This is a genomic window from Bacillus sp. FJAT-26390 (genome assembly GCF_001682865.1).
Taxonomy (GTDB): Bacteria; Bacillota; Bacilli; order Paenibacillales; family Paenibacillaceae; genus Pristimantibacillus.
Genome location: NZ_MAQX01000005.1, coordinates 1 through 80929, shown reverse-complemented (window position 1 = coordinate 80929; position 80929 = coordinate 1). Strand labels below are relative to the sequence as shown.

The window sequence follows — 80929 nt, the reverse complement described above, 5'->3', positions numbered from 1 at the left end:
CAAGCACGAGAGACCTATCGCATGTGATGCGATAGGTTTTTTGTTTTATCCATTACCAATCATTCATGTCAAATAAAGAAGCCTTAGATCGCTCCATATGAGCTTCTAAGGCTTTGCTGTTACCGGCGGTAATAAGAGGCTTCTCTAGACTCAAGCCGTAAGACGCCGTCCTTCTGTTCTTTACGGAAGGTGAAGGAGAGAAGCATGCGTGGAATTAGCAGCCACAGATGCCAGCTAACGATGCTGATCATTAAAGATTCTTTGATCCAAGGATAGAGGAGTGCGATAGCGCATAAGCCGATCCAGAACATATGGCGGTGCACACGTCGGAATAATTGGAGTTTAATATCGTTAGCCGGTTTAAAGCCGATCCACGGCGGCGTGATGCGCCATATCCATTTTCGATCGGCGGCTTCGTCAACGCGGATAAAGGTAAGCAAAATAATGGCGATATGGATGATCTGGACGACGGCAAAACCAAACAACCAAGAAAATAAACCATCCATTTGATACATAAGCATTTGAAAGGCGAGTAAAATGGCTGCAATGAGCAAATGGCTCTGGATGAGCTCAGGACGAATGATCTTTCTTTTGACGAGCTGGTATTGATAAATGGTGGCATTTTGTTGTTCGGATAGTTTTTGGCGCATGAATGAACGTCCTTCCGTCTGAAATACAGTAACTCTCGTTAACTATATCGGTATTTATTAGTAATCTGTCCATAGTTTCGGCTAAACAATTTTGCTTGTGCAGTAACCATTAGCCCAGATGCGGCATACGATATATAAATATTTGAAATGCGCTATGAAACAAGTATAAATAGATAGACTATGTGCCATAATAATAGCTATATAGGAACGAACAGAAAGCGGGGATTGTCATGAACGATAATCGCGAGCATAAATGCAACATTTGCAATGAACAGAAGGCCGAAGGCGAAGGCATTCGGATTGTTAGCGGCTTTATTTGCGAGACGTGTGAAGAAGAAATGGTACGCACAGATGTTAAAGATGCGAAATACCCCTTTTTCATTCATCAAATGAAGCAAATCTTTTTGGGCGAAAATGCTTGAGCGGTTTCTGACTACAGAAGCTGCTCTTTTTTTGTGGCCTAATTCGGGTACAATAGATGTTATTACCGAAAGTGAACGTTTGGCCGAAAGGAATGCTATTATATGAAGAAACTTTTTAGGGCTCCTATATTTGAAGCACTTATCAATCATGCGACTAGTGACCCGGTGGGGTTTCATGTACCAGGGCATCATGGGGGACAAGCATTAAAGCAAGACTTATGGGATGATCAAATGAATGGCAATACGCTTGCTTATTTTGAGAAGATCATGCAGCTGGATGTAACAGAGCTTTCGTCAACCGACGATTTGCATCATCCTGAAGCATCTATAATGGAAGCTCAGCAATTAGCATCTGTGACATTTGGCGCAGAGGAGACCTATTTTCTGGTGGGAGGAAGCACTTCGGGCAACATTGCTTTACTGCTTACGGTATGCGAGCCGGATGATATTATTATCGTCCAGCGCAATGTACATAAATCGATCATTAACGGCTTGAAGCTGGCAGGAGCTAGAGCAGTCTTTGTAACGCCCCAAATTGAACCGCAAACGGGACTCACGACAGTTCCTACGGTGCGGCAGGTAGAGGAAGCACTTGCGGCATATCCGGAGGCAAAGGCGGTTTTCTTATCAAATCCAAATTATTATGGCATGGGAGTAAAGCTCAAGCCTTATATTGATGTTGTTCATTCGTATAATAAGCCCATAATGATCGACGAGGCGCATGGAGCACATTATGGCCATCACGCATCATTCCCAAAGTCGGCAGTATACGAGGGTGCAGATGCGGTTGTACAGTCGGCACACAAGACGCTTCCTACCTTGACGATGGGTGCATTGCTCCATGTACAAGGAAGCAGGATACCAAGGGATACACTGCAACAGTCTTTAGCGATGATTCAAAGCTCAAGCCCCTCTTTTCCGATTCTTGCTTCAATCGATATTTCCCGAGCAATGATTGATACTTTGGGGGATCGCTTATTTGACCAAAGCATGCGTTCGGCTGCCGCTTTCCGTGAATGGCTGGAACAGCAGCAAGCAACGCCAATAAGTGAAATGAAGATAGAAGACGAAAGGTCCGATACACTGCGCTTAGACCCGTTAAGAGTCGTTATGTACGACAGATCAGGAACATACTCGGGTTATGAGCTTCAGAAGCATTTGGAGCGCTATGGGTGCTTTGCAGAGATGGCTGATCCCCGTTATGTAGTGCTCGTATTCGGTATTCAGACCTCCTTACGCGATACGCAGAGGCTTCAGGAGGCTATAGCGGCGATTAACGATGGGAATATGAAGCAAGGATCAGATATAAAGAGTATGCCGTACATAAATGAAGGCTTACAGCTTTCGAATACCGAGCCTGTTTCGTTTGCCAGAGCTAGGTTTAAGAATAAAGCAAGTTTACGAATACAATTAAGCGCAGCGGAACACCATATATCGGCTGAGATGGTTACTCCATACCCGCCAGGCATAGCCATCCTATATCCAGGGGAGAGGATAACGGCAACCATGATTGCGCATATTCAGCATCTCTCCGCGATGGGGGCGAAATTCCAAGGAGCAGCCGATCCTGACATGGAGACGATTAGGGTATACCAAGAATAGGGACGGATAGCCTATGGGAATTTGCTTTTGCTGCAAATCTTCATTGTACAAGGGGTATCGCTTTGTTAATATAGAAGAAAGTATAGTTAACATAAACGTTAGGAGAAGCCTTAGCTTGAAAAAAGGTGTTTTCATTACCATAGAAGGCGGCGAAGGAGCCGGCAAATCGACACTGATTGAACAGCTTTCGAATACGATACTTCAAAGGGGAAAATCGGTCCTTATGACGAGAGAGCCTGGAGGTATTCCGATTGCTGAGCAAATACGTGCCGTCATATTGGATCGCAGCAATGTCACCATGGATGCAAGAACAGAAGCGCTGCTTTATGCAGCTGCAAGAAGGCAACATTTAGTTGAAAAGGTCGTTCCCGCACTGGAGCAAGGCCATATTGTCATTTGTGATCGATTTGTCGATAGCAGTCTTGCTTATCAAGGGCATGCGCGAGGACTTGGCATGGATGAGGTATGGGCGATCAACCGGTTCGCTATCCAAGAGCTTATGCCTGATCTGACCATCTACATGGATGTGTCACCAGATGTAGGTCTTGAGCGAATCGCACAGGCGTCAGAGAGAGAAATCAACCGTTTGGATCTCGAAAAGCATTCCTTCCATGAGAAGGTACGAGAAGGCTACATGCAGCTGCTTCAGCAGAATCCAGATCGAATCGTGCTTGTAAATGCCGAACAGAGTCAGCAAATGGTGTTTGATGACGTTTTACAGGCAATTGAGAACCGTTTTGCAGGATTTTTTGCAACCGATGTCAAATTTAAAGGTATGGTTTAATTTTAGACCATCGAAGGGCTTAGTCTTTTGCGGCTAATAATTGCTCAAATAAGTTTGGCAATAACATGCAAGCGCTCAATAACCTATTCTAATAGTAGTCAAGGGGGAATGAAGATGAAATTAGTAATCGCGGTTATTCAAGATAAGGACAGCAATAGACTCTCAAATGCTCTTGTGCGTGAAGGATTCAGAGCAACGAAGCTTGCAAGTACAGGCGGCTTTCTAAGAGCAGGAAATACGACGTTTATGATCGGTATTGAGGATGAGCGGGTGCACGAGGTGCTGCAGGTCATCAATTCCAATTGCAAGGTGCGCGACCAGCTTGTTACTCCTGTATCACCTATGGGCGGATCAACGGATTCCTATATCCCATTCCCTGTTGAAGTGCAGGTTGGAGGCGCAGCCGTATTTGTAGTACCAGTCGAAAGATTTGAGCATTTCTGAATGGGCGTGACATTCGATGAAAATTGATCAAGGCTTCCGGCCGCTAGGCCAAAATCGTCCAGGCAACGAGGCAGCAAGTAAGCAGGTTCAGCCTAGGAGCTTTGCCGACGTCATGGTTCAACAAGATGCTGACCGTACCCAAGAGCAGCTTCAGCAGAAGCTGCAGGACATTCACAGACAAGGCGATCGTCTTGCCAAAATAATGACGGTTCGCGAGCTTAAGCTGTATCGTCAGATGATCAAGCAGTTTTTGGAGGATACCATCAGACGCGGCGTCGTACTGAAGGAAGTCAAAGGCTTTGATCGAAGGGGTCGTATTAAAAGATATAAACTGCTAGATGAGATTGATGAGACACTCGTCTCGATGGCCGAGGATTTGCTCGATAGCGAGCAAGGCAGAATTGACTTGCTTAACAAGATCGGGGAGATACGAGGCCTGCTTATCAATTTATTATTTTGATGAGAACCGGGCAGGGAAAGGTTAGGAACGGCTATGAGCCTTGAACAAATAACAGGGCAATGGAAAGCGCAGCGGATTTTGACTCATGCGCTGCAGAGCGGCAAGATCTCACACGCTTACTTATTTAACGGACCTTCGGGTACAGGAAGAATGGCAATGGCGCGTGAATTTGCTAAGGCGCTGTTCTGTACAGCAGGCGGCGCCGATGCATGCGGAGAGTGCTTGGAGTGCAGGAAGTTTGAGCATGGCAATCAAACGGACCTAACGACAATCGCGCCGGATGGCCAATCGATAAAGATCGACCAAATTCGCGAGCTGCAGCGGGACTTCTCTTACCGAAATAGCGGGACGAAGCGCAAAGTATATATGATTGAGCAAGCTGACAAAATGACGATGCAGGCAGCAAATAGCTTGCTCAAATTTTTGGAGGAGCCGTTATCGCCGGTTGTAGCTATTTTGATAACCGATAATGGACAAGCTGTTCTGCCTACCATCCGCTCTCGCACGCAGTGGGTGCCATTTCTACCGATGTCGCCAGAGAGCATGCTGCAGACGTTAATTGCCGAAGGAGCGCCTGCTACATTAGCCCGAACCGTTGTTCAATTAACGTCGGGTTTGGATGGAGCTAGACAATTTCTCCAACAGAATCAGTTTGCAGAAATCAGAAGCCTAGTGATACAATTAGGCAAGGAGAGTTTGACCCGATTCACCGCGGCGATGATCACTGCTGGACAACAGCTTTTTAAGACGGATTTAGTGGAGCATACACAATTGCTGTTGTCGTTGTTAGTTATATGGTTTAAAGATTTGATTCAGTTCCAGGCCGGAAGGCAGGACAACATCGTTTTTATAGATCAGTTGGAATGGATAAGCAAGCACGCGTTTGATCGATCGTTCGCAGGCTGGGTGTCCTGCATAGAGCATACGCTTGAAGCAAGTAAGCGCATGCGTGCAAATGTAACGCCTCAGCTCGCATTTGAGCAACTATTGGTAAACTTACAGGAGGGCTAATTCTTGTATAATGTCATCGGTGTTCGCTTCAAGAAAGCGGGCAAGATCTATTACTTTGATCCGGTCGAGCATCCCGTGGATAAGGAACAACATGTTATTGTTGAAACAGCACGCGGAATCGAATACGGTAAAGTGGTGGTGGGACAGAAGCAAGTCGGTGAATCGGATGTTGTTCTTCCTCTAAAGAAAGTAATACGCATTGCAAGCGATGTAGACGCTAAAGTCGTCGAAGAAAATCGCGCAGCAGCCAAAAATGCGTTCTCTACTTGTCTTGAAAAGATTAAAGGTCATCAGCTTCGCATGAAGCTGGTAGACGTAGAATTTACGTTTGACCGCAACAAAATTATTTTTTACTTTACGGCAGAAGGCCGTGTCGACTTTCGCGAGCTAGTTAAAGATTTGGCTAGCGTGTTCCGTACAAGAATTGAGCTAAGGCAAATTGGCGTACGGGACGAAGCGAAGATGCTTGGTGGAATCGGTCCTTGCGGACGAGTGTTATGCTGCTCCTCTTGGCTGGGCGATTTTGAGCCCGTATCGATTAAGATGGCTAAGGATCAGAATTTATCACTTAATCCAACTAAGATATCCGGTTTATGCGGGCGTCTTATGTGCTGCCTGAAATATGAGCATGACAACTACGAAAGCATTCGTGAAGAACTTCCGGCTATTGGAAAATTCGTTGTCACCTCATATGGGGAAGGTAAGGTTACTGGCATAAACACATCCACGAAAAGCGTGTATGTGCAATTATTTGATACACCAGGTAAACCGAAAGAACTGTCGATGGATGATGTCGTCATCAAATAAGCGGCAGAGTGCGATTCTCACGGGTGAGGTTACACTCACGCTTGAAGCTCTGGGGTGGGAACTTGGAGAAGAAAGATATATTCTTGAAAATGGACGAGCTGGATAACCAAGTAGGTACGTTCCATAAGGAGCTGACGGCTTTGAAGCAGAAGGTAAAAGAACTGTTAGAAGACAATAAGCGTCTGAGTGAAGAGAACAACCAGCTGCGTCAACTGTTTAAAAGAGAAGCGGAGCTTGAACGTGAAGTCGTTAAAGCTCCAGCCAAAGGCAAAAAATCGGGTGCATCCCATGAGGTGCAGGTGCTTGCCGAGCAAGCATTCGCAGAAGCGAATGTAGCAATCGGAGAAGGCCATGATAATTTGACCCGGCTGTACCACGAAGGATTCCACATTTGCAACGTATATTACGGGCATTTGCGGACGGAGGGTGACTGTTTATTCTGTCTATCCTTTCTAAATAAATAGTGGAATCCGTATCGACATGCCGTCCTTGCCGCAAAGGGCGGTATTTTTATTAACAGGACTTGTAAAAAAAAGGATGGACATTATTACCGATTAATGAAAAGGAGCGGCTTAAAACGTGTCGGAACAAACTTTATTAGCAGCTAATGAACGGCTTGATGATTTAATGACGGAATCAGGACTAAAAATTATACAGAGCAGGGAAGTATTCAGCTTCTCGCTTGACGCTGTATTGCTTTCTCGGTTCGCAAGCGTACCGAAGCATGGCCGTATAGTCGATTTATGTACGGGTAACGGTGTTATTCCCATGCTTCTCACTACAAGAACAAATGCGAAGATTGATGCGGTTGAAATTCAGCCAAGACTTGCGGATATGGCTAGAAGAAGCATCTTGCTCAATCAGTTGACGGAGCAAATAACGGTTATTGAGCAGGATTTGAAATTGTATCCGAAGCTTGCGGGCAATGGGGTATATGATGCAGTGACGGTTAACCCGCCTTATATGCCGGTAACGGCAGGCGACCAGAATGAAAACGAGCATTATGCGATTGCTAGGCATGAAATACACTGTACGCTTGATGATGTTGCGGAAGCATGTTCGAGGCTCGTACGTCCCGGCGGGAAGGTGTCCATGGTCCATCGGCCATCACGCTTGCTGGATATCGTCGAAACGATGCGCAAATGGCGGCTTGAGCCAAAGCGGATCCAATTTGTTCATCCTCATGCGAATGCGGAAGCCAATATGGTATTAATAGAAGCGATGCGGGATGGAAAGCCTGATATTAAGCTTCTTCCGCCGATTATGGTATATGAGAATGGGGTGCAAATCGTTTGAACATACAGAAAAGCTTCTCAGAGGCTGCAAAAGAAATTACAGGCAGCCTATATTTAGTAGCTACGCCAATCGGCAATTTAGAAGATATGACATTCCGTGCGATCCGTACACTAAAGGAAGTACAGCTGATCGCCGCTGAGGATACAAGGCAAACACGCAAGCTGCTTACGCATTTTGAAATCGGTACCCGCATCGTCAGCTATCATGAGCATAATAAGCGGGCAAGCGGGCCAGAGCTTATCCGGCTGCTGTTGGAGGGACAATCGATTGCATTAGTAAGCGATGCGGGGCTGCCGGCAATTTCCGATCCTGGCGCTGATCTTGTGAAAGAAGCAGTTGAACATAATATCCCCGTTATTCCTATTCCTGGGGCAAACGCCGCCTTATCTGCGCTTATCATGTCAGGATTGCCGACAGAACGTTTTTTATTTGCCGGATTTCCGCCACGTGAACGTAAATCGTTAATGAAGTGGCTGAAGGATATGCAGGCTCAGAGAGGAACCCTTCTTTTTTACGAGTCCCCCCACCGAATTGGCAAAACATTGGAAGCAGTACTAGAATGTCTGGGTGATCGCCATGTTGCATGCGTAAGAGAGTTAACGAAGCGGCATGAAGAGGCGGTGCGCGGGCGAGTATCAGAATGTATAGATTGGTTTGCGGAGCATCCGCCGCTGGGCGAGTTTTGTATCGTAGTCGAAGGATCAGAAGGATCTGGCGCGAGCGAGCAGCCAGCTGCCGACATCTGGTGGTCAGAGCTTGACCTTGCTTCCCATGTTGCCCACTATGAAGAGCAGTATGGTCGGAAGGAAGCCATTAAAATGGTTGCCATTGATCGAGGATTGCCAAAAAGAGATGTATATAATGAGGTTAATAGATAAAGCTGTATAAGAAACCATTAATTAGACAAAAAAAAGACCTTCCTGGCCGGGTTCAAGCTCAGGAAGGCATCAAGGAGTATAAAAAAGGTTAGAATTAACAAGTTGATAAGTACAGTATAACCGATTTTTTTTATTTTGTCACAGGTGTTGGCATTTCAGACAAACAAATATGACAAACAATTTTTCCTTTGAAGTAAGATACGTTTTCTGCATTGCCACAGAAGATACATGCAGGCTCGTATTTTTTAAGCATGATGCGCTCGCCATCCACGTAGATTTCAAGTGCATCTTTTTCGCCTATTCCTAGTGTACGGCGTAATTCGATTGGAATAACGACCCGTCCTAGTTCATCAACCTTACGAACAATACCAGTAGATTTCATCATAATCTATCATTGCCCCTCTCAAAATACAATTCGCCATCGTTCGACATAAATTTTGCTTTTATGATTACTATAATACCAACGATTACCATAATAGTCAACCAATAAAATTGACTTTCAAAGCCGTCAGGTTAAGTATTTGACTATACACAAGGCTCATATTACTCTGTAATAGAATACAACAGCTTCGACATTTTGGAAACTAATTTACGACACTATTCGACAATAGTTTCACTTAATGTGTCGAAAATATGAACAAAGGAGATGAGAGACGATGAAGCAACAGCTGACCGAAGAGAAGGTTTTTAAGGACCCTGTCCATCATTATATATATGTTCAGGACCAAACGATTTGGGATTTAATCAATACGAAAGAGTTCCAGCGATTGAGAAGAATCCGCCAATTAGGAACCTCGTATTTAACTTTTCATGGTGCTGAACATAGCCGATTTTCACATTCGCTAGGAGTCTATGAAATTACGCGTAAAATTATTTCTCAATTCGAGCGTAACGGCTATCCCGATTGGCCTGCCGAGGAGCGGCTGGTCTCGCTTTGTGCCGCGCTGCTGCATGATGTCGGTCACGGCCCGTTCTCCCACTCCTTAGAAGAAGTATTCGACACGGATCATGAAGAGTGGACATGCAAAATCATACTGGAGAACACGGAAATCAACCAAGTGCTGCGGGCCGTATCGGAAGAGTTCCCCGCGCAAGTTGCTGCAGTTATCCGAAAAACATATCCAAAGCCCATCGTCGTAAGTCTCATTTCAAGTCAAATGGATGCTGACCGTATGGACTATTTGCTTAGAGATGCTTATTATACTGGTGTCAATTATGGAACCTTTGACTTAGAGCGCATATTACGGGTATTGCGTCCCTATAAAGGGCAAATTGTAGTGAAAGAAAGCGGAATGCATGCCGTAGAGCATTATTTGATGTCTCGCTATCAAATGTATTGGCAGATTTACTTCCATCCAGTAACAAGAAGCTCTGAAATTATTTTACGTCAAATATTTCGTAGAGCGCAGGAGCTTTATGTGGGTGGCTACACATTTGAATGGATGCCGAGCTCACTAAAAGGATTGCTTCACAACTCGATTACGGTGCAAGATTATTTGAAGCTGGATGAAGCACTCGTGCAAACCGCTTTCACGCAGTGGGCAGAGGAGCAGGATTCGCTGTTAAGCGATTTATGCGATCGATTTATGAACCGCCATTTATATAAGTACATAACGATCGAAAATCCGGATGAGGACCTTTTGAATGAGATCAGCCATTGCTTCTCTTCTATAGGAATGAATCCGGATTACCATATGGAAATTGACTTCCCGTTTGACCTTCCTTATGACGTATATCGACCGGACAAAAAAGAAGGAGAAAAGAAAGAAAAAGCGCCGATTTTGTTGTTAGACGGGCAAGATGAAATAAGCGAAATATCTGCCAAATCCGACATCGTTCGCTCGATTACGGGGCTGCATCAAGGCCAATATCACTTGTACTATCCGGAAGAGCCGCTCAAAAAAAATATTTCCCTGATACCCGGTTCGTTGAAAAAATTGTTTAAACTCGACTAAAGGAGCCTGACACTAACATGACATTACTTTTTGATACCCATACGCACTTAGACTCATATAAATTCGATGAGGATCGCGACGAGGTTATTCAGCGCGCGAAGGATGCAGGCGTACACATGCTGCTTAATATCGGGTTTAACCGTGAAACCATCCCAACGACGATTGCGCTTGCTGAGCAGTATGATTTTATTTATGCGGCTGTTGGCTGGCACCCGGTGGATAGCATCGACATGCTTCCCGAGGATTTAGAATGGATCGAGCGCCTTTGCGCACATGAGAAGGTTGTTGCTATCGGTGAAATCGGCTTGGATTATCACTGGGACACGTCACCCAAAGACGTTCAGCAGCGTGTATTCCGCGAGCAAATCCGCCTAGCCCGCAAAGTAGGCAAGCCTATCGTTATTCATAACCGCGATGCGCATGAGGATGTCATTCGGATTTTGCAGGAGGAAAATGCAGCCGAGGTTGGAGGGGTCATGCACTGCTTCTCAGGCAGCTGGGAAACCGCAAAACAATGCCTGGATATGAATTTTTATATTTCGTTCGGAGGGCCGGTTACTTTCCAAAATGCAAGGGTACCCAAAGAGGTGCTTAAGCAGGTTCCGCTCGATAAAATTTTGATTGAAACCGATGCTCCATATTTGGCTCCTCATCCGTTCAGAGGGAAGCGAAATGAGTCCTCGTATGTGGCACTCGTCGCACAGACAGCAGCCGAATTATTAGGCAAATCTGTTGAAGAAATAGGCGCAATTACGACCGAAAACGGAAAAAAATGTTTTGGTATTGTCTGAAAACGAGAGAACCAGAGAGAATTTAAGACCTTTATCGCGTAAAAACTAATTTTTATAGCGATTATCGCTTAATTTTTCCGTCTTTATCCACCTTTTTCGCTTAAATCGTCTTTTATCGTATCTTTACAATTCACCTCGTATGAGGGTATGATTCAACTCAGAGCATTACATTTTGTATTGGATTTCCAGTTTGCGCTTAATCTCCATTTGGAGAGCGGGGGAACCAAATACGGGTTTTTGTACCGTGTTTTGAATTCTTCAAGGGGTGAATTTCGGAGCCTTTGCCATGAGCATTGCGTTTTCGAATAGGGCGTCTCTCTTGCCCGAATCCGTCAGCTAACCTCGTAAGCGTTCATAGAGAGTGATCAACCTCGTGCATCCATTTTTCTGTATCCCAGTGTAATCATTTACCGGGAAGCCACGAAACAGATCCTCTGTCGACGGCTTCTTTTTATTTTCGAATAAACGGGAATTTGTCGACATAGGGATTAAAGATGGGGGTGGGAGGATCGATAGCAGTACTGGATTGCGTGCTTGCACGCCAATATACTATAGTCGCGTCAGTTGTATCATGCGTAACACTTGGCGGCGGGGCTATGAAGGAGGACCGATGAAGTGGGAATACTCCAGGTTAAGGACACCCATGGGAAACGATCATCCAGCATGTCTTTCGCATTGCGATGGAAGCGTGAAAACTTGCGTTTGATTCTTTTGAGTGCTACTATCTCAATCGCTATGACTTTCATGTTTTTGGTGTTGTTGTACGGAACGGCTGTCAAAAGCGTCTCCGTAGTAGTGAACGGACAAGAAACCATTGTGGAAACGAAGCAATGGGTCCTGCAACGCCTACTGGATGAACAAGCTATCGCAATTGGACCACATGATGAGGTGTCCATACCGCTTAATGCGGCAATAAAGGACGGAGATCGAATTGAGGTTACTCAAGCGATTCCGGTAATTGTGAAAGCTGATGGCAAGACCTCTACTGTATATACGACAGAGAGAACAGTGCAGGCAGCGATCGAGGAATTAAATATTCCAGTTCGTAATCATGATAAAGTAATGCCTCCGCTTAATACGGTAGTTGATTCGGAATTAACGGTAACGGTCGTACGTGTCGACACGAAGGTGTCTGAATCCGAGCGCGCCATGCCGTACTCTATCGTAAAGAAGAAAGATCCTACGCTGGAAGCGGGCAAGGAAAAGCTCGTGCAAACCGGTAAGGAAGGCCTTATTGTTGAACATATCGAGAAGCAGTACGAGGACGGCATTCTCATTTCGAAGAAGATGGTCAGCAAGGTTGTCCAGACCGCTGCAGTTGACCAGGTTGTCGCTATCGGAACGAAGAAGGCTGAACCAAAAGTTTCTGTGCTCTCTAACAAAAGCCAGAGCGTTGCAACGCTTACGAAGAGCGGTGTATCGTTCAAGGCCAAGACCGTACTTAAGAACTTCACGCTGACTGCCTATTCGGCAGGTGTCGCTTCTACAGGTAAAGATTCCGACCATCCGGATTACGGGATTACAGCATCTGGCTCCCGTGTGAAAGAAGGACGAACGATAGCGGTTGATCCAAAGGTTATTCCGATTGGCTGGTGGGTTTATATTGAAGGGATCGGTTTCCGCCGGGCTGAGGATACGGGCAGCGCGATAAAAGGAAACAAAATCGACGTATACTTCGATAGCAACAAAACGGCAAATAAGTTTGGCAGGAAGAAGGGCTTTACCGTTTACGTGCTCGGGCCTAATAAACCAACGTCAAGCTAATATGCGGGTTTACCATCATCTTATCGTAATATTCAATTAAATATGCCATCATAAGGAGAGGCACCGCCTCTTCTTTTTGCATGTTTGCGGGTTTATAAGAGTTTATTTTGAAGGGAATGGTCTTGATGATCAAAGAGATCATTGTCGTTGAAGGTAAAGACGATACCGCAGCGATAAAACGGGCGGTTGAAGCGGACACCATAGAGACGAACGGCTCGGCTATCGGCGAGGACGTGCTGAGAAGAATTGCGCTTGCGAACGAGCGCCGCGGCATTATTATATTTACAGATCCCGACCATGCGGGAGAGCGAATTCGCAAAATCGTTGCGCGTCACGCGCCCGGTTGCAAGCATGCTTTTTTGCCACAGGAGCAAGCTTTGTACAAGGGAGATATCGGCATTGAGAATGCAAGCCCGGATGCGATTCGCACGGCACTCTCAGAGCTCCGTACAGAGTCGCTTGACGAATCGGGAGAGATTAGCTTTGAGGATTTAATGGAAGCGGGGCTTATTGTTCATCCTGACGCTTCTAATCGACGCTTGGTTATGGGCAAGCTACTCGGGATCGGTTATGCAAACGGCAAGCAGTTCTACAAGCGTTGTACAAGCTTTCGCATTTCCAAGGTGGAATTTGCAGAAGCGTTTAAGCAAATGGAAGAGGAACTGGGGGGTTAGGAAATGAGCGATCACGATCAAAATGAGCAAAGCAAGGCTGCGGTGAAATCGGCACCCTTCGAGGTAGCAACGCCAAAGCGGACCAAAGAGATTATTGCCAAATACGGCTTCTCTTTCAAGAAAAGTCTAGGGCAGAACTTTCTGATTGACCAAAATATTTTGAACAATATCGTTGCAGCAGCTGAGCTGGATGAAACGAAGGGAGCGCTTGAGATCGGTCCCGGGATTGGCGCGCTTACGCAGCGTCTTGCGCAAGCTGCCGGCAAGGTGGCGGCGGTCGAGATCGATAACCGGCTTATTCCGATTTTAAAGGATATATTGGCTGAAGAGCAGCATACCACGGTCATTCATGGCGATGTGCTGAAGCTTGATTTGAAGCAGCTGTTCGAAGAGCAATTTGCTGATGTAACGGGCGTCAGTGTCGTAGCTAATTTGCCTTACTATGTGACTACGCCTATTTTGATGAAGCTGCTTGAGGAGAAGCTGCCGCTTGAGCACATCGTCGTGATGATTCAGAAGGAAGTGGCTGAGCGGATGGCAGCGAAGCCAGGAGGCAAGGAGTATGGCAGTCTTAGCGTGGCTGTCCAATATTACTGCGTGCCTAAGCTTGTTTGTACGGTGCCGCATACGGTGTTTATTCCGCAGCCAAACGTGGATTCGGCTGTTATTAAGCTATCCCTGCGCGATAAGCCGGCCGTTGATGTGCCGGACGAGGAACATTTTTTCCGTGTCGTGCAAGCGAGCTTCGCACAGCGCAGGAAGACGCTTGCGAACAATCTGACTGCATTTGTAGGCAAGGAACGGCGTGAGGCATTGACGGAGATGCTACTGAAGAACGAAATTGACCCTATAAGGCGCGGCGAGACGCTTTCGCTTGAGGAATTTGCGCGGATTAGCCGCAGCATGCTGGAAGCGGGCTGGGGAGCTCAGGCGGTTAAGTCATAAAAATACTCACCATTCGCTCTATCTGCCCATAGGATAGAGGAAGAGGTGATTTACCCATGAAGCAAGGGGACCTGGTCGTCCGCAAATCGTATGGCGGTGACGTGCTATTTAAAGTTGAAGCTGTTCGTACAGAAACTGCTGTTCTGAAGGGCACGGACTACCGATTGCTTGCGGATGCTCCGATTCCAGATCTGTCGGTCGTACGCGATCCAGAATCGACAAGCGCGGTTCAGCAAGTTCGAATAAAAGTAAATGATTCCTTAAGACGTATGCACTCTGAACGAGAACGTCAAGCGATTGAGAACGAGGATAATATTCGGCATGCGATGCAGCAGAGCCAGCCATTTTTTGAAGTGCCAGGAAAAGTTCTTCATCTCGATGGCGACGGTAACTATTTGAAGAAGAGCATGCAGCTGTACAACACGATGCATGTTCCTTCGCATGGCCTTCATGTGCATGAATCCCAAATGGCTGATGTGCTGTACCGACTGCTGCCTCAAATCCAACCGGATATCGTCGTTATAACCGGACATGACGGTGTATTGAAAAACCGCGCACAAATGGACCTATACAGCCTAAGCAGCTACAAAAATTCACAGCATTTCGTTAATGCGGTTCGCGTTGCTCGTGAATACGAGAAGAATCGCGACGGATTGATTGTTATTGCGGGTGCTTGCCAATCGCATTTTGAAGCATTGCTTCAGGTAGGCTCCAACTTTGCGAGCTCGCCTGGACGTATTTTGATTCATGCGCTCGATCCCGTTTATATAGCCATTAAAGCGAGCTATACGTCGATTAAAGACACGATCAACTTAGCTGACGTTATTCATGGCACGATAAGCGGAATCGATGGTGTAGGCGGCATTGAGACGATGGGACGCTTCCGCGTTGGCATGCCGAAGCCTAAAATAACGGAATCCTCTTCTATGTTAAAGCAGTAAATCAGTAAAACAAATAACGCCGTTTAGGCGTTATTTTGTTTTTTAAGGTTGAAGCAACTTCTTAATATGTATATTATTTGCTATTTCATACACAGTTTTTTTAAAATGGGTGAAATCACCGTTGACAAGTAAATATTCCGGCTGATATAATATTTTGCTTTGTTTGACAAGCCTCCTTTTTTTAGTTATAATGGACAAGGAAAGAGGTGGTAGTGGACAATGGCAAAAAATGCGCTATTGGATATTAAACGCAGTTTGGAAGCTCATGTTGGCTCCAAAATCCGTCTTCGAGCGAACGGTGGCCGACGAAAGACCATCGAACGAACCGGCACGTTGGAAGAAACCTACCCTTCTGTTTTCATTGTTAAGCTGGATGAAGAGCAACATGCGTTCAAGCGTGTCTCTTACAGTTATGCGGATATACTGACCGAGTCGGTGGAAGTGACCGTATGCAATGATGAAGGTCAAGTCCGTATTGCCCATTTGCAACAATAGATTATATATCGCCTAGTGAGGCATGTTAGCGCAGAGAAATCTGCGCTTTTTTTTTTATTAAAAAACTTACTTAGTGTTCTCGAGTGTGAGCCAATTCCAGCGCGTATGGACCCATTCAATTTGAAGCATACTACCTGTGCAATAGTGACAGCCTATATGCTTATCGTTAATTTGGAGTTGGAGGTAATGGAATGGGCCGCAGAAGACGTGGAGTGATGTCAGAGCAGTTGAAATATGAACTAGCTAAGGACCTTGGATTTTACGATACCGTGCAGCAAGAAGGCTGGGGCAGCATTCGTGCGAAGGACGCGGGCAACATGGTAAAGCGTGCGATACAGCTTGCCGAGCAAGCCGCTGCAAAGTCGAATCAGCCGTAAGCGGAACGTCATATTTATGCAGGCAAAAGCTAAGGTGTTGGCATTCGGAAATTAACCGTTTGTCATCTCTTAGCTTTTATTGCGTTCGTTTGATATAATGATGCTTAAGCTTACGAACGAACGGGTGAACTTATCGGATGAAAATTTATGAAAAAGCTCCTGCCAAAATTAATTTATTGCTCGATGTGCTCCGCAAGCGTGATGACGGCTACCATGAAGTCGAGATGATTATGACGATGGTTGACCTTGCAGATCGACTTGAAATGGAAGAGCTCCCTAGAGATACTATTATTATTTCAAGCCAAGTAGGCTACATACCTCTAGACGAGAAGAACCTAGCCTTTCAAGCGGCTAGGCTTATTAAAGAACGCTATGATGTGAAGCAAGGCGTATATATTCATTTGGACAAAAAGATTCCGGTCGCTGCGGGACTCGCCGGCGGAAGCAGCGATGCCGCTGCTGCGCTGCGCGGACTAAACCGGCTGTGGAAGCTGCAGATCCCTGAGGACGAGCTATGCCGACTTGGCGCTGAGCTTGGCTCTGACGTTCCTTTTTGCGTAACAGGCGGCACAGCGATTGCTCGCGGCCGTGGCGAGAAGCTTGAGCATATCGCGGCCCCTCCGCAGTGCTGGGTCGTGCTGGCGAAGCCGCCAATTAACGTTTCCACAGCAGACGTCTATGGCAGATTCCGGGCTAACGAGCTGAAAGAGCATCCTTCCATCCCTAATATGGTCGATGCGCTGCAGAGAGGCTCCTTTGCCGATATTTGTGACGGGCTTGGCAACGTACTGGAGAAGGTTACGCTGGATGTGTATCCGGAGGTCATGCAGCTGAAGGAAAGCATGATTCGTCTTGGCGCCGATGGCGTTTTGATGTCAGGCAGCGGACCGACCGTTTTTGGCCTTGTGTCGAAGGAAGCCAAGCTTCCGCGCATTTACAATGGGCTCCGAGGTTTCTGCAAAGAAGTCTATGTGGTAAGAATGCTGACATAGGACTGACGTTCTTCTTGATTAAATCCGTATAAAAATGTTATATTGACATTATATTATTCGGATTTAGTGGGGGGAGATGTGTTTGAAGAAGTTGAAACGGAGCTCGCGGTTGGTTGAAATGACGCAATACCTATTAAGTCGACCCCACACGTTAATTTCACTGACAGCATTTGCTGATCGATATCAATCGGCAAAGTCTTCAATTAGTGAGGACCTGGCGATTATTAAAGAAGTGTTTGAGGAAGAAGGAATTGGTGAGCTTCATACACTTGCTGGAGCTGCTGGCGGAGTGAAATATACGCCGAAGATGCAGCAAACGACGGCTCTTACCATTATGACGAGCATATGCCGCCAGCTAGAGCAGCCTGAGAGGGTTCTTCCCGGCGGTTATTTGTATATAACGGATATGTTAGGCCAACCGGAGCTGCTGGCTGATGTCGGCAGAATGTTTGCAACCGCGTTCGCGGATCGGAAGATCGACGTCATTATGACGGTAGAGACAAAAGGGATACCGCTTGCGTATGCAACGGCTGCCTGCTTGAACATACCGGTTGTCATTGTGCGGCGCGATAACAAGGTGACGGAAGGCTCCGCGGTTAGTATCAACTATGTATCGGGATCAACGAAGCGTATTCAGACGATGTCTCTGGCGCGCAGAGCGCTGAAGGAGCATTCGCGCGTTCTTATTATTGACGACTTCATGAAGGCTGGCGGGACGATCCAAGGAATGATGGATCTGCTGTTCGAATTCAAAGCTACAGTTGCGGGAGTAGGCGTATTTGTCGAGTCCGGCGAGGTAGAGCTCGAAGAACGTCTGCTTGAGGATTATGTATCCTTGGCTAAGCTGACTGCCGTTGATATGAAAACGAAGCAAACGACTGTTGTTCCTGGTAATTATTTTAAAGGATAAAATTGTCTGGAAATAATGGCTTATACTTCTTGATAGGAAAGGCTGGGACCATAATGACTACGAAGCAGCAACTGGAAGTAATCGCAACTGATAAAGCGCCTGCAGCGATTGGGCCTTATTCGCAAGCGATAAAGCTGGGAGGATTATTGTTCACTTCGGGACAAATTCCATTAGATGCATCTGGACAGCTTGTAGAAGGCGGAATAGAAGAACAAACCCATCAAGTGTTTCGTAATTTGGAGGCTGTTCTTGCGGCTGCAGGCGCCGGCTTTCAGGATGTAGTAAAAGCTACTGTATTTATGAAGGACATGAATCAATTTGCAACGGTAAATGGCATTTACTCGTCGTACTTCGGAGAGCATAAACCGGCTCGATCAGCCGTTGAGGTCGCGAGGCTGCCAAAGGATGTTTTTGTCGAAATAGAGGTCATTGCATCGACTCTTGTCGAATGAAAACGAAAAAGATTTAATTGTAAAAAAATATTTTAAATACAGCATGATTTTTCCAAAAATGTAGAAGGAATTGGCACAAAAACGTGGAAGTATACACCAAGTCTCTGATAGACAAAGGTGGTGAACACAAGTGCAAATTACTGATGTCAGACTCCGCCGTGTAAATTCCGAAGGGCGTATGAAGGCGATCGCATCCATTACTATTGATAATGAATTCGTTGTTCACGATATTCGTGTCATCGACGGAAACAATGGTATGTTCGTTGCAATGCCAAGCAAACGTACTCCGGATGGAGAATTTCGGGATATCGCTCATCCGATCTCTTCAACCACCCGGGAGAAAATCCAGGCTGCTGTTCTCGCAGAATATGAGCGTGCAGCAGAAGAAGTTGCGATTGAAGAAGGAGCTTAACCAAAGCATTTCATGAATTTTGGGGTTGTTTGGAGAAGAGAGCCATGGCTCTCTTTTCTTTTTTTTGCAATAGAGGAACATAATCGTATAATGGAATATAATAAAGCTAGTATTTTTTGTAGATGGGTTTAACTGTGTTTATTATTCATAGTAGATTTAGGAGGTCTTTCATTTGAAAGTGATGGCGATTGTGCTTGCAGCCGGACAGGGCAAGCGTATGAAATCGAAATTATATAAAGTGCTTCATCCGGTATGCGGGAAGCCGATGGTTGGTCATGTGCTTGATGTTGTGAAGGAAGCGAAAGCGGAGCGCTCCGTTGTGATCGTAGGGCATGGTGCGGAAATGGTTAAGTCCTTTTTGGGCGACAGCGCGGAATATGTGCTGCAGGAGCAGCAGCTAGGTACGGGCCATGCGGTGCGTCAAGCTGAAGGCTTGCTGGGCGAAGAGGATGGCACGACGATCGTTATTTGCGGAGATACGCCTCTCGTACAGGCTTCCACGATTAGCGCAATGCTTGAGCTGCATGCATCAAGCGGTGCGGCTGCTACGGTGCTTACGGCATCATTTGATGTTCCTGCCGGCTACGGGCGCGTTATTCGCGGCGAGGATGGAACGGTGCAGCGCATAGTCGAGCAGAAGGATTGTTCGCCGGATGAGGCGGCGGTTAAAGAAATCAATACAGGCACGTACTGCTTCGACAACAAGAAGCTGTTCGCAGCGCTTGCGAAGGTAACGAGCAACAACGCGCAGGGAGAATTTTATTTGACCGATGTTATCGGCATTTTCCGCGAGGCAGGCGAATCCGTTCAAGGCTACTGCACTTCGGATTTGGCGGAGGCCATTGGCGTGAACGACCGCGTTGCGCTTGCGGAAGCGGAGCGCTTCATGCGCGAGCGTATTAACCGCAACCATTTGCTTGGCGGCGTTACGCTTATCGATGCTTCTTCGACTTATATAGAGGCAGGGGTACAAATCGGTTCGGACACGGTTATTTATCCGGGTACGGTGCTGCGCGGATCAACGGTTATTGGCGAGGATTGCATCATTGGTCCTCAAGCTGACATTGCGGACAGCACAATCGGAGCAGGCGTTACGATTAAATATTCCGTTGTGGCGGAGTCTGTCGTAGGCGACACCAGCTCGGTAGGTCCTTACGCTAACTTACGCCCAGGCTCGAAGCTTGGCGTTGGCTGCAAAATCGGCGATTTCGTTGAACTCAAAAACGCAACGTTGGACGATGGAAGCAAAGTGTCGCATCTGAGCTATGTAGGAGATGCCAAGGTAGGCAAAGACGTGAACGTTGGCTGCGGTGCGATTACGGTCAATTATGACGGCTATAATAAATTTGTTACAGAAATCGGCGACAATGCGTTTATCGGCAGCAACGTCAACCTCATTGCTCCCGTGAAGATCGGCGATGGCGCTTATGTCGTTGCCGGATCTACAGTAACGCATGATGTTCCGGCTGGCGACCTCGCGATTGCGCGCGAGCGCCAAGTGAATAAACCAGGTTATGCGGACAAGATTCGCGGCCGTGCCAAAGCGAAGAAAGAAAAGAAGCAGCAATAAATACGACGCAGCTAAAAGATGCAGGACGAATTCGTAATGGCGAATTCGTTGCTGCATCTTTTTTTTGTCTTCTTTTATTAGTTGTTTAATATTTGGCAGCAGTGGGTAAGTTATAGGGAAATGCATACGAAGCGAGTTTTTGCTTCACAAAACTTTTAGGAGGTAATCAATATGGCGATAGCGATGAACGCGGATCAACGAACTGGCACGACGAAAGGTGAGTTGCGCCAATTGCGGCTCCAAGGGAAAATTCCGGGCGTTATTTACGGAAAACAATTAGATAATGCCGCTCAGGTAACTGTAGATAGCAAGGAGCTGCAGGCGCTGCTTCGGTCCCATCCGAACGCTGTGCTTGAAATAAATGTTCCATCACATGGCAAAACATCGGTTATGATCTCAGAAATCCAGCGTGATTCATTGAGCCGTCAAGTGCTTCATGTTGATTTCCACCAAATCAACATGAACGAAAACGTGCGTGCTAACGTTCGGATTACTGCGGAAGGCGATTCGCAGGGCGTAAGAGAAGGAGGCATTCTTCAAGTGATTTTGCATGAGCTTGAGGTGCAATGCTTGCCTGGCAACATTCCTGATTCCGTATCCGTAGACATTTCCGCGCTAGCGATAGGCGAGAGCGTACTCGTAAGCGATTTGAAGCTGCCTAAGGGCGTTGAATCGCTTGCTGAGCCGGAGCAGGTCGTCGTGACGATTCTTGCGCCGCAGAAGGAGCTTACGGAGGAAGAAGCAGAGGATGCGGCTGTGGAGCTTGCAGAGGCGGAATCCCGTTCCAAGGAAGCGCAGCTTGAAGGCATTAAGAGTCTGTAATTCCAACCTTGCAAAATACAGTTGCGAATTTGAATGGCGCCGCCCTTTACTAGGGCGGCGCTGTTTTGTCATTAGGCGAGGCTGGCGCTATCTATTCTCATTTTTAACTACGTTTAAGCCGTTTACGCTTGCAAGAGATTATGATACATTTGTCCGTAAAGGAGTGGAGCAAGCAATGAGGTGGATTGCAGGACTTGGGAATCCCGGTACGGCTTATCAGGGAACCCGGCACAATGTTGGATTTATGGTTATTGATGAGCTGGCGAAGCGCTGGGGCATTAGCGTTACGCAAAGCAAATGCAAAGCTTTAATCGGAGAAGGCAACGTGCAAGGCACGAAGGTTGTCCTTATTAAACCGATGACATATATGAATTTGTCAGGCGAGTCTGTTCGGTCTTTTCTCGACTATTTTAAAGCAGATGTGCAAGATGGCTTGATCGTTTACGATGATTTGGATACGGAGATCGGAAAGCTTCGGCTCCGTTATCAAGGCAGCGCAGGCGGGCATAACGGCATTAAGTCGCTCATTCAGCATCTGGGCACGCAGACGTTCGACCGCGTTCGGATGGGCATCTCCCGTCCGCAGCCAGGCATGAACATTGCGGATTATGTGCTGTCCGCTTTTCCGAAGAGCGAGAAGGAGAAGCTGGATGCGATGATCATGGATGCATGCGATGCGATTGAGTTCAGGCTGAAAGCGCCATTTGAAGAGACGATGGCAAAGTTTAACCGATAATCTGTTAGATTACGGGATTACGGGCATACTGAAGGGTATAACGACCCTTCAGGAGGCATACATATGGCTGTAAACTATATTTGTCGGCATTGCAGAACGTCAATTGGATCCCTCAGCGGGTCAAATATAACCGAGCACCAGCTTGGTTTCCATTTCTTGACCCCCGAAGAGCGCAGCGATATAATAGCGTATGACCCAAATGGAGATGTAACGGTAAAAGTGGTTTGTGATTATTGCCGCGAGGCGATCGACGCGAACCCGGAGCTTCATTTGGTAACTAGCCCTCTTCAATGACGGAAAGTGAATAGTATGAGCCTTAGCGGATGGCTGAGGCTTATTTTCAATGTACAGGGAGCGATCGTAATACTCTTTCGATTGTGTATAGAAACGGGGTGTCGCAACGTTGAAAGCTTTAATTAATGCTTTTGCCGCGGATTCGGACGTTCAGTCCGTCATATCCGGTATTCGTAAAGGCATGCGCGAACAGATGATATCTGGACTCGCAGGCTCTTCCAGGCAGGTGCTAATTGCAGCGCTGCAGGAGGATGTAGAGCGTCCAATGCTCGTTGTGACGCATAATATGTTCGCTGCGCAGAAGATTGCAGAGGATTTGCAGGAATGTCTTTCACCAGAAAATGTTTTATTATATCCCGCGAATGAGCTGGTTGCTGCAGAGGCGGCGATCTCGAGTCCCGAGACGCTAGCGCAGCGAATGGATGTGCTGATCAAGCTATCCAAGGGCTATCGCGGGATTGTTGTCGTGCCCTTCTCAGGGGTTCGGCGCTATTTGCCAATAAGCAGTGTGATGGCTGAGGCGCAGATAGAAGTGAACGTAGGCGATTCGCTGCCGATTGATACGTTCCTCAGACAAATGACAGCGCTTGGCTACACGAGAGCCGACCGAGTGGAATTGCGCGGCGAAATGAGCGTTCGCGGCGGTATTGTCGACTTCTATCCGTTAACGGCCTCACAGGCGTACCGGATCGAATGGTTTGGCGATGACGTTGATTCCATTCGCGCCTTTGACCCTGCGGATCAGCGCTCTTCCGATCGCTTTGAGTCCTACGTGGTTCCGCCATGCCAAGAGCTGATGGCTGATGGACACCGTATGGAGGTTGCGGCTAATCACGCGCAGAAGCTCCTTGAGAAGCAGCTCGACAAAATGACCGACCGCACAGCGAAGGATCGTCTTCGTACGGAACTGGGCGGAGAGCTTGAACGGCTGCGCGAGCATGTATATTTTCCGGAAATGTATAAATATATTTCGCTTCTATATCCCGAGCGGCAAACGATTCTTGACTATATGCCAAGCGATACGCTTCTCATACTAGACGAGCCAACGCGTTTGATAGAGACGTCCAAGCAATTGGAGCGGGATGAGGCGGAATGGTCCATGCACTTGCTGCAAAACGGAAAATCGCTGCCGGATCTTGCGCTGGCGCGCGATACGGAGGAGATTTTGCACCATCGACCGTTTCCGACGCTATTTCTATCCTTGTTCCTCAGGCAAATCCCGCATTCGCAGCCGCAAAATATTTTGAACATGACGAGCCGCTCGATGCAAAATTTCCATGGGCAAATGAATGTCCTTAAGGCAGAGATGGAGCGTTGGCGCAAAACTGGCGCAACCGTCATGATGCTGGCCGGCAACGCGGAGCGCATGGAGAGAATGCGCCGCGTGCTCGACGACTATAGCATCGAGACGCCTATCCTGCTTGAGGGTAATTTGCAGTCCGGATTTGAGCTGCCTTCCTCTCATCTCGTCATTATTACCGAGGGCGAAATGTTCTCCCAGAAGCAGCGCAAAGCAAGAAGATTGGATAAGAAGGTCGATAATGCAGAGCGTATTAAGAGCTACACGGAGCTGAAGGTTGGCGACTACGTCGTTCACCATAATCATGGTATCGGCAAATACGTAGGCATCGGTACGCTTGAAATAGCAGGCATTCATAAAGATTATTTGCATATTTTGTATGCTGGCGGCGATAAGCTGTCCGTTCCGATCGAACAAGTCGATATGATTCAGAAGTATGTCGGCAACGAGGAGAAGGAGCCGAAGGTCAATAAGCTCGGCGGAAGCGAATGGACGAGAGCGAAGAGCAAGGTAAAAGCCTCCGTACAGGATATCGCCGATGATTTGATCAAGCTGTATGCAGAGCGGCAGACCGCGCCGGGTTATGCTTTCGGACAAGACACGTCGTATCAGAATGAATTCGAGGCCATGTTCCCGTATGACGAGACGCGCGATCAGCTGAGAGCTATAGAAGAGATTAAAAAGGATATGGAAAAAACCCAGCCGATGGATCGTTTGCTGTGCGGAGACGTTGGTTACGGCAAAACCGAGGTTGCGATTCGAGCTGCTTTCAAGTCGGCTATGGACAGCAAGCAAGTAGCGGTGCTCGTTCCGACGACGATTTTGGCGCAGCAGCATTACGAGACATTCCGCGAGCGGTTCTCGGGTTATCCGATTAACGTTCAGGTGCTTAGCCGTTTCCGATCCCGCAAGGAGCAGAACGAGACGATGAAGGGACTGAAGACGGGAACGGTCGATGTTGTCATTGGCACGCACCGCTTGCTGTCGCAGGATATTATTTTCAAGTCGCTTGGGCTTCTTATCGTCGACGAAGAGCAGCGTTTTGGCGTATCCCACAAGGAAAAGCTAAAGAAGCTGAAAACCAATGTTGACGTGCTTACGCTGACGGCTACTCCGATTCCGAGAACGCTGCATATGTCGATGCTAGGCGTGCGCGATCTGTCGGTTATCGAGACGCCGCCGGAGAATCGTTTCCCCGTGCAAACTTATGTGGTCGAATACAGCCCGTCCCTCGTACGCGAGGCGATTGAGCGAGAGCTTGCGCGCGGCGGTCAAGTCTACTATTTATATAATCGCGTTCAAGGCATCTACCAAATGGCGGAGCAAATCAATGCGCTCGTTCCGGGTGCTAGAGTTGCGGTCGGCCATGGCCAAATGTCGGAGCAGGAGCTCGAGAAAACGATTCTCGATTTTCTTGACGGCGAGTCTGACGTTCTTGTCAGCACGAGCATCATTGAGACGGGCGTCGATATCCCGAACGTCAACACGCTAATCGTACATGATGCGGATAAAATGGGACTTTCCCAGCTTTACCAGCTACGTGGCCGCGTAGGGCGCTCGAATCGCATTGCGTATGCGTATTTTACGTACCAAAGGGATAAGGTGCTTACAGAGGTCGCAGAGAAGCGTCTGCAATCGATCAAGGAATTTACAGAGCTTGGCTCGGGCTTCAAAATAGCAATGCGCGATCTATCGATTCGTGGAGCGGGCAATTTGCTAGGCGCGGAGCAGCATGGGTTTATTGCCTCTGTCGGCTTCGATATGTATTCGCAAATGCTGGCCGATGAGATTGCGAAGCGCAAAGCAGAGATGAGCGGCGAGGAAATGAAGGAAGAGAAGCCGGTCAGCACGCTTATTGATGTCAGCATCGATGCTTATTTGCCTTCCGATTACATTTATGACAGCATCCAAAAGATCGAGATTTACAAAAAAGTTGCCGCTATTCGCAATTTTGATGAAGCGGATGATGTGATTGATGAGCTAGTGGATCGTTTTGGCGATTTGCCGCAGGCGGTTAGCAATTTGCTTGCTGTAGCTAGGCTGAAGGTATACGGCACGATGTATGGCATTGAACAGATTAGCGGCAAGGGGGATGACCTGGTGCTTCGTTATGCTGCCTCGGAGAAGCGCCGGATTGACCGGAAAAAGGTGGATCAGCTGTGTTTGAAGCATGAGAACCGCTTTAAGCAGGGCAGCGAGCAGGAGCCGAATCCATCGATTTTGCTGCGCGGCAAGGGATTGAATATGGAGCAGAAGATTCATATGATCGAGCAATTTTTGCAGGCCTATAAGGATGTTCTTCTATATAAGGACGAATTGCAAAATGTGTCGCCATAGACAAGATTCGCTTTATGCGTCCCTTTTCTGATACAATACAAACAAGCTCAAAAGATGAAAGGGGATTCAACATGTTACACAGTTCACGCAAATCGGCATGGCGCAAAGGCGCGCTGCTTATCGTGGCAGTTGTGCTGGTCATGACTATGGCGGCATGCGGCGCGAAAAAGACAGAAATTGCTACCTATAAAGGCGGCAATGTGACAGATACGGAATTCAACAAGTATTTGGATGTATTTACGGTTATGCAGCCAACGTACGCGCAAATTATCGAAATACCGCAATTTAAGGAGCAGTTGCTCCAACAGTATATTTCCTACAAAATTTTAGGCAGCCGCGCAACGGAGGAATCCGTTAAAAAGGCTGAATCCGATGTTAAAGAACAAATGAAACAATATAAAGATGCATTGAAAAATAATGCGGAGCTCAAAACGGCTGTTGACGCGAAGAAATTAAAAGATAAAGATATGGAGAACTATTTGCTGCTGACATCTAAAGTTGTCGCACATATGAACTCCCAAGTAAAAGATGAAGATATGAAAACCGAGTATGAAAAGAACACGGTTAACTATGCGCTAGTTACGGTTCGTCATATTTTGGTAGCGACAAAAGATCCTTCATCCCAAGAAGGCAAAGAGCTTCGTACGGCTGAAGCAGCTTTGGCGCGTGCCAAAGAAGCGAAAGCTAAGCTGGATGCGGGCGGCGACTGGGCAGCCGTTGCCAAAGATTTCTCCGATGATACAGGCTCCAAGGAAACTGGCGGCCTCTATGCAGACAAGATTAACGGCGACTGGGTTGAAGGCTTTAAGCAAGCAGCGTACAAGCAAGAGATCGGCGTTACTGGCGATCCGGTAGAAACAGAGTTTGGTTACCATGTCATTAAAGTAGAGAAACGTGACGCACCCGCTTTTGACAAAATCAGCGACACGGTCAAAGACAAGCTTAAGAGCACGATTTCCTATGAGCTTATGAACAAGTTCATGACGGACGAGCTTCCTAAGCAAGATATCGTGATTAAGCTTCCTAAGACGGAAGAAGAGACTCCGGCAAGCGACGCGCCTGCGAGCGATGCTCCTGCCGGCAGTGAAACTCCAGCAACGGATGCACCGGCGACAGATGCGCCTGCAACGAAATAATTGCAGCAACCTGTTATTCAGACCCTTTAACCAACTGCTGGTTAAGGGGTCTTTTGCTGAAAATATGTAAAGTAAGGGTTGGTTGCACGGTGAACACAAACCACTATTTGCTGCGTGAGGCGATGATTGTCGTATTGAAATCTCCTGGAACATCAACCGAGATGAAGATCGGCGCGCCTACGTTATTTATGGTTAGCGAGGGCAGTGGAACGATGACGATTAATGCTTCCGTCACCGAGCTCAGCTTTGGCTGCCTCTTGTTTGCCCATGCCGGAGCAAGGGTGTTCATGACCAGCACGGAATCTGCCGACTTGCGCCTAGCTGAGTAGGTATTACGGTCCGATGAGACCGTAGGCGCTTATGAAATTGCAGATGGCAATGTTTTTGCGCTTAGCACGCAGGATCGCGGCGCGTATGCACTATATGAGGTGCTGGGGCTTCCTGCTCCTAATTCAATAAAACGGCATGTAATTGAGGCGGGAAAAAGTAAAATGATCGCTTCAGGCGAGCTTTCAGCCTATGCAGCCGACCATATGGTCGTGAGTATCTATGAAGAGGGCGGAATGGAGAAAACAAACCAGTTGTTGGCAAGCGATGCTTGGCGCAACCTTCCGGCTGTCAGAGAAGACAGGGTATACGCGATACCCGTCACGAAATGTTTCGCGAATGATGGCGTATCCTTGCAAAAGCTGACGGACATGCTCGTGGATATGCTTCATTCTCGCCAAAATCAAAAGTGACAATAATCCATATGACAAGGTGACTTTTATCTATAGACGGCAGCTGTCGCTATTTGATATACTTCTAACGATAATGATTCCCATTATCATTAATAAGAATCAATCGTTGAACGCAAATAGGGAGGCTCACCATGTTAAAGAAGAAATCGTATTTGATCGTTAGCGCTATTGTCCTTATGTTGTCAGTTCTTGTATCCGCGTGCGGCGGAGGGAACAATACAAACGGCAATGCTGCTGCTAACGCGCCTAAAGAGAGCGAAGCGCCGGCAGCAACGGAAGCGCCTGAGGCACAATTCCGCAGTTACGAAACGGCAAAGGGAGCGGTAGAAATTCCGGTGAAGCCGCTAAAAATAGTTACGGATTATTACGGAGGCGAGCTGCTTTCGGTAGGCGCCAATGTTATTGGTGTTGAGCCTACCGCTTTCGATAATCCGTTTCTGAAGGAGAAGCTTAAAGGTGCAGCTGACGTAGGCGCGCCGGTTAACGTAGAGAAGGTGCTGGAGCTACAGCCAGACCTTATCGTCGTGATGTATGACGAGAACTATGAGGCCTTGTCTAAAATAGCGCCGACGATTCATATTCCTTACGGCACGGCTACGAATATTTATGAAACGGTAAAATTGTTTGGCGACATCGCAGGTGCGCCGGATAAAGCGGAGCAGTTTATTGCTGAATTCGATAAAAAAGCTGCTGAAGGCCGCGAGAAGCTTAAAGGAGTCGTAGACGAGAATGCAACCTTTGGCCTTTACGAGCTAACCGATAAAGGCGAGCTGTGGATTTTTGGAGACAACGCGGGTCGCGGCGGTCAGGCCGTCTACAACGCTTTGAAGCTGAAGATGCCGCATATTAGTAAGAGCACGGAGGAACAAACGATTCAATTGTCGCTCGAGGCATTGCCGGAATATGGCGCTGATTATATGTTCCTAACGACATACGACCCCGAGAAAAAGGGCGAGGAGCTGGAAAAATTGAAGGCTTCAGGCGTATGGAGAGGTCTTAAGGCGTCCAAAAACAACAATTTGTTCTATAATGATTTTGATACGTTCTACCGTTATGATCCCATTGCTATAATGGGACAAATCGATCTCTTCGTTGACATGCTTGTGAAGCGTGCGGAAGAGAACAAGAAATAAATGTGATCGAATAATCGTACGAGCCCATTTCAAGGCATGAGCCTTGAGTTGGGCTTTTTTTTACGCGCAAGAACCTAATGTTATAATTTCTATCATAAATAACCCTTTTCAATCATATATGAAAATGTAATCTATCCAATATGTCATTATACATAACGTTAAACGCAGGAAAATCCCCCAAAAAGCCCATTTTTCAATAAAATTTTATCCTTTAAAATTTATATGTAAACTATATTGACATCCATATAATGGGCAAACTATAATGAAAGCACGAACATTGGAAGTCTATTCCAAGGGATTGTTCGGATATAGAGACAAATATAACAATTTGGGGAGTGGGAATATGAAAAAGAGAATGTTTTATCAGTTTAGCTTGTTGCTTGTGGCATTATCGCTAGTATTGGCGGGCTGTGGAGCTAGTAACAACAAACCAGCATCTACGAATGGGGAGACGGATAAGGCAACAAATACAGCAAATACGGGAGCAAGCGCAGAGGGGGAAATTAAAGTAGGAATTTTGCACTCGCAGAGCGGCACGATGGCCATAAGCGAGGTGTCGGTAATCGATGCGGAAATGATGGCGATTGATGAGATTAATGCCGCTGGCGGCGTATTGGGCAAAAAAATCGTACCCGTGCTTGAAGACGGAGCATCGGATTGGCCGACCTTCGCAGAGAAAGCCCGCAAGCTGATCTCCGAGGATAAGGTCGCAACGGTGTTCGGCGGATGGACATCTGCTAGCCGTAAGGCGATGAAGCCGGTATTCGAAGAGCTGAACGGCTTGCTCTGGTATCCGGTGCAATACGAAGGGCTTGAATCTTCCCCGAATATTTTTTACACAGGCGCAACGACCAACCAACAGATCGTTCCTTCGGTTTCGTGGCTGCTTGAGAACCGCGGCAAAAAGTTTTACTTGCTCGGATCGGATTATGTATTCCCTCGTACGGCAAACCTCGTTATCAAAGAGCAGTTGAAGGCTGAAGGCGGCGAGTTGGTTGGCGAAGAATACACGCCGCTTGGCCACACGGATTACAGCACGCTGATCAGCAAAATTAAAGCAGCAAAGCCGGATGTCGTATACAACACGCTTAACGGCGATAGCAACGTCGCTTTCTTCAAGCAATTGAAGGATGCAGGAATTACGGCAAAGGACTTGACGACCTTGTCTGTATCGGTAGCAGAGGAAGAAATTCGCGGTATCGGCGTCGATGTGCTGGAAGGTCATTTGGCGGCATGGAACTACTACCAAACGACGGATACGCCAGCAAACAAAACGTTCGTCGAAAACTACAAAAAGAAATACGGTGACGAGCGCGTAACGGCAGATCCGATCGAAGCTGGCTACACGGCGGTTTACTTATGGGCAGCAGCGGTTGAGAAGGCAGGTTCTATAGAAGTGGATAAGGTGAAGGAAGCGGCAAAAGAGCTGGAGTGGGATGCTCCAGAAGGCAAAGTGAAAATCGATGGCGCTACACAGCACATTTACAAAACGGTTCGGATCGGTGAGGTGCAAGCTGACGGTCAATTCAAGGAATTGTGGAATTCGGGCGAAGCTGTTAAGCCTGATCCGTATCTGAAGGGTTATGACTGGGCGGCAAGCATTCAACCAACGGAATAATTCATAAGCAGGTCATGGTCTAATACGCAGCAATGCATGGGGGAGTATTCGATCGCTTCGAATGCTTCCCTTCTGTTTTATCGAAGCGGTGATGACAGCTGATGTTCATGCATGAAAGGGGTGGTCATATGGAAGTGTTTCTGCTGCAGCTATTTAACGGTTTGAGTATTAGCTCTATTTTGCTTCTGGTGGCGCTTGGGCTAGCCATTACGTTTGGCTTAATGAAGGTCATCAACATGGCGCACGGCGAGTTGATTATGATTGGAGCTTACTCCACTTATTTAACGCAAAATCTATTCCATGATTATTTGCCAAAATCGATGTTCGACTGGTATTTCGTGCTCGCCGTTCCGGTTAGCTTTGCGATTGCGTTTTTGTTTGGCCTCATTCTCGAAATGTCTCTTATCCGTTTCTTATACGGACGTCCGCTGGATAGCCTGCTTGCGACATGGGGCGTTGGTCTTGTGCTGCAGCAGCTTGCGAGGTCGATCTTCGGCGCGCCAAACGTGGCGGTTACAAGTCCGGCATGGTTAAACGGCGGCTTAAAGATTATGGATGGAACTCTGCTTCCTTATAAACGGCTTTTTATTATCGCACTCGTCATTTCCTGCTTGGTGGCGATGTATTTCTACATCTACCGCAGCCATGAGGGAAGAAGGATGCGCGCGGTTATGCAAAACCGTGACATGGCAGCATGCCTTGGCGTATCGACGCGGCGGGTTGATTCGATGACATTTGCTATTGGCTCCGGAATTGCCGGAATCGCGGGTTGTGCGTTAACGCTGATCGGGCCAATAGGCCCCTCGCTTGGCACCTACTATATCGTCGACGCGTTTATGGTCGTCGTGCTTGGCGGCGTCGGCAAGCTTGTCGGAACGGTTCTGGGTGCTACGGGGATCGGCATGTTCAATACGCTGTTTGAGTATTGGACGAATGCATCGCTTGGCAAGGTGCTGGTGTTTGTCTGCATAGTGGCTTTCCTTCAATGGAAGCCAATGGGGCTCGTTGCGATGCGTTCGCGGTCGCTTGATTAAGATAAGGAAGGTGGGACGCTCATGCGATTGCAAAAGTTTACGCCTCAGCGAATATGGATACTGATTGGATATGCCGCTGCGGCTGCCGCGCTATTCTCGGCACCGCTCTTTGTAAGTGATTTTCGACTTAATCTGCTGGCGAAATTTCTAGCCTTTGCTATAGTTGCGCTTGGGCTTGATCTAATATGGGGCTTTACGGGGATATTAAGCCTCGGTCACGGCATTTTCTTCGGGCTTGGCGCGTATGCGATGGCGATGTATTTGAAGCTGGAAGCAAGCGGGGGGAAGCCGCCGGATTTTATGGGCTGGAGCGGCCTTAAGGAGCTTCCGCTGTTTTGGCAGCCATTCCAAAGCTTCTGGTTTGCGGTTGCGATGGGAATTGCGATACCTGCACTGCTCGCGCTGGTGCTTGGTTATGTCACGTTCCGCAACCGGATTCGCGGCGTGTACTTTACGATTTTGACGCAGGCGCTCGTTATTATTACGACAACGCTGCTCATTGGCCAACAAGCCTTCACGGGCGGGACGAATGGAATAACAGGCTACTCTACCGTGCTTGGATTTTCGATTGGCTCACCGGATACGAAGCGCGTGCTTTACTATATTACGGTCGCTGCACTCATTGGCATATTCATATTTTGTCGTTTCGTAATCGGCAGCCGTTTCGGCAAAGTGCTTCGCGCGATTCGCGACGGCGAGAACCGCGTTCGATTTATTGGCTACAATCCAGCGATTTATCAAATGGTGGTGTTTACGATCTCTGCCGGAATTGCGGGTATTGCAGGCATGCTGTTCGTGCTTCATGTCGGCATTATTTCCCCGTCCATGCTCGGCATTGTGCCTTCGATAGAAATGGTGTTGTGGGTGGCAATTGGCGGTCGTGGAACGCTCGTTGGCGCAGCGCTTGGCGCCATTCTAATGAACTGGGCAAAAAGCGAGTTCAGTACGGCGTATCCCGAAGGCTGGCTGTTCTTTATGGGCTTGCTGTTCGTGGTGGTCGTCGTGTTTATGCCAAAAGGCGTCGCGGGTTTGGTTAGCCAATTGAAATTCCGCAAAAAGAGGAGGGAACCGAAGCATGAAGGAGTCCGCAATCCTGCTGTGTGATGATGTGACGGTTGATTTTGACGGGTTTAAAGCGATCCAAGGGATGAATTTGCAATTGGAAAAAGGCGAGCTGCGTTTCCTGATCGGCCCGAATGGCGCCGGCAAAACGACGATGCTGGATGTGATCTGCGGCAAGGTGAGGCCAACGGCAGGCCGGGTAACGTTTGGGGGCAAGGTGGACATTACGAAGAAGAAGGAGCATCAGATCGCAGAGCTTGGCATCGGCCGCAAGTTTCAAGCGCCTTCGATCTTCCCGTCTATGACCGTTGCTGAAAATTTGGAGATCGCGATGCGGCAGAAGCGCGGCGTATTCGCCACTCTCTTCGCTAAGATGGAGGAGGAGCAGCGCGCGCGAATCGACGGTCAGCTTGTGATGATAGGTCTCCAGAAGAAAGCGGAGTGGCGGGCCGGCGGTTTGTCGCATGGCGAGAAGCAGTGGCTGGAGATCGGTATGATGCTGCTCCAGGAGCCGGAAATATTGCTGCTTGATGAACCGGTAGCAGGGATGACGGACAAGGAAACGGATAAGACGGGTGAGCTGCTTCATCAAATTGCCCGCAAGCGTTCGATCGTTGTCGTTGAGCATGATATGGAGTTTGTCCGCAACTTTGCGAGCAAGGTTACGGTCATGCATGAGGGACGGCTGCTTAAGGAAGGCACGATGGATGAGATTCAGCGGGATGACCGCGTAGCTGAAGTGTATTTGGGGAAAAGGCGGGATGCCGATGTTAGCCGTTCAACAGCTTGAGGCCGGATATGGGGAAAGCGTTATTTTGCGAGACGTATCGCTAAAGGTGAAGCAAGGGCAGGTTGTCTGCCTGCTTGGGCGCAATGGCGTCGGCAAGACGACGCTTATGAAAAGCATTATGGGACTGCTGAAGGCAAGGGGAGGCTCCGTATCGTACAACGGAAAGGAACTGACGAAGAAGGCGCCGGGACTGCGGGCAAAAAGCGGAATCGGCTACGTGCCGCAGGGCCGCGAAATATTTGGTCAGCTGTCGGTCTATGAAAACTTGCTGCTCGGACTCGAAGCCTCGCGGTCGAAGGCTGCCGCTATTCCGGAGGAGGCAATCGCCAAGTTCCCGGTGCTTCCGACTATGTACACGCGCCGCGGCGGTGATCTCAGCGGCGGGCAGCAGCAGCAGCTTGCATTCGCAAGGGCGCTTGCCTCAAAACCCGAGGTGCTGCTGCTCGATGAACCCTGCGAAGGGATTCAGCCCTCCATCGTAGATGATATACGGGATGTTATTCGGTCGATTAAAGCCGATGGCAGGACGGCGATTCTGCTGGTGGAGCAAAGCTTGGAGTTTGTGAAGAGCGTCGGCGATTACTTCTACGTGCTTGAGAAGGGCGCGGTCGTATGGGAAGGCGGCTTGGAGTCGCTGAGCGATGAGGTTATTCGCAAATATTTGACGGTATAAGATTGGTTCGGTTTAAAACAATGGAAAACGAGCCTTAGAATCGCTTCTAAGGCTCGTTTGGCATGTCTTCAGTAACTCAAACCCCGCCTGTACCTCGAATTATTGCAGCTCGGCACAAATAACGGGAATTTCTCCAGCTAATTTTTCAGTAAAAGAATGAACCGAGCATTTAGCTGGAAAATCTCCAGTTAAAATGAGCGTTAACGCATCAAGCGAGGTGAGGGATAGAGAATTAGCGGGAGAAAATCCATCTAAAGCTGATTTTCGCCGGATATTTCTTGATTTAACAGGAGGTTTTCCTGTTCATTATTCAGGCAGCGGTGTTCTCTGTCCGTTGGAGCAACAGATCGCCCGGAGGCTAGCATCTGCTGCAAGTCATGCGCCCCTGCTTACGGCAAGAGGACTGAAGAATGATGCGTTTTCGTTGTCCCCTTGCGAGTTTCAGTTGGGGCGCTGATGCAGCGTGATTTTACAAATGCTTTTCGACTACCGCTTGGTAAAGAGATTTGGGGCGCAGCCCGACCAGCTTATCCATCGCCTGCCCATCCTTATAGACGATAACGGTCGGCGTGCCTAACACGCCTGCCTCTGAGGCGGATGCCGGCAAATCCTCGCAATTCACCTTCACGATACTGACTCTGCCGTTCATCTCCTGGTCGAGCTCATCTAATACTCCGAGCAGTGTCTTGCAGGGCGGGCAAAAAGGCGCGCTATAGTCGACAAGAACGACGCCCTCGCTAACGATCGACTTCAGCATGCTGTCTGATTCCGCGTTCATAATGGCCATCTGTATTTCCCTCCTTATTCCTATTCATCATTTCCTTGCTCTTGCTGTCCAAGAAAGGCGATTCGGTCGATCAAATTCGCTTTAATTTGGTTCAGCTCAACAATTTGCCGCTCGATTTCAGCCAACTTTTTGCGGTAAACCGGCATCACTTCAGTGCAAAATGCCTCTTTATTTTGAAGTACGCAAGTAAGAAAACTGGCAATCTGCTCCGTCGTTAAGCCAAGATTCAAATAAAGCTTGACCGTCTCCACCGTCTCTATCGTTAGAAGCGTATATTCACGGTAACCGTTAGGCTGACGGACGGATGTGATCAAGCCTTGCTGCTCGTAATAGCGCAGAGAACGAATGCTGACGCCTGTTGTCCGCGATAATTCACCAATTTTCATAGCAAGCCCCCGGGTTTATGAGAATGGTATAGCATCAGTATAAACAGTGACATTAATGTCAGGGTCAATGATTATTTTGAGAAAACAGAAAACATCAATGGCTGATTAAAGTCTTCCAGTAGCTCCAAGCCTTCAAGTAGTCGGATAAATCTTGCGGATGATGCTTGAGGCAGATTGCTATGCGGTAATAAAGTTGAATGATGACTTCTTCAACGAGCTTCGATTGTGAAATGCCGGTCTGATGCAGCAAGCTGAATGCAGGCATTAACGTTTCTAGATTTAAATCATCAGGAGATGAGCAGAAAGCGTAAAGGAAATCATAGAGCGGAGGGCCGATAATCGGTGAAGGGTCGATAACTCCGGTTAGAGCATCCTGTTCAAAGACAAAATTGTGGACGCCGCAATCGCCATGAAGCAGAAATCTGTCCTGTTCCTCGCCTAGCGCGGTATTTTCTACAAATGACTTTACGACGGAGTAATCCTTAAATGACAGATGGCTCCCCACCTGATCCCGAGCATATTCCACTGCAAGAGCCAGAAAGTCACGCCATGTATCACAAGGCTCCTCCAGCCAATACCCCCATTTATCTGAATCGCTGAAGCGTTTGTAATGGTTGATAAGCCCGCTTGCCAAAATCGTCAGCCATTGCGCCTTCGACCCGCGTTTATAAGCGGTTGTTCCTGTAAGGTAGGAATAAACAAAAAATGCGTTATCAGGGGCTGTGTAGATAAGCTTAGGCAAAAGAGGGCTGTCCCTATAGGTTTGTTTGAACTGTGTGACTAAAGAGATGTGCTGCGGATGATCGAGCTTTAACACGTATTTTGGCGCTTCGTTAACTTGAACGGTGAAAACAAGCCCGTCCGTCGTACCGTCCATTTGATTTTTAACCTCGGAGCGGCTGTCGATTACTCCCTGCGTGCGAAGGTTTTGAACGATATCATTCACATTAAGTTTTATTGTCATGTTTAGAACCTCCGATTCAACATTCAACAGGTAACGATTAATTTTGCGTAGTGTTCGTGTATTTCTCAACCCAATGTTCACGCCATTCTTGAAAAGGTTGATCCTGAAGCTCCTCTAAGGTCTTGCCGTCTATCGACCAATAGCCGCCGTCCGACGCGTCGCCGTGTGGGTGCGAGGTTCCTCCTATTGGTTTGTGATCCGCCACATAGACATAAACGTCGACTTTCTCTTTGCTGAGCGGGTGATTGGTTACGATGAACTTTTGGACTTGAATGGTTTTGCCAAAATAATCGGAAGGATCGGCGGACTGTAAACCCCAATATATCATATAGGGCAGCTCAATAATTTTTTGCTTCGTTAGCTCGTAGCTATATACAATGCCTTCGTTAGAGACGATATAGTATCCTTTTTGCTCGAGATAGCTCTGAGGCTCGGACCGCTCTAACGTTGCGTTCTTTTCGCTCGTACAGCCGGTGGAAAAGGAAAGCATGAAAAGGATCAAAACATATTTCAAAGCAATCACCCCAGTCTTCTTCTCTCGTTTCTTGTGACGAAAGCCAACCGCTTATTGTTGCGAATAGGCATAAGTAATTTAGCGGAGAGGGATTGCTTATATTTGTAAAAAGTGATATCATTTTTATATCAAAATAATATAGTGGATGATGACAAAGGGGTGGGGTTCGATGAATGAGAAGAAGGCCTGGTATGTGAGTGGCTATATGGCTTTGCTGTTTGCGGTTGTTGCTGCTGGCGGCGGTATTTTTCTAATTATATTTGAAGCGTCGAAAGATAACGGGTCTGCTATTCTGATTGGAGCAGGTGTATTGTTGACGGTGTTGTCTGCGCTATGCCTATCGTCGCTTATGATCGTGCAGCCAAATCAAGCGAAGGTCGTTACGTTCTTCGGGACGTATATGGGCTCTGTGCTTGAAAGCGGCTTGTGGATGGTGCTTCCGCTGACGACAAAGACGAATATTTCGTTAAAAGTACGTAATTTCAACAGCCAGACGCTTAAAGTGAATGATGCGGAAGGAAACCCTGTTGAAATCGGCGCGGTTGTTGTTTTTAAAGTAATGGATACGGCTAGAGCGTCCTTTGATGTCGATAACTACGAAAGATTTGTAGAAATTCAGAGCGAGACAGCCGTTCGGCATATTGCAGCTCAATATCCGTATGACATCTTCTCTGACAACGATGCGCTGTCGCTAAGAGGCAATGCGGATGAGGTGGCATCCGAGCTTAACCGCGAGCTTCAAAACCGGCTAGCGGTCGCAGGAGTGAAGGTGCTGGAAACGCGTCTGACCCATCTGGCTTATGCGCAGGAAATCGCAAGTGCGATGCTTCAGCGCCAGCAAGCCATTGCAATCGTGGCGGCGCGCTCCAAAATTGTCGAGGGTGCAGTCGGCATGGTAGATATGGCGCTTCGGCAGCTTGAAGCAAATGGGATCACGTTGGACGACGAGCGCCGTGCTGCGATGGTGAACAACTTAATGGTGTCGATCGTGTCCGATCGCGCCGCTACTCCTGTCATTAACACGGGAACCTTGTACGGCTAGAGGCTGATTGTTATGGCAAAAGAAAAAAAAGCATTTCCGCTTCGCTTGGATCCTGATCTTCATCGTGCGCTGGAGCAATGGGCGACAGATGAATTTCGCAGCGTCAATGGGCACATTGAATTTTTGCTAAGAGAAGCGTTAGGCAAGGCAGGCAGGCTTAAGAAGCCTAACAAGGCGGAAGATAAGGCAGAGGACAATCAATAAACTAACCTTCGGGACATAAAAGCGATTATCGTGTTTTTAGCGGTAATCGCTTTTTTGATGATGATCAGCACGTAAAATGAAGCGGGAATTGAAAGGGAAATATTTTTAAATGTTATAAAACCTAACATTGTAATTGACAGAACCGTATGATCGGCACTATACTACGAATTAACGTTAGGTTTTATTACAATTGCATATCGACTCTCGCTAGCGAATGATCGCGAGAGCAGCAAGCTGTCTAGGGTTCCGTTCGAACGACTTGCAGCACTCGGCTATGATCGGGTGGGCACGGGTTTGAGTTCTGGTCCGAGAGATGGCGTATAGCAAGCGGCAGCCTTGATTGGCGCCTAGGCTGTATAACACGGAAGGATAAAAGCCTGGGAGATTTTCTCCCGGGCTATTCATTTTTTGTACAACAAATTTTGGGAGTGATCTTATGCTGGCTGCGAAATCGACAAATGGAACGATTGAGATTCAGGGATTGCAAAAGGTGTACGAGTCGAAAAAAAGCCGGTTTGAAGCGCTTCGCGACATCGACCTGACCATCGGGGAAAATGAATTTCTTACGATTGTAGGCCCATCTGGCTGCGGCAAATCGACGCTGCTTCGGATGGTGGCAGGCCTTGACGAGCCAAGCGGCGGATCACTCACGGTAGACGGGGAAGACATTATCGGGCCGGGCGCCGATCGCGGAATGGTGTTCCAAGGCTACACCCTCTTCCCGTGGCTGACCGTCCGCGAAAATATTGAGTACGGGCCGAAGCTGAAGGGCATATCGATTTTGGAGCGCAGAAAAATATCGAATTATTTTCTAAAGGTTATTCGTCTGGAATCATTCGACAAGGCTTATCCGAAGCAGCTTTCGGGAGGAATGAAGCAGCGCGTTGCGATCGCTCGCGCGTTAGCCAATCGTCCGAAGGTGCTTTTGATGGATGAACCATTCGGCGCGCTTGACGCACAAACGAAGCTGGAGATGCAGGAAATGCTGCTGGAGGTATGGGAGAAGGAGAAAACGACGGTTCTCTTCATTACGCATGATATTGACGAAGCGATTTTTTTATCGCAGCGCATTGTCGTTATGGGAGCGGGACCTGGCCGCATTTTGAAGGAGTTTCGGGTGGAGCTTCCGGAAGGACGCACGCCGGAGGTGCGTGAGCATCCCGATTTTCTGTCCTTGAAGCGTGAGTTGGCACAGCTGCTTAAGCATTAATCAGACGAAGGAGGAAATATGATGACCACAGCTGGCATGAATGAAAAGTCTTTGGAGCAAGGTGGCCGCGAAGCAGCTTCCTCTTCTCCGCCCCAATCTCGATCAAAGCTCCTTAAGGTGCTTGGAATCATCGCAACCATTATGTTTTATCGGCATCCTGCAGCTCTCTCCGGAGCGGCAGGATGTTTTCTGTCTAATGGGACAAAGCGCTGAGTAGAGCATCGACTGGGTCAAAAGCTTCTGTAAGGCATGCAAGCAAATGGAGAAAATGGGGCATGCTGAAAAAGGATAATAAGGAAGCGGGGACATGATGGCGAGAACATTCATGGCGCCTAATCACAAAGAGATGGAACGTTTGGCTGAAACTGTAGTCCGTGCATAAGAAATTGGGAGCGGATGAATACTATGGTCAGATTCAAAATCTTTTGAAGGATGTTTCTTCTTCGTTATAAACAAGCTGAGTATCCAGTCGATTCAAAATCCTCTAGGAAAGCGGGGCAACAAGAAATGAAAGCAACTGGAATTGTACGTCGCATCGATGATCTCGGGCGTGTGGTGATTCCGAAGGAGATCCGCCGTACACTGCGTATTCGCGAGGGTGACCCTCTAGAAATATTTGTAGATCGTGATGGCGAAGTTATTTTGAAAAAATATTCTCCTATCGGCGAGCTTGGTGACTTTGCCAAAGAATATGCGGAGTCGTTATTTGAGGGAACGAACCATGTTACATTGATCACGGACCGGGATACCATAATCGCAGTTGCCGGAGCCTCCAAGAAAGAGCTGCTTGATAAGCAGGTTGGGGCCGTTCTGGAGAGCTGTATGGAAAATCGCAGAACGCTCGCGGAAGCGAACGGCGGCGCATTTGAGATTGTGAAGGATACGCAGGAAACGTACAGCTCCTTCGTTATTGCGCCGATCATCGCCGGCGGTGATCCTATTGGTACCGTTGTGCTCCTCAGCAAGGATGAGTCAGTGAAAATGGCCAATATGGAAACGAAGATGGCTGAGACGGCAGCTGGCTTTTTGGCCAAGCAGATGGAGCAATAGCACGAGTGCAAGGCAATGAAAACAGCAATAGCGAAGAAAATGACAGCTTCTTTGATCGAGAGAAATCTCGATTGAGGAAGCTTTTTCAAGGTTTGTGATTGTGAGGTATAATAGATACCAAAATCAATCGAGGGATAGGCAGGAGCGTGGAAGGATGGGCCGCAAGCCAAGGGGAAAAGAGCATGCAGCGAATATGCTCAAGCTTGTGGACGGGCGTAAAGCGGGTAGAGATGGTGAGACTCCGGCTAAAGAGGGGCAATTGAAGGAAGTGGCGGCGGAAGAGCTGCCGTTTGAAGGCCGGGTTCCCGTAGCGAAAAGCTCTAAGCGGCTGCTCATGAACGGTGTCGTCCTGATGGCGGGCGCCGCTCTGTTATCGAAGCTAATCGGTGTTTTTCAAAAAATACCGCTGCAAAATTTGGCGGGGAATCGCGTATTTGGCATTTATAATGCGGTATATCCGTTTTATCAGCTGGCGGCTGTTCTGGCGACGGCTGGTTTGCCTACGGCTGTATCGCTCTTGATCGCAGAGAGGCTGCGCAAGGGAAATGACCCAGAGGGCGTCAGGCGTACGTTATTTGCGGCGTTGCTGCTGCTTGGAATAACAGGAATCGTTACGTTTAGCTTCATGTGGGCAGGCGCTAGTCACGTGGCTGAATGGATTGGTGATACGGATACGGCTGGCGCGATTCGCTCGGTCTCGTTTGCGCTGCTGCTGGCTCCGTTCGTTGCCGCATTGCGGGGATATGTACAGGGCTTGGGCAGGATGGGGCTGTCCGCTGCCTCGCAAATCGTAGAGCAGATGATACGCGTTGGCGTCATGCTTCTGGTGCTTGCGATGAGCTGGTCGTCGATTGGCTGGACAGACGCTTCCGTAGCGTTTGGCGTTATGAGCGGCTCGGCGTTTGGGGCGTTGGCTGCGCTGCTAGTCCTTGCCGTATATGTGTGGAGACAGCGCCGCCGCAAGCGGGATGCCCGTGTAGCCGGTGCATTGCGCGGCGAAATGAAAAAACTCGCGGCAATTGCGCTGCCGGTCGCGCTTGGGGCAGTTGTCGTTCCCGCCCTCGGAGTCGTGGATGCCTTTACGGTTCCGAGATTGCTTCAGGCTGGAGGAGCGTCCGAGGCTAATGCGATGGCGCTGTTTGGCGTATACAGCCGGGCGCAGCCGTTGGTACAGCTTGTTGTTATGGTAGCAGGAGCCGCGGCCGCAGCGCTTGTGCCTGGCATTGCGCTCGCGCGAATGCGGGGCGCTTATGGACAGCTGCGCGTCCAGCTCTCGCTTGCGGAACGCGCGGCATGGGCAATCGGCGCGGCGGCGGCGCTTGGCCTAGCCATTCTTGCGGAGCCGCTAAATGTGATGCTGTATGCCGACTCCAATGGCACGATAGCATTTGCGTTAATAGGCTGTACCGCGCTTGCGGGCAGCGTTAACGCCGTAACCGCGCCAGTGCTGCAAGGGCTTGGCGCGGTGAGGATTCCAGCAGTGCTGCTGCTTATTGCGGCGCTGCTAAAGGGCGTGATGAACGCCATGCTTGTACCGGCTTACGGCATCGAAGGAGCGGCCATTGCCGGCGTAGCAGCGCTAAGCGCGGCAGCCGTGCTGGGCGCGGTCGCGGTGCGATATATCGCTGCGGGCGCTGGCGCTTCGATGGCGGGGAGCTGGGGAGGCGCGGAGCGGGATTTGAGTTTGGGAGAAGGGGCGGCTGATAAGGAGAGTGTAGGTGCGGGAGTGCGAGCGGGTGGAAGAGCGAGTGTGGATGAACGGGCAGTTGAAAAAGCGAGCGAGCGTATGCAAGCGGGCGGGAAAAGGCGAAGGCCGCTGCTTGGACGCGCGGCCGCAGGCACGGGCTTTGCGCTCGCGGCGATGGCCGCGGCGCTTGTTGTCGCCGAGCGAGCGCTTGGCGCCGCGCTAGGCGGGCTGCCGCCTCGGGCGGCAGCAGCTGCGCTTGCGCTGACGTGCGTAGCCGTCGGCGCTTGCGCCTTTGGCGCCGCGGCTTTGCGCGGCGGCGCCATTAGCGCGCGCGAATTGCGCGCGCTGCCGGGCGGCGGCGTACTGGCCGCCCGCCTGCGGCGCTGGCGGCTTATTCCGCCGGCGAAGGATGAGCGCTAGCGCCTGTTAGCGCCGCCCGCCTGTCATAAGCAAAGCTGAGAAACAGCTCGGCTGATGCAATAAGCATGGACTCGGCGTATACGATAATCGCAAATTCGTCCAACATAATGGTTGTAAGAACATATAGGCTCTTACAACCAAAGAACGGCTAGGTTTCACAGCCTATAAGCACAAATACGTGTTAACAGCACTAAATCGACGCACAAAACGCACTGCAAATTTGCCGTAAGAACACATACATTCTTACGGTCCAATTTCAGTTGGTTTTCACAGCCTATAAGCACAAATACGCGCTAACGGCACCAAATCGCCGCACAAAACGCACTGCAATTTCGCCGTAAGAACATATACGTTCTTACAGCCCGATAATGGCTGGATTCCACGCCTTATAAGCACAAACACGTGCTTACGGCACCAAATCGACGCATAAAACGCACTGCAAATTTGCCGTAAGAACACATACATTCTTACGGTCCAATTTCAGTTGGTTTTCACAGCCTATAAGCACAAATACGCGCTAACAGCACCAAATCGCCGCACAAAACACACTACAAACTCGCCGTAAGAGCACATATGTTCTTCAGCCGAAGAACAGCTGCGATCTACAGCCTATAAGCACCCATTACCTGCTTACAGCAGCGCGTCACGGTGCAAAAAGGCCGCCAAAAGTAACAATTTTGTGCAATATATTGATGTTTCTGACGAATTGGTCCATTATTACTTTTTGTAGCAAAATAGCGATTATCATTTTGCTGCTTTTCTCTGTCTCTCTCGCCTTCAACGATGCAGCATACATAATCGTGTTCTAAGTGTTCTAAGTGTTTCTAACTGTTCTAAGCTGTCCTGGCTCCCAGCCATCACAGCTCAAAATATGTTCAAAGGAGGCTTAACCAACATGACGGCTCCAAAACTTACAGTCGTTGGACTAGGCTCGGGCGACCCCGACCAAATGACGCTTGGCGTATGGCGCAGGCTGCAGGCGGCGAACCGCATATTTGTGCGTACGGCGCAGCATCCGGCGATGTCGATGCTTCAGGATAATGGCATCGCTTATACATCATTCGACGCTCTTTACGAGCAGCATGAGTCCTTTCCGGACGTATACAAGGCGATTGCTGAGGCGCTTATTGCCGAAGCCGAAAACACCAGCGAGGACGAATCGCTCATCTACGCGATTCCCGGTCACCCGATGGTAGCCGAACGTACGGTTCAGCTGCTGCGCGAGCAATGCCCTGAAGCGGGCATTGACCTGCAAATTATCGGCGGCGAGAGCTTCCTGGATCAAGCGTTCGTCAGCCTTGGAATCGATCCGATCGAGGGGTTTGCGCTTCTTGATGCGGCAGATTTGCAGCCATCTCTGCTGCAGCCGCAGTTGCATACTTTGATTGGCCAAGTGTATGATGCTTTCACGGCATCTGATGTTAAGCTCGCCCTCATGGAGCGTTATCCAGATGATTACGAGGTTGTTGTCGGGCATGCTCTTGGCGTTGCTAACGAGCAGCAGATCATTCGCGTTCCGCTATACGAGCTTGATCGTACGCCGGGCTATGGCAATCTATCGCTCATCTGGGTGCCGCGCTCCGAAGATGCGTCGCTGCGCAACCGCTCCTTCGAGCGGCTGCATGAGATTGTTTCCATTCTGCGCAGCCCGGAGGGCTGTCCGTGGGATCAAGAGCAGACGCATCAGTCCCTTCGCAAAAATTTTATCGAAGAGCTGTACGAAGCGCTGGAAGCCATCGACAACGATGATCCCGACGGTATGCAGGAGGAATTTGGGGATGTTATTCTGCAAGTGATGCTTCATAGCCAAATGGAAGAAGAGACTGGCGCTTTTTCTGTCTATGATGTGATACAATCACTTAACGAGAAACTTATTTTCCGCCACCCGCATGTGTTTGGGGATCTGGATGCTAGCGATTCGCAAGAGGCATTAGTCAACTGGGAGCAAATGAAGGCCGAGGAAAAACGCCTGAAAGGAACCGATGTGAACCGCCCATCGGTGCTCGATGGCATTCCGCCCGATCTGCCAGCCCTTATGAAAGCTTATAAGCTTCAGAAAAAAGCAGCTAAGGTAGGCTTTGATTGGGACACGCTTGACCCCGTGCTCAGCAAGATAGAAGAGGAACTCGCAGAGCTGCGCGAAGCGATTGCTTCTAAGTCCGAGGAGGAGCAGGCCTCGGAGCTTGGCGATTTGCTGTTTGCGGTCGTCAATGCCTCACGCTTCATCCATGCCGATCCGGAAGAGGCGCTTTCTCGCACGAACAAAAAATTCCGCAGTAGATTTGCGTATATTGAGGAACAGCTTCGTATAAGCGGGAAGCAATTTGACCAGACTGATTTAACAGAAATGGATCGTTGGTGGGATGAGGCTAAACGCTATTCGTAGGTTTCATTTCGTCATGAATCGCCTTTTTTCCACACGAATCGCAAAAAAATTTCAAATAGCGGCAGGATTTATTTGCTAGAAGGCAGAATAAGTATTCTTCGTGAGAGTAAGAATTGAAAGTAACGGCGGCGCTACAAGCGTCGACCACAAATAACGGTAACGAATTAGGAGGATTTTATAATGAACAAAACAGACTTGATCAACAACATTGCAGAAAAAAGCGGTTTGACTAAACGTGACGTAGAAGCAGTACTTAACGGCTTCTTGGGCGAAGTAACAGATGCACTTGCAGGTGGCGATAAAGTACAATTGATCGGCTTCGGTACTTTCGAAACTCGTAAACGTGCTGGACGCACTGGCCGCAACCCGCAAACAGGCGCTCCAATCGAAATCTCGGAAGCAAAAGTTCCTGCATTCAAAGCAGGCAACAAGTTGAAAGAAGCTATCCAATAATCAATGCGATTGGATAAATTTCTTAAGGTATCCCGACTGATCAAGCGCCGTACCGTTGCGAAGGATGTTTCCGAGCAAGGTCGCGTATGGATTAACGGCCGCGAAGCGAAAGCTAGCAGCTCCGTTAAAGTCGGTGATGAGCTCCAAATCCAATACGGTCAAAAAATCGTAACCGTGCGCGTTGAGCGAATTGCGGATACGACCCGTAAGGATGAAGCCGGAGAGCTGTATACCTTGGTGAAAGAAGAGCAACGCCCGCGCGAGAACACGCTCGAGTGGGAACAGCAGCAATAACAACCAGACTGCCCGCAAGCACAAAACTTGCGGGCAGTCTTTTTTTGCACATGCCTGTTTCAGCTTCGTCATTATTGTTTATTTACTCGGAGGACTATTGAATGAATCATGTGCAGCTCCCTATTCCGGAGTATCGGCGGAAGGGTTTTTCTTTGCTTGGCGACGCGTTTTCTCTTTTTTTCAGGCATGCGTTCCCTATTCTTTTTTTTGTTGCTATTATAGCGGTCCCAGTGGAAGCGATAAAAAACTATTATTATTTCGAGCCTGGAAGTGACAGCGGTTTTTTTGATTCCGTGTCGCGGTGGGATAATTTTATCGGGCTTTTCTTTTTGAGCGTCATCACGCCTATGATCGTCCACTACTTGCTTGGTCAAATGACTGCGAGTAACGCCGGAAAGAGGCAGTCTCTTCTGTGGGGCATGCGCAAATGGGTGCGAATGATCATGTACGGCTTTTTGCAGAATGTCATCTTGTTTGCAGGAATCATTATGCTTGTTGTGCCTGGGTTGATATTCGCAGTATGGCTGATGCTGATGCCTATCTTTGTGTCGGCCGAGGATACTTCGCGGAGCAATCCGCTGCAGGAATGCCGGGGAATGGCGCGCGGACGCTTTTTTAAATTTGCAGGGTATGCGGTGGTCGGCTATGCCGTGATCATTTTGATCAGCGTGATAACTGGTCTTTTCTCAGCCATCGTACCAAACGAATCCTGGATCACTGCCACTATTTTTGATGTATGGATCGATTGGTTCAGCGAGCTGATTACAGTCGTATTTCTGCTAGTCTATTTACAAGTGAAGACCGAAACCCGCGACTTGTTGCCGGAGCCCGCCAATCCACTAGAATAAGTTCTAATTCTCGCCCTCGTCCCATAAGCTAGTCTAAACGTATAAGACAGGATAAGCCCCGCGCTTATACACTGCTTATATTTGAATGCGGAACGTATGCCGCGCCGCCCATTGGACGGCGGTAGCCGTTTACGCCTAGACTGCTAACGAAGCGGAGGACGAGTCTATGGTTGACCAAGGCAAGGGGCAGAAGCGTCAGGAAGTCAAAATGCTTAATCGCAAACTGCTGGAGCTTACCGGCGTCGTGAACGTGGAGAGCTTCGACAGCGAGGAATTTTTACTTGAGACAGAGCTTGGCTACTTGGAGGTTAAGGGCCAAAATTTGCATATGAAGCATCTTAGTCTCGAACAAGGGCAGGTGGCAATTGAGGGGCTCGTCCATTCGCTCGCCTATTTGGATGGAAACAACGCCTCTTCAAAATCAAAAGGGCTGTTCGGGAAGCTATTTAAGTGACGCTTAGTATGCAATGGTTGACGATGGCAGTCATGCTCCTGTCGGGGCTTGGCATGGGAACGGTGTTCGACGGCTATCGGGTCATGTCGAATGAGCTGAAGTTTCCGCGCTGGTGGCTGCCTGTGCTTGATGTCATCTATTGGATGGCGGCGGCGCTAGTCGTCTTTCGGGTGCTGTACGCCAGCAACAACGGCGAGGTGCGGGCGTACGTTTTTATTGGACTGGCTATCGGCATTATTCTCTATTATTTGCTGCTCAGCAAGATCGTTATCATTGTCGTAAAATGGGTCATAGGAGCGGTGCGAAAGCTCATTGCTTTTGTGCTCAAATGCCTCGAAATCCTTATCGTGAAACCGATTTTGCTGCTCTACAAACTGGTAATGGTTATTTTGGCATTTGGGTCTGCACTCACTATTTTCGCATTAAAAATTGTGGTACAATTGGTTCGTCCATTTTGGAAATTGTTACTTTGGATGGTAAGGCCAGTCACTCGTCCGCTTGGACGCTGGCTGTCGCCCTACTTAGCCAAGTGGCAATTGGCCGAGAGGCTGAGCAAGATCGGACTACTAATTGCCCAATTGTGGAGCAAATGGTTTAGGAGGTAATACCGCTCATGGCAACAGCTGCTGTAAATAAGACTCCAGGGAATGCTGGAACAAAACGCCGGTTCAAACTGTGGATGATGTTCATCGTGCTATTTATGGGCTGGGCGGGATACACCATCTTTGGCCAGATGCAGCAGAAGAACGCCACTGGCGTTAAGCTAACTACAATACAAGGGCAGCTGGAAGCGTCCACCAAAGAAACAGAGGCGCTCAAACGTCAAATTGAACGGTTAAACGACCCAGAATATATCGAACAACTAGCAACAAAAGAGCAGGGCATGGTCAAGAAGGGCGCGCAGCAGATTTTCAGCGATTAAATAGGGCTCCAAATCGGGTGAACGTCTGTTGACCTTACTTGAACGGTTCGGTTATAATCACGTTAATAGCGTTTTCGCAAAACTTTTAGCATATGCTTATGAACTCAGTTTTGCTTCGCATAACTTTTAGGGAGGAACATTTTATTTTATGGCAATTGAAGTGGGCGCTAAGTTAGAAGGAAAAGTGACAGGCATTACGCATTTTGGGGCATTTGTCGACTTGTCGGGAGGTGTCACGGGTCTTGTTCACATTTCGGAAATTGCTGATAATTACGTCAAAGACGTGAAGGATCACCTGAAAATCGACGATGTCGTGAAAGTAAAAGTGATCAACGTGGACAAAGACGGAAAGATCGGACTTTCCATTAAGCAAGCCATTGACCGGCCAGAAGGCCAACCAGCGCCACAACAACGCGAGCGTCACAGCGGAGGCGGCGGTGGAAGCACTGGCGGTAGTGGTGGTGGTGGCGAACGTTTCAACCGCGGTGGCGGAGGCGGTGGTGGCGGACGTCCCTTCAACAAGCAATCGTCTGGCAGACCGGCATACGGTAAACCGTCATTCGAGGATAAAGTGTCACGTTTCCTGAAAGACAGCGAAGAGCGCATCTCCTCTTTGAAGAAGAATACGGAGGGCAAACGCGGCGGACGCGGTGCCAAGCGAGTATAAGCTGAATCGTCATAACATTATACAGGAGCAGAACCTCATTGGTTCTGCTTTTTTTGCGTGCGGAAACAAAGAATCGGGCGCGTATCTTGGTAAGCGCTTACCATTTGCTGTCGAAGCGGGACGTTGCACCTGGTAAATGCCGGTGAATAATTGCCGATTGGAAGCGGAGCCATCTGTTTGGCACGGTCATTGTCGTTTGTCAGCGTCCTAGCTGCTGGAAAAAAATACTTTTCCCCGATCCTCCCTCATTCCCGACAGGTTACAACGTGATTTCGCCATCATTTGAATGATTTACAGCACATATTTTGTTGGCGGCAATTTGCTGGCATGGGATATAAAAGATGGGACAATCCCATACGGAGCATATGTTTGACCGCGTACTGACAATGGCCGCGACGCCTATTATTTATGTCGGAAAAAATTTACAATCGTGTTACGTTAACTGACAAACTTCATGCGGACAACCTCCTATAATGAAAAACACATTACATTCGGAATGGTGGTGTCTGCTCATGGAAAAGGAAAACGCGGTTGTGCTTCCAGGTGTGAAACGGACAAGTCTGGCTCAAACGATGTTGCAGAAAGGTCGGGAATGGGCCGCCGCGCGGCGATTCATTCAAGTCATTTTGGCCAAAAAGTGGACATTTTTACTCGTGGGTGTAGCCTTCCTGCTCGGAAGGGCGGTTATACTCGAATCGCTAATGCCGTTTGCTATCGCTTATTTCGCTGTTATCTACTTTATGCGCAGGGATATTTATCCGTGGGTGGCAATCTCCTTGGTAGCGGGAAGCTGGCTGGCAGCCGATCCGGCGCCCATGTGGATTGCGATGGAAATTGCGGTGTTGTTTCTATTTCTGAAGGGTTTGGAGGCGTATGAGAAGGCGGAGCTGTCATCGGCGCCGATTCTGGTGTTTGCGTCAACGCTATTGGTGCAGATGTTCAGCGTCTTTATAGGGGACGAGCTTAGCTGGTATAACTTTATGCTCGTTGTCGTGGAGGCGGCGCTCAGCTTTGTGCTTACGTTGGTGTTTATACAAGCGATTCCCGTTTTAACGATGACAAAGAAATCAGCCTCGCTCAAAAACGAAGAAATCATTTGTTTAATGATTTTGCTCGCGTCTGTCATGACAGGGGCGGTTGGCTGGGTGTTCTACGGCTTGTCGGCAGAACATGTGATGTCTAGGTATATGCTGCTGTTATTCGCTTTAGCAGGCGGCGCCCCGCTTGGCGCTTCGGTCGGTGTTGTTGCAGGACTCATTCTAAGCTTGGCTGACTTTGGCGCAGTCGTTCAAATGAGCTTACTCGCGTTTGCGGGATTGCTTGCTGGCTTGCTGCGTGACGGCGGCAAAATGGCAGCGGCATTCGGAATGTTGCTTGGGACATCGATTTTATCCATATATGTAGGGAGTCAGGCTGATGTTATGAGCTCAACCTGGGAGTCGGTAGCGGCCGCTATTTTTCTTATGCTGACGCCTCGTACGATGATTCGTACGATCTCGCGGTATGTGCCGGGTACGAATGAGCATGCCAAATCGCAGCATGAATATGCAAAGAGGGTGCGTGAGGTAACGGCTGACCGCGTATCGCAATACTCTGAAGTGTTCAGCCAGCTGTCGCGCAGCTTTGGCCAGCTCAACAACAGCGTTACAAATTTGAACCGGGAGGATGAGATTAGCCACTTTATGAATTCGGTAGCCGAGCGCAGCTGTTCGAGCTGCCACAGGCAAAACGCATGCTGGGAGGACAAGTTCTTTCATACGTACAAAATGATGACCGATATGATGACTACTGTAGAGGAGGATCGTGTTCCGTCCGCCAAGGAGATACCTCGGGCTTGGTCAGCGCACTGCGTCAAATCATCCCAGGTACTTATGGATATGACACAACAGTACGAGCTATACCAAAATAATATGCACTGGAAGAAACAAATATACGATTCCCGCCGGCTTGTTGCGGATCAATTGCAAGGCGTATCGCAGGTAATGGTCGATTTGGCCAAAGAGATTAAACGAGAGGGGCAGACGCTGCATTTGCAGGAGGAGCAAATTCGAGAGGCGGTGGAAGGACTCGGCTTATCGGTTCAAGGGATTGATATTGTAAGCTTGGAGGAGGGAAATGTGGACATAGAGGTATACCACGCATTTGGGCAGGGGTATGATGAGTGCCGCAAAATAATTGCGCCTCTGCTTAGCGATATTTTGGGCGAGCATATCGCAGTCAAGTCAGAGCGCCCGCCAACAAGAAGCGGAGAACCGACGCTCGTAGCCTTCGGCTCGGCCAAGCAGTATGAGGTGGAGACCGGTATTGCGGGCGCGGCTAAAGGAGGAGATCTGCTGTCAGGCGACAGCTTCAGCATGGTTGAGCTTGGTAACGGCAAGTTTGCTGTTGCGATTAGTGACGGCATGGGCAATGGCGAACGGGCACGGCAGGAGAGCAGCGCGGCATTGTCTATTTTGCAGCAGCTGCTGCAGTCCGGCATGGATGAGAAGCTGGCGGTGAAGTCCGTCAATTCGGTGCTCTTATTGCGTTCATCCGATGAAGTATTCGCTACCGTCGATTTGGCGATCGTTGATTTGTATACGGCGCAGACGACGTTTATGAAGATAGGGTCAACCCCAAGCTTTATCAAACGAGGAAATGAGGTCATTCCGGTAACGGCAAACAATCTGCCTATTGGCATTCTTCAAGATATTGACGTTGATTTTGTCTCAATGCAAATGCAGTCCGGCGATACACTCGTTATGATGAGCGACGGCATTTATGATGCTCCGGGCCTTGCCGTCAACAAGGAGCTATGGATGAAGCGCATTATTAGCGAGCTGGATACCGATGATCCGCAGGAAATGGCGGATGCGCTGCTTGAGAAGGTCGTTCGCCATCATAACGGCGAAATCGTGGATGATATGACAGTGCTCGTTGCGCGAATTGACAAGCATTTGCCGGAGTGGGCGTCATTCCGCTTTCCCGGCATTACGCGCATGGAGCGCCCAAGGACGGTGAGCTAGCAAGTATTACTTTGTAACATTGGGTAATCCGCGCCAGAACGGTGAGCTGGCGATTGGATCTATTCTTTAATCAAGCGGAAGCCTTTTTGTCTGCCTTGCTGATCGGAGGCTGGCGGCAAAATGGCTTCTTTTTGCGGTTTAATTGGTTAATCTGGCGTGTGGGAATAGTGGGTTAAAGCTGTGCATGCAAAATCATCTCACTATATGGGTGATGTACCCGTATCTTCCATCTCCGAAACAGAAGCTTATCATCTATTTATTGAACTTATAGAATTAGCCGATGAATGATATAGTTGAAAGGATTCCTTCCGCCACATGATGGCGGGATGTAGGCTGCCGCATTCTTGCAATTGCAATTATTGATCTTTTTACGACTCTAGCTGTTTATCCCTCTCAAAAAAGGCAAAGCTAATAGAAAGGCTGAGGCTAAGCCTATGCTTTCGAAGCTGTGTTTGATTCTCAGACACTGAGCCTATGCTTTCGAAGTTGTGTTTGTTACACAAACACTAAAGGAGGATAAACAGTTATGAAGCAAATATTATTAATAACGGATGGTTGCTCGAATGTGGGGCTTAGTCCGGTAGTGGCGGCTGCGCATGCGCATTCGGATGGGATATCGGTGAATGTGGTGGGCGTGCTCGATCAGGGTGATGTAGGTGAGCTAGGAGCGACGGAGATTGATGAGATTGCGCGCGCGGGCGGGGGACTCAGCAGAATGGTCAACATGCGCCAGCTGTCCCAGACGGTGCAAATGATGACGCGCAAGACGGTCGTGCAAACGATTCAGCTGGCGGTGCAGAAGGAACTGAAGCAAGTGCTCGGAAATGGGTCGATTGAGGCGCTTCCGCCTGAGAAGCGCGGTGATGTGGTTCGCGTAATTGACGAGCTTGGGGAAACATCGAGCTTACAGGTTGCGCTGCTTATTGACGCAAGCGCCAGTATGAAGCCGAAGCTTGCTGCTGTGGAGGAGGCCATCCGTGATTTGATGCTCAGCCTGCAGGCTAGGCAGGGGAAAAGCGAAATCTCGGTTTTTCATTTTCCAGGCTCAAGGCATGGGGATGATTGCGTGATGGATTTAGGCTGGACGAGTCATCTCAATGGCGTACAGGGCATTTTTCCAAGGCTGCAAATGGGCGGAACGACGCCTACGGGGCCTGCGATCATGCAAGTGATTGATTTTTACCGTCAGGGAGATTATGGTAGGAAGAGCAGAGACGAAACGGATGGGATGATGAGTGACTACGTCGTTTAAGGTTGATCTTCGCCGCGGCATGGTGGTGACCGGCAAGTGGAAGCAGGGGCGATACAGAGTTGAGAGGTTGCTTGGGGAGGGCGCAAACGGTAAAGTATATCTCGTACAGCGCGATCGCAGCTGGTATGCCTTGAAGCTTGGTCTTGATGCGATTGATCTGCAATCCGAAATTAACGTATTGCAGTCGATTGCCAAACAAAAGCAGCACGGGCATGAACCTTTTCTTTTTGACGTGGATGATTTGTACGGGCCGGATGGACGGGAATATCCCTTTTATATTATGCGCTACGTTCCGGGCGGGACGCTGGGCGACTACTTGAAGCAAAACGGTACGGAATGGTTTCCGCTCGTTGGCCTGAACCTGCTTGGCAAGCTGGCGAAGCTGCATCAGGCTGGCTGGGTGTTCGGCGATCTCAAGGTGGAAAATGTAATGGTCGCCGATTATGGGCACGTGGAGCTGGTTGACTATGGCGGCGTGACGTCGTCAGGCAAAGCGATTCGCCAATTCACGGAAATTTATGACCGCGGCTACTGGAACGGCGGCTCGCGGTCGGCAGACCCGAGGTACGATCTGTTTTCCTTCGGCGTGCTTTGCATTCAGCTGCATGAATCGAAGCGGCTCCACCAGCTGACGCTTGAGCTATTGCCTCAGAACCGATCCGCGGGCGACCTGATGCAGATTGCGGAAGCGAGCCCGTCGCTTAAGCCGATCGCGGGCTGGCTGCGCAAAGCCTTTGGAGGCCAGTTCGCGGATGCCGGAGAGGCATCTGAAGCATGGCGATTATTGATGCATAGACGGGATACGCACAGGCACTCCTCTACGCCAGTGTGGCTGAAGGGGCTTGTTGCCGCCTCTGCCGTCCTGCTCGGGACTTCGGTTTATTGGTTGCTGCGCAATGTGCTGTAAGATCAGCCAGGAGCAGGGGAGTGAAGGTGAGGGAACTACATATGAATCTGCGTAACGAACTTGAAAAAGCAGCGGCGGAGCGAGGGCTGTGGTCAACGGGCGATTGCATCGTAGTGGCGGTTTCCGGCGGTCCGGATTCCATGGCGCTGCTCCACATGCTGGCTGCTTCTGCGAAAGAAAGCGACTTAACGATCATTGCAGCTCATGTGAATCACGGCTTTCGCGTTCAGGAGTCGGCACATGAGCTGATGGTCGTTCAGGCATTCGCGGAGAAGCTAGGCATTGTTTGCGAAACTGTCACTTTCGACATGCCTTCTTATATAGAAGAAACGCGTATGAATGGACAGGCGGCCTCGCGCGAGAAACGATATTCATTTCTGCACGAGATCGCTGCGCGTTACGGAGCCACTCGAATTGCGCTAGCCCATCATGCAGATGATCAAGCGGAGACCGTGCTTATGCGGGTCATTCGGGGGACAGGCTTAACCGGGCTCGCTGGAATCCTTAGCAAAAGGCGAGAAAAAAACGTGGAACTTATCAGACCGCTGCTTCGTATGAAGAAGTCAGACCTTCTGCGTTACTGCGAACAGCATCAAATCCCGTACTGCACGGATAGCAGCAACAAGGAACGCCATTATTTCCGAAATATTATTCGGCTAGATATTTTACCGTATTTATCTCGGCACAATCCGCAGCTATCCCAATCGCTTCAGCGGCTTGCTGAAGTAGCAGGGGCGGAAGACGAGTGGATGGAGAAACAAACCGAAGCGTTATTCGCGCAGCTCGTTACGTTATCCCCCAATGAATGCGCGATTGGCTGCAACGATTTGCATGGTCTCCACGTCGCTTTACAAAGGAGATTGATTAAACTAATATTAAGTTATCTTTCTAAAGAAACGGAAAAGATATCCTTCGAGCAGATTGAGACGATGCGGCTTGCTGCTTCCGCTCATGCCCCAGCAACCTGGCGGATCGATGCCGGTGCCGGTATTCGCTGCGCTCGTGAGTACGATATGATGCGATGGCTTCAAGTTCCGCAGCATTCGTCAGACGAAGCGAGCGACTATTCGTATGAGGTTGGAAGGGACACAGCCAGCTTGAAAGTCGACCCGTGCGGATGGACATTTGACTTTTTCCATGCATCTGCAGAAGATAGCCGTAAGCCAGCTTCACGTTATGAAGCTTGCTTCGATGTTTCAGAGTTATTGTTTCCGCTCGTCGTTCGAAATAGGCGACCGGGCGACAGAATTCAGGTTTTAGGATTAAATGGTTCGAAAAAAGTGCAAGATATGTTCGTTGACGAGAAAATTGCTCCGCTGAAGCGGGAGTCGTATCCATTGCTGTTCGATGCAGCGGGGAAATTGCTCTGGATTCCGGGCATTCGCAGATCTAGCCACGCACTGACGGAGACGCGCACGCAAGGTGTGCTTTTCATAAGGGCTGGCAACGAATAAGAAGCACTGGTACACTCATAAACATAGTTAAGGCGTAGGGGGATTTCTACTTTGCAGAACGATATTCAAGAAGTATTGTATGACCAGCAGCAAATTGGTGACAAGGTTAAAGAGCTTGGTGAAACACTAAGCAAAGATTTTAGCGGACGCAATCCGCTCGTTATTTGCGTTCTTAAGGGCGCATTTATTTTTATGGCGGATTTGGTTAAGGAAATGACAGTGCCGCTTGAAATTGATTTCATGGCCGTGTCTAGCTATGGGCAATCGACTAAATCATCTGGCGTTGTCAAAATTATTAAAGACCTTGATGTATCAGTCGAAGGCCGCGATGTTCTGATCGTTGAGGACATCATCGACAGCGGGCTAACGCTCAGCTATTTAATCGATGTTCTTGAGCGCCGTAATGCGAAGTCGGTCACCGTCGTTACATTGTTCGATAAGCCGGCTCGCCGTACAGTGGACTTGGAAGCGGATTACAAAGGCTTTACGCTGCCGGACGAGTTTGTTGTCGGTTATGGACTGGATTTTGCAGAGAAATATCGCAATCTCCCTTACATTGGCATTTTGAAGCCGCAGGTCTATGAGAAATAATAGCGATTCACCCGTACATGCCCTTCTCCGTACACCTCTATTGTTATGGAAAGTCATGCTATGGTAAAATATTTTAAGCGTCTGAGAGGAGGTTGGGGATGAATCGGATCATCCGTAATACTGGTTTTTATTTAATTATCTTTTTGGTGACCGTTGGGATTTTTCAATTTATCAGCAGCCAAAATGACACGACAGTTGGATTGCGATATGACGAGCTTCGCGCTGCAGTTGAATCAGGCAATGTTAAAGAGCTGAGTGTTAAGTATGAGAATCAAACTTATTTTGTTTCTGGTAAATATAATACAAAGCCTGCAGGCGCGGAAAGCGACCAATTTGTATCTAGGGTCAGCGTCAAAGCGGAGGAGAAGATCCTCGCATGGCAGGAGCAGTTCGGGTTTCAGCTTGAAAGCAAGGAAATGGATCAGCCAAGCATTTGGCTAACATTCCTCACTTCCATTATTCCGTTTGTCATTATCTTTGTCCTGTTCTTCTTCTTAATGAATCAAGCTCAGGGCGGCGGCGGCAAAGTGATGAACTTTGGCAAGAGCAAAGCGCGGCTTTATGATAATGAGAAGAAGCGGATTACATTTGAAGATGTCGCTGGTGCAGACGAGGAGAAGCAAGAGCTCGTTGAGGTTGTAGACTTCTTGAAAGATCCGCGCAAATTTAATCTGGTTGGGGCTCGCATACCGAAAGGTGTCTTGCTGGTCGGTCCTCCAGGTACAGGTAAAACCTTGCTTGCCCGCGCAGTAGCAGGGGAAGCAGGTGTACCGTTCTTCAGTATTTCCGGTTCCGATTTCGTGGAGATGTTCGTCGGTGTCGGCGCATCCCGTGTGCGTGACTTGTTCGAGAATGCGAAGAAAAACGCTCCATGTATCATCTTTATCGATGAGATTGATGCAGTAGGTCGTCAGCGTGGCGCAGGTCTTGGCGGCGGTCATGATGAGCGTGAGCAAACGCTCAACCAATTGCTCGTTGAGATGGATGGTTTTGGCGCTAACGAAGGCATTATTATCATTGCTGCAACGAACCGTCCTGATATTCTCGATCCGGCACTTCTACGCCCAGGCCGTTTTGACCGTCAAATCACGGTTGATCGTCCAGACGTTAAAGGCCGTGAAGCGGTGCTTAAAGTGCATGCGCGCAACAAGCCGCTTGCGAAGGACGTTAAGCTTGAAGTTATCGCGAAGCGCACGACTGGCTTCAGCGGTGCCGACCTAGAAAACTTGCTTAATGAAGCAGCGCTTCTTGCTGCCCGTCGCAACAAAAAGGATATCGCTATGGTCGAGGTTGATGATGCGATCGATCGGATTATCGTCGGTACGGAGAAGAAGAGCCGTGTTGTCAGTGACCGTGAGAAACGTATCGTTGCTTACCATGAGGCAGGACATACCATTGCAGGCTTCTTCTTGGAGCATGCAGATATGGTTCATAAAGTTACCATTATTCCTCGCGGCCGCGCTGGCGGATACGTCATTATGCTGCCGAAGGAAGACCGTATGCTTGTAACGAAGCAAGAGCTTCTTGATAAAATTACCGGTTTGCTTGCAGGCCGCGTGGCGGAAGAGCTGTTTATTGGAGAAATCGGAACAGGCGCATACAGTGACTTTAAACAAGCGACTAGTATCGTGCGTGCGATGATCATGGAATACGGTATGAGCGATAAGCTTGGACCAATGCAGTTCGGCAGCTCGCAAGGGCAAGTATTCCTGGGCCGTGATATCGGTCACGAACAGAACTACTCCGATGCGATTGCTTACGAGATTGACCAAGAAATGCAATCCATCATTACGGGTTGTTACGACCGTGCGAAGAAGCTATTGTCAGAGAAGAGCAAGGAAATGCATTTGATTGCTCAAACGCTGCTTAGCGAAGAAACGCTTGAACTCGAGCAAATTAAACGTTTGGTTGAGACAGGTACTTTGGAGGGCGGCCCGTCTTCTGATGGAGCTGCAACAACAACTGAATCGACTGTTGAACCGATCGTTGAGACAGTTGGCGATGTGAAGGTCCGCATTCAGACACGTGAGCAGGATGAGATTAAAGGTCCTGTCCTAGAGAAGCGAGACAACCCAGAAGATCCGGATAAGAACGAGTAGATTTTTGTTATTGATGGCTGGTATAGTCGTTCTGCTACTTGCAACAAGTGGCGGGACGACTATTTTTTTCTTTATTAATGTTCGGATTTAGCCTATAATACGGTTATAAACCTTTAGCGCAAAACAGAGATGCTAACATAAAGGTTTATCTTTTTCGGCCAATATATTACATATATGTTACACGGAAGCGCGGTCAATGATTTTATGTCAGCAAACCTAACACTAATTCATTGACGTATAATTTTTTGTAACTATAATGAAATAATAGCGGCCAGGAACAGCAAGAATAAGAAAGTAATCGGGGTTGCACTGCTTCACCTAAATTTGAGCAAGGGAGAGAACACGCATGAAAAAAACATTTAGCTTTATGCTCGTTATGATGATCGCGTTGACACTAGTGTTGTCAGCTTGCGGAGCGAAGAAAAACAATGAGGGCGGAACAGGCACAAACACAAATGAGGGTGCCAAAGTTGAGTCTGATGGAACTGGTAAAGATTTTAAAATCGGTATGGTTACTGACGTAGGTGGCGTACATGACAAATCCTTTAACCAAAGCGCATGGGAAGCTCTTCAAAAAGTAACAGCTGAGACAGGCGCTGAAACGAAGTTCTTGGAAAGTAAAGGCGAAGCAGACATGGAGCCGAACCTGAACAGCTTCGTTAAAGAAGGCTACAGCCTCACTTGGGGTATCGGTTTCTTGTTCAACGATGCACTTAGCAAAGTGGCAAAAGAAAACCCTGATGCAAAGCTAGCTGTAATTGACAGCGTAATCGAAGCTCCAAACGTTGCTTCGATCACTTTTGCTGAGCATGAAGGATCTTTCCTTGTGGGCGTTGTTGCGGGTCTTATGACCAAAACAAACAAAGTAGGCTTTGTAGGCGGTATGGAAATTCCGGTTATCAAACGTTTTGAAGCAGGCTTCAAAGCGGGTGTAGCTGCGGTTAAACCAGATGCGACTGTAAAAGTTGACTACACAGGCGACTTCGGTAAGCCTGACCTTGGTAAATTGTCTGCAGCAACGATGTATGATGCTGGTATCGATATTATTTTCCACGCTGCTGGCGCTACTGGTAACGGCGTGTTTAACGAAGCAAAAGCTCGTAAAGATGGCGGCGACGACATTTGGGTTATCGGCGTAGATAAAGACCAATCGCTTGAGTTCGGCGATGAAATCACGCTTACTTCCATGATGAAGGGCGTAGATGCAGCGGTTCACAAAATTTCTAAAGACCTGATTGCAGGTAACTTTGCTGGCGGTACGACGCAAGAGCTTGGTTTGAAAGACGATGCAGTAGGCTTGCCGGCAACTAGCAAGAACATTCCTGCTGATGTGCTTGCAAAAGTAGATGAATATAAAGCGAAAATCGTTAGCGGCGACATTAAGGTACCGACTGAATAGTTTCCTTTATCCAAAGGTATCCTTTGATTGAGGATCGTTTGTCGATGTATCAGACAAGACCGGCTTCGGCCGGTCTTTGTTCTTTTTTTATGTTGGAAAGACAGCGTTAGAAAACCGGGGAGATGATGAGAATGGACCGGAGTTTGCCAGCAGTACAGTTAAAAGGTATTACAAAGCGCTTCCCTGGGCTCGTTGCAAATGATTCCATAAATTTTGAATTGAAAAAAGGCGAAATCCATGCGCTTTTGGGTGAGAATGGCGCAGGCAAGTCGACGCTAATGAACATTTTATTCGGACTATATCAGCCGGATGAGGGTGAAATATGGATTAATGGCAATCAGACGGTTATTGAAGGCGCGTCGAAGGCTATTGATTTAGGCATCGGCATGGTGCATCAGCATTTCAAGCTGGTACAGCCTTTTACGGTTGCAGAAAATATTGTGCTTGGCAATGAACCTGTCAAAGGTATGAAAATCGATTATAAGCTTGCAAATGAGAAGGTTCGGGCTATTTCTGAACGTTATGGTCTGAAAGTAGATCCTCAGGCGCGGATTAAAGATATTACGGTAGGAACACAGCAGCGGGTCGAAATTCTGAAAACGTTGTATCGGGGCGCGGAAATCGTTATTTTCGACGAGCCGACTGCCGTTCTAACTGTACAGGAAATCGAAGAACTGATTGAGATTATTCGTAATCTTGCTGCGGAAGGCAAGTCCATTATTATCATTACGCATAAATTAAAAGAGGTTATGGCGCTCGCCGACTCCGTAACGGTCATTAGACGAGGCAAGGTTATTAGAACCGTAAGCACGGATGAGACAAACGAGCAGCAGCTTGCTGAGCTTATGGTTGGCAGGGACGTATCCTTCGAGGTCAAGAAGACGAAAAACGAGCCTGGCAAGGTCGTCCTCTCGGTTGAGGATCTGCAAATGAAAGGCGAGCATGGCAAAAATGCTTTGAACGGCACTAGCTTTACTATCCGTGCCGGGGAAATCGTCGGAATAGCCGGCGTTGACGGCAACGGCCAAAGCGAGCTTATCTATGCGATTACAGGAATGCGCAAACTTGATGGCGGCAGCGTGAAGCTGAATGGACGGGATATGACGAACCTTTCACCGCGCCAAATATCGGTTGCCGGCGTAGGCCACATTCCAGAGGATCGGCATAAGCATGGCTTGGTGCTTGATTTCTCCGTAAGCGAAAATATGATTTTGAATACTTATTTTGAGCCGGAGTTTGGCCGCTCGATGTTTATTGATTACGATGCGATGGACAAGCTGGCGGACAAGCTCGTAAACGAGTTTGATGTACGCTCGTCGGGCATTCATACGCATGCGCGCGCTCTCTCGGGAGGCAACCAGCAAAAAGCGATTATCGCTCGCGAGCTGCATAAGGATCCTGATCTGCTTATTGCTGTGCAGCCAACGCGCGGACTTGATATCGGTGCGATTGAATACGTGCATAAGCGGCTTGTGCAAGCCCGTAATGAAGGGAAAGCGATTTTGCTCGTATCCTTCGAGCTTGATGAGCTTTACGCTTTATCCGATCGCATTGCAGTTATGTACGAAGGCAAGCTAATGGGCGAGGTTGATGCTGAGAATAGGGATGATCAACAGCTTGGTTTGATGATGGCTGGCAATAAGTCGGCTGTTGCTGCATCAGAGGGGAGAGGATAGCGTCTATGGAAACGTTGAAAAAAATATTTAATAAAACATCTATCCTTATTCCCGGTGTAGCGATCATACTCGGGTTATTGATTGGCGCTATTGCAATGGTGGCTGGAGGCTACAATCCAATTCTGGCTTACAGCTCATTGCTGGACAAGCTCTTCAGCACGCCTTACAACATGGGGGAAGCAGTTCGGGCGATTACGCCTTTGATCTTCACCGGTTTGGCGGTTTCATTTGCATTCCGTACCGGACTCTTCAATATCGGGGTTGAAGGACAATTTGTAATGGGTATGACGGGCGCGACGATTATCGGCGTGCTGCTCGACTTGCCTTGGTATATCCATGCTCCGCTCGCTATTATTACAGGAGCTGTATTTGGCGGACTTTGGGCGGCAATTGCTGGATACCTGAAAGCAAAACGCGGCGTCAATGAAGTTATTTCGTCGATTATGTTGAACTGGATCGCTTTGTTCCTGTCCAACTTTATTATCGCGAAGTTCCTAGTGGAGAAAGGCCAACAAAAATCGATGGCTGTTCATGAGTCGGCGATGGTGAAAATTGATTGGCTAATTAAACTGACGGACAACGCCCGCATGCACTGGGGTACGATCATCGCGCTTATCTGCATCGTTGTGTTTTACATCGTGCTTTGGCGCACGAAGCAGGGTTATGAGCTGCGCGCGGTTGGACATAATCCCGATGCGGCTTTGTATGCAGGCATGAACGTTAAATTAACGATGGTTAAATCCATGTTTATAAGCGGCGTATTTGCCGGTCTTGGCGGCGTGTTTGAAATTTTGGGCGTGTTCGGCAACCAGACGGTTATGGCCGCTTCGCCAGGATACGGGTTCGATGGCATTGCGGTAGCATTGCTTGGCGGCAATACGCCAATCGGCGTTCTGCTTGGAGCCATTTTGTTCGGAGGTCTAAGCTACGGCTCGGCTGGTATGAGCTTTGGCGCAGGCGTTCCTCCAGAGGTTGTGCGCATCGTAATCGGCGCCGTTATTTTCTTCGTTGCTTCGCATGGACTAGTGAAGTGGTTCCTCAAGCCTTTTCTAAATAAACGTGCAAGCAAGCGGAAGGAGGCGGTGTAAAATGAACGTGGTCGATGTTATTGGGCAGCTTATTAATACAACACTCGTGTTCTCCACCGCTCTTATCTTTACAGCACTTGGAGGCATGTACTCCGAGCGCTCAGGTGTCGTCAACATAGGGCTAGAGGGCTTGATGGTATCCGGTGCATTCGCTGCGGCGGTTGCAACCGAATATGCGATCCAAGCCGGCCTTGGAAATGCTTCGCCTTGGATCGGTCTCGTAGCGGCAGCCATATATGGCGTTCTGGTCTCGCTTCTGCATGCCGTATCCACGATAACGTTCCGTGCCGATCAGACGGTTGTGGGTGTCGTGATTAACATTTTCTCGCTCGGCTTGTCGCTGTACCTAACCAAAAGCTTGTATGATGGTTCAGGACAAACGCCGCAGCTTGCAAACGTATTTCATAAATGGAAAATACCTTACTTATCCGATATACCGTTGCTTGGCAAAGCGATATTTACAGCTTATCCGACAACCTATATCGTCATTATTCTTGCCGTTGTCAGCTACTTCGTCCTTTTCCGTACGCCATTTGGCTTGCGCCTTCGCGCGGTAGGCGAGCATCCAAGCTCTGCGGACACTGTCGGCATCAGCGTTACAAAATATCGCTATATCGGCGTATTGCTTAGCGGAGCGCTTGCGGGTCTTGGCGGCGCGACGATTACGCTGACTACGACGAGCAGCTTTGCCCATAATACGATTTCGGGGCAAGGGTTTATCGCGCTGGCAGCCCTGATATTCGGCAAATGGAATCCGCTTGGCGTCGTTGGCGCTGCCATGTTCTTCGGCCTTGCACAGGCGCTGAGAAGTTTTGCGCAGCTGTTTGAATTCTCGAAGCAAATTCCGGTTGAGTTCTTCTACATGCTGCCTTACGTCTTGACGCTCGTTGTATTGGCAGGGGCTGTTGGACGCTCGAACGCGCCATCGGCACTTGGCCAGCCTTACGATCCTGCTAAACGGTAGCAGCCGATCTAAAAATGATGCTAGGGTCTCTATCCAATTATGGATAGAGACCCTTTTTTTATTTTTGGACGGCTATTTAAGTAGAACTTTGCTCATAGACAGCCCTTATATTAATTAATTTTAAATTGCTGCCCGAAAATGGCCTTTAATACATTGACAGTAGCATCTACCACGTGTAAATTAAATCTTAATCAAATGAATTTATCCCTTTTGGTTTAAACTATAGGCGAGCGACTTTCTAAGTTTGTGCATCAATTCACAAAGTTCAGCTTGCCGCATTACGGAATGGGCATTATCCCCCATCCCTCATAAGAGGAGAGGATCTACTGTGGAAGCACTGGCACTGGAACGCAAGGCGGAGCAAAACCGTGAGCTGCGTGAGCGGTTGTTACAGTTGAAGAAAGAACGGAATGCTATCATTTTAGCCCATTATTATCAACGTGATGAAATTCAAGAGGTAGCTGATTTCCGCGGCGACTCCTTCCTGCTTGCGCAGAAAGCTGCCCAAACGGATGCCGATGTAATCGTATTCTGCGGCGTTCACTTTATGGGTGAGAGCGCTAAGATTTTGGCACCGAACAAGACCGTAATCATTCCTGATGAGCGTGCCGGCTGCCCGATGGCAGACATGGTAAGCGTAGATGGCTTGCGCAAGCTGAAAGCGCAGCATCCGAATGCAAAAGTCGTTACTTACATCAACTCGTCTGCGGAAATCAAAGCGGAGACTGACATTTGCTGTACGTCGGCGAATGCGGTTAAGGTTGTTAATTCGGTTGAGGGCGACGAAGTCATCTGGGTACCGGACAAAAACCTTGGTCACTATGTGCAGCAGAACACCGATAAGAAAATGATTATCTGGGAAGGCTACTGCAACACGCATGACATGCTAACGGTGAAAGACGTAGAAGAAATGAAAGCGAAATATCCGAACGCACAGTTTGTTGTTCACCCGGAATGCCGTCCGGAAGTGGTTGAGCTTGGCGATTTTGTAGGCAGTACAACCGCCATCATTAAATATTGCAAAGAATCGGATTGCCAAGAGTTTATCGTAGGGACAGAGGACGGTACAGGTTATCAGCTTCGTCTGGACAGCCCAGGCAAGACATTCCATTTTGCATCTAAATATTTGGTTTGCCCGAACATGAAGGTCAACAATTTGAAGAAGCTCGTGAAAAGCTTAGAGACGATGCAGCCTCAAATCTATGTGCCGCCGCATGTTGCGGATCAAGCTCGTTTGTCCTTGGAGCGCATGCTACTCGTGAAGTAGTATGCGCTACTCCTATGTTTGAAATATAAGAACTTATTTGTTCTAATTCTATGATTATGCTTATATTTCACCACGAAACGAAAGCAAAACGAAGCCAAAGGTCGGCTTTTGCCGTTTACGCTTGGAGGAGCCATAATGATTCCTAGATATTTAGTCGATGTGCAGTTGAGTGAGCTGCCTGTTATTGAAAAAGACGTCATTGTTATCGGGGCCGGCATTGCCGGTCTTTTTACCGCTATACGGGCAAGCGAAAATAATTCCGTTCTTATGATTACGAAGAAATCGCTGCTAGACAGCAACACTCGCTATGCGCAGGGCGGTATCGCTGCCGTTATTTCGGACGAGGATTCGCCTGCCTATCATAGACAGGATACGCTTATTGCAGGCGCTGGTTTGTGTTCGAATGAGGCGGTTGATGTACTTGTGCATGAGGGACCGAAGGGCGTTCGCAGCCTGATCCAGATGGGAACGCAATTCGATTTGGAAAATGGCGAGTTTGCTCTCACGAAGGAAGGCGCGCATAGCCAGCGGCGTATTTTGCATGCCAATGGGGACGCGACTGGCTTCGAGATCGTTAGAGCGCTATCGGAAACCGCTGTCGCTAATCCGAAAATCGAAGTGTGGGACGACCACTTTGTCATCGATCTCGTGACACAGGATGGCGAATGCTGCGGCGCAATCGTGCAGAAGCCTAGCGGACAACGCTTGTTCGTCAAAGGGAAAGCGGTCATTTTGAGCTCTGGCGGAGCAGGACAGCTCTATCGCTATACAACCAATCCCGAAGTGGCAACAGGTGACGGTATTGCGATGGCTTACCGTGCAGGCGCATACATACAGGACGTGGAGTTTATTCAATTCCATCCGACTTCGTTATGCTATCCGGGCGCTCCGAGATTTCTCATTTCGGAGGCCGTGCGCGGAGAAGGGGCGTATCTTCGCAATATTAAAGGAGAGCGCTTCATGGAACGCTACCATGAGCAGCTGGAGCTTGCGCCTAGGGACGTTGTAGCAAGGGCGATCGTCAGCGAGATGGAAGAGACGAAATCGACGTTTGTTTATATCGATATTACGCATGAATCAGCGGAAATGGTAAAGCATCGTTTTCCTACTATATATGAATACTGTTTGAGATATGGTCTCGACTTGACGTCCGACTGGATTCCGGTTGCGCCTGCCATGCATTATATGATGGGAGGAGTGAAAACCGACCTAAATGGGGAAACGAACATTAAGCGTTTGTTCGCATGCGGCGAGGTATCATCCACCGGTGTCCATGGCGCTAATCGACTGGCAAGCAATTCGCTTTCCGAGGCGATCGTATTCGGCAGAAGAATCGTGAAACGAATTAATGAGCTGTCAGGCAGTACAATTACGCCTGTTATTGAGAATGAAACAGAACGAAGCAGCACATCGATTCAGGCTGTAGTGGAAAGACGGCTTAAGCTGCAAAAAATTATGGTGCGTTATGCTGGCTTGCGCCGTGATGCAAAGGGGCTTGAGAAGGGTCTTGAGGAATTGAAGCGTCAGCTGTCGATTTATCAATCGGTTCTAACCGAGCGTGAAGAGTACGAGTTTGCTAATTTGTTAACCTGTGCGATGCTGACCACGGAAGCGGCGCTTTCGCGGGAGGAAAGCCGTGGAGCGCATTATCGGGAAGACTTCCCGGCACGCGACGATGTGTCATGGAGAAAGCATACGGTGTTGCACCGTCTATATGGACTGACGGAGGAGCGGATAGAAGATGTATGAATGGACGGCAGGCGGATATGATGCTGCAGTGCGCGAGCAAATTCGCGGCTGGCTGGCAGAGGATTTGGGCAGCGGAGATATAACGACGGAGACCACGATTCCTAGGGAGTCGAAGTCAAAGGCCGTTATTCACGTGAAGGAAAGCGGCATTATTGCAGGGCTTCCCATCGCTAAGCTTGTATTTGAGGTTGTAGATTCGTCGCTTGTGTTCGAGCAGAAGGTACAGGACGGCGATTATGTAGATAAAGGTACGGTAATTGCAATCGTAGAGGGCAGTACACATAGCTTGCTTATAGGCGAGCGTCTTGCGCTTAACCTGATGCAGAGACTATCGGGCATTGCTACTAAGACACGCGCTTTCGTAGATGCGCTTGAGGGGCTTCCGGTCCGGCTTGTGGATACACGCAAAACAACGCCTGGCCACCGAATGCTGGAGAAGTATGCCGTGCGCGTTGGCGGTGGAGCGAACCATCGGTTTGGGCTGTACGATGCGGTTATGATCAAAGACAATCATATTAAAGGCTCTGGCGGCATTCGCGCGGCGGTTGAAGCAGCACGCCGCAAAATTCCGCATACGATGAAAATTGAAGTGGAGACGGAGTCGCTTGAACAGGTTGATGAAGCGCTGGCATGCGGCGCAGACATTATCATGCTCGACAATATGGCCCCTGATCGGATGAGAGAAGCGGTCGCTCGAATCAAGGGAGCCTCGCCTCATGTTATCGTAGAAGCATCAGGCGGCGTTTCATTAGAAACCATAAATCGTATTGCGGCATGTGGAGTTGACGTTATTTCCGTAGGCGGACTGACTTACTCCTTCAACGCGCTGGACATTAGCTTGGATTTGAATGCGAAGAAGGGTGGGGAACCGCTTTGATCCTCGTCATTGATGTCGGGAATACGAACATTGTGCTTGGCGTATACAAAGGGAAAGAACTTTTGCACCACTGGCGGCTTAGCACGAATCGTTCGGCGACAGTAGATGAGTACGGCATTAACATTCACAATCTGTTTCATTACGCAGGCGTGAAGCTGGAGCAGATAAACGGTGTCATTATTTCATCGGTGGTGCCTCCTCTAATGCGGACGTTAGAGCAGCTATGCTTAAAATATTTGCGCAAAACACCGCTTGTCGTAGGGCCTGGCGTAAAAACAGGATTAAACATCCGCTATGAAAACCCGCGTGAAGTCGGAGCCGACCGCATCGTGAATTCCGTAGCGGGCATCGTCAAATACGGATCACCCCTTATTGTCGTCGATTTTGGAACGGCTACGACATTTGATTATATCGATGAAGGCGGCAATTATTTAGGCGGGGCCATTGTTCCGGGAATCGGCATTTCGACCGAGGCGCTGTATCAGCGTGCCGCGAAGCTGCCGCGCATTGAGCTGGTAAGGCCAAAAAGCGTAATTGGGCGCAATCCGGTAACGTCGATGCAGGCTGGCATTATTTTCGGTTATGCTGGACAAGTAGATGGAATCGTAAAACGCATTCGTAACGAGTTTGGCGTCAATCCGCGCGTTATTGCGACCGGGGGCCTAGCCGAGTTAATCGCTGCAGAATCGGAAACGATAGAAGAGGTTGATCCGCTTCTGACACTCGAAGGCTTAAGAATTATATATGAACGCAATCAGGAGGGATTATGATGGAAAATCAGCTGAAGGACGTGTTGGTGCGAGGGACGGCATGGGGCGGAAAAATTCGAGTGTTCGCGGCTCGCACGACTCTGCTTGTAGAGGAACTTCGCCAGCGGCATGGCACGTTCCCAACTGCTACGGCAGCACTGGGCCGCACCTTGACAGCCGGAGCCATCATGGGCGCCATGCTGAAAGGGCAAGAGAAGCTGACCATCCAAGTGAAGGGCGATGGCCCAATCGGTCAAATCGTCGTGGATGCGAATGCAGACGGAGAGCTGCGCGGATACGTTGATCACCCGCAGGTTCATTTGCCGAGCAATGCGCATGGCAAGCTGGATGTTGCCGGTGCGGTCGGACGCAGCGGGCATCTTCATATTACGAAGGACTTAGGAATGAAGGAGCCTTATCGCGGAAGCATTCCGATTGTCTCCGGCGAGCTTGGCGAGGATTTCACGTATTACTTCGCGGTTTCGGAGCAGACGCCATCTGCGGTTGGACTCGGCGTATTGGTGGATACGGACAATTCGGTGCTGCATGCAGGCGGATTTATCGTACAGCTTATGCCAGGATTAACGGATGAGGAAATTACACGGCTGGAGCAAGCGGTAGGCGCGATGCCTCCCGTTACGACTTTGCTGGATCAAGGCGAGACGCCCGAGGATATGCTTGCCCGTATTGTTGGCGATAGCGGAGAGCTTCAGATTCACGATACGATGGACTTGAAATTCCAATGCTTCTGTTCCGCGGAACGCGTAGAGCAAACGCTTCTCAGTTTGGGCGAAAATGAGCTGAAACAAATTATTGAAGAAGACGGAAAAGCGGAAGTCGTTTGCCAATTTTGCAACGAAGCGTATACATTTGAGCGGGCGCAGCTAGAGCTGCTGCTTGATCAAGCGAAACCGAAGCCGATCCAATAATCGGAGGCATTAGGGTAATGAAGAAATACGAGGTGCTGAGGGCCGTTGTCATCCTTCAAGCCGTATGTATGGTGGTGTTAACGGTTGTTGTGGTAGTGAAGGTGTGGCCGGGGAACGACCGACTGCCAGGCACTAACCCGCCAACGAATGTAGGCAGCGAAGAGGAGACCGGAGAACCGGCCAAACCTGGCCATACCCCGAGCGTTGATCCTTCGCAGCAAGCGGACAAGCAGCGGATTATTGCTAAGGTGGGCACGGAAGAGATCACGTTAGCCGATCTGGAGAAAGAGCTCCATAAGCAGTATGGGGATGCTGTTCTGCGTACATTAATGCTTCACAAAGCGATTGATTTGGAGGCGGCAGCTTCCGAGCTGTCCGTATCGGCTGAAGAGCAAAGCCGTGAGCTTGAGAAAATGATCGAAGGCTACGATAGCGAGGCTCGCTTCTATGAAGTCATGCTGGAGCAGGTTGGCATGACGAAAGAACAGGTGCTGGAAGATCTGCGTTACCGATTGCTCATGGAGAAAATCGTCGTTCGCAGCATTAATGTTAGCGATGAAGAGGTTGACCGTTATATTGCCGACCACCCGGAGGAGTTCGCTGCGCGAATACAGCTGCATCTGCAATGGATATTGACGGAAACGTCGAAGGAAGCGAACTCTGTACTTAGGCTGCTGACTGACGGTGAGGATTTTAGCACGTTGGCACGGAACTACTCGATTGACTCCTTCACAGCAGATTCAGGCGGAGACTTGGGCTTGATTGATGAAGATGACCCTTTCTACAACCGCGAGATGCTGGATACAGCCAGCAGGCTGCAAGTAGCCGAAATGGCTGGTCCCATTAAGGTTGACGGGGGTTATGCGGTTATTCGGCTCATCGAACGCCAGACGACAACAAAAATGACGGGGCGCAGGCTGCAAGATACGGTTCGCAAGCAGCTGGCAATTGAACGCGCCGACTCGATGACGGATCTTGAAGACAGGCTGCTGGATAAATACGATGCTGAGCAAACAGGAAAAACAGAATAGCATCGATTAGAGTATCGTTTTCAGTGGAGTGAGAAAGTCACTATTGACAACGGATGCAAGACATTGTTAAGATGGAATTAGTGAAAAAACCAACTGAATTAGTCGGAATAAGGAGGCAGTTATTTCCATGGCCAAAATTGTGCAAAGCGTTCTAGATCTTATCGGTGATACTCCGCTTGTTCGTTTGAACCGTCTCGTACCTGAAGGCAGCGCAGAAGTTTATGTAAAGCTTGAATACCAAAACCCAGGTGCAAGCGTAAAAGACCGTATCGCAATCAGCATGGTTGAGGTAGCGGAGCAAGAAGGAATTATTAAACCAGGCGATACGATTATTGAGCCTACAAGCGGCAACACAGGAATCGGACTAGCGCTAGTAGCAGCAGCTAAAGGCTACAAGGCGATTCTAGTAATGCCTGAAACCATGAGCGTTGAGCGTCGCAACCTGCTTCGTGCTTACGGGGCTGAACTCGTATTGACGCCAGGATCTGAAGGTATGAACGGTGCGGTTCGCAAAGCGGAAGAGCTTGCAGCTGAGAACCCTAACTACTTCCTGCCGCAACAATTCAAAAACCAAGCAAACGTGAAGATCCACCGTGAAACGACTGGCCCAGAAATCGTTGAGGCGATCAACTCCCTTGACGGCAAATTGGATGCATTCGTTGCAGGTATCGGTACTGGCGGTACAATTACAGGTACTGGCGAAGTGCTTAAGAAAAACTTCGACGGCATCAAAATCTACGCAGTTGAGCCTGCGGCTTCGCCGATTCTATCTGGCGGCAAACCAGGCGCTCACAAAATTCAAGGTATCGGCGCTAACTTCGTACCTGACATTTTGAACCGCGAGGTATACGACGCTGTTATTACGATTGAGAACGAAGATGCGTTTGAATATGCTCGTCGCGCAGCGAAAGAGGAAGGCATCCTTTGCGGCATTTCTTCCGGTGCAGCGATTTATGCGGCATTGCAAGTTGCGAAGGAGCTTGGCGCTGGCAAACGTGTAGTTGCTATCGTTCCGAGCAACGGCGAACGTTACCTTTCGACTCCATTGTTCAACTTCGAAAACTGATTTTTATTGCCTATACAAGAGGGCCTTTCATTCCCCGGAATGGAAGGCTTTCTTTTTAGTTAGCTATTCTGTATACTGAGCAAAATAAGTCAAGTTATCGGGGGTTGAAGGTGATGGTCACCGCAATGGAGCAGTGGAATCGGTGGCACGCCGAACGTAAATATACGACGCTGCCGCTACTAAAGGAACTGCCATTTGAGCTAGAGATTCGGGCGGGCGTTACTTCATGGGAAGAGGTGTGGCAGGACGCCTCGCCTTATGCTTTTGTACTAGAGAGCGGCAAGGACGGACGTTATACGTATTTGGGGCTGCATCCGGATGGCGTGATACGCGGCAAAGGCATGTCTGCGGAGTCGGTGCAGTTTCATTCGGTCGAAGAGCAGAGCAAGCGCCGGTGGGAAGGGAAACCTCTAGACGTTGTGAGGGAGTGGATGAGCGGCCAGCTTGGTCCAAGGCTTGAGGATGGCCCTAAGTGGCTTGGCGGCTGCGTTGGATTTTGGGGTTATGATATCATACGCTCCATTGAGCGATTGCCTGTTATAGCTGAGGATGATCGGAATATTCCGGATTATTTATTTATGCAGCTGAATGAGCTATGGGTGATTGACCATGTGCAATCGAAGGTGTTTTGCGTTGTGCATACGAAGGTTGATCTGGACACGGATCATGACGAACTTAGCTCTGCCTATGAGCGTGCTTTATCCAGAGCGGAAGGGATGACCGATTACTGGTTAACCTGGTTTGACGAAGAACGCGCCAAGGAGAAGGCAGCGGCCCTTCGCGGTCAGCGGCAGCAACTGCTGGAAGACGATAGGCTGCAAATCGACGTCGCTTCTGTCAGCGGCATTACCTCTCCTTTTTCGAAGGAAGCTTATATGGAGGCCGTTCGGAGCATACAGGCATATATCGAGCAAGGTGACGTATTTCAAGTGAATCTTTCGGTGCGGCAAAGCAAGGCGATTGCGGCTTCGCCAGAAGAGCTGTATGAATGGCTAAGGCTCGTTAATCCGTCTCCCTATATGGGCTTTCTGCGTTGTCCCGACTTCCAGCTAGTATCGGCATCGCCGGAGCTGCTCGTCGAGCTGCGCGAGAGCAAGCTTGCCACAAGGCCCATTGCGGGAACCAGGAGGCGGGGGCGCACGGAAGAGGAAGATCTTCGCCTAGCAGACGAGCTTCTCTCGAACGAGAAGGAGCGGGCCGAGCATATTATGCTGGTTGACCTGGAGCGGAATGATCTTGGACGGATTTCAGCCTACGGCTCCGTACAAGTAGAAGAGCTCATGGTTATCGAATATTATTCGCATGTCATGCATCTTGTTTCACAAGTAAACGGACAACTAGCAAGCGGCAAGGATGCTTACGATGTCATTTCGGCTACCTTCCCGGGAGGGACGATTACAGGCGCTCCAAAAATTCGCACGATGGAAATTATTGAAGAGCTTGAGCCGACGCGCAGAGGTCCCTATACAGGTTCGCTTGGATGGATTGACTATAACGGGGATATGGAATTTAATATAATTATCAGAACAATTGCACTGCAGGACGGGATTGCTCATATTCAAACCGGAGCAGGTATCGTTATCGATTCCGATCCGGAGCGAGAATATAAGGAATCGTTGAACAAGGCGAAGGCATTATGGAAGGCCATTCAATATAGCGAACGGTTTGCCGCGCACGGACAAGCAGCAGAACCGGATAGAGGAGGAGCGTTAACATGATACTGGTAATCGATAATTATGATTCTTTCACTTACAATTTGGTTCAATATTTAGGTGAGCTCGGGGAAGAAATTATAGTCAAACGCAATGACGAGATTGATTTGGCAGGAATTGAAGCGCTGGCTCCTGATCATATTTTGATATCGCCAGGTCCTTGCTCGCCGAATGAAGCAGGCATCAGCCTGTCGCTGATCGAGCATTTTAAAGGGAAAACTCCGATTTTCGGCGTTTGTCTAGGCCATCAGGCAATCGGACAAGCCTTTGGAGGCGAGGTTGTACGCGCAGAGAAGCTGATGCATGGCAAAACGTCCGCTATTCATCATAATGGAACGTCGGTTTTTGCTGGTTTGCCTTCGCCATTTACCGCTACACGCTACCACTCTCTCATCGTGCGCCGCGAAACGCTGCCGGATTGCTTGGAGATTACAGCAGAGACGGATGAAGGCGAAATTATGGGTCTGCGTCACAAGGAATATGCGATTGAAGGGGTACAATTCCACCCGGAATCCATTATAACGGAGCATGGTCTGACGATGCTGCGTAATTTCTTGCAAAATCGGAGCGCCGCGGTACGATGAAAGTCGGACTGAACGGCTCCGTTATGGAAGCGAGCGAAGCCGTGATCTCAGTATATGATCACGGTTTTTTGTACGGGATGGGCTTGTTCGAGACCTTTCGCACCTATGAGGGGAAACCTTATTTATTGGACAGGCATATGAGGCGATTGCAGTCGGGCTGCGAGCAGCTTGGCATTCGGTATCACGCCGATGCTGGGCAAGTCAGGAAGCTGGTGAGCGAGCTGCTGGAAGCGAACGGCCTTACGGACGGTTATGTACGAATGACGGTCAGCGCTGGTGAGGCTGAGCTTGGCTTGCCGACAGGCGATTACGAGCAGCCTAATATGTTCATGCTGGTAAAGGCCTTGCCGACTGTTAATGATGCGGTTCATATGCGCGGACGGGAGCTGCGCCTTATGCAGACTAGACGGAATACGCCGGAGGGCGATGTCCGCTTCAAATCTCTCCATTATATGAACAATATTATTGCGAAGCGCGAGCTGCTCGCTGGCGACGCCTCTGCAGGCGCTGAGGGGCTTATGCTTAGCCGCGAGGGCTGGCTTGCCGAAGGTATTGTCAGCAATTTGTTTTTTGCGAAGGATGGCATCGTCTATACGCCTGACCTAACTACCGGCATATTGCCGGGCATTACGCGCGAGCGGGTGCTTGAGCTGGCGCGGAGCGCGGGTTACAGTGCGGAGGAAGGGCTTTATAGCTGGGAGCGGCTGCATGCGGCCGATGAAATTTGGCTTACCAATTCGATTCAGGAGCTTGTTCCTGTGACGAGGATATCGGACTCGAGCGGTTGGAGCGCGGTTATTGGGAATGGTGAAGCGGGAATCGTGACAAGAGCTTTGTTGTCGTTGTACCGGCAATCAACACGAACCGATTAAGGTAAGATCAAATGGTTATAGCAGCCGTTAGCTGTAATTGAAAGAATAAGAAAAAGGGTGGGGGTCTTACCGTGGATCAGCAACCACATTTCTACAAAAGAACATACGAACTAGGCAGCGGAGTGAATCTGTCGCTCGGCAGCCGCACATTAATTATGGGTATTCTCAATGCTACCCCTGATTCATTCTCCGATGGAGGGCGTTATACGAATGTAGATGCTGCTGTTGCCCATGCGAAAGCGATGGTCCAGGATGGCGCCGACATTCTCGATATCGGCGGCGAGTCGACGCGCCCCGGCTTTGAGCCGGTGGAGCTCGAAGAAGAGATTCGGCGCATAGTTCCCGTCATTCAGGCGGTGCGTGAAGCGCTGCCGCATATTCCGCTCTCGATTGATACGTACAAAGCGGAGACGGCGCGTGCGGCGCTTGAAGCTGGCGCCCACATCATCAATGACATCTGGGGTCTTAAGGGCGACCCCAATATGGCCGCCGTTGCGGCGGAGTATGGTTGCCCGGTTATTATCAACCATAATCGCCATGCCCGGGACTATAACGACCTCGTCCCGGATGTGCTCGCTGACCTGCAAAGCAGCGTCAGCATCGCTCATACTGCCGGCATCGCCGATGAGCTGATCTGGCTGGACCCCGGCATCGGCTTCGCCAAAACCCATGAGGACAACCTCGAGCTGCTCGGCCGCCTATCAGAGCTGCATGCGCTCGGTTACCCGGTGCTGCTTGGCACCTCGCGCAAACGATTCATCAAGCAGACGCTGAATCTGCCTGTGGAAGAGCTTGCAGAGGGGACGGCTGCGACCGTCGTCCTCGGCATCGCGCATGGCTGCCAAATTATGCGCGTGCATGATGTGCGGCAAATCAAACGCGCCGCTCTGATGGCCGATGCGATCCTATACCGCAGCTAAGCCTGCTGCGGATGGCTTTTTTAAAATAATAGCTACGCTACATCGTTAGGAGAATGACTATAATGGATAGCATGACGATTAAAGGGATGAAGTTTTACGGCTATCATGGCGTGTTTCCCGAAGAGAACAAGCTGGGCCAGCAATATTACGTCGATATCGAGCTGCTGATGGATTTGGAGCAAGCGGGGTTGACGGATGATTTGAGCTTAACGGTCAATTATGCGGAAATCCACGCTCTTGCCAAAACAATCGTTGAAGGACCGCCTTTTAAACTGATCGAGGCTTTAACCGGTCACGTTGCATCGCGAGTACTGGAAGCTTATACTATGGTAAAAGAAGTTACAGTTCGAGTAACGAAGCCGCACCCGCCGTTCGACATCCATTTTGATGGAGTAACGGTAGAGATGCGCAGAAAGCGGGATGCTGATGGACGAACAATTCCCGCGTGACGGCGCTCCGGCTGACGCTTATATCGCATTAGGCTCCAATATGGGCAATCGCGAGCAATTGTTGCTTACGGCGATCGGCCTCATTGATGGCCATCCGGACATCGTGGTAAATAAAGTATCAGGCATGTATGAGACGGACCCGGTAGGATATACGGAGCAACCGCCTTTTCTCAATATGACACTAGCTGTGCGGACGACGCTTTCCCCGTTATCGCTGCTGAGGCAGCTGCTTGCTTTCGAGCAGCAATTAGGGAGAGTTCGACAAATACGTTGGGGACCGAGAACCATTGACCTCGATCTTCTCCTGTATGATAATGTCAGAATGGATCAAGAGGAACTGACATTGCCGCATCCGCGCATGATGGAGCGGCCGTTCGTATTAGTGCCGCTGCATGATGTTATGGATCAATCGCACCAGTTGCAAGCCGAGGTAGGTGCAGCGTCTGAGGCGGCGCTTCAGGATGGAAAGGAAGGCATCACGCTATGGAAAACAATCAATTGGCGCAGCGCGTCAGAGCCTTTCGAAAGCTGAAGGGCTATACTCAGCAGGAGCTGGCCAAGGTGCTTGGCGTATCAGTAGCGGTTCTCGGCTCATTGGAGCGAGGAACGAGAAAGACAGATCCAAAGCTGTTAAGTCACATAGCCAAAACGTTAGGAATCAGCTACGAGGAACTTATGTCTGACGATCGTCAGTGATGATGAAGCTAGAGATAGGAACAATAAACGGATAGAAGGGGAGCAAGGAGCGACATGCTGAAAATCGGTGACATCGAGATGAAGAACAGAGTAGTGCTAGCGCCGATGGCAGGCGTGTGCAACCCGGCTTTTCGATTGATTGCCAAGGAATATGGAACAGGTCTTGTATGCGCGGAGATGGTAAGCGACAAGGCGATTTTGCACGGAAATAAGCGGACGCTGGAGATGCTTGTTCGTCGATAAGCAAACGAATGCGGATATTATCGATATTAATATGGGCTGCCCGGTGCCGAAGGTAACGAAGTGCGATGCAGGGGCCCGCTGGCTGCTTGATCCGAACAAGATTTATGAAATGGTCTCTGCGGTAGTAGATGCGGTACGGAAGCCGGTAACGGTCAAAATGCGCATCGGCTGGGATGATGAGCATATCTATGCGGTCGAGAATGCACGTGCTGTTGAGCGCGCAGGCGGCAAAGCCGTTAGCGTACATGGACGTACCCGCGAGCAGCTGTATACCGGCAAGGCTAATTGGGACATTATAAAGGATGTCAAAGAAGCGGTATCTATTCCCGTAATTGGGAATGGCGACGTCTTCTCTCCAGAGGATGCTAAGCGGCTTCTTGATCAAACAGGCTGCGACGGCGTTATGATCGGACGCGGAGCGCTCGGCAACCCTTGGATGCTGTATCGGACGATCCAATACTTGACCAATGGCGAGCTGCTTAGCGATCCGACGCCGCGCGAGAAAATGGAAGTAGCCATTTTGCATCTGGACCGGTTAGTGGCGCTGAAGAACGAAGCGGTTGCGGTACGGGAGATGCGCAAGCACCTTGCTTGGTACCTCAAGGGACTACCAGGCGGAGCTCGCGTGAAGGATGTCATTATGGAAGAGACCGGACGCGATCCGATGGTAGCCATTTTGGAAAACTACGTACGGACGCTTGAAGAGGAAGCCGAATTCCAACCGACAGGCGTTTCCGCAGGCGGAGGCGCAGCGGCTGCTGAAGAGGTTGTATACTAAGTTGCGAATCAATCGATTATGCATTTTCCCTTGTACGCCAACCTAACCGACACCTTTCGACAAAAGCCGCTACCAAGCGGCTTCTGCTACAATTGCAACAAATGAAACGGTTTCAATGGGTAGGCTGGCTTTGATTGACATTCAGGGTGACTTTGCAATATAATCGTGCAATATAATCAACGAACACATCAAGAGCGCCTCAAACATCAGTAGGTATGAGGAGCAAGAAGCGTAATATATTAGGTATCAGTGAATTCATACAAGGTATGAAAAATTAGTCACATGACAGGAGAATCGGAAAGATGAACGATAAGCAAATCATTCTGACTCAAGAAGGGCTGCGAAAGCTCGAAGATGAATTAGAGAACCTAAAGTCGGTCAAGCGTCGTGAAGTTGCGGAACGTATTAAAGTAGCAATCGGCTATGGTGATATAAGCGAAAACTCGGAGTACGAGGATGCTAAGAATGAACAAGCATTCATCGAAGGCCGTGTTCTTACCCTTGAGAAAATGCTGCGCAACGCGCGTATTATAAATAATGATGATATTGATATTGATACCGTGAGCATCGGCTCGATCGTAACGGTTGAAGATATGGAATATGGCGATACAATGGAATATTCCATTGTAGGTACAGCGGAAGCAGATCCTTTGCAAAACAAGATTTCGAACGAAAGCCCGGTTGGCAAAGCGATTTTGGGCAAGAAAAAAGGCACAGTCGTTGAAGTAAACGTACCAGTCGGCATCATCCAGTACAAAATTCTCGATATCAAAAAATAAGGTTTGCCATGTGCGGATCAGAAAGCTTCCTTGTGGGAAGCTTTTTGAACGTTTACAATAGAAGAACCTATTATTTAAGATTATTAGAGGCTTATCTTTTACTGCAGGGTTCTGGCGACAACCGCGTACGCCTGCCGAACGATCAAGGAGATGAAGAAGTGGAACATGAAAACAATGAGCAGGAGCTAAGTGAGCTCTTGCAAATTCGCAGAGACAAGTTGGATGAGCTGAGAGGGCTGGGAGTAGACCCGTTCGGCCGTAAATTCGAGCGCACTCATAATGCCAAAGATATTGTACAAGCTTATGAATCGCTCAGCAAAGAAGAACTTGAAGGACAAGCCGTTAAGGTGAGCATTGCAGGCCGTATAATGCAAAAGCGCGGAATGGGCAAAGCCGGCTTCGCTACGATTCAAGATTTGAGCGGCAGAGTTCAAATCTACGTGCGCAAAGACTCGGTCGAAGAGCATAAGTTCGCTGCTTTCGATTTGCTTGATATCGGCGATATCATCGGCGTACATGGCGTTGTATTCAAAACGAATACGGGCGAGGTATCGGTCAAAGCTCAGGATATCGAAGTGTTGACTAAATCTTTACTTCCATTGCCTGATAAGTATCATGGCTTGAAGGATGTGGAGCTTCGCTACCGTCAGCGATACGTTGACCTTATCGTGAATCCAGACGTGCAGCAAACCTTTATTACCCGTTCAAAAATCATTCAATCGATGCGCCGCTACTTGGATTCCCGCGGTTATTTAGAAGTTGAAACGCCAACGCTGCATTCCATTGCAGGCGGCGCGGCAGCGCGTCCTTTCGAGACGCATCATAATGCGCTCGACATGCAGCTCTACATGCGTATTGCGATCGAGCTTCATTTGAAGCGGTTGATCGTAGGCGGCATGGAGAAGGTGTATGAGATTGGCCGCGTGTATCGTAACGAAGGCATTTCGACTCGCCACAACCCGGAATTTACCATGATTGAATTGTACGAGGCTTACGCCGATTACAAGGATATTATGGCTCTAACCGAAAATGTGATCGCGCATATCGCGCAAGAGGTTCTCGGTACAACCAAAATCACTTATCAAGGTCAAGAGATTGATCTAACTCCGCAATGGCGTCGCGTCTCCATGGTCGAGCTTGTTAAAGAAACGACGGGCGTTGATTTTGGCGTGGAGATGAGCGATGAGGAAGCACATCGCCTGGCGAAAGAGCATAAGGTAGCCGTTGATCCGCATATGACATTTGGCCATATCCTTAACGCTTTCTTCGAGCAGTTCGGCGAGCACACGCTCATTCAGCCGACGTTCGTAACCGGACATCCGGTTGCGATTTCACCGCTTGCCAAGAAGAACGAAGAGGATCCGCGTTTCACGGATCGTTTCGAGCTCTTTATTGTAGCGCGCGAGCATGCGAATGCATTTACGGAGCTGAACGATCCAATCGATCAACGCGAGCGGTTCGAATCACAGCTTGTGGAGCGTGAGCACGGCAACGATGAAGCGCATGAGATGGATGAAGACTTCATCCGCGCTCTAGAATACGGCATGCCGCCAACCGGCGGACTAGGAATCGGTATCGATCGTTTGATCATGCTGCTAACCGATGCGCCGTCGATCCGCGACGTACTGTTGTTCCCTCATATGAGAGATCAACGCTCTGCAGAGTAACGATTAAAATAGCAGAACCGCTTGGCACTGGCTGCCGGCGGTTCTTTTTATTTTCATCTGTCGAGCATTTGCAGCAGCAATCGTGAAATAACTACCAATTTCTTCTTTATAAGATGGCGAAATCTATTGATTTGCTAGAATCATATGGTAAGATGGATCTAATAAAGCGATACACGATAAACGGCAAACCTATCGAAAGGTAGGGACGCAAAGCTAAAGGGCCTTCCGGAAGATGGCAGCCAGCTACCGAATGGATGGGCTTTTTTTGTTTGTATAGGGACATGCGCTCAGCATGCAGCTTCACACGATAACGGCAAACCTATCGAAAGGTAGGGACGCAAAGCTAAAGGGCCTTCCGAAAGATGGCAGCCAGCTACCGAAGGGAGTTACGTTCATGCGTAAACTATTTTTAGCAATCGCAGCTTTTGTGCTTTTTGCATCCATTAATGTCTCTGTGGCACAAGCAAGCGAAGCGAATGCATCTGCTTGGCTGAATACGAGCAATTTGGATAACGGTGTTGTCTCCATCCAATATGCCGTAAATGCTAAAGTGAAAACGAAGCTTATGATTGTAAAAGGCCAAACGAACTATACATACAACCTCACTAGCGGGAAAACAGCCGAAAGCTTCCCATTGCAGCTTGGCAATGGTGAATATACGATTTCATTGCTTGAGAACACAACGGGCAATAAGTACAAACTAATAAACAAAGAGACAGTAACTCTTAGCTTAAAGGACAGCAACTCCGTTTACTTGAACTCCATCCAAAACATAGATTGGACAAGCTCAAGCAGTGCAGTTGCCAAAGCAAAGGAATTAACAAAAAATAAGAAGACAGACGCCGAGAAAGTAAAAGCGGTTTATGACTACATCATTACTAACATTAACTACGACAATCAACTTGCTGCTAACTTGTCGGTTGATTACCTTCCTAATATCGATCGTACTTTAAAATCAAAAAAAGACATTTGCTACGGTTACGCTTCTCTGTTCGCAGGAATGCTGAGGAGCTTGGATATTCCAACCAAACTAGTAATGGGACAATCCACATATGTAGATGTATACCACGCATGGAATGAAGTTTACATGGGTGGCAAATGGGTACTAATCGATACGACAGTCGATGCTGGCTTGAACAAGGGCAATAAGAAGTTCGAGCTAATCAAAGACGCAGCCAAGTACACAGCTGCAAAGCAGTACTAAATAACGGAGTGAATAACGAGCTAGCGCTTAGTCGCGAAGCTCGTTTTCTTATGTTTGGGCTCGGTAAATTCATCTGCATAAACGTAACTACTATATAGAAGAAAGATGCTGTAATTTGTGCCTTTAAAAAAGAATTAACTTTTATTAAAAAAGTACTTGCATTCGTATAGGCACACGTGATATATTATCTAGGTCGCCAACGAGACACACGGTCGACAAGAGAGAAAAGATTGCTCTTTGAAAACTGAACAACGAGTGAAACTGCCTCGCAAATCCTTCGGGATTTAGCGAAAAAGCGATATAAAAGTAATGAGCATTTCAAACACC

83 protein-coding genes, 1 pseudogene and 3 riboswitches are annotated in these 80929 nt (G+C 48.8%); of the genes and pseudogenes, 78 read left to right on the top strand and 6 right to left on the bottom strand.

The genetic code is table 11. The features are described from left to right. Window positions 1-119: 119 nt before the first annotated feature. Entirely contained in the window at window positions 120-650 is a 531-nt protein-coding gene (locus A7975_RS10600) for a hypothetical protein (protein WP_053373404.1), read from the bottom strand. 230 nt (window positions 651-880) lie between these two features. Here A7975_RS10600 and A7975_RS10595 point away from each other — a divergent pair, with 230 nt between their 5' ends. From A7975_RS10595 to rsmI, 10 genes are all read left to right on the top strand, one after another. Next, window positions 881-1072, top strand: coding sequence for a sigma factor G inhibitor Gin (locus A7975_RS10595; protein WP_053373403.1), 192 nt, complete (start codon window positions 881-883; stop codon window positions 1070-1072). 102 nt (window positions 1073-1174) lie between these two features. Beyond that, window positions 1175-2674, top strand: a complete 1500-nt coding sequence (locus A7975_RS10590) for an aminotransferase class I/II-fold pyridoxal phosphate-dependent enzyme (RefSeq protein ID WP_065385148.1) — start codon at window positions 1175-1177, stop codon at window positions 2672-2674. A gap of 115 nt (window positions 2675-2789) precedes the next feature. Further along, window positions 2790-3458: a dTMP kinase gene (gene tmk, locus A7975_RS10585; RefSeq protein ID WP_065385147.1), complete on the top strand. Its 669-nt coding sequence runs from the start codon at window positions 2790-2792 to the stop codon at window positions 3456-3458. A 114-nt stretch (window positions 3459-3572) separates the two neighbouring features. Continuing rightward, a complete protein-coding gene (locus A7975_RS10580; RefSeq protein WP_028609547.1) occupies window positions 3573-3902 on the top strand; it encodes a cyclic-di-AMP receptor in 330 nt (109 codons plus the stop codon). A gap of 16 nt (window positions 3903-3918) precedes the next feature. After that, window positions 3919-4362 (top strand): YaaR family protein, encoded by a 444-nt coding sequence (locus A7975_RS10575; RefSeq protein ID WP_053373400.1) that lies wholly within the window; start codon window positions 3919-3921, stop codon window positions 4360-4362. 33 nt (window positions 4363-4395) lie between these two features. Next, window positions 4396-5373: a DNA polymerase III subunit delta' gene (gene holB, locus A7975_RS10570; protein ID WP_065385146.1), complete on the top strand. Its 978-nt coding sequence runs from the start codon at window positions 4396-4398 to the stop codon at window positions 5371-5373. 3 nt (window positions 5374-5376) lie between these two features. Further along, window positions 5377-6180 (top strand): PSP1 domain-containing protein, encoded by an 804-nt coding sequence (locus tag A7975_RS10565; RefSeq protein WP_053373398.1) that lies wholly within the window; start codon window positions 5377-5379, stop codon window positions 6178-6180. A 62-nt stretch (window positions 6181-6242) separates the two neighbouring features. Then, window positions 6243-6644 carry an initiation-control protein YabA gene (locus A7975_RS10560; protein WP_065385150.1) on the top strand — a complete coding sequence of 134 codons (402 nt, stop codon included), beginning with the start codon at window positions 6243-6245 and terminating at the stop codon, window positions 6642-6644. 163 nt (window positions 6645-6807) lie between these two features. Continuing rightward, window positions 6808-7476 carry a tRNA1(Val) (adenine(37)-N6)-methyltransferase gene (locus tag A7975_RS10555; protein ID WP_053377544.1) on the top strand — a complete coding sequence of 223 codons (669 nt, stop codon included), beginning with the start codon at window positions 6808-6810 and terminating at the stop codon, window positions 7474-7476. Then, window positions 7473-8354: a 16S rRNA (cytidine(1402)-2'-O)-methyltransferase gene (rsmI, locus tag A7975_RS10550; RefSeq protein WP_065385145.1), complete on the top strand. Its 882-nt coding sequence runs from the start codon at window positions 7473-7475 to the stop codon at window positions 8352-8354. Before A7975_RS10555 ends, rsmI begins: the two co-directional genes overlap by 4 nt. A 130-nt stretch (window positions 8355-8484) precedes the next feature. Here the strand turns inward: rsmI and A7975_RS10545 are convergent, their stop codons facing one another. After that, window positions 8485-8739: an AbrB/MazE/SpoVT family DNA-binding domain-containing protein gene (locus tag A7975_RS10545; protein ID WP_028609554.1), complete on the bottom strand. Its 255-nt coding sequence runs from the start codon at window positions 8737-8739 to the stop codon at window positions 8485-8487. A 271-nt stretch (window positions 8740-9010) separates the two neighbouring features. On the opposite strand from A7975_RS10545, the gene A7975_RS10540 reads away from it, so the two are divergent. The 26 genes from A7975_RS10540 to urtE all read left to right on the top strand — a co-directional run bounded on the left by A7975_RS10540 (window position 9011) and on the right by urtE (window position 34307). Continuing rightward, window positions 9011-10309, top strand: coding sequence for an HD domain-containing protein (locus A7975_RS10540; protein WP_065385144.1), 1299 nt, complete (start codon window positions 9011-9013; stop codon window positions 10307-10309). Between the two features lie 17 nt (window positions 10310-10326). Further along, on the top strand, window positions 10327-11100 hold the full coding sequence (locus A7975_RS10535; protein ID WP_065385143.1) for a TatD family hydrolase: 774 nt from the start codon (window positions 10327-10329) through the stop codon (window positions 11098-11100). 183 nt (window positions 11101-11283) lie between these two features. Beyond that, window positions 11284-11467, top strand: a riboswitch (cyclic di-AMP (ydaO/yuaA leader). 248 nt (window positions 11468-11715) lie between these two features. Further along, window positions 11716-12864 (top strand): resuscitation-promoting factor, encoded by a 1149-nt coding sequence (locus A7975_RS10530; protein WP_065385142.1) that lies wholly within the window; start codon window positions 11716-11718, stop codon window positions 12862-12864. Between the two features lie 125 nt (window positions 12865-12989). Then, window positions 12990-13538, top strand: a complete 549-nt coding sequence (rnmV, locus tag A7975_RS10525; protein WP_053373392.1) for a ribonuclease M5 — start codon at window positions 12990-12992, stop codon at window positions 13536-13538. Between the two features lie 3 nt (window positions 13539-13541). Then, window positions 13542-14483: a 16S rRNA (adenine(1518)-N(6)/adenine(1519)-N(6))-dimethyltransferase RsmA gene (gene rsmA, locus A7975_RS10520; RefSeq protein ID WP_065385141.1), complete on the top strand. Its 942-nt coding sequence runs from the start codon at window positions 13542-13544 to the stop codon at window positions 14481-14483. A 56-nt stretch (window positions 14484-14539) separates the two neighbouring features. Beyond that, a complete protein-coding gene (yabG, locus tag A7975_RS10515; RefSeq protein WP_053373390.1) occupies window positions 14540-15424 on the top strand; it encodes a sporulation peptidase YabG in 885 nt (294 codons plus the stop codon). Between the two features lie 219 nt (window positions 15425-15643). Further along, a complete protein-coding gene (gene veg, locus A7975_RS10510; protein WP_053373389.1) occupies window positions 15644-15919 on the top strand; it encodes a biofilm formation stimulator Veg in 276 nt (91 codons plus the stop codon). A 191-nt stretch (window positions 15920-16110) separates the two neighbouring features. Then, on the top strand, window positions 16111-16296 hold the full coding sequence (locus A7975_RS10505) for a small, acid-soluble spore protein, alpha/beta type (protein ID WP_053373388.1): 186 nt from the start codon (window positions 16111-16113) through the stop codon (window positions 16294-16296). A gap of 137 nt (window positions 16297-16433) precedes the next feature. Continuing rightward, entirely contained in the window at window positions 16434-17288 is an 855-nt protein-coding gene (gene ispE / locus A7975_RS10500; protein ID WP_053373387.1) for a 4-(cytidine 5'-diphospho)-2-C-methyl-D-erythritol kinase, read from the top strand. A gap of 82 nt (window positions 17289-17370) precedes the next feature. Then, window positions 17371-18198 (top strand): pur operon repressor, encoded by an 828-nt coding sequence (purR, locus tag A7975_RS10495; protein WP_053373386.1) that lies wholly within the window; start codon window positions 17371-17373, stop codon window positions 18196-18198. A gap of 53 nt (window positions 18199-18251) precedes the next feature. Continuing rightward, window positions 18252-18650: a RidA family protein gene (locus A7975_RS10490; RefSeq protein WP_053373385.1), complete on the top strand. Its 399-nt coding sequence runs from the start codon at window positions 18252-18254 to the stop codon at window positions 18648-18650. Between the two features lie 130 nt (window positions 18651-18780). Continuing rightward, the gene (gene spoVG / locus A7975_RS10485; protein ID WP_028609566.1) at window positions 18781-19062 is read left to right on the top strand and encodes a septation regulator SpoVG; all 282 of its coding nucleotides are present in this window, start codon (window positions 18781-18783) and stop codon (window positions 19060-19062) included. Between the two features lie 172 nt (window positions 19063-19234). Beyond that, a complete protein-coding gene (glmU, locus tag A7975_RS10480) occupies window positions 19235-20632 on the top strand; it encodes a bifunctional UDP-N-acetylglucosamine diphosphorylase/glucosamine-1-phosphate N-acetyltransferase GlmU (RefSeq protein ID WP_053373384.1) in 1398 nt (465 codons plus the stop codon). A 171-nt stretch (window positions 20633-20803) separates the two neighbouring features. Continuing rightward, a complete protein-coding gene (locus A7975_RS10475; protein ID WP_053373383.1) occupies window positions 20804-21454 on the top strand; it encodes a 50S ribosomal protein L25/general stress protein Ctc in 651 nt (216 codons plus the stop codon). A gap of 175 nt (window positions 21455-21629) precedes the next feature. After that, window positions 21630-22190, top strand: a complete 561-nt coding sequence (gene pth / locus A7975_RS10470; protein WP_065385140.1) for an aminoacyl-tRNA hydrolase — start codon at window positions 21630-21632, stop codon at window positions 22188-22190. Between the two features lie 63 nt (window positions 22191-22253). Then, window positions 22254-22484 (top strand): anti-sigma-F factor Fin, encoded by a 231-nt coding sequence (gene fin / locus A7975_RS33005; RefSeq protein WP_076271278.1) that lies wholly within the window; start codon window positions 22254-22256, stop codon window positions 22482-22484. A 109-nt stretch (window positions 22485-22593) separates the two neighbouring features. Next, on the top strand, window positions 22594-26121 hold the full coding sequence (gene mfd, locus A7975_RS10465) for a transcription-repair coupling factor (RefSeq protein WP_065385139.1): 3528 nt from the start codon (window positions 22594-22596) through the stop codon (window positions 26119-26121). Window positions 26122-26192: 71 nt separating this feature from the next. After that, window positions 26193-27257, top strand: coding sequence for a peptidylprolyl isomerase (locus tag A7975_RS34115; protein WP_053373380.1), 1065 nt, complete (start codon window positions 26193-26195; stop codon window positions 27255-27257). A gap of 89 nt (window positions 27258-27346) precedes the next feature. After that, window positions 27347-27586: a hypothetical protein gene (locus A7975_RS10455; protein ID WP_065385138.1), complete on the top strand. Its 240-nt coding sequence runs from the start codon at window positions 27347-27349 to the stop codon at window positions 27584-27586. 162 nt (window positions 27587-27748) lie between these two features. Next, a complete protein-coding gene (locus tag A7975_RS10450; RefSeq protein WP_065385137.1) occupies window positions 27749-27997 on the top strand; it encodes a substrate-binding domain-containing protein in 249 nt (82 codons plus the stop codon). A 131-nt stretch (window positions 27998-28128) separates the two neighbouring features. Continuing rightward, complete coding sequence (locus A7975_RS10445; protein WP_053373377.1) at window positions 28129-29130, top strand: ABC transporter substrate-binding protein; 1002 nt, start codon at window positions 28129-28131, stop codon at window positions 29128-29130. A gap of 343 nt (window positions 29131-29473) precedes the next feature. Continuing rightward, window positions 29474-30748 carry an urea ABC transporter substrate-binding protein gene (urtA, locus tag A7975_RS10440; protein WP_065385136.1) on the top strand — a complete coding sequence of 425 codons (1275 nt, stop codon included), beginning with the start codon at window positions 29474-29476 and terminating at the stop codon, window positions 30746-30748. A 128-nt stretch (window positions 30749-30876) separates the two neighbouring features. Then, the gene (gene urtB, locus A7975_RS10435) at window positions 30877-31782 is read left to right on the top strand and encodes an urea ABC transporter permease subunit UrtB (protein WP_065385135.1); all 906 of its coding nucleotides are present in this window, start codon (window positions 30877-30879) and stop codon (window positions 31780-31782) included. 21 nt (window positions 31783-31803) lie between these two features. After that, the gene (urtC, locus tag A7975_RS10430) at window positions 31804-32886 is read left to right on the top strand and encodes an urea ABC transporter permease subunit UrtC (RefSeq protein WP_065385134.1); all 1083 of its coding nucleotides are present in this window, start codon (window positions 31804-31806) and stop codon (window positions 32884-32886) included. Continuing rightward, complete coding sequence (gene urtD, locus A7975_RS10425) at window positions 32858-33634, top strand: urea ABC transporter ATP-binding protein UrtD (RefSeq protein WP_065385133.1); 777 nt, start codon at window positions 32858-32860, stop codon at window positions 33632-33634. The genes urtC and urtD overlap by 29 nt, the downstream gene beginning before the upstream one ends. Next, a complete protein-coding gene (gene urtE / locus A7975_RS10420) occupies window positions 33612-34307 on the top strand; it encodes an urea ABC transporter ATP-binding subunit UrtE (RefSeq protein ID WP_065385132.1) in 696 nt (231 codons plus the stop codon). The genes urtD and urtE overlap by 23 nt, the downstream gene beginning before the upstream one ends. Window positions 34308-34776: 469 nt before the next feature. Here the strand turns inward: urtE and A7975_RS10415 are convergent, their stop codons facing one another. From A7975_RS10415 to A7975_RS10400, 4 genes are all read right to left on the bottom strand, one after another. Beyond that, entirely contained in the window at window positions 34777-35094 is a 318-nt protein-coding gene (locus tag A7975_RS10415) for a thioredoxin family protein (RefSeq protein WP_053373371.1), read from the bottom strand. Window positions 35095-35114: 20 nt separating this feature from the next. Continuing rightward, window positions 35115-35480, bottom strand: coding sequence for a MerR family transcriptional regulator (locus A7975_RS10410; RefSeq protein WP_065385131.1), 366 nt, complete (start codon window positions 35478-35480; stop codon window positions 35115-35117). Between the two features lie 94 nt (window positions 35481-35574). After that, window positions 35575-36444: a phosphotransferase gene (locus A7975_RS10405; protein ID WP_065385130.1), complete on the bottom strand. Its 870-nt coding sequence runs from the start codon at window positions 36442-36444 to the stop codon at window positions 35575-35577. Window positions 36445-36481: 37 nt separating this feature from the next. Beyond that, a complete protein-coding gene (locus A7975_RS10400; RefSeq protein WP_255314258.1) occupies window positions 36482-36967 on the bottom strand; it encodes a DUF4830 domain-containing protein in 486 nt (161 codons plus the stop codon). 160 nt (window positions 36968-37127) lie between these two features. Between A7975_RS10400 and A7975_RS10395 the strand changes: the two genes are divergently transcribed. The 42 genes and pseudogenes from A7975_RS10395 (at window position 37128) to A7975_RS10190 (ending at window position 80602) form a co-directional block, all read left to right on the top strand. Continuing rightward, window positions 37128-38000 (top strand): SPFH domain-containing protein, encoded by an 873-nt coding sequence (locus tag A7975_RS10395; protein ID WP_053373367.1) that lies wholly within the window; start codon window positions 37128-37130, stop codon window positions 37998-38000. Window positions 38001-38012: 12 nt separating this feature from the next. After that, the gene (locus A7975_RS10390; protein ID WP_053373366.1) at window positions 38013-38204 is read left to right on the top strand and encodes a type II toxin-antitoxin system antitoxin; all 192 of its coding nucleotides are present in this window, start codon (window positions 38013-38015) and stop codon (window positions 38202-38204) included. A 436-nt stretch (window positions 38205-38640) separates the two neighbouring features. Beyond that, window positions 38641-39414 (top strand): ABC transporter ATP-binding protein, encoded by a 774-nt coding sequence (locus tag A7975_RS10385; RefSeq protein WP_141680273.1) that lies wholly within the window; start codon window positions 38641-38643, stop codon window positions 39412-39414. 18 nt (window positions 39415-39432) lie between these two features. After that, window positions 39433-39627: a hypothetical protein gene (locus tag A7975_RS10380; protein WP_141680272.1), complete on the top strand. Its 195-nt coding sequence runs from the start codon at window positions 39433-39435 to the stop codon at window positions 39625-39627. 294 nt (window positions 39628-39921) lie between these two features. Further along, complete coding sequence (gene spoVT / locus A7975_RS10375) at window positions 39922-40464, top strand: stage V sporulation protein T (RefSeq protein ID WP_053373364.1); 543 nt, start codon at window positions 39922-39924, stop codon at window positions 40462-40464. Between the two features lie 154 nt (window positions 40465-40618). Further along, on the top strand, window positions 40619-42571 hold the full coding sequence (locus tag A7975_RS10370; protein WP_065385128.1) for a polysaccharide biosynthesis protein: 1953 nt from the start codon (window positions 40619-40621) through the stop codon (window positions 42569-42571). 895 nt (window positions 42572-43466) lie between these two features. Next, the gene (gene yabN, locus A7975_RS10365; RefSeq protein ID WP_065385127.1) at window positions 43467-44957 is read left to right on the top strand and encodes a bifunctional methyltransferase/pyrophosphohydrolase YabN; all 1491 of its coding nucleotides are present in this window, start codon (window positions 43467-43469) and stop codon (window positions 44955-44957) included. Window positions 44958-45137: 180 nt separating this feature from the next. Beyond that, window positions 45138-45410: an HU family DNA-binding protein gene (locus A7975_RS10360; RefSeq protein WP_053373361.1), complete on the top strand. Its 273-nt coding sequence runs from the start codon at window positions 45138-45140 to the stop codon at window positions 45408-45410. A 3-nt stretch (window positions 45411-45413) separates the two neighbouring features. Beyond that, entirely contained in the window at window positions 45414-45704 is a 291-nt protein-coding gene (locus tag A7975_RS10355; protein ID WP_053373360.1) for an RNA-binding S4 domain-containing protein, read from the top strand. Between the two features lie 101 nt (window positions 45705-45805). Beyond that, window positions 45806-46552, top strand: a complete 747-nt coding sequence (locus A7975_RS10350) for a hypothetical protein (protein ID WP_065385126.1) — start codon at window positions 45806-45808, stop codon at window positions 46550-46552. A 166-nt stretch (window positions 46553-46718) separates the two neighbouring features. Continuing rightward, complete coding sequence (yabP, locus tag A7975_RS10345) at window positions 46719-47006, top strand: sporulation protein YabP (RefSeq protein WP_053373358.1); 288 nt, start codon at window positions 46719-46721, stop codon at window positions 47004-47006. Then, window positions 47003-47611, top strand: coding sequence for a spore cortex biosynthesis protein YabQ (gene yabQ / locus A7975_RS10340; RefSeq protein ID WP_065385125.1), 609 nt, complete (start codon window positions 47003-47005; stop codon window positions 47609-47611). The genes yabP and yabQ overlap by 4 nt, the downstream gene beginning before the upstream one ends. 8 nt (window positions 47612-47619) lie before the next feature. Further along, window positions 47620-47928, top strand: coding sequence for an FtsB family cell division protein (locus A7975_RS10335; protein WP_053373357.1), 309 nt, complete (start codon window positions 47620-47622; stop codon window positions 47926-47928). Between the two features lie 148 nt (window positions 47929-48076). Then, window positions 48077-48595: a S1 domain-containing RNA-binding protein gene (locus A7975_RS10330; protein ID WP_053373356.1), complete on the top strand. Its 519-nt coding sequence runs from the start codon at window positions 48077-48079 to the stop codon at window positions 48593-48595. Window positions 48596-49107: 512 nt separating this feature from the next. Further along, complete coding sequence (gene spoIIE / locus A7975_RS10325; RefSeq protein WP_065385124.1) at window positions 49108-51600, top strand: stage II sporulation protein E; 2493 nt, start codon at window positions 49108-49110, stop codon at window positions 51598-51600. A gap of 526 nt (window positions 51601-52126) precedes the next feature. Further along, window positions 52127-52852, top strand: coding sequence for a vWA domain-containing protein (locus tag A7975_RS10320; RefSeq protein WP_053373354.1), 726 nt, complete (start codon window positions 52127-52129; stop codon window positions 52850-52852). Beyond that, the gene (locus tag A7975_RS10315; RefSeq protein WP_053373353.1) at window positions 52836-53759 is read left to right on the top strand and encodes a serine/threonine protein kinase; all 924 of its coding nucleotides are present in this window, start codon (window positions 52836-52838) and stop codon (window positions 53757-53759) included. Before A7975_RS10320 ends, A7975_RS10315 begins: the two co-directional genes overlap by 17 nt. Window positions 53760-53800: 41 nt before the next feature. Beyond that, window positions 53801-55213, top strand: coding sequence for a tRNA lysidine(34) synthetase TilS (tilS, locus tag A7975_RS10310; RefSeq protein ID WP_082198129.1), 1413 nt, complete (start codon window positions 53801-53803; stop codon window positions 55211-55213). A gap of 51 nt (window positions 55214-55264) precedes the next feature. After that, entirely contained in the window at window positions 55265-55804 is a 540-nt protein-coding gene (gene hpt / locus A7975_RS10305) for a hypoxanthine phosphoribosyltransferase (protein ID WP_065385123.1), read from the top strand. 98 nt (window positions 55805-55902) lie between these two features. Then, on the top strand, window positions 55903-57903 hold the full coding sequence (gene ftsH, locus A7975_RS10300) for an ATP-dependent zinc metalloprotease FtsH (RefSeq protein WP_065385122.1): 2001 nt from the start codon (window positions 55903-55905) through the stop codon (window positions 57901-57903). A gap of 346 nt (window positions 57904-58249) precedes the next feature. Continuing rightward, window positions 58250-59302 (top strand): BMP family lipoprotein, encoded by a 1053-nt coding sequence (locus tag A7975_RS10295; RefSeq protein WP_053373349.1) that lies wholly within the window; start codon window positions 58250-58252, stop codon window positions 59300-59302. Between the two features lie 131 nt (window positions 59303-59433). Beyond that, a complete protein-coding gene (locus A7975_RS10290; RefSeq protein WP_065385121.1) occupies window positions 59434-60978 on the top strand; it encodes an ABC transporter ATP-binding protein in 1545 nt (514 codons plus the stop codon). Window positions 60979-60983: 5 nt separating this feature from the next. Beyond that, a complete protein-coding gene (locus A7975_RS10285) occupies window positions 60984-62066 on the top strand; it encodes an ABC transporter permease (protein ID WP_053373347.1) in 1083 nt (360 codons plus the stop codon). 1 nt (window position 62067) lies between these two features. Next, window positions 62068-63030: an ABC transporter permease gene (locus A7975_RS10280; RefSeq protein ID WP_053373346.1), complete on the top strand. Its 963-nt coding sequence runs from the start codon at window positions 62068-62070 to the stop codon at window positions 63028-63030. A gap of 328 nt (window positions 63031-63358) precedes the next feature. Further along, window positions 63359-64297 (top strand): quinolinate synthase NadA, encoded by a 939-nt coding sequence (gene nadA / locus A7975_RS10275; RefSeq protein WP_053373345.1) that lies wholly within the window; start codon window positions 63359-63361, stop codon window positions 64295-64297. A 135-nt stretch (window positions 64298-64432) separates the two neighbouring features. Beyond that, the gene (gene nadB, locus A7975_RS10270) at window positions 64433-66046 is read left to right on the top strand and encodes an L-aspartate oxidase (protein WP_053373344.1); all 1614 of its coding nucleotides are present in this window, start codon (window positions 64433-64435) and stop codon (window positions 66044-66046) included. Then, window positions 66039-66923, top strand: a complete 885-nt coding sequence (nadC, locus tag A7975_RS10265; RefSeq protein ID WP_053373343.1) for a carboxylating nicotinate-nucleotide diphosphorylase — start codon at window positions 66039-66041, stop codon at window positions 66921-66923. The genes nadB and nadC overlap by 8 nt, the downstream gene beginning before the upstream one ends. Beyond that, a complete protein-coding gene (locus A7975_RS10260) occupies window positions 66920-67693 on the top strand; it encodes a type III pantothenate kinase (protein ID WP_065385120.1) in 774 nt (257 codons plus the stop codon). The genes nadC and A7975_RS10260 overlap by 4 nt, the downstream gene beginning before the upstream one ends. Then, a complete protein-coding gene (hslO, locus tag A7975_RS10255; protein WP_065385119.1) occupies window positions 67693-68601 on the top strand; it encodes an Hsp33 family molecular chaperone HslO in 909 nt (302 codons plus the stop codon). The genes A7975_RS10260 and hslO overlap by 1 nt, the downstream gene beginning before the upstream one ends. A 17-nt stretch (window positions 68602-68618) precedes the next feature. After that, window positions 68619-69632 carry a peptidylprolyl isomerase gene (locus A7975_RS10250; protein WP_065385118.1) on the top strand — a complete coding sequence of 338 codons (1014 nt, stop codon included), beginning with the start codon at window positions 68619-68621 and terminating at the stop codon, window positions 69630-69632. A 127-nt stretch (window positions 69633-69759) separates the two neighbouring features. Further along, a complete protein-coding gene (gene cysK / locus A7975_RS10245; RefSeq protein ID WP_053373339.1) occupies window positions 69760-70698 on the top strand; it encodes a cysteine synthase A in 939 nt (312 codons plus the stop codon). Between the two features lie 113 nt (window positions 70699-70811). Continuing rightward, the gene (locus A7975_RS10240) at window positions 70812-72416 is read left to right on the top strand and encodes an anthranilate synthase component I family protein (RefSeq protein WP_141680274.1); all 1605 of its coding nucleotides are present in this window, start codon (window positions 70812-70814) and stop codon (window positions 72414-72416) included. Beyond that, window positions 72413-72994: an aminodeoxychorismate/anthranilate synthase component II gene (gene pabA, locus A7975_RS10235; RefSeq protein WP_053373337.1), complete on the top strand. Its 582-nt coding sequence runs from the start codon at window positions 72413-72415 to the stop codon at window positions 72992-72994. The genes A7975_RS10240 and pabA overlap by 4 nt, the downstream gene beginning before the upstream one ends. Further along, complete coding sequence (gene pabC, locus A7975_RS10230) at window positions 72991-73866, top strand: aminodeoxychorismate lyase (RefSeq protein WP_053373336.1); 876 nt, start codon at window positions 72991-72993, stop codon at window positions 73864-73866. The genes pabA and pabC overlap by 4 nt, the downstream gene beginning before the upstream one ends. A gap of 71 nt (window positions 73867-73937) precedes the next feature. After that, window positions 73938-74786: a dihydropteroate synthase gene (folP, locus tag A7975_RS10225; RefSeq protein ID WP_065385117.1), complete on the top strand. Its 849-nt coding sequence runs from the start codon at window positions 73938-73940 to the stop codon at window positions 74784-74786. A 62-nt stretch (window positions 74787-74848) separates the two neighbouring features. After that, window positions 74849-75235 (top strand): dihydroneopterin aldolase, encoded by a 387-nt coding sequence (folB, locus tag A7975_RS10220; RefSeq protein WP_053373334.1) that lies wholly within the window; start codon window positions 74849-74851, stop codon window positions 75233-75235. Next, window positions 75213-75767: a 2-amino-4-hydroxy-6-hydroxymethyldihydropteridine diphosphokinase gene (gene folK, locus A7975_RS10215; protein WP_053373333.1), complete on the top strand. Its 555-nt coding sequence runs from the start codon at window positions 75213-75215 to the stop codon at window positions 75765-75767. The genes folB and folK overlap by 23 nt, the downstream gene beginning before the upstream one ends. Next, window positions 75719-75931 carry a helix-turn-helix domain-containing protein gene (locus A7975_RS10210; RefSeq protein WP_053373332.1) on the top strand — a complete coding sequence of 71 codons (213 nt, stop codon included), beginning with the start codon at window positions 75719-75721 and terminating at the stop codon, window positions 75929-75931. The genes folK and A7975_RS10210 overlap by 49 nt, the downstream gene beginning before the upstream one ends. 54 nt (window positions 75932-75985) lie before the next feature. Then, window positions 75986-76952 (top strand): annotated as a pseudogene (gene dusB, locus A7975_RS10205) (tRNA dihydrouridine synthase DusB). 302 nt (window positions 76953-77254) lie between these two features. Beyond that, window positions 77255-77731: a transcription elongation factor GreA gene (gene greA / locus A7975_RS10200; protein ID WP_053373331.1), complete on the top strand. Its 477-nt coding sequence runs from the start codon at window positions 77255-77257 to the stop codon at window positions 77729-77731. 158 nt (window positions 77732-77889) lie between these two features. Next, a complete protein-coding gene (gene lysS, locus A7975_RS10195) occupies window positions 77890-79398 on the top strand; it encodes a lysine--tRNA ligase (protein WP_231637343.1) in 1509 nt (502 codons plus the stop codon). Window positions 79399-79570: 172 nt separating this feature from the next. Continuing rightward, window positions 79571-79649, top strand: a riboswitch (cyclic di-GMP riboswitch). 51 nt (window positions 79650-79700) lie between these two features. Further along, window positions 79701-79779: riboswitch (cyclic di-GMP riboswitch) on the top strand. 13 nt (window positions 79780-79792) lie between these two features. Beyond that, window positions 79793-80602, top strand: a complete 810-nt coding sequence (locus A7975_RS10190) for a transglutaminase-like domain-containing protein (protein ID WP_053377541.1) — start codon at window positions 79793-79795, stop codon at window positions 80600-80602. Window positions 80603-80929 lie beyond the last annotated feature (327 nt).

Bases quoted from the DNA above. Each gene is read 5' to 3' on its own strand.
- A7975_RS10600 (WP_053373404.1), bottom strand. From the start codon at position 650: ATGCGCCAAAAACTATCCGAACAACAAAATGCCACCATTTATCAATAC.
- A7975_RS10595 (WP_053373403.1), top strand. From the start codon at position 881: ATGAACGATAATCGCGAGCATAAATGCAACATTTGCAATGAACAGAAG.
- A7975_RS10590 (WP_065385148.1), top strand. From the start codon at position 1,175: ATGAAGAAACTTTTTAGGGCTCCTATATTTGAAGCACTTATCAATCAT.
- A7975_RS10580 (WP_028609547.1), top strand. From the start codon at position 3,573: ATGAAATTAGTAATCGCGGTTATTCAAGATAAGGACAGCAATAGACTC.
- A7975_RS10575 (WP_053373400.1), top strand. From the start codon at position 3,919: ATGAAAATTGATCAAGGCTTCCGGCCGCTAGGCCAAAATCGTCCAGGC.
- holB (WP_065385146.1), top strand. From the start codon at position 4,396: ATGAGCCTTGAACAAATAACAGGGCAATGGAAAGCGCAGCGGATTTTG.
- A7975_RS10555 (WP_053377544.1), top strand. From the start codon at position 6,808: ATGACGGAATCAGGACTAAAAATTATACAGAGCAGGGAAGTATTCAGC.
- A7975_RS10545 (WP_028609554.1), bottom strand. From the start codon at position 8,739: ATGATGAAATCTACTGGTATTGTTCGTAAGGTTGATGAACTAGGACGG.
- A7975_RS10540 (WP_065385144.1), top strand. From the start codon at position 9,011: ATGAAGCAACAGCTGACCGAAGAGAAGGTTTTTAAGGACCCTGTCCAT.
- A7975_RS10535 (WP_065385143.1), top strand. From the start codon at position 10,327: ATGACATTACTTTTTGATACCCATACGCACTTAGACTCATATAAATTC.
- rnmV (WP_053373392.1), top strand. From the start codon at position 12,990: ATGATCAAAGAGATCATTGTCGTTGAAGGTAAAGACGATACCGCAGCG.
- rsmA (WP_065385141.1), top strand. From the start codon at position 13,542: ATGAGCGATCACGATCAAAATGAGCAAAGCAAGGCTGCGGTGAAATCG.
- yabG (WP_053373390.1), top strand. From the start codon at position 14,540: ATGAAGCAAGGGGACCTGGTCGTCCGCAAATCGTATGGCGGTGACGTG.
- veg (WP_053373389.1), top strand. From the start codon at position 15,644: ATGGCAAAAAATGCGCTATTGGATATTAAACGCAGTTTGGAAGCTCAT.
- A7975_RS10505 (WP_053373388.1), top strand. From the start codon at position 16,111: ATGGGCCGCAGAAGACGTGGAGTGATGTCAGAGCAGTTGAAATATGAA.
- ispE (WP_053373387.1), top strand. From the start codon at position 16,434: ATGAAAATTTATGAAAAAGCTCCTGCCAAAATTAATTTATTGCTCGAT.
- A7975_RS10490 (WP_053373385.1), top strand. From the start codon at position 18,252: ATGACTACGAAGCAGCAACTGGAAGTAATCGCAACTGATAAAGCGCCT.
- A7975_RS10475 (WP_053373383.1), top strand. From the start codon at position 20,804: ATGGCGATAGCGATGAACGCGGATCAACGAACTGGCACGACGAAAGGT.
- pth (WP_065385140.1), top strand. From the start codon at position 21,630: ATGAGGTGGATTGCAGGACTTGGGAATCCCGGTACGGCTTATCAGGGA.
- fin (WP_076271278.1), top strand. From the start codon at position 22,254: ATGGCTGTAAACTATATTTGTCGGCATTGCAGAACGTCAATTGGATCC.
- A7975_RS34115 (WP_053373380.1), top strand. From the start codon at position 26,193: ATGTTACACAGTTCACGCAAATCGGCATGGCGCAAAGGCGCGCTGCTT.
- A7975_RS10450 (WP_065385137.1), top strand. From the start codon at position 27,749: ATGATCGCTTCAGGCGAGCTTTCAGCCTATGCAGCCGACCATATGGTC.
- A7975_RS10445 (WP_053373377.1), top strand. From the start codon at position 28,129: ATGTTAAAGAAGAAATCGTATTTGATCGTTAGCGCTATTGTCCTTATG.
- urtA (WP_065385136.1), top strand. From the start codon at position 29,474: ATGAAAAAGAGAATGTTTTATCAGTTTAGCTTGTTGCTTGTGGCATTA.
- urtB (WP_065385135.1), top strand. From the start codon at position 30,877: ATGGAAGTGTTTCTGCTGCAGCTATTTAACGGTTTGAGTATTAGCTCT.
- urtC (WP_065385134.1), top strand. From the start codon at position 31,804: ATGCGATTGCAAAAGTTTACGCCTCAGCGAATATGGATACTGATTGGA.
- urtD (WP_065385133.1), top strand. From the start codon at position 32,858: ATGAAGGAGTCCGCAATCCTGCTGTGTGATGATGTGACGGTTGATTTT.
- urtE (WP_065385132.1), top strand. From the start codon at position 33,612: ATGTTAGCCGTTCAACAGCTTGAGGCCGGATATGGGGAAAGCGTTATT.
- A7975_RS10415 (WP_053373371.1), bottom strand. From the start codon at position 35,094: ATGGCCATTATGAACGCGGAATCAGACAGCATGCTGAAGTCGATCGTT.
- A7975_RS10410 (WP_065385131.1), bottom strand. From the start codon at position 35,480: ATGAAAATTGGTGAATTATCGCGGACAACAGGCGTCAGCATTCGTTCT.
- A7975_RS10405 (WP_065385130.1), bottom strand. From the start codon at position 36,444: ATGACAATAAAACTTAATGTGAATGATATCGTTCAAAACCTTCGCACG.
- A7975_RS10395 (WP_053373367.1), top strand. From the start codon at position 37,128: ATGAATGAGAAGAAGGCCTGGTATGTGAGTGGCTATATGGCTTTGCTG.
- A7975_RS10390 (WP_053373366.1), top strand. From the start codon at position 38,013: ATGGCAAAAGAAAAAAAAGCATTTCCGCTTCGCTTGGATCCTGATCTT.
- A7975_RS10385 (WP_141680273.1), top strand. From the start codon at position 38,641: ATGCTGGCTGCGAAATCGACAAATGGAACGATTGAGATTCAGGGATTG.
- A7975_RS10380 (WP_141680272.1), top strand. From the start codon at position 39,433: ATGATGACCACAGCTGGCATGAATGAAAAGTCTTTGGAGCAAGGTGGC.
- spoVT (WP_053373364.1), top strand. From the start codon at position 39,922: ATGAAAGCAACTGGAATTGTACGTCGCATCGATGATCTCGGGCGTGTG.
- A7975_RS10370 (WP_065385128.1), top strand. From the start codon at position 40,619: ATGGGCCGCAAGCCAAGGGGAAAAGAGCATGCAGCGAATATGCTCAAG.
- yabN (WP_065385127.1), top strand. From the start codon at position 43,467: ATGACGGCTCCAAAACTTACAGTCGTTGGACTAGGCTCGGGCGACCCC.
- A7975_RS10360 (WP_053373361.1), top strand. From the start codon at position 45,138: ATGAACAAAACAGACTTGATCAACAACATTGCAGAAAAAAGCGGTTTG.
- A7975_RS10355 (WP_053373360.1), top strand. From the start codon at position 45,414: ATGCGATTGGATAAATTTCTTAAGGTATCCCGACTGATCAAGCGCCGT.
- A7975_RS10350 (WP_065385126.1), top strand. From the start codon at position 45,806: ATGAATCATGTGCAGCTCCCTATTCCGGAGTATCGGCGGAAGGGTTTT.
- yabP (WP_053373358.1), top strand. From the start codon at position 46,719: ATGGTTGACCAAGGCAAGGGGCAGAAGCGTCAGGAAGTCAAAATGCTT.
- A7975_RS10335 (WP_053373357.1), top strand. From the start codon at position 47,620: ATGGCAACAGCTGCTGTAAATAAGACTCCAGGGAATGCTGGAACAAAA.
- A7975_RS10330 (WP_053373356.1), top strand. From the start codon at position 48,077: ATGGCAATTGAAGTGGGCGCTAAGTTAGAAGGAAAAGTGACAGGCATT.
- spoIIE (WP_065385124.1), top strand. From the start codon at position 49,108: ATGGAAAAGGAAAACGCGGTTGTGCTTCCAGGTGTGAAACGGACAAGT.
- A7975_RS10320 (WP_053373354.1), top strand. From the start codon at position 52,127: ATGAAGCAAATATTATTAATAACGGATGGTTGCTCGAATGTGGGGCTT.
- tilS (WP_082198129.1), top strand. From the start codon at position 53,801: ATGAATCTGCGTAACGAACTTGAAAAAGCAGCGGCGGAGCGAGGGCTG.
- ftsH (WP_065385122.1), top strand. From the start codon at position 55,903: ATGAATCGGATCATCCGTAATACTGGTTTTTATTTAATTATCTTTTTG.
- A7975_RS10295 (WP_053373349.1), top strand. From the start codon at position 58,250: ATGAAAAAAACATTTAGCTTTATGCTCGTTATGATGATCGCGTTGACA.
- A7975_RS10290 (WP_065385121.1), top strand. From the start codon at position 59,434: ATGGACCGGAGTTTGCCAGCAGTACAGTTAAAAGGTATTACAAAGCGC.
- A7975_RS10285 (WP_053373347.1), top strand. From the start codon at position 60,984: ATGGAAACGTTGAAAAAAATATTTAATAAAACATCTATCCTTATTCCC.
- A7975_RS10280 (WP_053373346.1), top strand. From the start codon at position 62,068: ATGAACGTGGTCGATGTTATTGGGCAGCTTATTAATACAACACTCGTG.
- nadB (WP_053373344.1), top strand. From the start codon at position 64,433: ATGATTCCTAGATATTTAGTCGATGTGCAGTTGAGTGAGCTGCCTGTT.
- nadC (WP_053373343.1), top strand. From the start codon at position 66,039: ATGTATGAATGGACGGCAGGCGGATATGATGCTGCAGTGCGCGAGCAA.
- hslO (WP_065385119.1), top strand. From the start codon at position 67,693: ATGGAAAATCAGCTGAAGGACGTGTTGGTGCGAGGGACGGCATGGGGC.
- A7975_RS10250 (WP_065385118.1), top strand. From the start codon at position 68,619: ATGAAGAAATACGAGGTGCTGAGGGCCGTTGTCATCCTTCAAGCCGTA.
- cysK (WP_053373339.1), top strand. From the start codon at position 69,760: ATGGCCAAAATTGTGCAAAGCGTTCTAGATCTTATCGGTGATACTCCG.
- A7975_RS10240 (WP_141680274.1), top strand. From the start codon at position 70,812: ATGGTCACCGCAATGGAGCAGTGGAATCGGTGGCACGCCGAACGTAAA.
- pabA (WP_053373337.1), top strand. From the start codon at position 72,413: ATGATACTGGTAATCGATAATTATGATTCTTTCACTTACAATTTGGTT.
- pabC (WP_053373336.1), top strand. From the start codon at position 72,991: ATGAAAGTCGGACTGAACGGCTCCGTTATGGAAGCGAGCGAAGCCGTG.
- folB (WP_053373334.1), top strand. From the start codon at position 74,849: ATGGATAGCATGACGATTAAAGGGATGAAGTTTTACGGCTATCATGGC.
- folK (WP_053373333.1), top strand. From the start codon at position 75,213: ATGGACGAACAATTCCCGCGTGACGGCGCTCCGGCTGACGCTTATATC.
- A7975_RS10210 (WP_053373332.1), top strand. From the start codon at position 75,719: ATGGAAAACAATCAATTGGCGCAGCGCGTCAGAGCCTTTCGAAAGCTG.
- greA (WP_053373331.1), top strand. From the start codon at position 77,255: ATGAACGATAAGCAAATCATTCTGACTCAAGAAGGGCTGCGAAAGCTC.
- A7975_RS10190 (WP_053377541.1), top strand. From the start codon at position 79,793: ATGCGTAAACTATTTTTAGCAATCGCAGCTTTTGTGCTTTTTGCATCC.